We start from the raw sequence: 113,775 nt of genomic DNA, 5'->3' as shown, positions 1-113,775 counted from the left end.
CGTCGCCGAACGCACCGGCACCGACGCCGGCACGGACGTCTACCCGCAGCTGGTGGCGGCCGTGGTCGGGGCCGCGCACCACGTCGTGATCCAGCAGTGGCTCGGCACCGACCCGCCGCCGTCGATGGAAGCCCTGCTGCGGGACGTGTTCGGCCGGCTCGCCGCCGGCCTGCCCGAACCGCGCTGACCTATCGCATCACTGGGGCGCCCGGCACCCGCCGGGCGAGTTCGTCATGCCCTTTTCTTTCCACTGCAAGGAGTTTCGCCATGGAAGACGTCGTCGTCGCCGGAGCCGGACCCAACGGCCTCATGCTCGCCTGCGAGCTGGCCCTGGCCGGAGTCCACCCGATCGTCCTCGAGGCGCTGCCCGAACCGAGCCCGACGCCCCGCGCGAACGGTCTCGTCGGCCAGGTCGTGCGCCTGCTCGACCGCCGCGGTCTGCACGAGCGGCTGGCCGGCCCGATCGGCCCGCCCGTGCCCGCCTTCGTGTTCGGCGCCCTGCGCCTGGACCTCACCCTCGCCGAGCCCAACCCGCTGAACATCCTCCCCGTCCCGCAGCGGCGGATCGAAGCCGCGCTCGGCGAGCGCGCGGCCGAACTCGGCGTCGAGATCCGCCGGGGCCACGCGCTGACCAGCCTGACCCAGGACGGCGAGCAGGTCACCGTCGAGGTCGCCGGCCCGGACGGGCCCTACGCGCTGACCGCGCGGTTCGTCGTCGGCGCGGACGGCGGCAAGAGCGTCACCCGCAAGCTCGCCGGGATCGGGTTCCCCGGCGTCACCGACGATCGCACGATCTCCTACAGCGCGAGCGCCACCGTGCCCGCCGACCTGATCGACGCCGCGACCGGCGGTCTGCGCGTGCCGGGCTACGGCGTGATCCCGCCGCTGTTCCACTACCGCACCGAACACGGGCTCTTCGTCTACGCGCCGCTCGCCGCGGGCACGGGCGTCACCGCCATCGAATGGGGCGACGACGCCGAGGACGACGAAGACCGCCCGGTGACCCTCGACGAGGTGCGCGCGAGCGTCCGCCGGGTCCTCGGCTTCGACCTGCCGATCGGCCCGCCCGAAGGCGACGGCCCGCACCTGCTGCGCCGGCTGAAGGGCCGCAACACCCGGCTCGCCGACCGGTTCCGCGCCGGTCGCGTGCTGCTGGTCGGCGACGCGGCGCACGTCCACTCCGCGATCGGCGGGCCCGGCCTCAACCTCGGCCTGCAGGACGCGGTCAACCTCGGCTGGAAGCTCGCCGCCGAGGTCGGCGGCCGGGCGCCGGCCGGGCTGCTCGACACCTACGAGGCCGAACGCCGCCCGGTCGCGGAACGGGTCGTCATGCACTCCCAGGCCCAGTCGGCGCTCATCGCGCCGGGCAGTGACGTCACGGCGCTGCGGGAGCTGTTCGGCGAGCTGCTGCGGCAGCCGAGCACCGTGCAGCACATCGCGGACCTGATGTCCGGCGCCGACATCCGCTACGAGCCGGGCACCGCCCACCCGCTCGACGGCCGCTGGGCCCCGGATCTGGTGTCGGCCAACGGAGTGCGGCTCGCCGAGCTGACCAGGACGGCCCGGCCGCTGCTGCTCGACCTGACCCCGGCGGCCTCACTCGGCGCCGAGGTGACCGGCTGGGCCGGCCGCGTCGACGTCGTCACCGGGAAGGCCGGCCACGAGGCGACCGCGATGCTGATCCGGCCCGACGGGTACGTCGCCTGGGCGACGAGCGCGACGGACCCCGACGACACCGATCGCAAGGCCCTGCGGGCGGCCCTGGAGCGGTGGTTCGGCAGCCCGGTTGACATGTAGGAGATCTCCTACGTATTGTCGGTCACATGCCGGTCAACGACGACGTCTTCGCCGCCCTGGCCAGCCCGGCGCGGCGGGAGGTGCTGCGGCTGCTGCTCGACGGCCCGATGGCCGCGGGCGCGATCGCCGAGCGGTTCGAGATGGCCCGGCCCAGCCTCTCGGAACACCTGCGGGTGCTTCGGGAGGCCGGCCTGGTCGACGAACAGCGCCACGGTCGCAACCGCGTCTACCGGCTGGAAGCGGCGCCGCTCGAAGAGGTCGCGGACTGGCTCACCCCGTACGAACGCTTCTGGCGCGGCAAACTCGCCAACCTGCGTGACCTGCTCGACCGGGAAGAGGACCGGTGACCGACGACGACCCGACCGCGATCCACGTCGACCGGTTCCTGGCCCACCCGGCCCGCAAGGTGTGGCGCGCGCTCACCGAACCGGACCTTCCTGCGAGGTGCTCGAAGTCGAGCCCGAGCGCAAGCTCGGCATCCGCTGGGGTCCGCAGTGGACGGTCACCTGGCGCCTCGAGCCCGAAGGCGCCGGCACCCGGCTCTTCCTCAGCCGCGAGGGGTTCGACCCCGACGACGAGTTCCAGCGGATGTCCCGGCGGATCATGGGCGGCGGCTGGCGCTCCCACGTGCCGCGGGCCCTGGCCCGGCTGCTGGACACGCTGACCGACGAGGCACAGCTACCATCGGGTGGTGACCCCCGCCGCCGCTGATCCCACCGACTCGAAGCCGCTGCGAGCCGACGCCCGGCGCAACCGGGCCCGCGTGCTGGAAGCCGCCGAGAGCGTCTTCGCCACCAAGGGCACCGGGGCGCCCACCGAAGAGGTCGCGCGCGCCGCGGGGGTCGGCATCGGCACCGTCTTCCGGCACTTCCCGACGAAGGAAGCCCTCCTCGAAGCGGTGCTCTACGCGCGGTTGCAGCGGTTCGTCGACGAGGCCGAAACCGTCGTCGCGGCGGAGTCCGGCGACCCGGGTGGCGCGTTCTTCGCGTTCCTGACCAGCTGGATCGAGATGTCGAGCGCCAAGAACGCCTACTTCGAGGCGCTCACCGCGGCCGGCGTCACCGTGCCGAAGACGGAGTCCGACATCGGCGCGCGGCTGATCGAGTCGCTCGGCGTGCTGCTCTCGCGGGCGCAGGGTGTCGGCGCGGTCCGCGACGACCTCGTCGTCGGCGAGCTGATCACGGTGATCATCGGCACCGCGCGGGCCGCCGAGTACGCCGGCCCGGACGCGCGCCTGCGCGACCGGGCCGTGGCGATCCTCTTCGACGGCCTCCGCCCCCGCGCGTCAGTGGGGGAGCGCGGCTGAGCCGATCGGCTCGAGCGTGGGCCGCTTCGCGGTCATCGTGTCCCCGGACGACTCGCCGCGCAGCCGGCGCCGCACCCACGGCACGGCGTGCTCCTGGGCCCACCGGAGGTTCCGGCTGCGGCGCTCGGCGGGGCTGAGCACCTCGCGCGGGCCCAGCGTGGCCGCGGTGAGCGGGTGCGTCACGCCGAGGGCGTCCAGCACCGCGATGGCGACCTCGGTGTGGCCGAAAGCGTTGAGGTGCAAGCGGTCCGGCGCCCAGCGCCGCCGGTCGCGCAGCTGCCGCATGCCCCACATGTCGACCAGCAGCGCGTCGTGGCGGGCCGCGATACCGCGGACGTGCTCGTTGTAGATCGCGACCCGGCCGCGGATCGTCCGGAACAGCGGGTCCTCGACGCCGTCGACCCCGGTGAACAGCACCAGCCGGGCCCCGGTCGCGCGAATCCGGGCGACGGCGGTCTCGTAGGCGTCCATCAGCGCGTCGATGTCGACCTTGGGCCGCATCAGGTCGTTGCCGCCCGCGTAGAGCGTCACGAGGTCGGGCGCCATGGCCAGGGCCGGCTCGAGCTGCTCGGCGAGCACCTGCCCCATCAGCTTGCCGCGGATGGCGAGGTTGGCGTACCGGAAGCCCGGCTCGTGGGCCGCGAGCTCCTCGGCGGTGCGGTCGGCCCAGCCGCGCACGCCGTTGGGAGCGGCCGGATCGTCGTCCCCGACGCCTTCGGTGAACGAGTCCCCCAGTGCTACTAAGCGCTTGCTCATGAGATTCAGTCTAGGCAGCGACGCCGATCACCCGGAGACCCGGTTCCGCCCTTCGCGGAATACCTGGCTCCGCTCCCGCATGGACCGGTCGCTCGGCCGGATCCCGCTCGGCGTCGACATCTCCGAAGGCATGCTGCGCTACGCGGCGGACCGGCTGCCGGTGGCGCCTGCACGCTCCCGATCGCGCGCGGTGACGCCGCCGTTCGCCGACGGGTCGCTGCCCGCCGTCGTCGCCGTGACGGTGCACCGACATGCCCACCTACCCGGCCGTACTGCGCGAGGTCGCCCGCGTCCTGGCGCCCGGCCCGGCTACCGGGACGCCGGCTGGACGACGGCGTCGTGGACCGACCAGGGCCTGCGCGACAAGGTCGGCGCCACTCACCTGCCGCTACCCGGACTGCTGCACGCGGTGCTCGACGCGGGCCTGACGTTCGAGCGGTTCGCCGAGGCCAGCCCAATGGTTCTCGCCTGGCGGGCGGGGAACTAGGCCGTGAGCTGCCGGGCGCGGTGGTCGGCGACGTGGACGCGGGTCGCGCAGCGGGTCGAGCAGAAGCGGCGACGGCCGTTGCGCGAGGTGTCGACGTACGCCGTGTCGCAGCCTTCGCGGCCGCAGATGCCCAGCCGGTCCGGCGCTTCGCACACCAGGTGGGCGAGGCCGCCGGAGGTGTAGGCGCGGACGCGACCGACCGGGCCGGCGTCCTCCTCGGAGTAGTGCAGGTGGGGCGGTTTGCCGTCGTGGCTGGTGATGTACGGCCGGCATGCCGACTCCGCGAGCAGCGCGTTGACGAGGTCGACGCGCTCGGCAGGCGTCGCGGCGAACACCGGCCGCAGCCGGGCGGCCCAGGCGCCGATGCGTGCGGCCTCGTCGCCGGTCAGGGCGGCGATGGACATGCCGTTGCCGACCATCGCGTCGAACAGCTCGCTCGCCGAACCCGCGTTGACCAGGTCGGCGGCGACCTGTGCGGCCGGTCCGCCGTAAGGGTTGAAGTGCACTGAGTCATTACAGCACGATCGGGGGTATGGACACCAATCGCTGCCCCCGCTGCGGCTGGCCGCTCGCCGAACTGCCCGCGGCCCAGCCCGTTTCCCACCGGCTCGAGTACGTGCGCTGCGTCTGCGGCAGCTGGCTCGCGCGCCTCGACGGCGAAGTCGTCGGCGCGACGAGAGGGCAGCTGACCCGGTGAGTCAGAGGTCGAGCACGCCCGCCGCGTTGTCGTCCCACTGGTCGACCCGGCGGATGTACTCGTACAGCGCGCGGCTGCCGCGCACCCACCGGCCCTGGTCGGCGATCGCGAGGTCGTCGGCCCCGGCCCGGCGGGCCTCCGTGGCGAACCCGGACCGCAGGGAGTGCCCGGTCACCGGGTACGGCAGCCCGGCGCGGACGCCGGCCCGGGTGAGGATCTGGTTGACGCCGGTGGTGCTCAGCGCCGGCACGCCGACGTTGCCGTGCCGGTCGACCCGGCGGAACGCGGGCCCCTCGCCGATCCCGGCGCCCGAGCGCCACGCGTGCCACGCCCGGACCGGATCGGTGTCCGGGTTCTCCCGCCGCGGCACGACCATGTCACCGGTGCTCTTGCCGTGCCGCACGGTGATCGCCAGGCCCCGGTCGTCGACCGGCTCGACGTCGGTGACCAGCAGGTTCGCCAGATCCGAGCACCGCGCGGCGATCGGGAACCCGATCAGCAGCATCGCCCGGTCGCGCGCGCCGGCGAGGGTGTCCGGGCAGGCCCGCGACATCGCCCGCAGATCGGGGAGGGTGACCATGGTCGCCTTGCCGCGACCGAGTTTGACGCCTTCGCGCGCGAGCCGCTGCCGGTAGCCCTTCAACGCGCGCCAGGCCGCGCGGCTCGCCTCGGTGTCGATGACGACCTTGTGGTGCCGCAGCCCGGCGAGCGCGCCGGTGAGCCGCCGTTCGATCGTCGACGGCGCCGCCGGGGCGGCCCGCTCCGGCACCTCGGGCACGACACGTTCATCCGGGCGCAGCGTCCGCCCGCGTTCGAGCCACACGACGAACCCGGTCAGCGCGCCGATCGACGCCGACAGCGGCGGGATCCCGGTCTCGGCGGTGTAGTCCTGCCACACCTGCCAGTCCTGCGCGTAGGCCTTGAGCGTGTTGGGCGGCCGTTGCCCGTCGACGTGCCGCGTGGCGGCCTCGTCCAGCAGCGCGAGCCGGTCTTCCGGGCTCGCGGCGGCCAGGGCCGCGTCGGTCACCGGTTCCAGGTCGCCAGGCACCCGCCGAGGTTACGGTATGTCGATCTCCACGGACCGCAGCCCGCGCGGATCGTCGTGCCATGATCCTGCCGTGCCGCACTACCTGCTCAGCATCTACCAGCCCGACGGCCCGACCCCGCCGCCGGACGTGCTCGCCGAGGTCACCGGGAAGCTCGACGCGCTCAACGCCGACCTCAAGACCGCCGGGGCCTGGGTGTTCGCCGGGGGACTGCACCCGCCGTCGAGCGCCACCGTGGTGCGGGCCGGGGACCCGCTCCGCACCGACGGGCCCTTCGCCGAAGGCCGCGAACACCTCGGCGGGTTCACCATCATCACCGCGCCCGACCTCGACGCCGCCCTGGCGTGGGGCCGCCGGCTCGCCGACGCCGTCGCGCCGCTGCCCGTCGAGGTGCGGCCCTTCGCCGACGGCACATGAGCGTCGAACGCGTCTTCGCCGCCGAGTACGGGCGAGCGGTGTCCGTGCTGGTGCGGGTCTTCGGGAACATCGACATCGCCGAGGAAGCCGTCCAGGACGCGTTCGCCGAGGCCGTCCGGCGGTGGCCGGAGACCGGCCAGCCGCCCAGCCCGGCCGGGTGGATCATCACTACCGCCCGGAACCGGGCTGTCGACCGGCTGCGCCGTGAGTCCGCGCGCGAGGACAAGCACGCCCAGGCCGCGCTGCTGCACGCCGAGACTGAGCTTGTCGAGGAGGGCGCCGTGCCCGACGACCGGCTCCGGCTGATCTTCACCTGCTGCCACCCCGCGCTGGCCCCCGCCGCCCAGGTCGCGCTCACCCTGCGGCTGCTCGGCGGCCTGACCACCGCCGAGATCGCGAGCGCGTTCCTGGTCGGCGAGGCCACGATGGCCCAGCGCATCGTCCGCGCGAAGAACAAGATCCGCGACGCCGGCATCCCGTACCGCGTCCCCCAGGACGCCGACCTGCCCGACCGGCTGGCGGCGGTGCTCGCCGTGCTGTACCTGATCTTCACCGAGGGGTACACCGCCAGCGCCGGCGACGACCTGGTCCGCGAAGACCTGTGCCGTGAGGCGATCCGCCTCACCCGGGTCCTCGCCGGCCTGATGCCGGACGAACCCGAGGTCTGGGGCCTGCTCGCGCTGATGCTGCTCGTCGACTCCCGGCGCACCGCCCGCACCACCGCCGACGGCGCCCTCGTCCTCCTGGCCGACCAGGACCGCGCGCGGTGGGACGCCGGCCTGATCGCCGAGGGCCAGGAGATCGTCCGCCGCTGCCTGCGGCGGAACCAGCCGGGCCCATACCAGATCCAGGCGGCGATCAACGCCGTCCACAGCGACGCCCCCACCGACTGGGCGCAGGTCAAGCAGCTCTACGACCAGCTCCTCGCGCTCACCCCGACCCCGGTGGTGGCGCTGAACCGCGCGATCGCCGTCGCCGAGGTCGAGGGGCCCGCCGCCGCGCTCGTCCTGGTCGACGACCTCGACCTCGGCGGATTCCCGCTCTACCACGCGATCCGCGCGGACCTGCTGGAGCGCCTCGGGCGTCGGCAGGACGCGGTCACGGCGTACACGACGGCGATCGAGCTGACCGGCAACGCCGCGGAAAGAGCGTTGCTGGAACGAAAACGCGCCGCGTGCGGCTAGCGCGTCACCAGCTCCAGCCGCGTTCGGCCGGATCTTCTCCTGAGCCTCGGCGTCGGTCCGGCCGCCTCAGTGCGCTCGGCGAGCAAGTCGACGTTCTTGCGGACCTTCGAGTAGTCGTCCGGCAGCGGGGTGAACGCGAAGTCGCAGGTGCCCGCGATCAGCTCCTGCCCGGCGGCCGAGACGCCGGCGTTGAACAGGCACGGCCACGGCTGCTGCTCGATGTGCGGGCCGATCAGGCTGCCGCGCAGGTCGTGGTACTCGCCGTGGAACTCGACGGGCGCGTCGATCGGTGTCGAGATGTGCGGCTGCGCGTGCCCGATGCGCGCCGTTCTCGCCGTGGGTGACGTAGCCGTCGGCGAAGAAGACGTAGTCCACACCGATGTCCTCGACCCGGCGGCCCAGGTCCATCTGCGTGGCGGGGTCTGAACAGGGATCCATGCCCGTCGACGGGAACCCGGCCGGCCTGAGCTTGTGCTGCCGCGGCTGCTCAAACGCGCCGCCGCGCTGCGTCCACATCGGACGGCGCTGAGCGGCGACGGCCCCGAAGTGTCCTATGCGGACCTCAATGCCCGCGCCAACCGGCTGGACCGGACGCTGTGCCTGACGCACGTGCGCGACGGCGTCACGGTCGACGCGGCGGACGGCGTCACCACCGGCATCTCGGCGACCGACCGCGCGACGACGCTCTCGCGCTTGGCCGACCCGTTGGCGGCTCCAGCGGCCGGGCACGTGATGACTCGCGCGACCACCAGGACGGGGTCGTCGCCACGCCGGCTTCCCCGAAGCGGCGTTCGACCTGGTGGACCTGGCCCACTGTGGCCCGGCGGCGGAGTACACCCACATCGTCAGCCCCCTCGACCCGACGCGGCTCGCCAAGCCGGGCGAGCTGGACCGGCTGCGCGGCGAGTGCGCGCTGCCGGCGGCGAGCTTGGCGATGCTGCGCGGTTCCCGACCCGGCCGGCGTCAGCCGCGTAGCCGGGCGTTGACCCGGGCCGCTTGGCGGGTGAGGTGGTCGCGCTCCGGGACGCTGGCCGCCGCCCGGGCGGCCTCGGCGTAGAGCCGGGCCGCGCCCGCCGCGTCGCCGTCGCGCTCGTGGAGGTACGCCGAGACGGCCGTGTAGCGCGGTAGCGCGGGGTCGAGGTCCGCCAACGCCGCGAGGCCGGCACGGGCGCCGTCGGCCTCGCCGACCGCGACGGCCCGGTTGAGCCGGGCCACCGGGCTGCCGGTGAGGCGCACCAGCTCGTCGTACCACTCGACGATCTGCACCCAGTCGGTCTCCTCGGCCGTCTGCGCATCCGCGTGCAGCGCGGCGATGGCCGCCTGGGCCTGGAACTCGCCCAGGCGGTCACCGGTCAGCGCCGTCTGGAGGATGTCGACGCCCTCGGTGATCAGGCGGGTGTTCCAGCGGCTCCGGTCCTGCTCGGCCAGCGGCACGAGACTGCCGTCGGGCCCGGTCCGCGCGGGACGCCGGGCGTGGTGCAGCAGCATGAGCGCGAGCAGGCCCGCGACCTCTTCGTCGTGGGTCCCGACCGCCAGCTGGCGGGTGAGCCGGATCGCCTCGGCGGCCAAATCAACACTGCCACCATAGCCCTCGTTGAACACGAGGTAGAGCACGCGCAGCACCGTGGTGAGGTCGCCGGTGCGCGTGAGGCGGACGCCCGAGACGGTCTTCTTGGCCCGGCTGATCCGCTGGGCCATGGTCGCTTCCGGCACCAGGTAGGCCTGCGCGATCTGCCGCGTGGTCAGGCCGCCGACCGCGCGCAGCGTGAGCGCGACGGCCGACGCCGGGGTCAGCGACGGGTGCGCGCACAGGAAGTACAGCTGGAGCGTGTCGTCCACGGCCGCACCCGGCTCGGGCGCGGGCTCGTCGTCGACGCGTTCCTCGCGCTGCCGCCGGGACGTCTCGGCGCGGGTGGCGTCGAGGAACTTGCGCCACGCCACGGTGATCAGCCAGCCCTGCGGGTCGCGCGGCACCTCGTCCGGCCACGTGCGCAGCGCCTCGATGAGGGCGTCCTGCACGGCGTCCTCGGCCGCCGCGAAGTCGGCGCCGCGCCGGACGAGGACGCCGAGCACGGTGGGGGTGAGGGTCCGCAGCAGGGCTTCGTCCACGGACGTCACTCCGTGATCGTCGGGGGCGCGGTCAGGAACGGGCGCACCTCGAGCCACTCCTGGATCGGCGTCCCGCCGGCACCCGGCGCGGCGGACAGCTCGCCGGCGAGCTCGAGCGCGCGCTCGTAGCTGTCGACGTCGATGATCGTCCAGCCGGCGATCAGGTCCTTGGTCTCCGCGAACGGCCCGTCGGTGACCGGCGGCCGCCCCTCGCCGTCGGACCGGACGAACGTGCCGTCGGGGGAGAGCGGCCGGTGTTCGACGAACTCGCCGGTGCTCTCGAGCCGGTCGGCGAAGTCCTGCATGTACTGGACGTGGGCCGTGAGCTCCTCCGGCGTCCACTGGTCCATCGGGACGTCGTTGACCGCGGCCGGGGCGCCCCGGTAGTGCTTGAGCAGCAGATACTTGGTCATGGTGGTCTCCTTTTGCGGGTTATCTTGGCGGACTGCGGCGGCTCAGGCGTCTTGACGCGCGGTGCGCTCCTGAACCAGCTCCGCGACGGCGCTGGGCAGGGTCGTCTCGAAGTCGATCAGCTTCGCCCAGGTCGGGGTGATGACGATCCGGACCATGCCGTCGTAGAGCGACCGCACTTCGGCCTCCCACCCGACGCGCTGCTCGGGCGTCATCTCGTAGGTGCCGTTCATCTGCAGGTACTCCTCCGGGATGCCGTGGACGACGTCGAGTTCGGCCTGGCCGCGGATGAGCAGGATCTTGGGCGGGTGCACCTCGGTGTCGATGGTCAGGGCGACCGCCGGGTTGACGCGCAGGGCGTGCAGCTTGGGGGCGTTCTTCGGGGTGCAGAGGACGACTTGCGAGCCGGTCCAGGTGAACCCGATCGGGATGGTGCGCGGGGTGCCGTCCTTGGCGACGTAGGCCAGCCGGGTCAGGTCGCGGGCCAGCAGCTCCTGGCTGTACGGGCGGTTCAGGATCTCGGTGATCTCGAGCTGGTTCACGGTTCCTCCAGTGGTCGCTGTTGCCCCTGGGACGGAGCCGGACCCGCATTCTCGACATCACCGCCGGGGACGGGTCCCGATATTTTTCGCGGCCCGTTCTAGAGTGCGGCGACTTCAACCGAAGACGGGGGCAGAACATGACTTCCACCAGGCAGGACGGCGACACCTGGGACCTGGCGTCCAGCGTCGGCACCACGGCTACCGCCGCGGCGGCGGCCCGGGCGATCGCGACCCGCGAGGACAGCTCGCTCTACGCCGACCCGTTCGCCGAACCGCTCGTCCGGGCGGTCGGCGTCGACCTCCTCACCCGGCTGGCGTCCGGCGAGCTGCCGCCCGGCGACCTGGTCGAGCAGGTGGCGATCGACGTGGCCAAGGTCCGCGGCAAGTTCTACGACGACTTCTTCCTCGACGCGGCGAACGCGGGCATCACGCAGGCCGTGATCCTGGCTTCGGGGCTGGATTCCCGCGCGTACCGGCTGCCCTGGCCGGCCGGGACGGTGGTGTACGAGCTGGATCAGCCGCAGGTCGTCGAGTTCAAGTCCCGCGCACTGGCCGAGCTGGGCGCCGAGCCCACCGCCGACCGGCGAGTGGCCGCGGCCGACCTGCGTGACGACTGGTCGGCCGCCCTGCGTGACGCCGGTTTCGACCCGACGCGGCCGACTGCGTGGAGCGCCGAAGGCCTGCTGGGCTACCTGCCGCCGGAGGCCCAGGACAGCCTGCTGGACACCATCACCGAACTCAGCGCGCCGGGCAGCCGGGTGGCCACCGAGAGCCGGCTCAACCCGAAGCCGGGCGAGGAGGACCGGACGAAGGAAAGCCTGGACCGCGTCTCCGAGCGTTGGCGCGAGAGCGGTTTCGACCCCGGCATGGCCAAGCTGCGTTACTTCGGCGAACGCAGTGAGGCGGCTCCCTACCTGACCGGCCTCGGCTGGGAGCTGACCGGAAGCACGGTCGGGGACCTGCTGGCCGCCGTCAACCTCCCGCCCCTGAAGGACGACGGCCTGCGGCTGGGGAACGTGCGCTACATCAGCGGCACCCTCACCGAGACGCCGAAGTAGCCACCCGCACGAAGGCCCGCCGAGGGTCGTGAGTGTTTAGGAGGGTTAGAACCCTCCTAAACACTCACGACCAGCCGCGGCAGACCCGATCAGCGCGCGGGGGGTGGGGCAGATCGCGCCGCCGTCCTTCGAGCGCGCGGTCGGGGGATTCGCGCCGTCCGGTGTCGGTGCGCGGGCCCCTGGGAGGGGGGTCCTAGTTTTTGGGCGCCTCTTCGCACCCCGTCAAGCCTCAAGGCTTCTCCAGGCCCATCTGAGTTTGGATATGTAACCTTATCCGAACTCACGCATGGTGCTGGTTATCTTTTGATTTGACACAACTGTTTCTGATTCTAATCAGAAGGTTTGATAGGGTCTGGATCATGACGGAAGATGCTGGTCAAGCCCGGGTTTGCGAGTACCGACGCTGCGGAGCCGCTCTGCCGCCCGCCGTGGGCCGGGGGAGCCGGGCGCGGTTCTGCCAGGACGGGAAGACCTGGGGGCGGCGGAACCTCACCTGCCGCGACGCCGAAGCCGTCCTGGCGGACGCCGAGTCCCTGCGCGAGAGCGACACCGCACTCGACGACACGGCCGTCACGGCGTTGTCCGGGCAGATCGACCGGGTGCTCGAACCGGCTCGCGGGCTCGTCGAGACGCTCACGACGCTGCGCCACCAGCTCGAAGCGACCACCACCACCGCCCTCGCCGAGCGGGACGCCGCTCTGGCCGAGGCCGACGAGCACCGGCTCCAGCGCGGCCGGGCCGACGCCGAAGCCGCGCAGGCTCGCGACGTCGCCGAAGAAGCCGTGCGGCAGGCGGCCGTCGCCGAGAAGGAGAAGACGGCCGCCGGCCGGGAACGGGATCAGGAGCGCGCCGTCCGGAAGGCCGCCGTGCAGGAGCAGCAACGCGCCGAAGGGCAGCTGGCCGCCGTTCGGGATGAGCTCGCCCGCGTCGCCGAGCGGGCCGAGGCCGCCGCGACCCTCGCCGGGGAGCGGGCCACGACCATCGCCACCGTCACCGCCGAACTCGCCGCCACCCGGACCGCGCTCGACGACGAACGGGGCCGTGGTCAGGACGCCAACGTGCGAGCGGAAGCCGCGACGGCTCGCGCGGAGGCCGCCGAAACCCGAGCAGAAGCCGTCTCACAGAAGCTCGACGCCGCACGCGAGGAGCACGCGAAGGCCCGTCAGGAAGCCGCGGACCGGGCCCAGGCCGACGTAGAACGGCTCCGCGCCGGCTTCGACCTGCGGCTGGCCGAGGTGCAGACGGCTCACGAGCAGACCGTCCGGTCCATGCACGAGACCACCACGAACCTGGGCGCCGAGCTGCGCGCCAGTACGGCCCGGGCCGACGCCGCCGACCACCGGCTGAGCCAGGTACGCGCGGCCCTGAAGGACGAAGAAGTCTCAGCAACACTTAAGCAGTTACTTGACCAATGGGCCGAGCGAGCCTAACTTAAGTACATGCTTAACCATGACGAGGCGCTGGACCTGGTGTTCCGCGCGCTGGGGGACCGGACGCGGCGGGCGCTGGTGGAGCGGCTCGTGCGCGGTCCGGCGTCGGTCAGTGAGCTGGCCGCGCCGTTGCCGATGTCGCTCGCCGCCGTCGTGCAGCACCTGCAGGTGCTCGAAACGGCCGGGATCGTGCGCTCGGAGAAGATCGGCCGGGTGCGCACCTGCCGGATCGTGCCGGAGGTGCTGCGCGCCGGCGAGCACTGGCTTGGGCACCAGCGCACCGCGTGGGAAAGCAAGCTCGACCGGCTCGGGGACTTCCTCGAGCCGGGCAATTCGGAAGGACGCACCTCATGACCGTCACGCACAGCACGTTCACCCTGGAACGTACCTACGCCGCGACACCCGCGCGCGTGTTCGACGCCTGGGCGGACCCCGCCGCGAAGGCCCGCTGGTTCGGCGGGGAAACCCACGAGCTGGACTTCCGCACCGGCGGCCGCGAGGTGACCACGGGCACCGCGCCGAACGGTAACAAGCTGGAGGCCGCCTCGACCTACCACGACATCGTCCCCGACGAGCGGATCGTCTACTCCACCACGCTGACCGGCGGCGACACCCTCGCCACCGTCTCGACGACGACGATCGAGCTGCACCCCGAGGCCGGCGGCACCCGGCTCGTCCTCACCGAGCAGGGCACCTTCCTCGACGGCGCGGAGGAACCCGCTTGGCGCGAGCAGGGCACCGGCGACTGGCTGGACAAGCTCGGCGAGGAGCTGAAGTGACCCCGAGGGTGCTGGTCGAGTCCCGCGTCGCGGCGGTGGCGGCGAAGGACCTGGACGCGCTCCTCGGCTGTTACGCCGAGGACGTCACCCTGTTCGACGCGGTCGGTCCGTTGCGCCACCGGCGCGGCGCTCACCCGGCTGCGGCCCGCGTCCGGTACTGCTGCGGGCTGACGCCGAACTTGCGCTTGAAGGCCGTGCTGAGGGCGAACGCGCTGCCGTACCCGACCTGGTGGGCGACCGCGCCGATCGTCGCGTCCCGTTGCTGGCGCAGGAAATCCGCGGCCAGCGCGAGCCGCCAGCCGGTCAGGTAGGCCATCGGGGTCTCGCCGACGGTCGTGGCGAACCGGCGGGCCAGCGCGGCCCGGGAGACGCCGGTGTTCGCGGCGAGCTTCGCGACCGTCCACGGCTCGGCCGGCTGGTGCTGCAGCAGCCGCAACGCCTGGCCGACGATCGGGTCGTCGTGGGCGCGGTACCAGGCGGGCGCGCTGGTGCCGGGCCGGTCGAACCAGGCCCGCAGCGCCGCGATGAGCAGCAGGTCCAGCAGCCGGTCGAGGACGGCTTCCTGGCCGGGGACGTCCCGGCCGATCTCCCCGGCGAGCAGCCCGACCAGTGGCGTCGGCCAGTCGGTGGCGCGCAGGACGATCAGCACCGGTAGCGCCGCGAGGAGCCGTTTGCTGAGCTCGCCTTCCATGCCGTAGGTCCCGGTCAGCAGCACGACCGGGCCGTCGGTGCCGTGGCCCCAGGTCCGGACGCCGAGGTCGGCGTAGTCGGTGAGGTGCCCGCCGTCGGGCGTGCGGCATTCCTGCCCCGGCAGGATGATCGCCTGCGGCGGTGTCCCGGGGTGGTCGGCGACGACGTACGGGTCCGGGCCGCGGGCGATCGCGACGTCACCTTCGCGCAGCTGGACGGCTTCGCCGCCGTCGGGCACGATCCACGCTTCGCCGCGCACCACCGACACGACCGTCAGCGGCGCCCGGTCTTCGATGCGCAGCGACCACGGCGGCGTCAGCACCGACCGCAGCAGGAACGCGCCGTGCGCGCGGGGGCCGTCGAGCAGAGCGGCGAGTGGATCCATGCGCCCGAGTGTAGACGCTGGAACATGCTATCGAGGCTCTGAACTATGGAGAGTCTCACCGTGGCCCGGTTGACTCACTGCCATGACAACGAACTTCCTTGTGGTGGGCGGCACGGGCAAGACCGGCCGCCGGGTGGCGGACCGGCTGCGGGAGCGCGACCTGCCGGTGCGGATCACGTCCCGGCGGGGCGCGCCGCCGTTCGACTGGGCCGACCGCGCCACCTGGGCGCCGGTGCTCGAGGGCATCGACGCCGTCTACCTGACCTACTACCCCGACTTGGTCGTGCCCGGCGCGGCCGACGACATCCGCGCGTTCACCGAGCTGGCCATCGCCGAGGGAGCGCGGCACCTGGTGCTGCTCTCTGGCCGCGGTGAGGAGGAAGCCGAGGCGTGCGAGCGGATCGTCGCCGCGGCCGACATCGGCTGGACCATCCTGCGGTGCAGCTGGTTCGCGCAGAACTTCAGCGAGCACTTCCTGCTCGACGCCGTCCGCGGCGGCGAGATCGCGTTGCCCGCGGGGATGGTGGTCGAGCCGTTCCTGGACGTCCGCGACATCGCCGAGGTGGCGGTGAAGGCGCTGACCGAACCCGGCCACACGAGCCGGCTGTACGAGCTGACCGGGCCGCGGCTGCTGACCTTCGCCGACGCCGCCGCGGATATTTCGGCCGCGTCGGGGCGTGCTGTCCGCTATGTTCCGGTTTCCGCCGAGGACTACGCCGCCGCGGCCGTCGGCTACGGCGTGCCGGCCGAGGAAGCCGAGGCGCTGACCGAGCTGTTCGCCCGGGTGCTCGACGGGCGCAACGAGTCGGTGACGCACGACGTCGATCGGGTGCTGGGCCGGCCGGCGACGGACTTCGCCGACTTCGCGCGGGACGCGGCGGCGACCGGGGTCTGGGCCCGGTGAAGGGGAAGGGGACACCGATGTCGACGGTGGTTTTGGTGGCCGCGCTGGTCGCGGCCGGGTTGCTCGCGGGGCTGTTCTACGCCTACTCGTGCTCGGTGCTGCCGGGCCTGGCGCGCGGTGACGACAAGACGTTCGTGGAGGCGATGCGCGGGATCAACGTGGCGATCGTCAACCCGGTCTTCATGCTGACGTTCCTGGGCGCGCCGCTGCTGGCGGGGGTGGCGATCTTCCTCGACCCGGGGCCGCGGCCGTGGGTGATCGCGGGGTTCGGGTGCCTGGTGGCGATGCTGGTGATCACCGCGGCGTTGAACATCCCGCTCAACAATGGGCTGGAGAACGGCGGTGACGACTACGCGGCCTTGCGGGCGCAGTTCGAGACGTCGTGGGTGCGCTGGAACGTGCTGCGCACGCTGGCGAGCACGGCGGGCTTCGGCTGCCTGGTCGCCGCGGTGCTCACCCGCCGTGGCTGACTCGCGGGAAAAGCCGTGAAGGCCTCCTTACCGGCTCTTAGCGCCGGTAAGGAGGCCTTCACGGCTTTCGGTGTCAGTCGGCGAGGCGGAAGAGCAGGTCGGTGACCCACTGCGCGGGGTCGGGCACTTCGAGGGGGTTGGTGCGCAGGACCTCCAGGCGGCAGCCCCATTCCTCGCCGTCGGGTCCCTCGGTGCGGTCCCACATGAAGCCCTGCTCCGAGCCCCACGCGAGCACCGACTCGGTGGCGGCCGCCAAGCCGTCGGGCGCGCCGACGTAGGTGTCGAGGACGTACTTGCCGGCCGGCAGCTCGTCGGCGAACGCGGGCTCAGGCGGGCTGAAGCCGCCCTCGATGGGGACGCCGGCCTCGACGGTGAACCGCATCCCGGAGTGGATGACGCGGTAGCGGAAGAACGGCGCGCCGGCCAAGGCGATCCCCTGCCCGGCCAGCGTGCCGATCAACGGCGGCAGCCGGTCGGCGATCCGCGGGAACTCCGCGACGGCGAGGGTGGCGCGCTCGGCGACGTAGCGCTGGGCGGGCAGGTCCACGACGGACGGCATCAGGCGAACTCCTCGGGCGGGCGGATCGGGCGGACCTCGATACTGCCGTAGGTCGCCGCCGGGTGCTTGGCCGCGATGTCGAGGGCTTCGTCGAGGTCGTCGCAGTCGAGGACGACGTACCCGCCGACCTGCTCCTTGGCCTCGGTGAACGGGCCGTCGGTGAGCAGGACCTCGCCGTCGCGGACGCGGATGGTGGTGGCTTCCGACGGCGGGCGCAGGCCGCCTCCGCCGCGGATCTTGCCGCGGCGGTCCAGGTCTTCACCCCAGCCGTCGCAGCCGTCGTACTGGTGCCCTTCGGCGGTTTCGTCGCCGCAGATCATGAGCAGGTACTGCATTCAACGTCCTTCCAGGACTTCACGCAGGCGCACGGCGAAGGCGGCGGGCTCGGCGAGGAACCCGCCGTGGTCGCCGGGGAACGGTTCGGCGGTCAGGCCGAGGTCGGCGGCGAGGCCCAGGCCGGCTTCGTGGGCGGGCAACCCGACGGCCTTCTCGCCGACGCCGACGACCAGCCGGGCGGTCACCGCGCGCAGGGCGTCGAGGTCCGGGTCGTAGGCGCCGATGGCCGCCATCAAGTGGCCGAAGAAGTAGGCGAAGTTGCCCTCCATCACCTTCATCCGGGCGAGCTCTTCGGGCGTGGGGTCGGTGGGCGGGGTGATGTCGAAGCCGCTCATCTTCGCGAACGCGCCGATGGCGGCGCCGATGCCGTGCTCGCGGTAGATCGCCGGGATGTCGGGGCCGTCGAGCACGCCCGGGCCGAGGTACCGCGTGACCGGCGGCTCGTGCAGGACGACGGTGCGGACCTGGCCGGGGTGGCGCACGACGTGGCCGAGCATCGTGATGGCGCCGCCGCTGTTGGCAAACACTTCAGCCGGCCCGTCGCCGATCTCGGCGAGCAGCCGGTGGACGTCGTCGGCGTGCTCGCGGAGGGTGTGGTCGCCGGGTTCGCCGTCGAGGGGGCTGCGGGAGATGCCGCGAGGATCGTAGGTGACGACGGTGTGGTCCTCGGCCAGCAGCGGCCGGATCGGGGCGAAGCCCGTGGCGTCGGCGGGGCCGCCGGGGATCAGCAGCAGGACGGGACCGCTGCCGGTGACGTCGTAGGTGAGGCGGGCGCCGGGGACGCCGAGGGTGTGGGTGGTCATGGTGTGTCCTCCGCGGGTCGGGGTTCGCCTACCCGACGGATGGGACCGGCCGGAACAGACACCGTTTCGGAAATTCTTCGGGTGAGGTAGCTGCGCTCGACAGCGGTCGTGGCCAGATCCAGGGCCGTGGCGTACCAGTGCGCGGCCTCGTCGTGGCGGCCCAGCCTGCGGAGGAAGTCGGCGCGGGTGGCCGGCAGCAGGTGGTAGCCCTCGAGCGCGTCGGTCAGTTCGTCGAGGAGGGCGAGCCCGGCGAGGGGGCCGTCGGCCATGCCGACGGCGACGGCCCGGTTGAGTGCGACGATCGCGCTGGGGACGAACTTGCGCAGCTCCCGGTAGAGGCCGGCGATCTGCGCCCAGTCGGTGTCGGCGGGTGTGGCGGCGGTGGCGTGACAGGCCGCGATGGCGGCCTGGATCTGGTACGGCCCGGGGTGCCGCCGGCGCAACGCCGTCTCCAGCAGCTGCGTGCCTTCGGCGATGAGCGAGGTGTCCCAGCGCGTGCGGTCCTGTTCTTCGAGTGGGACGAGTTCGCCGCCGGGGCCGACGCGGGTGGCGCGGCGGGCGTGTTGCAGCAGCATCAGCGCGAGCAGGCCCAGGACTTCGGGTTCGTCGGGCATCAGCCGGGCCAGGACGCGGCCGAGCCGGACGGCTTCGGCGGCGAGGTCGGGGCGGAGCAGGTCGGGCCCGGCGGTCGCGGAGTAGCCCTCGTTGAACGTCAGGTAGAGCACGCCGAGCACGGCGGCGGTGCGTTCGGGCAGCAGGTGCGCGGGCGGCACGCGGTAGGGGATGCGGGCGTGGCGGATCTTGCGCTTCACCCGCACGAGCCGCTGCGACATCGTCGCTTCCGGGACGAGGAAGGCGCGGGCGATCTCGGCGGTGCTGAGCCCGGCGAGCGTGCGCAGCGCGAGCGCGACCTGGGCTTCGGTGGCCAGCGCCGGGTGGCAGCAGGTGAAGATCAGCCGCAGCCGGTCGTCGGGTACATCGCTGTCGCCGGTGTCGGGGTCTTCGGGGATGTGCATGCGGCCGGCCTCCCGGAGCTTGGCGGCGCCGAGGGTCTCGCGCCGGAGCCGGTCGGTGGCGCGGTTGCGCGCGGCGGTGGTGAGCCAGGCGCCGGGCCGCTTCGGGACGCCGTCGCGGGGCCAAGTGCGCAGCGCGAGCGCGAAAGCCTCCTGCGCGCACTCTTCGGCGAGGTCCCAGTCGCCGGTGATCCGGATGAGCGTGGCCACGACCTGGCCCCACTCCTCGCGAAACGCCTCGGCGACCGCAGTCTCGACGTCCACCCCAATGTCCACCACCACTCCTCCCGGTTGCTGTCACTCCTCCCGACGAACGGCCCGGCCCGGTTTCGACACCTACCCGGTCGCGGCGGCGTGGCAGGCGCCGAACCCTTCGGCGCGCACGACGATCCGGCCTCCTTCGACGCGCACGGCCGTTTCGGTGGCGTCGCTGACCGCGGTGACGCCGGCGGCCGCGGCGAGCGCGCCCCCGGCGTCGCAGACGATCCGCAGCCGCGGCTCCCGGGGCGCCGGAAAGGCCTGGTCGAGGCAGCCGCGCAGGTCGGCGACGGCGAGGCGGGTCAGCGGGGCGAGTTCGCCGGGGTCGCTGGTGACGAGCGCGACGGTGACGTCGGCGCCGGTGCGGACGGCTTCCTCGAAGGCGGCGGCGCGGTGCAGGCCGAGGACGGTGACGACGCCGTCGCCGGGCCGCACGGTCTCGCCGGTGAGCAGGTCGGTCCCGGCGGGTGGGTGCCACGGCTCGTCGACGCGCCGGGGCCGGGAGGTGATCGGCGGCTCGGCCGGCCAGTGGTCGTCGAGGCCCAGCTCCAGGAGCCGCTCGCAGGCGGCGACGATGTGGAACGGCTCGCCGAAGCCCGGTGCGGCGGCCGCGAGCTGGCTCGCGCCGTGCAGCGTGGTCAACGCGGCTTCGGCGACGCGCACCAGGCGTCCGCCCGGGCGGAGGCGTTCGAGGGCGAGGCCGAGCAGGATCGCGTCGATCCGCATGAGCTGCGCGAACGGCCGGCGGGTGTGCTCGTCGGCGAGGATCTCCGGCAGCAGGTCGCGGGTGAGCCGGGCGTCCTCGCTGTCGCTGTCGGTGGCCAGGGGGAGCCGGGCGACCCAGGCGCGGGCGAACGCGGCCAGGGCGTCCGGCGCGCTGGGGTGCGACGGCGGCGTGGCGGGCCGGGGTGCGTGTTCGGCGAGGTCGGCCAGGACCGCGAAGTACAAGGCGCGTTTGCCGGGGAAGTTGGAGTAGACGGCGCCGCGGGTGAGCTCGGCCCGCTCGGCGATGACGTCGATCTTGGCGTCGCGGAAGCCGCGCCGGGCGAACTCGTCCCGAGCGGCGGACAGCACCTTCGCGCGGTTGCGCACCTGCGTTTCCGCTCTGCTCAGTCCGGCCATCGTCCTCCTTGCCCCGGTGTTGCCGGTCAAGATACCGTGACCATCCAGATGACAAGACCATCTGATCTTACCATTTGGAGTCCCCGATGATCCCCGAGATCGACCTGACCGACCTCAAGGTGCTCACCGACCCGTTCACCGCCTACGATCAAGCGCGCGAGGCGAGTGCGGTGGCGCAGCTGGTGATCCCCGGCTTCGGCCCGTTCTGGGCGCTGACCCGCTACGCCGAGGCCCGCGCGATGCTGAGCGACCCGCGCTTCGAGGTGAAGCCGGAAAGCTTCCTGCGTCCGCCCGGCATCCCCGAGCACTGCCTCGAGTACATGCGGACCATGGCCGAGCAGGACGGCGCCGAGCACCTGCGGCTGCGACGGCTGGTGGCACCGGCGTTCACCCCGAAGCGGGCCGCGCAGTTCCGCCCGCGGCTGGCGGCCATCACCGGACGCCTGCTCGACGAGCTGCCCACGCACGCCGAGAACGGCGTCGTCGACCTGGTCCCGCACTTCGCCCGGCCGCTGCCGATGGACGTCATCTGCGAGCTGGTCGGCATTCCGGACGCGGACCGGCCGCGCTGGCGGGAGTACGGCGCCGCGGTCGCCGGCGGGGTGGGCCAGGACTTCCTCGCGGCCATCTCGGTGATCATCGAGGGCGCGAAGGACGTCGTCGCGCGCAGCCGGGCCGAGCCGGGTGACGACCTCATCGGCGATCTCGTGCGGGCCCAGGACGGGGACCGGCTCACCGACACCGAGCTGGTCACCCTGGTCTGGCACCTCATGCTGGCCGGGCAGACGCCGGTGAACCTGATCGCCAACGCCGTCGAAGCCCTGCTCACGCACCCGGACCAGCTCGCACTGCTGCGCGCGGATCCGGCGTTGTGGCCGGGCGCGGTCGAGGAGCTGATGCGGTGGTGCAGCCCGCAGCTGCTGACCACGCCGAGGTTCGCGCGCGAGGACGTCGAGATCGACGGCACCCTGATCCGGGAAGGTGAGCGGGTGACCGCCGCGATGGTGGCCGCCGACCGCGACCCGCGGGTGTTCGACGACGCCGACCGCCTCGACGTCACCCGGTCCGGGCCGGCGCAGCTGGGGTTCTCGCACGGTCCGCACTTCTGCCTGGGCGCGTCGATCGCGCGGGTGCAGGCGGAAGTCGCGCTGTCGGGACTGTTCGCGCGGTTCCCGGACCTCGCGCTGGCGGTCGACGACGTCCCGCGCGCACCCGACGGTGGGACCTGGCGGCCGTCGGCGCTACCGCTGACCCTCTGAGCGGGCGTTGATCAGCGTCTCGATGCCGTCGAGGACGCGGGCGAGGCCGAAGTGGAAGCTGTGGGCGGCGTCGGACGCGGCGTTGTGCGTCTCGCCGGCGGCCTGGCCGACGCGAGAGGCGAGGGGGTAGTTCGCCGCGTCGGCGGCCGGGATACCGGCCAGCACCGGCGCGGCGCGCGCCCACCACTGCGCGTCGGTCAGGCCGCTGGCGCGGACCAGGCGCGCGGCGTCGACCGAGGTGCGCGCGGTGGCGCGGACGAGGCCGTTGACGATGGTGATCACGGAGTCCATCTCGACGTCGTCCAGGCCGATGCCGTCGATCGCGCGCAGCTCGTGCTCGTACCTGGCGAAGGTGTGCGGCCCCAGGACCGAGCGGGTCGTGGCGGCCTCCAGCAGCCAGGGGTGGCGGTGGAAGTGGGCCCAGGCCGCTTCGGCGATGGCGGTCAGCGCCGCGCGCCAGCCGAGGCCGGGTTCGGGGACCGGCAGCTCGCCGCGGACGTGGTCGATCATCAGCTCGACGAGCTCGTCCCGGCCGGGGACGTAGGTGTAGAGAGACATGGGGGAGACGCCGAGGTGGTCGGCGACACGGCGGATGGTGACGGCGTCGAGGCTGTCGGCGTCGGCGATCGTGATGCCGGCCTTGACGACGTCGGCCGTGGTCAGCTTGGGTTTCGGGCCGCGTCGCGGGGGCGCGGAGACGCCCCAGAGCAGCTCGATCGCCCGTCGCGGGTCACTGCCGCTGTCGTCCTCGGTGCTCACGCCACTCATTCTGCCCACCAGATCCTCGTACGTCGTACAGAGTTGTGCTAACCTCTTCTTCGTACATGGTACAGAGTTAAGGGGGAAGATGACTCCGCAGATCCAGGCCGAGGGACTCCGCAAGCGCTACGGCGCCGCGTACGCCCTCGACGGGTTCGATCTGTCGGTCCCGGCCGGCACGCTGCACGGCCTGCTGGGACCCAACGGTGCGGGCAAGACCACCGCCGTCCGCGTCCTGAGCACACTCCTGTGTCACGACGACGGCGTCGCGCGCGTGGCCGGCTTCGACGTCGCCACCGAACCGGCGAAGGTCCGGGCGGCGATCGGCGTCGTCGGCCAGCAGGCCGCCGTCGACGAACTGCTCTCCGGGCGCCAGAACCTGGTGCTGTTCGGCCGGCTGCACCACCTCGGCCGCCGCGAGGCCACCCGCCGCGCCGACGACCTCCTGGCGCGGTTCGACCTCGCGGAAACCGGGTCGAAGCCGGTGTCCGCGTACTCCGGCGGCATGCGGCGACGCCTCGACCTGGCCGCCTCCCTGCTCGCGGCCCCGCGAGTCCTGTTCCTCGACGAGCCGACGACCGGCCTGGACCCACGCAGCCGCATCGAGGTCTGGCGCGCGGTGCGGTCCCTGGTGGCCGACGGCACGACCGTCCTGCTCACCACCCAGTACCTCGAAGAAGCCGACAGGCTGGCCGACCGGATCTCGCTCGTCGAACACGGCCGCGTCATCGCGGAAGGCAGCCCGGCCGAGCTGAAGGGCTCGCTCGGCGCGACCCGGATCGAGCTGGTGCTGACCGATCCGGACGTCGTCGCGGCGGCGACGGCGCTGCTCGCGCGCGTCACCGGCGCCGAACCGGTCACCGAGGAGCTGCGCGTGAGCGCCCCGGCGGAGCCGTCGATGCTGACCGACGTCGTGCGCGAGCTGGCGGCGACCGAGCTGGCGTTCGCCGACGTGGCCCTGCGCCACCCGACGCTCGACGAGGTGTTCCTGGAACTGACGGGGGTGGCGCGATGACCTGGGCGATCACCGACGGCTGGACGCTCACCCAGCGCTACCTCGCGCACCTGGCCCGGCGCCCGGCCCGGCTCGTCACCGTGGTGGCGTTCCCGATCCTGATGGTGCTGATCTTCGCCTACCTGCTCGGCGGCGGGATGACCGTGCCGGGCGGCGGCTCCTACCGCGAGTTCCTGATGCCGGGGATGTTCGGCATGACCATGGCGTTCGGCCTGTCGGGCACGATGATCGCGGTGCTCGACGACGCCGCCAAGGGCGTCACCGACCGCTTCCGGTCGCTGCCGATGGCGCCGTCGGCGGTGCTCACCGGCCGGGTCGCGGCGGACCTCGTCAACGCCGTCCTCGCGCTGGCCGTGCTGGTGGGCTGCGGGTTCGCGGTCGGCTGGCGCCCGCACGGCAGCCTCGGCGAGACCCTGTCCGCGGTAGCGCTGCTGGTCCTGCTGCGGGCGGCGCTGGTCTGGGCCGGGATCTATCTCGGCCTGCTGACCACGGACCCGTCGATGGTGACGCTGGCCCAGACCCCTCGAGTTCCCGTTCGGGTTCCTCTCCAGCGCGTTCGTCGCGACGGCGACGATGCCGGCGTGGCTGGGAACCGTGGCCGAGTGGAACCCGTTGTCCTCCACGGTGACAGCGGCGCGGGTCCTGTTCGGCAACCCGGGGGTGGCCGGGACGTCCTGGGTGAGCACGCACCCGGTGCCGATGGCGGTCCTCTGGCCGCTGGTCCTGCTCGCGGTGTTCGTGCCGTTGTCCGTGCGCCGATACGGGAGGCTGGGGAACTGAACGCCGATTTCCTGCCGGGGGAACCGCCACGAGCGGGCCACCTGGTGCTCGACGGCACACCACTGTCCATCGTGGACGGTCTGCGGGCGTTGCTCGCGAGCGACGACCCGGAGCCGTCCGTCGTGTTCTGGGCGACGGCGGCGAAGGCCGCGCTGCGGCTGGTCGCCGCGGGACGGCTGCTGCCGGGGGTCACCGAGGCCGGGCACGACGCCTGGCGTGTCGGCCCCCTCCAGCCGGCGGACGCCGCGTGGCTGCGGGACCTGGCCGCCGCGATGCCCGCCGGCGACCGGGCGCCGGGGCCGCTGCTGCGGGCGTTCCTCGACGCCGTCGCCGACACGCTGCCCCGCACGCCCGCCGCGGCGAAGGCCGCCGGCACGAAGTTGTTCGCCGCCGTCGCGCCCCAGCGGGCCGACGCCGTCCGCGACTGGGCGGACGAGCTGGCCGCGGGCCTCGACTCGGGCATCCGGGTGTCGTTGCGCGTCGAGGCACCCGACGGCTTCGACGCCGGCCGCTACCGGGCCGTGGTCCAGGTGCACAGCCTCGCCGATCCCGGGCAGCTCGCCGACGCGGCGGAACTGTGGGAGACGGGCCGGTTCGGGCCGCGGGCCCGCATCGACGTCGTGCTGGCGCTGCGGCGGGGTGCGCAGGTGTGGCCGGCGCTGAGCCCGCTGCTCACCTCGGCCGTCCCGGACGAGCTGGCGCTCGCTGGGGACGACCTGACCGAGCTGGTCGCGGCCGCGGCCCCACGGCTGACCGCGGCCGGCATCGACGTGCACTGGCCCGCCGAGCTGGCCGGTTCGCTCACCGCGCGGGCCGTCGTGGCCGCAGGGGACGCACCGGGTGACCTGCCGTCGTTCTTCGGCGGCGGCCGGGCACTGGCCTTCGACTGGCAGCTCGCGCTCGGCGACGAGGTCCTGACCGAGGCCGAACTGGACGCGCTCGCCGAGGCGCGGCGTCCGGTGGTGCGGCTGCGGGATCGCTGGGTGCTGATCGATCCGGCGTTCGCGGCGAAGGCCCGCGAGCGGACGCTCAAGCCGCTGACCCCGGTCGACGCGCTCGGCGCCGTGCTGAGCGGCACCACCGAGATCGACGGCGAGCACGTCGAGGTCGTCACCGAAGGCTGGCTGGCCGACCTGCGGGAACGCCTGGCCGCGCCACCGGAACCGCCGGTGCCGCCGTCCGGGCTGGCCGCGTCGCTGCGGGACTACCAGCTGCGCGGGCTGCAGTGGCTGGCCACGGTCACCGAGCTGGGGCTCGGCGGGTGTCTCGCCGACGACATGGGCCTGGGCAAGACGGTCACGCTGATCGCGCTGCACCTGCACCGGGCGGCCGGCCCGACGCTGGTGGTGTGCCCGGCGTCGCTGCTGGGCAACTGGGAACGCGAGATCCGGCGGTTCGCCCCGGGCGTGCCGGTGCGGCGCTTCCACGGCGCGGCCCGCTCCCTCGACGACGTCGACGGGTTTGTCCTGACGACCTACGGGACGCTGCGGACCGATCCCGCGCCGCTGGCCGGCGTGCGGTGGGGGCTGCTGGTCGCCGACGAGGCCCAGCACGTCAAGAACCACCGCTCCAGTACGGCGAAGGCGTTGCGGCTGGTGCCCGCGTCGGCGCGGGTGGCGTTGACCGGCACGCCGGTGGAGAACACGCTCTCGGAGCTGTGGGCGATCCTCGACTGGACGACGCCGGGGCTGCTGGGGTCGCTCTCGGAGTTCCGGGCGCGCTGGGCGAAGCCGATCGAGGCGGGTGACCCGGCGACGGCGGAACGGCTTTCCCGGTTGCTGCGGCCGTTCCTGTTGCGGCGCCGCAAGTCCGACCCGGGGATCGCGCCGGAGCTGCCGGCCAAGACCGAGACGGACCGGCCGGTGGCGCTCAGCCCGGAGCAGGTGGCGCTGTACGAGGCGGTGGTGCGGGAGATGATGGCCGACATCGCCGCGAGCGAGGGCATGGCGCGGCGCGGGCGGATCGTGAAGCTGCTGACCGCGTTGAAGCAGATCTGCAACCACCCGGCCCAGTACCTCAAGGCGCCCGGCGGGCGCTCCGGGAAGCTGGAGCTGCTCGACGAGCTGCTGGACACCATCCTCGCCGAAGGCGGCGCGGTGCTGGTGTTCACCCAGTACGTCGCGATGGCCCGCCTGCTGGAGCAGCACCTGGCCACCCGCGGGATCGGCACGCAGCTGCTGCACGGCGGCACGCCCGTACCGCGGCGCGAGGAGCTGGTGGCGCGCTTCCAGGACGGCGCGGTGCCGGTGTTCCTGCTGTCGCTCAAGGCGGCCGGCACCGGGCTGAACCTGACGCGCGCCGATCACGTCGTGCACTTCGACCGCTGGTGGAACCCCGCCGTCGAGGACCAGGCGACCGACCGGGCGTACCGGATCGGGCAGACCCGGCCGGTGCAGGTGCACCGGCTCGTCGCCGAGGGCACGGTCGAGGACCGGATCGCGGCGATGCTGCGGGAGAAACGGGCCCTGGCCGACGCGGTCCTCGCTGGGGGCGAGGCGGCGCTGACCGAACTGTCCGACACCGAGCTCGCGGAGCTCGTCGAACTGAGGAGCCGCGGATGAGCGACGACCGCGTGCGGGGCTTCCCCGCGTTCGGGGCGACCGGGACGCGCGGGCGGTTCGCGACGTCCTGGTGGGGCCGGGCCTGGGTGAGCGCCATGGAGGACACCGCGCTGGACCTGCGGCAGCTCAAGCAGGGCCGCCGGTACGCCGCGGCCGGGCTGGTCGGGCCGATCACGGTGAGCCCGGGCCGGATCGCGGCCGTGGTCGATGACGTGGACAGCGCTGGCGGCGGCCCGTACCGCACCCAGCTCACGCTGGCGGAACTGTCCGAAGGGGACTGGGTGCGGTTCCTCGACCGGGTGGCCTCGCGTGCCGGGCACCTGGCGGCGTTGCTGGACCGGGACATGCCGCCCGACCTGGTGGCGGCGGCCGACGACGCCGGCGTCCACCTGCTGCCGGTGATCGGCGACCTCGACCCGGAGTGCGACTGCCCGGGCTGGGAGCTGCCGTGCAAGCACGCGGCGGCGTTGTCGTTCCAGGCGTCGTGGCTGCTGGACGCGGACCCGTTCGTGCTGCTGCTGATGCGCGGCATGGGCGAGCGCGAGATCCGGGAGGAACTGGAGAGCCGGACCGCGCCACGCTCGGACTTCTCCGCCGACGTCGACCGGACGCCGGGCGAGCTGCCGGACCTGGCGGAGTTCCGGCCTTCGGGGGCGCCGTCGATCCCGGCGGCGCCCGGGGTGCCCGCCGAGGCGTTCGCGCTGCTGGTGGCCAACGCTTCGGCGCAGGCTTCCGCCGTGCTGGCCGGAGAGCCGTGGCCGGGTCGCCGGCAGGACACGATCCGGCTGGCCGCGGAGTTCCCGTCCGCGCGGCTGGGCGAGGGACCGGAGTTCGAGCGGGCGGTGGCGGCGTGGACGCACGGCGGCCGTGCCGGGCTCGACGTCCTCGACGCGACGTGGACGCCGCCGAAGCCGGTGCTCGCGGCCGCGCAGGCCGCGCTCGCCGACGCCGAGCCGGTGTTCGAGCGCAACCACTGCACGCTCGGCGAGACTCAGCTGCGCCTGGACCACCAGGGCCGGTGGCACCCCTACCGCCGCGAAGGCGGCGTGTGGTGGCCCGCCGGGCCGCCGGAGACCGACCCCGGTCTGCTGCTGGGCTGAAAGCGCCGGAATTCCCGGTATCCAGCGCGAACCTCGCTGTCTCCTGTCCCGTGACGGCGGCTTCCGCCGGGCCACTGGGGGTGCGGGCGCGCGGGCTCGTCCCGCGCGCCCGCCCGGTCCGTTGTCGGTGCCCGGCGCTAGCGTGCGCGGCATGGACCTCGCCGCCGATCTGCGCCGCTACCTCCAGGACTCGCGGAAAAGCCTGCTCGCGTCGCTGGACGGGCTGAGCGAGTACGACATCCGCCGCCCCGTGACGCCGACGGCGACGAACCTGCTGGGCCTGGTCAAGCACCTGGCCGGCATCGAGTTCGGGTACCTCGGCGACTGCGTCGGCCGGCCCACTCCGGTGCCGCTGCCGTGGGTCGAGGACGCGTCGATCTGGGACAGCGCGGACATGTGGGCCACGGCCGAGCAGACCCGCGAGGAGCTGGTCACCCTCTACCGCCGGGCGTGGCAGCACTCCGACGAGTCGATGGCCGAGCTGCCGCTGGACGCCCCGGCGACGGTCGCGTGGTGGCCGGAAGAGCGCCGGCGGACGACGTTCGGCTCCCTGCTGGTGCGCGTCGTGGCCGAGACCGCGCAGCACGCCGGCCACGCGGACATCATCCGGGAGACGATCGACGGCCGCCCGGGCGCCGACCACGACGTCGCCGGCGACGCGGACTGGTGGACCCGCCACCTCGCCCGCGTCCAGGAGGCCGCCGACCAGCACGCCCAGCCGAGGTCGTGAGTGGTTAGGGCGGTTCTAACCGCCCTAACCACTCACGACCGGGGTGACCGTGTAGTCCTTGACCGTCATCGAGTCGTGCATCCGCACGCCGCCGGTGTTGAGCTTCGCGATCGTTCGGGTCAGCCCGGCCGGCAACGCCGACACCAGCTGCCCGCCACGCGCGAGCGCCCAGACCCCGGCGCGCGAACCCGGGATCAGGCTCCGGGCCGCGCCGAGCGCGAAGGCCCGGCTCTTGCGCACCAGGTCGCCCAGCTCCCGTTCGTAGGCGGCGAACGCTCGCGTGTGGTCACCACCCGCCGCGGCCAGCTCGCCGGCCAGGACGTACGCGCCGAGCACGGCGAGGCTGGTGCTGCCGCCGACGGCCGGGCCGGGGCAGTACCCGGCGTCGCCGACCAGGGTGACGCGGCCCTTCGACCAGGTGTCGCGCTGCAGCTGCGTGATCGAGTCGAAGTAGAACGTGCGCTCGACGGCCGGCTCGGCCAGCCAGCTGTCGACCTGCGGATGCATCCCGGCGAAAGCTTCCCGGAGCAGTAGCTTCTGCCGGGCGACGTCGCGGTGGTGGTAGTCGAGCGGCTCGTCGCGGCGGAAGAGGAACACCGCGCGGGCGTCGTCCATGTGCCGGGCGCTGTAGATCGCCGCGGTGCGCCCCGCGCCGAGGTGGGCGACGGTCTCACCGTCGAGGCCGAGGACGTCGGGCAGGGACAGGACCGCGAGGTAGGCGCCGATGAACCGGGTCTGCCCGGCTTCCTCACCGAAGACCAAGCGGCGGACGTTCGAGTGCAGGCCGTCGGCGCCGACGACGATGTCGAACTTCCGGGGCGCGGCGTGGTCGAAGGTCACCGAACCGTCGGGGGAGATGGCCGTGATAGAGTCGCCGAACAGGTACTCGACGTCGTCGCGGCCGGCGTCGTACTCACCGAGCTGATCAGCGGCCCCGAACCCACACTCGAGCAGGCCGCCCGCGCGATCCTCGCCCTCGGCGGCCTGCAGGACGTCTGCATGCAGTTCCCCGACGCCCCCGTCGACGAGCTGAGGGCCGCGGCGGTCGCCGCCGCCCTCGACGCTCTCGGCCGCTAGCGGACCGCGGCACGCTCGATGATCGCGCCCGTGTCGACGCCGGCCGGCAGCGTGCCGAACGCGATGCCCCAGTCACCGCCGAAACGCGACGCGCAGAACGCGTCCGCGACCGCCGGGTCGCCGTGGCGCACCAGCAGCGACCCCTGCAGCACCAGCGCCAGCGACTCCACCAGCCGCCGCGCGCGGTACTCGATCCCGTCCAGGTCGGTCAGCTCCTTGCGCACCCGGTCGACCGCGTCGTCCAGCCGCGCGTCACCACCCGCGGCCAGCTCGACCTCCTCGAAGAACGCCGCCACCGACTCCGGCTGCCGGCCCATCGCCCGCAACGCGTCCAGCGCCGCGACGTTGCCCGAGCCCTCCCAGATCGACATCAGCGGCGCCTCGCGGTAGAGCCGCGGCATGCCGGACTCCTCCACGTACCCGTTGCCACCGAAGCACTCCAGCGCCTCCGCCGCGTGCGCCGGCGCCCGCTTGCACACCCAGTACTTCGACACGGCCAGCCCGAGCCGCCGGAACGCCTGCTCCCGCGGGTCGCCGGGCCGGTCGCCCGCGGCCGCGAGCCGCATCGCCACCGTCGTCGCCGCCTCCGACTCCAGCACCAGGTCGGCCAGCACGTTCGCCATCAGCGGCTGGTCGACCAGCGCCTTGCCGAACGCGTAGCGGTGGGTGGCGTGGTGCACCGCGCGCACCGCGCCCAGCCGCATCCCCGACGCGCTGCCGAGCGCGCAGTCGAGGCGGGTGTTGTTGACCATCTCGATGATCGTGCGGACCCCGCGGCCCTCCTCGCCGACGAGCCAGCCGACGGCGTGGTCGTACTCGATCTCCGACGACGCGTTCGACCGGTTGCCCAGCTTGTCCTTCAGCCGCTGCAGCCGGATCGGGTTGAGCGAGCCGTCGGGCAGGACGCGGGGGAGCAGGAAGCACGACAGCCCGCCCGGCGCCTGCGCCAGCGTCAAGAACATGTCGGACATCGGCGCGGAGGTGAACCACTTGTGCCCGACGAGGGTGTAACTGCCATCCGCGGACGGCGTCGCCGTGGTGGTGTTCGCGCGGACGTCCGAGCCGCCCTGCTTCTCCGTCATCGACATGCCCGCGATCAGCCCGCGCTTGGATGTCGGCTCCCGCAGCCCGAAGTCGTACTCGGTCGCCGCCAGCAGCGGCTCGTACCGCGCCGCCAGCTCCGGGTTCGCCCGCAACGCCGGGATCGCCGCATAGGTCATCGAGATCGGGCAGCTGTGCCCGGCCTCGACCTGGCCCCAGACGTAGAACTTCGCCGCCCGCGCCGCGTGCGCGCCTTCACGCGGGTCCCGCCACGGCGTCCCGTGCAGCCCGTGCTCGACCGCGACCGTCATCAGGTCGTGCCAGTGCGGGTGGAACTCGACCTCGTCGATCCGGTGGCCGTAACGGTCGTGGGTGCGCAGCACCGGCTCGTGCTCGTTGACCAGCCGGCCCCAGTCCTGGGCCAGCTCGCTGCCGGCCAGCCGGCCCAGCTCATGCACCTCGGCCGCGGCCCAGCCCGCCCCGGCCCGCTCGAGGCCGTCCAGCAGCGCCGGTTCGGCGGCGACGTCGTGGCCGTTCAGCGGCGGGACCTGGTTGACGACGTCATGCGTGGCGGGCATCGGAACCTCCTAGAGCGCGAAGGACGAACGCGCGCAGAGCGGCGACGTCCTGTTCGTTTCCACTGGTCAACGGGCCGATCAAGACCTCGGCGGCGGCCCCCACGAGCGCGGCCGCGGTGATCCGGCCGTCCTGCGGCGGCAGCGAGCCGTCCCGCACGCCGGCGGCGACGTGCTCGGCGACGACGTCGGTGAACGCGCGACGGAACTCGAGCCGTTCGGCGTCGATGAGCGCGTCGACCGGCTCGGCCAGCAGGGCGTAGGCCTGCCGGGGGGCCTTGAGGGCGCGCTGGGCGAACGTCTCGAACACGGCCAGGACCCGCTCGGCGGGCAAGCCCAGCCCCGCCGACGCCGCCCGGACCGCCTCGACCTCCCGCGTCACGACCTGCCGGAACACGTGCACGACCAGGTCGGCCTTGGTGGGGAAGTGGCGGTACACGCTGCCGACGGCCACCCCGGCCCGCTCGGCGACCGCGGCGACGGAACAGCCGCTGTAGCCGCGCTCGGCCAGCTGGCCGAGCGCGGCGGAGACGATCGTCTCGCGCTGCGCGTCGAGGCGTTCCTGCACCTTCGGGGTGCGGCGGTAGGGCACATCAAGAAGTGAAGCACTGATTCATTGCTTCAGTCAACGCTCCAAGACTCGCCGCAGAATCGGCTCGAGCAGCGGACGCAGGGGAGCGGCGAACCCGAACACGATCCGCCGCGTCACCCGGATCCCGCCGTCGACCGGCACGCAGGAGAAGGACGCCTCGAACGTCGACACCCGGCGCGCCAGCCCGGTTCTTCAGCCGGTCGGGAAGCACGACGTCGACCCGCTCACCGGGAGTCAGCGTCATCCGGGACACGATCTTCGGGCCCGGCCCCAGTCCGGGCAGCACCGAGCGGAACCGGAACCCGGTCACGTCCCCCTCGCGCCAGACCGCCTGCGACCTCAACCCCGGCTCCGGCGCCCTCTACAAGCACTACCCGATCCTCGACGTCCTCATCGGACACACCCCGGCGACCTCGAACCCGAACGCTTCATCGCCGCCTGGACCGACCACGCCGTCACGGCCCTCAACCTGCTTCCCTGAGAAACCGTTCCACCGCACCGGGGGAGCGCAGCTCCACGACGTCCACACCGGACTCCGCCAGCACCCGCCGCAGCCCCGGCAACGACCGCCGCCGGTACCCCAGCACCCACCACCAGAAGTCCGCCCGCTCCCGGCCCCGCCGCACCGCCCGCCAGACACACCGCACCAGCGAGAAGTTCAGCAACACCACCGTGTCGGCCACCGCCAGCCGCACCTCCAGCACGTCGTACGGCCCGAGATCACCCTCCAGCACCCACCGCGGCCCGGCCACCAGCTCCCGCTGCCGCGCCACCCACTCCACCCGCGACAACCCCGCGAGCCCGCCCGCCCAGAACACCGCGTCCAGCTCCACCACCGGCAACCCGCACACCACACCGAGCCGCCGCGCGAACGTCGACTTCCCGGCACCACCACGCCCCAGCACCAGCACCCGCTCCACCCCGCCATCCTCACCCGGACTTGCCCTGGAGCGCACTCCAGCTCCTACGGTCGAAACCATGGGCACCCCTCAGCACAAGATCGGCTCCGGCTTCGGCGCCACCAGCACCACGGCGGACGTCCTCGACGGCATCGACCTCACCGGCAAGCTCGCCCTCGTCACCGGCGGCTACTCCGGCATCGGCCTCGAAACCACCCGCGCCCTCGCCGGCGCCGGCGCGCACGTCGTCGTCCCGGCCCGCCGCCCCGCCGTCGCCGAGGAAGCACTCACCGGCATCACCGGCGCCGAAGTCGGCGAACTCGACCTCGCCGACCTGGACAGCGTCCACACCTTCGCCGGCCGCTTCCTCGCCACCGGCCGCCGCCTCGACATCGTCATCACCGGCGCCGGCATCATGGCCACCCCCGAAACCCGCGTCGGCCCCGGCTGGGAAGCCCAGTTCGCCACCAACCACCTCGGCCACTTCGCCCTGGTGAACCGCCTCTGGCCCGCCATCACCGACGGCGCCCGCGTCGTCGCCGTCTCCTCCCGCGGCCACCACTTCTCACCGATCCGCTGGACCGACCCCCACTTCGAAACCGGCTACGACAAGTGGCTCGCCTACGGCCAGGCCAAGACCGCCAACATCCTCTTCGCCGTCCAGCTCGACCGCCTCGGCCAAGCCAGGGGAGTGCGCGCCTTCGCCCTGCACCCCGGCTCGATCCTCACCCACCTCGTCCGCCACATCCCGCAGGACGAACGCGTCGCCCAAGGCTGGATCGACGAAAACGGCACCCCCAGCACCTACTTCAAGACCCCCGAAGCCGGCGCCGCCACCCAGGTCTGGGCCGCCACCTCACCGCGGCTCGACGGCCTCGGCGGCGTCTACCTCGAAGACTGCGACATCGCCGAACCCGCCCCCGCCGGCGACGGCGTCACCGACGCCGGCCTCCGCCACGGCGTCCGGCCCTACGCCACCGACCCCGCCGAAGCCGACCGCCTCTGGACCCTCTCGGCCGGCCTCACCGGCGTCGACGCCTTCGCTACTTCCCGGTGATCACACCCACCGCGATCCCCAGGATCGCCGTGTTGTAGACGAACGACACCACGCTGTGCGTCAGCACCGTGTACCGGATCGGCCGCGCCCGCACCTCCACATCGGACGTCGCGAACGACGTCCCCACCGTGAACGCGAAGTACGCGAAATCAAGCAAGTTGGGCCGCTCCGTGGCCGGAAACCGCAACCCCGGCTCCGGCGCGGCCTGGTAGTGCAGGTGGGCATAACGGTCCGCGTACCCGAAGTGCAGCAGGATCCACGCCGCCAGCACCGCCGGCACCGCACTGATCTGCAGCACCGACGCCATCTCGTCGTCCTCGTCGGCGATCGCGTTCGCCACCAGGATCAACCCACCCGCCGTCATCCCGACAACACTCACCACCAGCGTCGCCGCGAAGTTCCACCGCCGCCCCAGGAGACTGTGCAACCACGACGGCTCCGCCTCGTCACCCACCAGCCGGTACCGCCGGATCCGCACCCACCGCGACACGATCGCCACCAGCGCGAACACGTCCCACGCCAGCAGGAACACCACGTCCAGCCCGGTGTTCGGCGCGATCAACCACCCCAGCCCCAGCAACACCAGCAGGAACTCCGCACACCGGTACCAGATCCTCCGCAGCCACCGCATCGCGCGAAACTAACGGCCCCACGCCCCGACGGCACCCGGGATCACCTGGTCAGGTGGCCCGGGGGACCAGCGCGACCAGATACCGGCAGGGGAGCGACCCCGGGTTCTCGAACACCCGGTCCGGCGCGGACCCCAGCTGCAGGCAGTCCCCGGCGTCCAGCTCGTGTACCTCGGTGCCCTCCCGCATCCGCAGCTGCCCGGCCAGCACCCAGATCTGCTGGTGCAGGAACGTGCTCGCCCGCAACGGCACCGCCGCACCCGCCGGCAGCTCGATCTCCACCAGCTCCAACGGCCGCCCGGACGCGGGGGAGAGCGACCGGCGCCGGTACCCGGAATCCGGATCCACCCACACCGGCTGCTCCGCCGCCCGCACCAACCGCCGCTCGTCACCCTCGGCCCGCGCGATCAGCTCCGTCAGCGTCATCCCCAGCGCGGCCGACAGCTTCGCCAGCAACGCCGCCGTCGGCTGGACGTCACCCCGCTCGATCTTCCCGATCATCGCCCGGGACACCCCCGAGTCCTCGGCCAGCACGGCGACGGACAGGCCTCGGGACGTCCGCGCCGTATGCACGGTCGCCGCCAGCCGAAGAGTCAGGGGATCGGTCATCACTTGATACTATACGACTCGATATGGCTACCATAGGAGCCATGAAAGTCCGAGACGCCACCCCGGACGACGCAGCCGTCTGCGCCGCCATCTACGCGCCCTACGTCACCGACACGGTGATCTCCTTCGAAACCGAACCACCCGACACCGAAGAAATGGCCCGCCGCATCGCCGGCGCGCACGCTTGGCTCGTCCTCGAGGAAGACGGACAGGTACGGGGGTTCGCCTACGCCGGCCCGTTCGCCAAGCGCGCCGCGTACCGGTGGTCGTGCGAGACGAGCATCTACCTGGAACCCGGCCGACGCCGGACAGGCGCCGGCCGCACGTTGTACGAGACGTTGTTCAGCAGCCTGCGGGAACGCGGATACCGGCGGGCGTTCGCCGGGATGACGATGCCGAACGACGCGAGTGCCGGACTGCACCGCGCACTGGGGTTCGAGCCCGCGGGCGTCTACCGCAAGGTGGGCTGGAAGCACGGAGCCTGGCGTGACGTCGCCTGGGTCCAGAAGGACCTCTCGGACGACGAGGGAGCGCCGGATCCCGGTTACTTGACATAATGTACATTATCGGCACTAGGGCAGTGCCTGCGGCGGACGCCCAAGAGGGGCGAAAGAAGCCGAACTCGACGGGGATTCTTCGCCAGGACGGCTTCTCCTGAGAGAACGGCCAGGAGCGGGGTGCCAGCGTCGTCGTACGGAGTCTCCTGAGTCTCAGGGGTGCCCAGGAAGGGTTTCTTGGGACCGCGAGAGACATCCCCTGGAGCCGCGGATTCGATGTCCAGTCACCCGACCGCAAAACGTCACGGTGACGAAACTAGAGTACCCAATGTTAGGCCGAACGCACGTCAGCGAGACTTGACGGGCTCATCGGGCGTCATCCGGAGATCTGCCCTCGGCCGGCTTCAGGCCCAGGCGCCCCAGGTGGCAGTCGAACATGTGTGCGCATACCCCGCGGTGTGTCAGATGAGCCGTCAGAGGGCCTCGAAGGCCGTCAGGTGAGATCCGGGATCCCCCGGAAGCGGATCCCTGGCGATTCCGACATTTCATGCATAATGGCAATTATGCATGAAATCGGACGGGACCCGGTGAGCGGAATTGTCGGTGCCGTACGGTACAAGATCCACCATGAAGGTTTCCGAGGCCCAGCAAGCCTTCTTCGCCGCCCGCCGGCCGCGCAAGGACTCGCCGCACACCACTGACGCCTACCGCCGGGATCTGGCCGGGATCACCACTCTCCTGGTTTCGGAGCTCGGCCGCCCCGCCGAGGACCTGGCGGTCGCCGACCTCACCGGGCAGGCCCTGCGCTCGGTGTTCGGGGTGTTCGCGGACGGGCACGCGAAGAGCTCGGTGCTGCGGGCCTGGTCGACGTGGAACCAGTTCCTGACGTTCTGCGTGGCGGACGGGCTGCTGGCGGGCAACCCGATGGGTGCGGTGGCGCGGCCGCGGACGCCGGCGTTGACGCCGAAGCCGTTGCGGGGTGAGGAAACCCCGGAGCAGCTCTTGTCGGCGGCGGCCGCCGGTTCGCGGCGGGCGCGGGACCCGTGGCCGGAGCGGGACGTGCTGGTGATCGCGCTGGGGCTGGTGGCGGGGTTGCGGGCGGCGGAGATGCGGGCGCTGACGCCGCGGTCGCTGGTCGGGCGCGCCGGTGAGCTGCGGTTGCACGTGAAGGGGAAGGGCAGCCGGGATCGGTCGATCCCGGTGCAGCCGGTGCTGGCGGAGCTGATCGAGCGGTACCGGGAGTCGTGCCGGGTGCGGTTCCCGGGTGTGCGGTCCTCCCCTGGTTCGCCGTTGCTGGTGGACCGCGCGGGTGAGCCGATCGGCCGGGGCGCGCTGGAGTACCTGGTGAAGTCGTGTTACCGGGGTGCGGGTTTGCACGACCGGGTGCCGGTGGGTGCGAACCTGCACGCGTTGCGGCACACGTTCGCGACGCGGTTGGCGGAGGACGGTGCGACGGCGTCGGAGATCATGGCGCTGCTGGGTCACGCGAGCTTGGCGACGAGCCAGAACTACATCGAGGCGACGGGCCGGGAGCAGCGTGCGGCGGCGGCGAGCAACCGCACTTACCGCGCTTTGGACGGCTTGAGCTGATCGGCGACTCGGTGCGGGTGGGTCAGCGGAGTTGTTCGAGGTCCTTGGCGGCGCGGGCGATGTCGGCGGCGAGGCCGCGCAGCTCTCCCGCGTCGGCGCCGTCGTCGGCGGCGGTGACGATGTCCTCGGCGGCGCAGCGGAGCTGGAACAGGCGGTCCTGCAGTGCGGCGATTTCCGTGTCGGACAGCACAACGGCGTCTTCGGGGAGGCCGCTGCGTTGCAGCGCGGTCCGGCGTTCGTAGGCGCGCTGGCGGCAGGACTGGCCGCAGTAGCGGCGGCGGCGGCCGACGTTGCCGCCTTCGGGGAGGCGTCGGCCACACCAGCCGCAGTGCTTCGGGGCGCCGCGGCGGGCCGGGGCCAGGTCGTCCACGGGTGGCTGGGCTAGTTCGGCGGCTTCCCTCACCCGGGAGACCCTAGCTGGCCATCGTCTGCTCATGCCGGGGTCATGGCGGAAGTGCACACTTGAGGGATGCGCGCGTCTTTCCCGTACCTGGCTGATCCGCTCCCCCGTGCCTTCGCGCACCGTGGCTGGCACCTCGATGAGCTGGCGGGGCTGGAGAACTCGCTGCCGGCGTTCCAGCGGGCGTTCGCGGAGGGGTACCGGTACATCGAGACGGACGTGCACGCGACGGCGGACGGTGTGGTGGTGGTGCACCACGACACGCACCTGGACCGGACGACGGACGGGTCGGGGGCGATCGCGGCGCAGACGTGGGAGCAGCTGAAGAACGTGAAGGTCGGGGGCAAGGTCGCGCTGTCGCGGCTGGAGGACGTGCTGGAGGAGCTGCCGGAGGCGCGGTTCAACATCGATGTGAAGGTCGATCGGGCGGTGGAGCCGTTCGTGGAGGTGCTGGCGCGGACGGGTGCGCGGGACCGGGTGGCGGCGGCGTCCTTCTCGGACGCGCGGCTGGCGCGGTTGCGGAAGCTGGCGGGGCCGAAGCTGGTGACGGCGGTCGGGCCGCGGTCGGTGCTGGCCCTGTGGGCGCGCGGGAAGCTGCCGCTGCTGCCGCTGGGCGGGCTGGTGCTGGGGGTGATGGCGCAGGTGCCGGTGCGGCAGGGGGCATTGCGGGTGGTGGACAAGGCGTTCGTGTCGATGGCGGGGCGGTCCGGGATCGAGGTGCACACGTGGACGATCGACGATCCGGCGGAGATGCGGACGCTGCTGGACCTCGGGGTGCACGGGATCGTGACGGATCGGCCGGACCTGCTGCGTGAGGTGCTGATCGAGCGGGGCACCTGGCAGCAGGCGTGACGGGAATTTTGTCCACCTGTTCGCCGGAGTGACCGGTTCGTGCCGGTCTCGCTAGCGTGGGTTTCCGCCCGGTTCCGGGCTTCCTTGGGGAGGGAATCCATGCGAAGACGTGCTGTTGTGCTGCTCTGCGCCGTGCTGGCGTTGCTGGGTCTGGTCGCTGTGCCGGGTGCGGCGGTGGGGCCGCCGCCGAATTCGGAGCCCTACACGGCTCCGGTGGATCAGCCGTTGTCGCTGGACGAGTGTCATGTGGACATGCGGCATGGCTATTACGTGAAGAGCGCCTTCGGGGCGTGCTGGTTCACGGAGCTGAAGTTCGCGCACTACGCGTGCCCGGAGCCGGAGTGCGTGGTGGACGGGACGGCGTCGGCGTACGTGTTTTCGACGTTGAACGTGCTGAAGGACTCGCGGCAGGTGGCGTTGGCGCATCGGCTGGTGAACTGGCGGACGGACAACGTGGCGGACACGGCGCGGTTCGGGGTGTCGATCCTGTGCGGGCCGCCGACGGGTGGTGCCGGGTTCTGTGACCGGTCGGTCGTGCCGGTGGTGAAGAGCATCGCGGAGTGGAAGGCGGCTCCCGACGTCACGGAGGTGTTCTCGCTGGACGGCGAGGATCCGCCGGCGACGGGGGCGTCGGCGGCGGTGGCCGCGGAGAAGCGGACGTCGTACACCGTGTCGTCGCGGCTGGTGGCGGAGACGGACGGCCGGTTCACGTTGACGGGGTCGTCGATGGGGACGGGTGTGCGGTGCGACGTGGCGCGGCAGTCGGATCCGGCGTACGTGCGGGGTGCGGACTGCGTGCTGCGGACGTGGTTCACGCCGATGTTCGACTTCTCGGCGGGTGAGCTGCCGATCGCGGAGACGGGGCGGTTCGTGCGGGACGTCGCGCCGGCCGGGCGGTACGCGGGTTATCCGGGGACGTCGGGTGGGTCGGCCGGGTTCACCGGGCCGCAGAACCGGTTGTTCTACGACGTCGCGGCGCGGCAGGCGCACCGGGTGGCGGCCGAGGCGCGGTGTGCGAGTACGTGGGGGCCGTTCTGGAACCGGCACTCGGGTGGGCTGACCAACGTGTGCGGTGCTTATCCGGTCGACGAGAGCGTGCAGGGTGCTTCGGCGACGTCGTCGTTCACGGTGCGGCCGGTGCTGGACACCGACCACGCGGAGTTCGTGCGGCGGTTCACCCGGTTCCTGGCGGAGAACCACGTGCTGGACGGGGACGGGTACTACTTCTATCCCCTGCCGTGACGCCGGGGCCGGGCCGGGGGCTGCTCCCCCGGCCCGGCGCCGGCGTCAGCGGGGTGGTTTGCCGTTCCAGGCGGCGTCCCAGGTCTTGGGGCCGAGGAGGCCGGAGTCCTTGATGCCGTTGGCGCGCTGGAGGGCGAGGACGGCTTCCTTGGTCTTCTCGAGGTAGCAGCCGGTGCCGGTGAAGCCGTAGCCGAAGGCGTTCATGCGGAGCTGGAACGTCTTGAGCGGGGCGGCGCAGTCGCCGTAGGCGTAGACGACGCCCGGCCACGCCGGTTTGCCGCTCGGGGGTGGCGGGGTGGGTGCGGGGGCCGGTCCCCCGCCACCGATGTAGGCGGAGTCGGCGTAGCTGGGGACGCGCTTGCTGCGGGCGTCGCCGTCGCCGGAGAGCTTGAGCATGCCGGCGCACTGCCAGGGCTGCCAGCCGCGCATCCGGTAGAGGTACAGGGCGCGGTAGTCCTGTTCGTGGGGGGCGGCCTGGTCGGGGCGGCCGGTGCCGCCGACGCTGCGCCAGGTGGGGAGGTCGAACTGGTAGGCGCCGTAGTAGCCGTTGCCGGTGTTGGTGGCGTAGCGGCCGCTCGACTCGCACATGCGCAGCTTGGCCCAGGCGCTCGACGCGGGGTCCGCGGAGGCGATGGCGGGGACGGTCAGCTGCAGACCCAAAGCGGCGAAGGCGAGAAGCAGGGTTCTCGCCACGGTGCGTCGGCGGTTGTGGATCATGCGAGCACAGTAAGAGGGTGCCTCTTTGACCACAAGAGACACACTGCTCGCACGAGTCTCACACGAAACACCGTTCACGCCGGCGAGCGACACGCCGTGACGCGTCGAATGTGATTGCCACGGAAGTGGCGGATGATCACGGTGCGACGAACCGGACACGGTTTCGGCGAACTTCGGGACCGGCGGCGGCACTGCCCAGTAGTCTCCGCGCTGACCTGGACGTTCTTGACCCTGAGGAGCCGTGGATGACGCTGGCCGGAACGCGCTCGACCAAGCGCGAGCGCTGGGGCTGGTATTTCTACGACTGGGCGAATTCGCCGTTCTATTCGTCGACGACGACGGTGTTCGGCGCGCTCTACATGAGCACGATCGCGGCCGAGGACGCGAAGTCGAACTTCACCCTTAACGGGGACCACGCTTGTGTCGACGCGTCCGGCGCGTCGGACACGCTGCACAACTGCGACGTGAGTTTGTTCGGGCTGCACTTCCCGGCCGGCTCGACGTGGGGCTACCTGCTGTCGGTGGCGACCGTGGTGCAGGTGCTGGTGCTGCCGATCGCGGGCGCGGTGGCCGACCGCAGCCGCAACAAGCGGCGGATCCTGGGCGGGTTCGCGTTCCTGGGCGCGGCCGCGGCGGCGGCGATGTTCTTCATGGCCGGGTCGGACTGGCAGCTGGGCGCGGCGCTGTTCATCGTGGCGAACATCGGGTACGGCGGATCGCTGGTCGTCTACTACTCGTTCCTGGTGGACATCGGCGGGCCGGACGAGCGGGACGACATCTCGGCGAAGGGCTGGGCGTTCGGGTACCTGGGTGGTGGCCTGGCGCTGGCGTTGCAGCTGGGGTTCTACCTCGGTCACGACGCCTTCGGGGTGTCCAAGGGCACGGCGGTGCAGATCTGCTTCCTGACCTCGGGGCTGTGGTGGGCGTTGTTCACCGTTCCCTCGGTGCGGGCGCTCCCCCGCGACCACACGCCGGTGGACGTGGCGCCGGGGACGTCGGTGCTGCGGGCGGGGTTCGGCGAGCTGCGGCGGACGATCGTCTCGGCGAAGGCGTTCCCGCTGACGCTGGCGTTCCTGGGCAGCTACCTGATCTTCACCGACGGCATCACCACGGTGGTGGCGGTCTCGGCGCAGTACGGCAAGGACGAGCTGCGGTTCGGCGACGAAGTGCTGATCATGACGATCCTGGTGATCCAGTTCGTGGCGTACCTGGGTGGCACGCTGCACGGGCTGGTGGCGCGGCGGTACGGGGCGAAGCGGACGATCCTGGGCAGCCTGGTGCTGTGGATCGTGGTGCTGGTCGGGGCGTACTTCATCCAGCCGGGGAAGGTGGTGCAGTTCCTGGCGGTGGCGGTGGGGATCGGGCTGGTGCTGGGCGGGACAAACGCGCTGTCGCGGTCGCTGTTCAGCCAGATGATCCCGCAGGGCAAGGACGCGCAGTACTACTCGCTCTACGTCGTGGGCGAGCGCGGGACGTCGTGGCTGGGGCCGCTGGTGTTCGCGGGGGTCGGGCAGGCGACGGGGTCGTTCCGGCTGGCGATCGTGGCGCTGGTGATCTTCTTCGTGGCCGGTCTGGTGCTGGTCGCGCTGGTCCCGGTGCGGCGCGCGATCGTGGCCGCGGGCAACCGTCCGCCCGAGGTGCTGTAGTCCCCGATAGGGTCGGCTGTCGTGACCTCGCTGAACGACCGGGCCTCCGGCCCCGATCCCACGGACGCGCTGTCGTCGGTTCCCGCGGCCGGTTCGCGCCGCGGGACGCCGCCGGTGGGCCGGCTGAAGTTCTGTTACGGGCCGATGGACTGCGGGAAGTCGACGCTGGCGCTGCAGATCGACCACAACCACGCGCGCCAGGGCAGACGGGGGCTGGTGCTGGTGCGCCACGACCGCTCGGGCGCGCCGCAGATCTCCAGCCGGATCGGGTTGAGCCGGCAGGCGGTGGAGGTCGGCGAGGACACCGACGTGCGTGACCTGGTGCGGCAGGAGTGGGCGCGCGGGCAGCACGTGGACTACGTGGTGGTGGACGAGGCGCAGTTCCTCTCCCCCGGGCAGGTCGACCAGCTGGCCGAGCTGGCCGACGAGGTCCAGATCGACGTCTACTGCTTCGGGATCGCGACGGATTTCCGGAGCAAGCTGTTCCCGGGGGCCGCACGTCTGTTCGAACTGGCGGACGAGCTGCAGCCGGTTCAGGTGGAGGTCTTGTGCTGGTGCGGGCTGACCGGCCGGTTCAACGCGCGGGTGCTCGACGGCGAAGTTGTGCGCGAAGGCGATACGGTGGTCGTGGCAGATACCGAACAATCCGTAGTTGAAACTTCAGCTTCAGCACGATTTGAGGCCGAAACGGCTACTTTGCGTTATCAGGTATTGTGTCGTCGCCACTTTCGGGCGGGTGACCTGGGGCCCGTTACCGCTCATCACGGTCAGTTACGGTTGACCTGAGAGATGCCCGAGTAGCCCATCCGGGGGATATCAGCACTAAGAAGGCCGTATTGACGTCACGCCGGAGCGCGAAATGCCTCCTACTAGTGGAAGCTGATCCCGGCGGGTGACGCAGCTCATCGTGAGCAACGACATGGTGAACCGGGAATCCCCGGAGACCCTGAGTCGTTGCATAGGGTGAGCACCACCCTGGCTCCACCCCGGAGCTGACTGAAAGGACCCATCATGGCCGACCGTGTTCTTCGTGGAAGCCGGCTGGGAGCGGTCAGCTACGAGACCGACCGCAACCACGACCTCGCCCCGCGACGCACCGTGCGCTACGCCTGCCCCAAGAACCACGAGTTCGAGGTGCCGTTCTCCGACGACGCCGAGATCCCGACGGTGTGGGAATGCCGGCTGCACGGCAGCGAGTCCGAGATCGTCGATGGCGGGCAGCCCGAGCAGAAGAAGGTCAAGCCGCCGCGGACCCACTGGGACATGCTGCTTGAGCGGCGCACCATCCCCGAGCTCGAGGACCTGCTGAACGAACGTCTCGCCGAGCTGAAGGGCCGCCGGACCTCCCGGTCCGCGTGACCTCTTCGGGACTCGGCTCGTAGCCTGCTCCCACCACAACGGAAAGGCCCCCGCGACCTCCCCCCGCGGGGGCCTTTCGCATGCCCGGAGGACTGGGCACCGGCACGCGGCACCTACCGGCCGTGAGGGGCACCCTCAGGGCTTTTACGTCCCTGAGGGTGCCCCTCACGGCCAACGGCTGAACGGACCTTCCAGGGCCGCCCACTGCAGCAGCATGATCGTCTTGGCGTCGGCGATCTCCCCCGTGCCCACCATGGCCAGGGCCTCCTTGAACGGCAGCTCGACCACCTCGATGTCCTCCCCCTCCTCCGCGAGCCCGCCGCCGGCGCCGCGCTCGGCCGGGCGGTACGGCGCCGCGTAGCAGTGCAGCCGCTCGGTGACCGAGCCCGGGCTCGTGAAGACGTCGAACACGTGCTCCAGCTCACCGATGCGGACGCCGGTCTCCTCCTGCGCCTCGCGGCGGATGGCCGTCTCGGGGTCCTGGTCGTCCAGGAGCCCGGCCGCGGCCTCCAGCAGCATCCCGTCGGGGTGATCGTTGACGTAGACCGGGTAACGGAACTGCCGGGTCAGCAGCACCGTGGCGCCCTCGAGGTCGTAGAGCAGCACGGTGGCGCCGTTGCCGCGGTCGTAGGTCTCACGCTGCTCGGTCGTCCGGTGCCCGTCGCCGCGGTCGTAGTCGAACGTCGTGCGGCGCAGCACGTGCCAGCCGGCCGCGAGCAGCTCGACGTCGGTGACGCGCACCCGCGGATTCCGGTCCAGGTCACGGCCCGCCTGGTCGAGGCCGGTGCGGCCCCGGTGGTCGGGGACGTCGAGGCCGGGCACGCTTGTCGAAGAAGTCATGCCGCGACCATAATGTGCACGACTCGGAACGAACAAGGAGGATCGTGCATGCTGGTCGGGGAACGCCGCGAACTGCTGCTAGGCCGGCTGGCCGCCGAAGGCAAGGTGCTGGCCAAGGACGTCGCGGCCGAGCTCGGCGTCTCAGAGGACAGCATCCGCCGCGACCTGCGGGACCTCGCCTCGGCCGGCCTCTGCCAGCGTGTCTACGGCGGTGCGCTGCCCGTCTCCCCCGCTGTCGCCGACTACGCGAGCCGGACGTCGATCGCCGTCGCGGGCAAGGACCGGGTGGCCGCCCTCGCCGCCGGCCTGGTCCGGCCGGGGTCGACGGTCATCCTCGACGGCGGGACCACCACCCTGGCCGTCACGAAGGCGCTGCCCCGTGACCTGGTGGCGACGGTCGTGACGCACAGCCCGACCGTCGCCGCCGCGCTGCTGGACCACGAGGGCATCGAGGTGTTCCTGCTGGGCGGACGCCTGTTCCGGCACTCCGCGGTCACCTGCGGCGCGGCCGCGGCCGAGGCCGCTCAGGCGATCAGCGCCGACGTCTTCCTGCTCGGCGTCACCGGCGTCCACCCCGAGGCCGGGCTGACCACCGGCGACGCCGAGGAAGCCGCGATGAAGCGGACGCTGGCCCGGCGCGCGGCCGACACGTACGTGCTGGCGAGCGCCGAGAAGCTCGGCGCGGCGTCGCGGTGCGCGGTCTTGCCCTTCGCCGACGTCGCCGGAATCATCACCGACGCCGACGAGACCGAGCCGAACGTGCGGAAACTTGCAGAACTCGGCGTCGAGCTGCGGCTCGCCGGCCGTTGAGGGGGAACCACATGACCGAGCACCGGGTGAAGTTCGCGGCGCTGTTCGACGCCGAGGTCCGGCCGCACAATGAGCGCTTCCGGGCCGCGGCGGCCGTCACCCGCGGCGAGGACGTCCTGGACGTCGGCTGCGGGACCGGCGAGTCCACCCGGGAGGCCGCTCGGGCCTCGGTGACCGGGACCGTCCTCGGCGTCGACGTCTCCGAGGCGGCGATCGCGACGGCCTCAGAACGCGGAGAAGCGACGTTCGCGGTCGCCGACGCGCAAACGCACCCGTTCCCGGCCGTGCGGTTCGACGTCGCGCTCAGCCGGTTCGGCTCGATGTTCTTCCCCGACCCGCCCGCGGCCTTCGCGAACATCGCGCGCGCCCTGCGGCCCGGCGGGCGCCTGGTGCTGCTCGTCTGGCAGGAGCGTGACCGCAACGAGTGGTACTCCGTGCTCCACGACGCGCTGGCGCCCGGCACGACACCGCCACCCGCCGGTGCGCACTTCTCCCTCGGCCACCCCGAGCGCACGCGGGCGCTGCTCGAAGGCGCGGGCCTCACCGGCGTCGAGTTCACCGGAGTGCGCGAACCCGTCTGCTACGGGCCCGACACCGCGACCGCGGTCGAGTTCACCCTCGGCCTCAAGGACGCGAAGGAACTGCTCGCCGGGCAGGACGAAGACGCCGCCGTGGATCGGCTGCGCACGGCGTTCACCGCGCACGAGACCCCCGACGGCGTCTTCCTTGGCTCCAGAGCCTGGATCGTGACGGCGCTCAGCCGCGCTTGAACAGCCGCTTCAGCTGCTGCGTCCGGCGCTGCACGCCCCACGTCGCCACCCGCAGGAACGCCTCGCGGATGATCGAGCCGCTCATCTTCGACTCGCCGATCTCGCGCTCGGTGAACGTGATCGGCACCTCGACGATCTCGAACCCGGCGTCGGCCGTGCGCAGCGTCAGGTCGATCTGGAAGCAGTAGCCGTGCGAGTTGACCTCGTCCAGGGCCAGCTTCTCCAGCACCGGGCGCCGGTACGCGCGGAACCCGGCGGTGATGTCGCGCACGCGCATTCCCAGCGCGAGCTGCGAGTAGACGTTGGCTCCGCGGGAGAGGATCTGCCGGTTGACCGGCCAGTTCACCACGCTGCCGCCGGGCACGTACCGCGAGCCGATGGCCAGGTCGGCGTCGCCGACCGCGTCCAGCAGCCGCGGCAGGTCCTCCGGCGCGTGCGAGCCGTCGGCGTCCATCTCGACGATCGTGTTGTACTCCCGCGCCAGCCCCCACCGGAACCCGGCGATGTAGGCGGCACCCAGGCCGGACTTCTCCGTCCGGTGGAGCACGTGGACGCGCTCGTTGGCCGCGGCGCGCTCGTCGGCGAGCTCACCGGTCCCGTCCGGGCTGCCGTCGTCCACGACCAGCACGTCCACATCCGGAAGTGCCTTGTGCAGGCGGTCCAGGATCGGCCCGAGGTTCTCCCGCTCGTTGTAGGTCGGGATCACCACCAGCACCGGCTCGATTCCCCGGGCCCCCCGCGGCGCCTGCGACATCCGTGCTCCTCCGATATCCCCGGCGGTCAGTCCGCCGTGTCCCCTGCCGTGCCGGCGCTGCTGCGCCGGGTGCGAAAACGGAGTACGAGCCCGCCGGCCACCCCGGCGATCGCCAGTGCCAGCAACCCGTACTCCGTCCACGCACCGAGTCGATCCGACAGCGTAGTCTGCGTGCGCAGCGGCACGCGCCCGACCAGGGAGTCGGCCGTGAAAAGGCCGGTTGAGCTGGTGATCGTGCCATCGGGCGCGACGATGGCGCTGACCCCTGAGACGGCGGACACCACGACCGACCGGCTGTGCTCGACCGCCCGCAGCCGCGACATCGCCAGCTGCTGCACGCTCATCTCGCTGTCCCCGTACCAGGCGTTGTTGGTCGGCACGACCAGCAGCTCGGCCCCGTCGCGGACGGCGTCGTGGGCGGGGTAGTCGAACGCGGCCTCGTAGCAGACGAACACCCCGACCCGGGTGCCGGCGACGCCCAGCGTCTGGTTGGCGCCGTCACCCGGGACCATGTCGACGGTCTCCTGGTCCACGAACGGCGTGACGAGCGCGGCGAGCTTGCGGGCGGGCACGTACTCGCCGAAGGGCACCAGCTGCTGCTTGGCGTAGCGCTGCCCGGGCCCGGTGTTCGGGTCCCAGGTGATGACGGAGTTTTGGATGTGCCGGTCCGGCAGCACGTACAGCGCGCCGATCAGGGCCGGGACGCCGAAGTTCGCGACGAGCTGGTCGACCTGCGGGTCCGGGCCGTTGACGGTGGTGGCGCTCTCCGGCCACAGAACCAGGTCCGGCTTCGGGACCTTCCCGGCGCGGATCGCGTCCAGCAGCCGGTTGCTCTCGGCGATGGTGTTGCGGCGCAGCAGGTCCCGCTCGCCCTGCAGCGCGAGGCCGATGTCCGGGGCGTTGCCCTGCACGGTGGCGATGGTGCGCTCGCCGTCCTGGGCGGCGGTCCCGATGGTCGGCCACAGCGCCAGGCCCGCGACGACGGGCAGCACCGTGCCGACGGCGGCCAGGACGTTGCGCCGGGCGCGCAGTGCGGGCCGGTGCGCGTCACGGGTGTCCCAGAGCCGTCCGGCGAGCGCGGCGAGGCAGAAGCCGCTGACGACGACGGCGAGGCCGACCAGTGGCGCGCCGCCGATGGAGGCGAGCGGCAGGAACGCGCCTTCGGGCTGGCTGAACGCGACCCGGCCCCACGGGAACCCGCCGAAGGGGAACCACGCGCGCGGCGTCTCCATGGCGATGAAGATCAGCGCGCCCCACAGCGGCGCGAGCGGCAGCCGGGCCACCAGCGTGATGAGCCCGCCCGCCAGGCCGTAGTAGAGCGCCAGCGCGCCCGACAGGCCGAGCCACGGCCACGGGCCGAAGTCCGGGCCGAGGAAGTCCAGCAGCCAGGTCAGCAGCGGCAGGAAGAAGACGAGCCCGAACGCGAAGCCGTAACCGAATGCGCCCCGGAAGCCGCGGCCGCGCAGCACGAGCGCGAACCCGGCGAAGGCGAGCGGGGCGAGCCACCACAGCGGGCGCGGCGCGAAGCTCAGGTAATAGGCGAATCCGGACACTAGTGCGCCGGCCAGCCGCAGCAGCCACGCTCGCGGGAAGCGCCGGGTTCGGGTGGATTGCTGCGAAGCGCCCGGTTCGGGGTCCGCCACGGTGACTGCCACAGGTGCTGACTCTAGGTGCCCGGCGTGAAGTCGTCGTAGACGACCTCGCCCGCGCGCACCGTGCGCAGGCAGCGCGGCAGCTCCGCACCGGGCTCGAGGCGCGGCAGCGGCGGCACGCCGGCGCGGGGGTCGGTGGACCAGCGCTGCACGCGGGTGTCCGGGGTGGCGACGACGAGGTCGGTCGCGTCCCAGATCGCGTAGTGCGCCGGCGCGCCCGGGGCCAGGCTCCCGGTGATGCCGTCGTTGACGCCGGCGGCGCGGTGCCCGGCGCGGGTGTGCGCGGTGAACGCGGCGCGCGGCGACAGGCCCGCACCCGGCGTCCGGTGGTAGGCGGCCGCGCGGACGCTCGCCCACGGGTCCAGCGGCGTGACGGGCGCGTCGGAGCCGAAGGCGAGCATGACGCCTTCGGCGGCCAGCGCGGAGAACGGGTTGAGCCCGGCCGCGCGGCCGGCGCCGAGGCGTTCGGCGTACATCCCGTCCGTGCCGCCCCACGCGGCGTCGAACAGCGGCTGCATCGAGGCGACGACACCCCAGGCGGCCAGGATCCGGGCCTGCTCGGCGGTGACCATCTCCAGGTGCTCCAGCCGGTGGTGGCCGGCCGCCAGCGCGCGCTGGCCGACCTGCTTCTCGGCCAGGCGGAAGCCTTCGATGACCTCGGCGGTGGCGGCGTCGCCGATGACGTGGAACCCGGCCTGCAGCCCGGCCTCGGTGCACGCGGCGAGGTGCTCGCCGATGCGGTGGGCGTCGAGGTAGAGCGCCCCGGAGCCGTGGTGGTCGGCGTACGGCTCGCTCAGCGCGGCGGTGCGGGAGCCGAGGGCGCCGTCGATGAAGAGGTCACCGGCCAGGCCGCGCACGCCCAGTTCGCGAGCGGTGTCGACGGCGCCGAGCTCGCCCCAGTAGCCGACGACCTCGGGCCCGTCCGGGCCGGCGAGGGCCAGGAGCGCGGCGAGGTCGTCGCGGCCGGAGATGTCGGGGCCGGCGCACTCGTGGACGCTGACGATGCCCTGCTTCGCGGCTTCGGCGAGGAAGGCGCGCTGAGCGCGTTCGCGCTGCTCGGGGGTGACGGCGGCGCGCACGGCCGCGCGGACGGCGTGGTGGGCGTCACGGGTCAGCGGGCCGTCGGGCGACCAGCCGTCGGCGCCGCGGGCGGCCGGGGCCAGCTCGACCAGCGCCGTCGAGACGAGGGCGGAGTGGACGTCGACGCGGCTGAGGTAGACCGGGATGCCGCCGGCGGCGGCGTCGAGTTCGGTGCGGCTGGGCAGCCGCGGGTCGGTCCAGGCGGTCTCGTCCCAGCCGTGGGCCAGCAGGACCTGCCCGGGCACGACGGCGTCGCGAACGGCGGCCAGCAGCCCGGCGCGGTCCCGGACGGCGGTGAGGTCGAGGCCGGTCAGGTGCAGGCCGGTGGCGGTGGCGTGGACGTGCGCGTCGACGAACGCGGGGGCCACGAAGGCGCCGTCGAGGTCGATGATCTCGGCGCCGGGGTGCAGCGCGCGGGCCGGGCCGTCCTGGCCGGCCCAGACGACGGTGCCGCCGGTGACCGCCATGGCCGTGGCGTCCGGGCCTGCGGGGGTGTAGATGCGCCCGCCGAGCAGGAGCGTGGTGTGTTCGTCCGTCACGCCCTGAGTCTGCTCCGGCCTTCCGACCCCTCCGCCACCTGGGGGAAGCTCCGCAAGCATGCAGGAAGATTTACTCCGTGAGAACGTTATGACAGGATATTTTGACGCCTAACCGACGACTGGGAGTACAAGTGACTGCGATCCAGGAACCTGTGACGCCTGCCGCCGCCATCGACCAGCCCTACGAGTACGCCCGCGCCGAGCTGGTGGAACCCGACTGGCGCCGTTTCCCCGGCTGGCACGGCGTGACCGACGCGGAGTGGCGTGACGCCCAGTGGCAGCGGGTGCACTGCATCCGCAACGCCAAGCAGCTGCGCGCCCTGATGGGCGACCTGCTGGAGGACCGCTTCTACGACGACCTGGCCGCCGACCAGCGCGAGATGGCGACCATGTCGATGCTGCTGCCGCCGCAGATGATCAACACGATGGCGCCGACGGCGGGCACCGACCCGGCGAAGGTGACCGAGGCGTTCTACCGCGACCCGATCCGCCGCTACATGCTCCCGGTCAAGAGCGACCGCGACACGACGTGGCCGAGCCACCCCCACTCGGAACGCGACTCGCTGCACGAAGCGGAGATGTGGGTCGTCGAAGGCCTCACCCACCGCTACCCGACCAAGGTGCTGGCCGAGATGATCTCGACCTGCCCGCAGTACTGCGGGCACTGCACCCGGATGGACCTCGTCGGCAACTCGACCGAGCAGGTCGAGAAGCACAAGCTGACCCTCAAGCCGGTCGACCGCCAGGACGCGATGATCGCGTACCTCAAGAAGACCCCGGGCGTGCGCGACGTGGTCGTCTCCGGCGGCGACGTAGCCAACGTGCCGTGGCCGCAGCTCGAGTCGTTCCTCATGCGCCTGATGGACATCGACACCGTCCGCGACATCCGCCTGGCGACGAAGGCCCTGGCCGCGCTGCCGCAGCACTGGCTGCAGCCGAAGGTCGTCGAAGGCCTCGAGCGCGTCGCCGTCACCGCCCAGCGCCGCGGCGTCAACCTGGCGATCCACACCCACGTCAACCACGCTCAGTCGGTGACCCCGCTGGTCACGGAGGCCGCGCAGACGGCGCTGAACGTCGGCGTCCGCGACGTCCGCAACCAGGGCGTCCTGATGCGCGGCGTCAACGCCACGCCGGCACAGCTGCTGGACCTGTGCTTCGCACTGCAGGGCGAGGCGAACATCCTGCCGTACTACTTCTACATGTGCGACATGATCCCGAACGCCGAGCACTGGCGGGTATCGGTGCACGAGGCACAGGAGCTGCAGCACGCGATCATGGGCTACCTCCCGGGCTACGCGACCCCGCGCATCGTCTGCGACGTCCCCTACGTCGGCAAGCGCTGGGTACACCAGCTGGCCGACTACGACCGCGAGCTCGGGATCTCGTACTGGACCAAGAACTACCGCACGGGCATCGAACTGGACGACCCGGAAGCCTTGCAGCGGCGCTACCCCTACTACGACCCGATCACCACCCTGCCGGAGGCGGGCCGGACGTGGTGGGCCGGGCAGGCCGGCTGACGCTTCTCACGCGATCGGGACGCGCGCCGGGCTCGCCGCCAGGTGCGCGACCCGGCGCGGGGTGGGGCTGTCGATGATCTCGCCCAGTGCCGCCATGAAGTGCGGCTCGTCCTCGGCCGCGACCACCTCGGCGCGCACCCTCGCCACCATCACCATCAGCGTCAACGAGGTGCCGCCCAGGGAGCAGAAGTCGCTGTCCGAGCCGATGTCGCGTTCGGGCAGACCGAGCGTCGTGGCCCAGATCGTGGCCAGCGCCGACACGGCCGGACCCGCCGGTTCGGCCGTGGGGACGTCCGCCGTCGCGAACGGTCCGGTAGCGCGTGGGCGTCGACCTTGCCGCTGGGCGCCTGCAGGAGCCGGTGGCACCAGGTGCTTCGGCACCCGGGCGGCCAGGTGAGCCGTGAGGTCTGCCGGTAGCACGTCCCCGGCGCAGACGACTTAGGCGCACGGGACGCGGTCGGTAACGCCTACGAGCGCACGACGACCGGGAAGCCCGGGGAGATGAGGGAGGCCGTCTCGGTGGCCGCGGTGAGGATCTCGTCGTCGGTCAGGTCGAGCCCGTGTGAGCCCATGACCGCGAGGTTGACGCTCATCATCGCCATCCTGATCTTGAGCCGGTCCAGCTCCGACGCACCCGGCTCGGCCAGCAGCGACGAGATCTTCTGCAGGCGGTCCAGCGCGCCGCCGTGGTCGGGCCTGAGGTCGCGCAGCGCGGCCTGGTTGGCGATGGCGAACCGGGCGAAGCCGAGGCCGTCGTCGATCATGAGGCCGAACCAGCCGGCCGCTACCCTGGCCGAGCGTTCCGGCGAGTGCGGCTGCCCTTCGGCCCAGTCGATGAGTGCGTCGAGCGTGGTCAGCCGGTCTTCGAACAGGCTGCGGACGATCGCTTCCTTGCTTTCGAAGTGGTAGTACAACGCGGCCTTGGTGATGTCGAGCTGCTCGGCGATCTGCCGCAACGACGTGGCCTCGTAGCCGTGCACGGTGAACAGGTCCAGCGCGACGCGCCGGATTTCGGCGCGCCGGTCGCCCGCTGCCTTGCGTTGCTGCGCCATGGGCGTGGCTCTCCTGGTTTGCTCGATCGATCCGCGAGTCCATGATAACCCGTTGCTTACCTTCCGGCCGGTCAGTACTCTCACTACTGACCGGCCGGAAAGTAAGTTGACCACCTCGTGAAGGATCCCGCCCCATGACGACAGAGACCACCGGCGAGGCCGCCCCGCCCGGCGCCGCGGACGCGGCCACAGCGCCCGCCCAGTTCACCCACCGGCAGATCATGGTCACGATGAGCGGCCTGGTCATCGCGATGCTCCTGGCGATGCTGGACAACATGATCGTCGCCCCGGCGCTGCCCACGATCGTCGGCGACCTCGGCGGCCTGAGCCACCTCGCCTGGGTGACGACCGGCTACATCCTCGCCTCGACGGCGTCCACCCCGATCTGGGGCAAGCTCGGCGACCTCTTCGGGCGGCGCATCGTCTTCGTCTCGTCGGTCGTGGTGTTCCTCGCGGGCTCGGCGCTGGCCGGGATGTCGCAGAACATGGGCGAGCTGGTCGCCTTCCGCGCCGTGCAGGGCCTCGGCGCCGGCGGCCTGATGGTCGGCGTGCTGTCGATCATCGGCGAGATGATCCCGTCGCGGGAACGCAGCAAGTACATGGGCCTGATGGCCGTCATGCCGGTCGCGATGATCGGCGGCCCGCTGGCCGGCGGCTTCATCACCGACAACTTCTCCTGGCGCTGGGCCTTCTACGTCAATCTGCCGCTCGGCGCGGTCGCGCTGGTGGTCTGCTGGCTCACCCTCGCCAAGCTCCCCCGCGGCACCGGCAAGGCGCGCATCGACTGGCTCGGCGCCGGCCTGCTGACCGTGTGGATCACCACGCTCGTCCTGATCACCAGCTGGGGCGGCACGCAGTACGACTGGGCGTCACCGCAGATCCTCGGCCTCGCCGTGGTGACCGTGGCCGCGTTCATCGCCTTCGTGGTCGTGCAGCGCCGGGTGGCCGAGCCGATCATGCCGCTACGCGTGTTCGGCAACGTCAACTTCACCCTTTCGGGCGGGCTCGCGTTCATCTCCGGCTTCGCGATGTTCGGCGCGGTCACGTTCCTGCCGCAGTTCCAGCAGTTCGTGCAGGGCTCGTCGGCGACCAACAGCGGGCTGCTACTGATGCCGATGATGATCGCGGCCATGGTCGTCTCCCTCGCCAGCGGCGCGATCATCAGCAAGACCGGGCGCTACAAGATCTTCCCGATCATCGGCGGCATCCTGCTCACCGCGGCGCTCGCCCTGTTCGCGACCCTGGACATCGACACGTCCAAGACGACGACCGCGATCTACATGGTCGTGCTCGGCGCCGGAATGGGCTGCCTGATGCAGACGTCCACGCTGATCGCGCAGAACAGCATCGAACTGCGTGACATCGGAGCGGGCACGGGCGCGGCGACCTTCCTGCGCAACATGGGCAGCTCACTCGGGGTGGCGCTGCTGGGCGCGATCTACACCAGCTCGCTGAGCACCTCCCTGACCGGTGGCGCCGGCTTCTCCGCGAGCGGCAACCAGATGACCCCCGCCATCCTGCACAAGCTGCCCGAAGCCGCGCAGCACATGTTCAAGGTCGCCGTCACCGACAGCCTGGGCACGATGTTCATCGTGGCCGCCTCGGTCGCGGCGGCGGGCATCGTCATCGCGTTCTTCGTCCGCCAGATCCCGCTGCGGGGCCGCGCCCCCGCCGAGACGGCGCTCCAGGAGGTCTGAAGACTCGGTGAGCGTTCCGGCCGGAACGCTCACCGAGCCCGTCCGTCACCGCAGCTTCGTCGGCGGCGTGGTGCCGGTCCGTTCGTCGCCGTAGCTCAGCCAGGTCCCGATCGGGGCACGCTGTCCGACGCCCGGACGGCTGTAGTCGCACACGCCGCCGGGGAACGCCGCCCGCAGCCGGGTCCGCTCCGCTGTCGTGAAGGTGACCGGGTAGTCGCGGAAGTTCAGCGGCTGGAGCCGGCACTTCAGCACGTCGAGGGACAGGCTCTCCCCCGCGACCATCCGGGTGTTGGCCGCCACCGGGTACTGCGCGCCGCACTGGCCGCTCGCCGGGTACGTCAGCTTCTCGGTGATCCGCGACGCGGCGGACAGGTAACACCCGTCGCCGAGATCGCCCGGCCGGTTCGCCAGCACCTTCTGCTGCCGGCCCCGGTGTGAGCCGTCGGCGTCGATCGCGGTCAGCCAGCGGTCCATCGCGTCGAGCTCGTAGACACTGGCGGCCGCCGCTTCGGCCCCGGTGGCGTGGTTTTCGATGATGACCTGGTTGCCCGCGGTGCCGTTGGCCCGCAGAAGCCGTTGCCGCATCACGTAAGACCACTCGGTGGTGTGGATGTCGTTGCCGAACCCGGCGAGGTCGAGATCGGTCCGCTGGTCGATGATCGGCGTCTCCCGCAAGCCCTGCGACGCCGAGTTGACGAGGTCGTCGGCGTAGACCGTGGTGAGCGCCTTCGGGTCGGCCGCGATCCGCTGCGCCACGGGCTTTCCGGTGTAGTCGAGGCCGCCGATGGCGGCGTTGAGGTCCACGAACTGCGCCGCGGTGATCGTCCCGGCCTTCAGCGCGGCCAAGCCGTACTGCACCCCGGTGGTGTCCAGCGGGCTGCGCACGAACCCGGTCTTCGGGTCCCGGCCGATCTGGTTGACCAGCTGCTCGTTGGAGTTGCACTTCACGCCGCGCGGGTTGGTGACCGGATTCCAGCGTGCCGCGACCGGGATGGCCGCGTTGCAGCTGTCGGTCGCGGTGGCGCGGCTGGCGAAGGTCTGGTCCCAGGAGACGCAGGTGTCGTAGCTGATGAAGCCGGCGACGGCCTGCTTCTGCGCCGCGGTGAACGACGCGCCCGGCCCGGCGAAGTACCGGTCCAGCAGGCGGCAGTCCGACACCGGTCCGCCGGTGCTCAGCGGGTCCGGGAACGAGACGCCCGGGATGATGCCGTCGACGATGCCGGGGTAGTTCTCGGCGATGTCGTACTGCTGGATCGCCCCGCCCGAGCCACCCCAGCCGATGGTGTGGGCGACCGGGCCGTAGGTCTCGATGAAGTGTTCCTTGACCATCATCGCCGCTTCGGCCGAGATGATCGGGCTGCAGTTGTTGTCGAGCACGTTCAGGCTCGACGACGTGACCGCGTAACCCTGCGCCAGGAACAGGTCGTTGACGACCCCGCCGGTCGAGTTGCCCTGGTGGTAGCCCGCGTTGCAGCCGCCGCCGAAGGTGTAGACCAGCTTCCCGTTCCAGCTCCGGTCCGGGGCCACTGGCGACGGCGCGCCGTCGTAGAGCGCCGCCATCTCGTAGACGGCGCGGTCGATCGTGCCGCGCTCGACGCGGACGACGTACGGCACCGCGTGCCCGCCGACCGTGGCCGTCGCGAGGTCCGCGGGCCGGGTCGCCGGGTCCGCCAGCGGCGCGAACGCCCCGGCGGTGGTCTTGTACTGGTAGCTCACCTGGGTCGGCGCGCTGCACAGCGGCTGCGACGCCGCGGGCAGGCCGAACGCCTGCGTTTCGCAGTAGAACGGGTGCTGCTGCGAGCCGGAGAAGACGGGCCCGGTGATCGGGTGGTTGGTGACGCGCAGGGTCGCCCGCTGGTCCGGGCCGGGCCCGCTCGTCCGGGCGCTCAGGTCGTTGGCCCCGTCGCGCAGGCCGGTGACCAGGCCGAGCAGGCTGCCGTCCGGCTGGGCGTGGAAGCTCGAGGTGACGTCATGGCCGTTGTCGCTGACGGTGACCCGCGCCCGCGCCGGCGGGACGACCTTGACCAGCACCTGTCCCCCGCTGACGAGCGCGGGCCGCGGGTTCGACACCGTCTCGATCGTCAGCTGCCGCCCTGGCGGGGCGCCGGCCACCGCGGTCGCGGTCCCCATCAGGAGGACGGGCGCGGTCAGGGCCGCCACCACGACGGATGAGCGCAAAGTACGGTTGGCCACCAGACACCCCGCTCGCTTGTGGCATCGCGTCATCGCGACACCGGGCAGCTGCCGGTATAGCACCTGCGGCCCGGCCGGAACAACATCCGGTATCCGTTGTGGAAGAACCGAAAAGTCCGGTTCGGACGCTGAGATCCGCACCCGGGCGAGCGGTCCGGGGCCTTCGACAACCGGTACCCGAACCGGCCCGGCGGTGGGGGCCACGTCGCCCGAGCGGAGCAATTGCCTGGTGGAAGGCGTAAAGCTGATTGACCCGCCGCACCGCTGGGTACTTCTGCGGCACAGCGAAACCCACCGGCCGCGGCGCCTTTCGCCGGATTGCCGCACGCCTCGCCCACCCGGAGACCATCATGAACGACTCAGGAGCTTGGCACGACCAGTTGCAGCGTCAGCAGGAAGCGATCCAGCGCAAGCGCCGGGAAACCACCACGACCAGCACCGTCACCCCCACCCGGTGACGGCCGACTGTCCACAAAGGATCCCGAGGCCCGCCTTCCCCGTCCGTAGCGGGGTTCAGGCGGGCCTCGTTCATGCCGGCACGAGTGATCCGACAGGTCACCGCAGGCCGGCGGTCGGGCCGAGCAGCTCGGTGAACACCGTGATCGCGCGGTCGATGGCGTCGTCGTCGACCCCGGCGTGGGTGACCGCCCGGATGCGGTCGGTGCCCAGCTCCTCCACCTTGACGCCGCGGCGGCGGGCCGCCTCGATCAGGGTGCGGGTCGTGTAGCGGTCGTCGCGGACCTTGAAGAACACCATGTTCGTCACCGGCGGGCCCGGGTCGAGACGGACGCCCGGCACCCGGGACAGCCCGCGGGCCAGGCGGGCGGCGCGGGCGTGGTCGTCGGCCAAGCGCTCGGTCATCTCCGTCAGTGCGACGATGCCGCAGGCCGCGATCATCCCGGCCTGGCGCATGCCGCCGCCGAGCATCTTGCGCATCCGGCGGGCCGCCGCGATCGTCACGCGGTCGCCGACCAGCACCGAGCCGATCGGCGCGCACAGGCCCTTCGACAGGCAGATCTGCACGGTGTCGGCGTGCTTGGCGATCTCCGCCGCGCTGACGCCCAGCGCCACCGCGGCGTTGAACAGCCGCGCGCCGTCGAGGTGCAGGGCGACGCCGTGGGACCGGATCAGCCGCGACACCTCGCTCAGGTAGTCCAGCTGCAGCGGCAGCCCGCCGCAGCGGTTCTGCGGCGTCTCCAGGCTCAGCACCGCCGGCGGCGCGATCTGCGGGTCGCTGCGGTCCACCGCGAGCGCCTCGGCGATCGCGGCCGGGTCGATGGTGCCGTCGGCGAGGTTGGGCAGCGGGTCGTAGACGATGCCGCCGCACAGCGACGCGCCGCCCGCTTCGTAGACGTAGACGTCGGACTCGTGGCCGACGATCGCCTTGCCGCCGCGCGGGCAGTGGGCCAGCAGCGCGGTCAGGTTGGCCATCGTGCCGCTCGGCATCAGGCAGCCGGCCTGCTTGCCGAGCAATTCGGCCGAGAGCTGCTCGAGGCGGTCCACGGTCGGGTCCTCGCCGTAGACGTCGTCGCCGAGCGGGGCGCGGGCGACCGCCTCGAGCATGGCCGGGGTGGGCAGGGTGAAGGTGTCGCTGCGGAGTTCGACGTGCGTGCCCTGGGCGGGCACGGCTTCCGGGCGCAGGGTCGCGAGGTCGTCGGCGAAGGTCGTCACAACAGGCTCCTAAAGGGTCAGCGGGTGGCCATGCGGTCGCGGAGGCTCCGCGGGCGCATGTCGGTCCAGACGGCGTCGATGTGGGCGAGGCACTGGTCACGCGGGCCGGTGACGCCGGCGCTCAGCCAGCCCGGCGGCAGATCGCGGCCGGCGGGCCAGATCGAGTACTGGTCCTCGTCGTTGCGGACGACCGTGAACGTCATGACGTGCTCCTGGTGTCGATGAGCGAGCGGACGGCGTCATCGAGGCCGATCTCGGCCTGGCTCCAGCGCCAGCGGCGTTCCTCGACGTCGGCGCGGACGCGGGCGAACGCCGTCTCGGCCTCGGTGACGGCGGCGAGCACGGAGTCCCGCGCCGGGCCGCCACCGTGGGCGGCGTGCTGGGCGACCTCGGCCGGGTCCAGCGCCGCGAGGACGTGCTCGGGCTGCCCGGCCAGCCGGGTCCGGGCGACTTCGTGCAGCGGCAGCCCGGCGTCGAGGGCCTCCTTGGCGATGGCGCCGACCTCGTGGTGGGCTTGCCGGAACGGCATCCCGGCGTCGACGAGCCGCTCGGCCAGGTGCGTGGCGGCGGTCTGGCCGTCGACGGCGCGTTCGTACATCCGCTCGGGCACCGGTTCGGCCCCTTCGACGACCAGCCGCAGCAGGACGACCGCGTCCGTCGCCGCTTCGAGCGCCGACCACGCCGGGGCCACGGCTTCGGTGCCGACGGCGATGGCGTTGGTGAACCGGGCGGTGGCCATCGCGCTCGCCGACGCGGTGAACGCGCCGAGCGGCGCCAGGGCCCGGCCCTGGACGTGCTCCAGCAGGAACGGGTTGCGCTTCTGCGGCATCATCGAGCTGGACCCGACGACGTCGTCGGCCAGCCGCAGCAACCCGGTCTCGGCGCTGGTCCACGCCTGCAGGTCGTGCGAGACGCGGCAGAGCAGCACCCCCAGGACGGTGGCCGCGGACAGCTGCCGCAGCACCAGGTCCCGCGACGCGACGGCGTGCAGCGAGTTCGCCAGCGGCGCCGCGAAGCCGAGCAACGCCGTCGTGCGGTGCTGGTCGACCGGCAGCGACGTCCCGCCGACCGCGCCCGCGCCGAGCGGGTTCTGGTCGATCTCCGCCCCGGCCTGCCACAGCCCTTCGACGTCGCGCACCAGCGCGCTCGCCACCCCGGCCAGGTAGTGGCCGTAGGTGATCGGCACCGCGGGCTGGTGGTGGGTGTAGGCGGGCATGGTGACGCCGGCCCAGCGCCGCGCGCGTTCCAGCAGGGCGCGGCCGAGCGCGTCGGACTCGGCGAGCAGCCGCTCGTGCGGTTCCCGCAGCCGCAGCCGCACGACGGTGGCGTTGAGGTCGTTGCGGGACCGTCCACTGTGGAGGATTCCGCCGACCTCGGCGCCGAGGGTGTCGATCAGGTAGGACTCGTAGGCGAGGTACCGGCCGCGGGGCGCGGGGACCTCGTGCAGCGGTGCGAACCGCTGCGCCCGCAGGTCTTCGATGCCCGCGAGGAGTTCGGCGGCGCGGCCGGCGTCGACGATGCCGCGTTCGGCGAGCATCACGACGTGGGCGCGGTCGACCTGGCTGATCAGGCCGAGCTCGGCGGCGACCGGGTCCGCCGCGGGGGCGGTGTCGCGGTCGAAGAGGATCTCCCGCGCCGCGGCGGCGACCGGGCTGCTCAGCCGTCCTGTGTCGCCCTTGGCGATGGTCATCGGGGTGCTCCTTCCGGGGTGTCCGGGTGGGGTGCGGGACCGTCCGGGTCTCGTTCGTCGCCCGCGCGGTCGGCGTGGGCTTCGGCGGTCTGCGCGACGGTGGCGATCAGGAACCGCAGCGTCATCGGGTTTCTCCTCGGGGGATCAGGGCGTCGCGCAACCGGTTCAGCCCCGCCACCGCGGCCGCGCGACCGGCACGGGGCCGGTCCGCGACGGCCAGCACGTACCCGGCCCGGTCGCGGTAGTCCCGGGCCGGCCGGACGACGGTGCCGTCCGGCCGGGACAGCCGGGCCGCCACCACTCCGGGCACGGCGGTGGCCGCGGCGACCGCGTCCCCCGCCGCGACCACCGACGCCGACGACGCGGTCAGGAACCGCAGCGAGGCACACACCCGCCGGTCCGGCCGCAGATGCGGGTCGTCCCCCAGCACCGCCGCCACCTGCGCCGCCACCAGGTCGACGCCGGTGGCCGCGCGGACCAGTTCCGGGATCATCCCGCCCGCCAGGCGGGGGTTGACCTCCATCAGGCGCGGGCCGTCCGGCGTGAGCCGGATTTCGACGTGCGCGGCCCCGAACCCGAGGCCGAGCGCGGTCACCGCGGCCCGTGCGGTGTCGGCCAGCGCGGTTTCGTCCGCGGGCGGCAGCGCGGCCGGGGCGTCGTGGCCGACCTCGACGAAGAACGGCGCCGGCCCGAGGTGCTTGCGGACGATCGCCACGACGACGTCGCCGAACAGCTCGACCGAGTACTCCGGCCCGCTCGCGTACGGCTCCACCAGCACCTGCGCCGGCACCGGCAGGCCGCGTTCGTTGTGGGTCACCGAAAGCAGCGCCGCCGCCTGGGAGGCCACCGACTCGGGTGTCTCGCACCGCAGCACCCCGACGCTGCCCGAGCCTTCGGCCGGCTTGAGCACCACGGGGAACTCGGTGGCCGCCGCAACGGCCGCGGCCACCGACGTCACGACCGTGCACTTCGGGGCCATCGCCGCCAGCGCGGCCCGCTGGTGGGCCTTGTTGCGGCAGTCGGTGACGGCGTCCGGGTCCGGGCCGGGAAGGTCGAGCTTCGCCGCGATCCGCGCCGCGACCGGGATGAAGTACTCCGAGCTGGTCGTCACCCCGGCCGGTTCGCCGATGTCGGCGGCGAGGACCGCACACGGGTCGGCGGTGTCGCACTGAACGACGCGGACGCCGTCCTCGACCGCGTACGGGTAGCGGTTCGGGTCGGCCGCCGCCAGCACCGGCTCGTAGCCGAGCTCGCGGGCTCGGCGGGCGAACAGCCGTCCGGTGCCGGTGGTGTTGCTTTCGACGAGCAGCAGGGTGCGCATCACGCCGCCACGTCGGGAACCAGGCGGCGCCGGGCCCAGTTCAGCCAGCTCCACGAGCCGCCGGGCTCGGTGGGGGCGACGACCTCGTACGGCTCGGCCGCACCCGGGTGGGCCAGGCCTTGGGCTCGCAGCCACTCGTCGGAGTAGACGGTGTCCTGGTAGCGGTAGCCCTCGTCCGGCAGCAGCGCGACGACGGTGGCGTCCGGGTGCTGCCGCGACCACCAGTCGGCGACCTTGAAGGACGCGCCGCTGGTCGGGCCCATGAACAGGCAGTGCCGCGCGTACAGCTCGCGGGTCGCGGCGAACGCCTCCGCGGCGCCGATCCAGTGCACCTGGTCGTAGCTTTCGTGCGCGACGTTGGGCGGCACCAGGCTGTTGCCGAGCCCGCGCAGCAAGCGCGGGCCGTCGGGCTGGCCGAAGATCGCGCTGCGCTGGGTGTCGACGCCGATCAGGTTCAGCTCGGGGGCGAGCATCCGCAGGAACGAGCTGGTGCCGGACGTCGACCCGCCGGAGCCGACCGCGCCGACCAGGCAGTCCGGCACGCCGATCGTCTCGGCGAGCTGCTCGGCGACCAGCGCGTAGGACGCCGGGTTGTCGGGATTGCTGTACTGGCCGGGCACCCAGTGGTTCGGGTACTCCGCGCGCAGCTCCTCCAGCCGGTCGAGCCGGGCGCGCTGGAACCCGCCGACCGGGCTGGGCTTCGGGCAGATCTCGACGCGGGCACCGAGGTGCTCGAGCCGGCGCTTCAACGGCGCGTCGATCGCCGGGTCGCCGACGATGGTGAGCGGGTAGCCGCGCAGCCGGCAGACCATCGCGAGGCCGAGGCCGAAGGTGCCCGACGACGTCTCGAGCACGGTGGTGCCGGGGCCTACGTCGCCGCGCTCTTCGGCGCGGTCGAGCATGAACCGGGCGGGCAGCAGCTTCATCAGGCCGAAGGCGGCGACGTGGAAGCCGGGCCGGATGCGGATGATCCGGGGCAGCTCGGTGGCTTCCACGACGGACCGGCTGACAGCGTGGCTGAGGGGAGCGGCAAGGGTCATCGGACTCACCTTTCGGTTTCGAACTGCCAGGTTTCGGTCACGTCGAGCCGGGTCGCGGCGAACTCCAGCCGGGCCGGGGTTTCGGCGTCGGCCGCGTCGAAGATCAGGCCGGCGACGTCGCCGCTGTGCGCGACCTGCACACCGGCGGCCCCGGCGGCGCGGGCGACGGCGAGGATGTCGTCCAGCCCCGGGATGGGCAGGTGGCGCTGGTTGAGCAGAGTGCTGGCGGTGGCGACACGGCCGAGCAGTCGCGCGTCGCCGTCGTTGATGGCTCGCCGCAGCAGGCCGCGCAGCGGGCGGAACGCCTCGATCTCCCACGACGTGTAGCGCGCGGGCGGGAGTTCCAGGGTGTTGACGCCGCGGCCGCCCGGGCTGGTGCCGAAACCCAGCACGGACAGCGGCATCAGCTCGCCGAGGTCTTCGATCGGCTCGCCCTCGCGGTGCGCGAACACCACCGCGCGGCCGCCGTACATCAGGGAGTCGGACGCGGTTTCGGCTTCGACGGCGAGTGCGCCGACCTCGGCCGGGGTGAGCCGGCGGCCGGTCGCGGCGAGCACCGCGCCGATCGCCGACGTCACGTCCGCCGTCGACGACCCGAACCCGCGGCAGAGCGGGATGTCGCTGGTGATGTCGAGCAGCCCACCCGGCACCGGGTACCCGAGCCGGGCCAGCGTCAGGTCGGCGGCGCGGCGGGCCTTGCTGCGCCACGCGGGCCGCACGGTCGTGCCGGTGTCCTCGGTGGGCAGGAACGTCGCGCGGGTGCTGTAGAGCGGGCAGGGCAGCGTGACCAGGCCGCGGCGCAGCCGGTCCCCGGTGACGAACACTCCTTGCAGGATCTCGCCGTGGTGGGCGTCTACGCGGAAGCTCCCCGCGCGCGGGTCGGTGACGGTGGCGGGGGCCGGTGCGGCGACCGCGAGGTCCTCGGTCATGGCGTTCTCCTTCACTCGTCGGCGGTCACGGCCAGCCCGGCCAGCACGGCCCGCGCCAGCTCCGCCACGTGCGGCGGTTCGACCATGTCCCAGTGGTGCCCCGGTACCGGCGTCACCGTCAGCTCGCCGCGCGTGCGGGCGCGCCAGCTCTCCGGGCGCACCTCTGGGCGGCCCTTAACCGGGTGGGCACCGGTGGAGGTGATGAGGTGGATTCCGGTGTCGACGACCGCGCGGCAGCGGTAGGCCTCGACCGCGTCCTTGCCGGCCAGGTAGACCCGGGCCATCTGCTCGACCACGGCGTTGCCCGCGACTTCGGAGACCATGCCGCGGTCGCGGGCCTCGGCGAGCATTTCGTCCAGCGTGTCCGCTCCGGGTTGGAGCTTCAGGATGGCCTCGCCGAACCAGGCCAGCGGATCGCTGGTGTCGATGTCGGGCAGCGGGTTGCCGTAGTCGTCGACGCCGAGGACGGTCGCGTCGATGACGCACAGGTGCTCGACCGCGCGGCCCGCTTTCTCCAGCTGCGCGGCCATTTCGAAGGCGACCGAGCCGCCCTGCGACCAACCGGCGAGCCGGATCGGCCGGTCCCCGGCGACCGGCAGGAGGTCGGCGACGAACCGGGCCGCCAGCTCCTCGATGGTGTGGACCGGGTCCTCGCCGGGTGCGAAGCCGGGGGCCTGCAGGCCGAACACCGGCAACGCCGGGTCCAGCTCGGCGACCAGCTGCAGGTAGGGGAACGGGCTGCCCGCGGTGGGCGGCAGCAGGAACAGCGGTGCGACACCCGGGCGGCCGGGCGAGAGCGGCACGACCAGTCCCCCGCCGCTGTCCCCGGCGCGGATGTGGTCGGCCAGCGCCCGGACGGTCGGCGCGCGGAACACCTCGGCCAGCCCGACGGTGGCGCCCAGTTCGGCGGCGATCCGGTCGACCAGCACCACGGCCAGCAGCGAATGCCCGCCGACCTCGAAGAAGCCGTCGGTGACGCCGACGCGGCGGCCGAGCAGGTCTTCCCAGAGTTTCGCGAGCGCCATCTCCAGCTCGTCGCGTGGCAGGACGCCAGACGTCGAGACCGGCGTGGCGTCCGGTGCGGGCAGCGCGACGCGATCGATCTTGCCGTTCGACGTCAGCGGCAGCGTGTCCAAAGTGGTCAGGGTCGACGGCACCATGTACTCCGGCAGCCGCTCGGTCAGGTGGGCTCGCAGTCCGTCGACGTCCACTGTGGACGGCGCGACGTAGCCGGCGAGCGCGCCGTCGCGGACCACGGCGACCGCTTCGGTGACGCCGGGGCCGCCGACCAGCGCGGCCTCGATCTCGCCCAGCTCGATGCGGTAGCCGCGGACCTTGACCTGGTGGTCGGTGCGGCCGACGAACTCCAGCCGCCCGTCCGGCAGGTACCGGGCCAGGTCACCGCTGCGGTAGAGGCGGCCCGGGCCGAACGGGTTGGGCACGTACTTGGCCGCCGTCAGGCCCGGGCTGCCGGCGAAACCGCGGGCGACCCCGGCGCCGCCCGCGTACAGCTCGCCGGTGACGCCGGCCGGGACCGGGCGCAAGTGCTCGTCGAGCAGGTAGACCTCGGTGTTCCAGATCGGCCGGCCCACCGAGATCGGCGTGCTGACGCACTCGGCGGCGGGCAGCAGGTTGATCACGTTGGCCACGGACGTCTCGGTGTGGCCGTACTCGTTGGCCACGACGACGTCTGGAGCGTTCTCGCGCCAGAACTCCAGGGCCTCGGCGGTGAGCTGCTCGCCGCCGACGACCAGGTGCGCGGCCGCGGCCGCCGCCTCGGGCTCCAGACAGCGGCGCAGCGGTTCGAGGTGGGCCGGGGTCAGCTTGACGAAGCTGAACTTCCGCCCGCTGGACAGCACGTCCGCGAGGCCGGCGACCGGGTGCTCGTCCTCGGGGACCAGCGTCACGGTCGTGCCGCACAGCAGCGGCAGGAACAGCCCGGTGACGGTGAGGTCGAAGGCGAGCGAGGAGTGCACGGGCGCGCCGTCGCCTTCGTCGGCGCGGTAGGCCTGGCGGCACCAGTCGAGGTAGTGCAGCACGCCGCGGTGGCTGATCATCACGCCCTTGGGGCGGCCGGTGGAGCCGGAGGTGTAGATGACGTAGGCGAGGTTCTCCGGGTCGACGACCGGGTCCTGCCACGGCGCCGGGTCGTCGGCCACGGCCTCGTCCGCGAAGACGACGACCTCGCCGAGGTTCTCGTCGGCGTACCGGCGGGTGGTGACGAGCACGCGGGCGCCGGCCTGGCGGAGCATGTACTCCTTGCGGTCCTGCGGGTAGGCCGGGTCGAGCGGGATGTAGTGGCCGCCGGTCTTGAGGACGGCCAGCAGCACCGGCAGCAGCAGCGGGCCGCGTTCGCAGAGGACGCCGACCGGCATTTCGACGCCGACGCCCTGGGCGCGCAGCCGCTGGGCCAGCCGGGTCGCGCGGGCTTCCACCTCGGCGTAGGTCAGCTCGACCGCACCGCAGCGGACGGCGATCGCGTCCGGGTTGGACAGCGCCTGTTCGGCGATCCGGCCGTGCAGGGTGCCGCGCAGGTAGGGCTCGGCGGTGGCGTTCCAGGTGTCCAGGAGCAGCGTGCGCTCGTCGGCGCCGAGGACGTCCACTTCGGACAGCCGGGCGGTGGGGCGGGCGGCCAGCTCGGTGAAGAGGCGGACGAAGTGCTCGCCCATCCGCGCCATCCGGACCTGGTCGAACAGCGCCGTCGCGTACTCCAGCACGCCGGCCACGGAGCCGTCGGCCTGGCGGACGAAGGAGATCATCAGGTCGAACTTCGCCGTCGACGACTCCTGGTCCACCGGCGACACCGTGAGGTCACCGAGTGCGGCTTCGCCTTCGGAGGCGTCGTAGACGGCGAACATCACCTGGACGACCGGGGTGTGCGCGAGGTCGCGTTCCGGGGCGAGCTCCTGGACGAGCCGTTCGAAGGGCAGGTCCTCGTGGGACTGGTCGGCCAGCCGCGCCACCTTGACGCGCTCGGCCAGCGTCGCGAAGTCCGGGTCGCCGGAGAGGTCGCCGCGGGCGACGACGGTGTTCACGAAGAACCCGACCATGTGTTCCAGCTCGGCCCGCGAGCGGCCGGCGACCGGGGTGCCGACGGCGATGTCCTCGCGGCCGGTGTGCCGGCCCAGCACGACGTACGCGGCGGCGAGCAGCGTCATGAACGGCGTCGCGCCGACGGCTTTGCCCTGGTTCAGCACCGCTTCCGCCGCGGGCGCCGGGATGGTGAACCGGACCGACGCGCCGTGGTGGTCGCGGGTGGCCGGCCGCGGCCGGTCCGCGGGCAGCTCGAGCGTCTCGAGCCCGGCGAGGCGGTCCTTCCAGTAGGCGAGGTCGGCGTCGTGGATGTCGAGCCGGGACTGTTCCCAGACCGCGAAGTCCGCATAGGACAGTGCGATCGGCGGCAGTTCGACGCCGGTGTAGAGCTTGCGGAGGTCGTCGAGGAGGACCGGCAGGGACCAGCCGTCGCAGGCGATGTGGTGGACGTTGAGCGCCAGCACGTGCCGCTGCGGCGTCTCGCGGACCAGCATGGCCCGGAACACCGGACCGTTGGCCAGGTCGAACGGGCGGCCGACGTACTCCGCGAGCACCGCGTCGACGTCGCCGTCGACCACCGGCAGCTCGACCGGGGCCGGGGCGCCGATCACCTGACGCGGCTTGTTGTCCTCGGCGACGTAGGTGGTGCGCAGGATCTCGTGCCGCGCCACCAGGGCGTCGAGGGCGCGCTGCAGGGCCTCGACGTCGAGGTCGCCGTCCAGGCGGAGCAGGAGCGGCACGGCGTACTCGGCGCTGTCCGGGTCGAGGCGGTCGAGGAACCACAGCCGCTGCTGCCCGGCCGAGAGCGGCAGCGGGACGTCGCGGTCGGCGCGGCCGAAGGTGCGAACCGGCGCGGTGGTGCGTCCACGCAGCCGCCGGGCGAGCACCGCGGCCCGCAGCCGGGCCGCCCGATCGGCGTCAACAGCGTCGCCGGCGGAGCGGGTGTCGAACGTGGTCATGCGCTGGCCTCCTCGGAGAGGGAGTCGAGAAGCTCCTGCTCGGACATGCCGGCGAGCTCGGCCTCGATCTCGGTGTGGACCACCGCGGCGAGCGCGGTGACCGTGGTGGTCTGGAAGAGCACGGGCAGGGAGAGGTCCACGCCGAACGCGGCCTGCAGCCGCATGCGGACCTTGGCGGCGAGCACGGAGTGCCCGCCCAGTGCGAAGAAGTCGTCGCCGAGCCCGACGCGGGGCACGCCGAGCACCTCGGCCCAGATGTCGGCGATCAGCTGCTCCTCGGGACTGCCGGGGGCGACGTAGTCCGCCGTCTCCTCGGCCGGTTCGGGCAGCGCGGCCCGGTCGAGCTTGCCGCTGGCGTTGACGGGCATGGCGTCGAGCACCACGAACGCGGACGGCACCAGGTGCTCCGGCAGGCGCTGGCTCAGGTCAGTGCGCAGATCGGCTGCTGTGACGTCGCCGACGACGTACGCGACCAGGCGTTTCTGCCCGGCCGGGTCCGGCTTGGCGAGCACAACGGCCGCGGTGAGCGCCGGGTGGGCCCGCAGCGCGGACTCGACTTCGCCGAGTTCGATGCGGAAGCCACGGATCTTGACCTGGTCGTCGGTCCGGCCGAGGAACTCGAGGTCCCCGGCGCGGGTCCGGCGCACCAGGTCACCGGTGCGGTACATCCGCCCGCCCGCCGGGTTGGCGACGAACCTGATGGCCGTCAGTCCGGGACGCCCGAGGTAACCGCGAGCCAGGCCCGGGCTGGCGACGTACAGCTCACCCGCGACGCCTGGTGGCACCGGCTGGAGCCGGTCGTCCAGCACGTACGCCTGGGTGTGCCGCAGCGCGCGGCCGATGGTCACTTGCTGTCCCGGCACCAGCGGTTCGCTGACCGTGGAGACGACCGTGGCTTCGGTCGGGCCGTACATGTTGAGCATCCGGCGGCCCGGCGCCCACTTCGCGACCAGCTCGGGCGGGCAGACGTCGCCGCCGACGACGACCGTGCGGAAGTCCGGCAGGTCCGGATCCTCCACCGTGGCCAGGGCGGCGGGCGGGATCAGCGCGTGCGTCACGCGTCCCTCGGCGAGGACGTCGCGCAGCTGGTCACCGAGCAGCGGCCCCGGCGGCGTGACGACGAGTGCGGCGCCGGTCATCAGGGAGGCGCACAGTTCCAGCACCGAGGCGTCGAAGCTCGGTGACACGTACTGCAGCACCCGGTCCCCCGGGCCGACCTGGTAGGCGTCGATGGTGTTGGCCACCAGCGTGCCGAGGCCGGCGTGGCTGACCACGACGCCCTTCGGCCGTCCGGTGGAGCCCGACGTGTAGATCACGTACGCCGCGTTCTCCGCCTTGACCTCGACGTCCAGCGGGCTGTCGTCCATTGTGGACTCCGGCAGCTCGCGGAGCGTGAGCACCGGGTCGGCGTCGTCGAGCATGTAGCGGATGCGCTCCTCCGGGTAGCTCGGGTCGACCGGCAGGAACGCGGCTCCGGTCTTGACGACCGCGAGCTGCGCCACGACCAGGTCGGCCGAGCGCGGCAGCAGCAGCGCGACCACCGTCTCCGGAGCGGCACCGCGAGCCTGCAGCACGCGAGCCACGCGGTTGGCCGCCTTGTCCAGTTCGCCGTAGGTCAGCGAGTCCGGTCCGGCCACCACGGCCGGGGCGTCCGGATAACGTCGCACCTGGGCTTCGACCAGCCCCGCGAACGTGCCGCCGGGGGCGGTGTCGTCGAGCGGGGTGACCTCGGCCGCGTCGAGCATCGTGACGCGGTCCACCGGGCGCTGCGGCTCGGCGGCGAACCCGGTCAGGAGCCGGACGTACCGCTCGGCGAACGCGGCGACTGTCTCCTCGTCGAACAGGGCGACGGGGTATTCGAGAACGCCGTCGACCGCGCCGGTGGGCTGCTCGCGCAGCACCATGGAGAGGTCGAACTTGGCCGCGCCCGTCTCGATGCCGAGAGGCTCACAGTCGAGGTCGCCGAGTTCCCAGCCGCCTTCGGAGACGGTCTGCAACGCGAACATCAGCTGCACCAGCGGGTTGCGGCTCGGGTCACGCTCGGGCCGGAGTTCGGCGACGACGCGGTCGAACGGGACTTCCTGGTGGCTGAAGGAGTTCAGCGCCGTCTCGCGGACGCGTTCCACCAGTTCGGTGAAGCCCGGCGAGCCCGTCAGGTCCGCACGCAGGGCGAGGGTGTTGACGAACTGGCCGATGAGCCGCTCGGTGTCGGGGTGGTCGCGGCCGGCGACCGGGCTGCCGATCGCGAACTCGCGCAGCCCGGTGTGCCGGGAGACGAGCACCTGGAACCCGGCCAGCAGCGTCATGAACAGGCTGGCCCGGGCTTCCGCGCCCAGCTCGCCGAGCCGGGTGGCCAGCTCCGCCGGGACGCTGAACTCGTACCGCGCGCCACGCGGGTCGCGCACCGCCGGCCGGGGCCGGTCGGCGGGCAGCTGTACAACCTGCGGGACCCCGGACAGCTGCGTCCGCCAGAAGTCGACGTCCGTTTCGGTGGGCTGGGACCAGGTCGCGACGTCGGCGTACTGCACCGGCAGCGGCGCCAGGTCGGCACCCGCGTAGAGGTCGCGCAGTTCCTCGGCGAGGATGCCTTCGGACCAGCCGTCGAGGACGATGTGGTGCGCCGACAACACGAGCACGTGGTCGTTCTCAGCCAATCGTCCGAGCGCCGCTGAGAACACCGGTCCGGTGGCGATGTCGATGGGCTGCGCCGCCAGGAACGGCTCGACCGCGTCGATGTCGGTGACCGGCAGCGGGACCGGACCGGCCGGGTCGACGACCTGCTTGGGCTCGCCGTCCAGCTCCACGAACCGGGTCCGCAGGATCTCGTGCCGTTCGACCAGCTTGGTCAGGGCCGCCGCGAGCGCGTCGACGTCCAGGGTGCCGCGCAGGCGGACCGCGTTGGGCACCAGGTATTCCGCGCTCGACGGCGCCATCCGGTCGGCCAGCCACATGCCGACCTGGACACCCGCGAGGGGCGCCGGGCCGTCGGGTCGCTTCGGGATGGCCTGGAACTCGCGCCGGGTGGCGCGGGCGACGGCGTCGGCGAGCTCCGCGACCGTGGGCGAGTCGAAGATCAGCCGGATCGGGATGTCCGCCGAGAGCCGCTTGCGTAGCTCGGCGACCACCCGCACGCCCAGCAGGGAGTGCCCGCCCAGGTCGAAGAAGTTGTCGTCCGCGCCGACCCGCTCGACCCCGAGGACGTTCTGCAGCACCTCGGCGACCAGCTCGGCGACCGGCCCTTCCGGGGCCCGGTACTCGGCTCCGGCCGCAGCGGGTGCGGGCAGCGCCTTGCGGTCGATCTTGCCGCTGGTCGTGGTCGGGAACTCCGGCAGCACACTCAGGGCCGTCGGCACGAGGTAGACGGGCAGCCGCTCGCGCAGCTGTTCGCGGACCTCGGCTTCGGTGAGCGTGACGCCGGCCTGCGCGGTGACGTACCCGGCGAGGCGTTTGTCGCCCGGCGACGGCTGCCAGACCGTCACCGCGGCTTCGCGCACCCCGGGCAGCTCGAGCAGCACCTGCTCGACCTCGCCGGGCTCGACGCGAATGCCGCGGATCTTGACCTGCGAGTCCTGGCGGCCGAGGAAGGTCAGCGCGCCGTCGGGGGTGCGCAGGCCGCGGTCGCCGGTGCGGTAGAGCCGCTCGCCGGGGACGAACGGGCTGGCCAGGAACGCCGCCGCCGTCTTGCCCGGGTTGCCGAGGTAACCGCGGGCCAGGCCGACGCCGCCGATGAAGAGGTCGCCGGGGACGCCGACCGGGACCGGCCGGAAGTGCTCGTCGAGGACGTGGATCTGGTTGTTCGCGATCGGTGACCCGACGCTCACCGAGCCCGCGCCGTCGAGGTCGGACCGGAGGCACTCGCGCGTGGTCGAGTCGATCGACACCTCGGTGGCGCCCCACTGGTTGTGCAGGGTCGCGTTCTCGCCGAGGCGGTCGAAGAACAGCTTCAGCAGTTCCGGCTGCAGTGCCTCGCCGCTGGTGATGACGTTGCGCAGCGGCTTGAGGGCTTCGCGGTCGGCCGGGGTGAGCTGCTCCAGGAACAGCGTCAGCATGCTCGGCACGAACTGCAGGTTCGAGACACGGTGGCGGATCGCGCCCTCGAGGATCGCGGCCGGGTCGCGGTGCAGGCCCGGCGGGATCAGCGCGACGCGGCCACCGACGATGAGCGGCCACAGGCATTCCACGGCGGCGTCGTCGAACACGAGCGTCGTCTTCTGGAGGACGCCTTCGCCCGGCTGGAGCCGGTAGGTGTCCTGGTGCCAGCGCAGCCGGTTGACCCAGCCGCGGTGGGTGCTGGCGACGCCCTTCGGCTTCCCGGTGGAGCCGGAGGTGTAGTAGATCGACACCAGGTTGTCCGGGTGGGTGGTGTCGGCCAGTTCCGGCGCGGGACCGTCCAAACCGGACACCTCGAGGAAGACGACCTCGCTGTCCGACGGCGTCTTCGCGCCCGCGTTGACCAGACAGACCGGTGAGTTGGCGTCGCCGAGGATGCCGAGGACACGCGGTTCGGGCGCGTCGGTCTCGATCGGGACGAACGCGCCGCCGGCCTTGAGGATCGCGACCAGGCCGACGATCAGGTCGATCGAGCGGTCCATCCGCAGGCCGACCGGAACGTCCGGGCCGACGCCGTGCTCGACCAGCCGTGCCGCGAGGACTCCGGCCCGGCGTTCCAGCTCGGCGTAGTCGATGTGCTCGTCCAGGTACTCGACGGCGACCGCGTCCGGCGTCCGCGCGGCCTGCTGCGAGATGAGCTGGTGCAGGCAGACGTCCTCGTCGTAGGCCACTTCGGTGTCGTTGACGCCGTTGATCAGGTGTTCGCGTTCGGTCGTGCTGAGGAGGTCCAACTCGCCCACGGGTGTTTCCGGCGCGTCGGCGATCCGTTGCAGGAGTGTCGTGAAGTGGCCGGCCAGCCGTTCGATCGTCGTCGTGTCGAACAGCGCGGTCGGGTACTCGAAGATGCCGGTGAGGGCGCCGTCCGCGTCTTGGGCGAGGGCGAGTTCGAGGTCGAACTTGCTGACCCGGGTGTCGACGGCCAGCCGCTCGACGGCCAGGCCCGGCAGCGCCCAGCCGGCTTCGTCGTTGTTCTGCAGCGCGAACACGATCTGGACCAGCGGGGTGCGGGTGAGGTCGCGCTGCGGGCGCAGGAGTTCCACGATCCGGTCGAACGGGACGTCGTCGTGGTCGAACGCGGCCAGGGTGCTGGTGCGGACGCGGGTCAGCAGCTCGGTGAACGCCGGGTCGCCGGTCAGGTCCGCGCGCAGCGGCACGGTGTTGACGAAGTGCCCGACCAGGGCTTCGGTCTGCGGGTGGCTGCGGCCGGACACCGGGGTGCCGATCGCGAAGTCCCGCATGGCCGTGTAGCGGCCGATGAGCACCTCGAACGCGGCCAGCACGGTCATGAACAGGCTCGCGCCGTGCTCGGCACCGAGCGCCGCCAGCTGGCCGACGACCTCCGCGGACAGGTGCACCGGCGTCTTGGCGCCGGCGATGTCCCGGACGAGGGGCCGGGGCCGGTCGGCGGGCAGCTCCGCGACGTGCGGCATCCCGTCGAGGGCCTCGCGCCAGAAGGCGAGCCCGGCTTCGTCGGACGCGCTCGCCTGCCACGCGGCGACGTCGCCGAACTGCACTGGCAACGCGGCCGGGCGGCTCCCGGCGTAGTGGTCGCGCAGCTCGGCGGCCAGCACGCCCATGGACCACCCGTCGGCGACGATGTGGTGCAGGCACAGCACGAGCACGTGCTCGGTGGCCGAAACCCGGCCGAGCGCGGCCCGGAACACCGGGCCGTTCTCGATGTCGAGCGGCGTGTCCACCTGGGACCGGACGAATGCCTCGACGTCGGTCACGTCGGTGGTCGGGAGCGGCAGCGGCCGCACCGGGTCGACGACCTGGGCGGGCTCGCCGTCCTGCTCGACGAACCGGCTGCGCAGCACCTCGTGCCGCGCCACCAGCGCGGACAGCGCGTCGGTGAGTGCCTCGACGTCGAGGTCACCCTCGACCCGCAGCGCGAGCGGCACCAGGTACTCCGCGGAGCCGGGGGCGAGCCGTTCGGCGAACCAGAGGCCGCGCTGCACCGGCGACAGCGGCGTGCGCGCCGACCGGTCCCGGGCCGGGATCGGCTCGAAGTCCACTGTGGACGCTTCCGGCACCAGCCGGGCCAGCGACGCGATCGTGGGCGCCTCGAACAGGGCGCGGACGCCCAGCCGGACGCCGAACTCGGTGCGCATCCGGCCGGTCACCTTCGCCGCCAGCAGCGAGTGACCACCGAGCGCGAAGAAGTTGTCCTCCACGCCCGGTTCCTGGATGCCCAGGACGTCGGCCCAGATCGCGGCCAGCGTGATCTCGGTGGCCGTCCGGGGCGCGACGTGCCCGGCGCTGATCCGCCGCGGTGCGGGCAGGGCGGCCTTGTCGAGCTTGCCGTTGGCCGTCCGGGGCAGTGCTTCCAGGGGCACGATCGCCGACGGGACCAGGTGGTCCGGCAGCTGCGCGGCGGCGTACTCGGCGACCGCGGCCGGGTCTGCGGTGCCGACGACGTAGGCGACCAGGAGCCCGTCGCGGGCCACCACGGCGGCCTGCGTGACGCCCTCGTGCCGGGCCAGCACGGCCTGGACCTCGCCGGGTTCGACGCGGAAGCCGCGGATCTTGACCTGGTCGTCGGCGCGGCCGGCGTACTCCAGCACGCCGTCGCCGTTCCACCAGGCGAGGTCGCCCGTGCGGTACAGCCGCTCCCCCGCGCCGAACGGCGACGCGACGAACCGCTCGGCGGTCGCGCCGGGCTGCCCGAGGTAGCCGTGGGCGGTGCCGACGCCGGCCAGGTACAGCTCGCCGACCACGCCGGCGGGCATGGGCTGCAAAAGCGTGTCGAGGACGTAGGCGTGCTTGCCGGTGAGCGGCCGCCCGATCGGGACCGGGCCGTCGACCGCCATGACGGCGTGGAAGGTGCTGAAGCCCATGGTCTCGGCCGGGCCGTAGCCGTTGATCACCGCGACCTGCGGATACGAGCGCAGGACCTTCGCCAGGTGCGCGGGTGACGCCGCTTCGCCGCCGGTCATGGCGCGGCGAACCGTCGCGAACACCGCCGGGTGCTCGTCGACCAGGAAGTTGAACAGGCTGGCCGAGACGTCCAGGACCGTGACGTCGTGCGCCAGCACCAGGTCCTCGATCAGGGCCGGGTCGGGACGCTGGCCGGGCTGCAGCACGACCTGGCCGCCCTCCAGCAACGGGCCGAGCAGCTGGGTGCCGAACGCGTCCCACGAGACCGGCGCGCACTGCAGCCAGACGTCGTCCGGGCCGAACCCCGCGTAGTCCTGGCCGGTGAGCGTGCCGGCCACCGCGCGGTGCGGGGCCGCGACGGCCTTGGGGACGCCGGTGGAGCCGGAGGTGAACATGACGACGGCGAGGTCTTCCGGGCTGCCGGGCAGGCCGAGGACACTGCCGTCGCGGACGGCGATGGCGGCCGCGTCGGCGACGACGTCGATCCGGCGCCAGGGCAGCTCTCGTCCGTCGGTGAGGACGAGCGCGGCCGACGTCCGGTGCAGGGCCGCGACCAGGCGGTCGGCCGGGAAGTCCGTGTCCAGCACGGTGTAGGCGGCGCCGGTCTTGAGGACGGCGAGCAGCGCGACGGCCAGCCGCGGGCTGCGTCCGATGTGGACGCCGACCAGGTCACCGCGGCGGACGCCCTCGGCGACGAGGTGCCGGGCGAGCCGGTTGGCTTCGGTGTCGAGGTCGCCGTAGGTCATGCGTGAACCCTCGAACACGAGCGCGGTCGCATCCGGCGCCCACGCGGCCTGCCGCTCGACCAGCTCGTGCAGCCGCATCGCGGGCGCGGTCACCGAGGTCGTGCCCTGGGTCAGGAGAGCCGCGCGCTCGTCGGCGGTGAGCAGGTCCAGGGCCGTCACCGGGACGTCCGGAGCGGACACGGCGGAGGTCAGGAACCGGGCGAACCGGGCCGCGATCGACTCCGCCGTGGAGGCGTCGAACAGGTCGGCCGCGTACTCCAGCTGGCCGGTCAGACCGGCCGGGGTGCCGTCGGCGGCCCGGTTCTCTTCGATGCCCGCGGTCAGGTCGAACTTCGCGACGTCCCGCTGGACCGTGACGGCCTCGGCGGCCAGGCCCGGCAGCCGCAGTTCCCCGGCGACGTTGTTCTGCAGCACCAGCATCACCTGGAACAACGGGTGCCGAGCCGCCGACCGAGTCGGGTTCAGCTCTTCGACGACCCGCTCGAACGGGACGTCGGCGTGCGCCAGCGCGGCGAGCCCGGTGTCGCGGACGCGGTCCAGGAGCTGCCGGAACGTCGGCTGCCCGGAGACGTCGGTGCGCAGCACCAGGGTGTTGACGAAGAACCCGGCCAGGTCGTCGAGCGCGGTGTCGCCGCGGCCGGCGACGACGGCGCCGAGCGGGACGTCGTCCCCGGCGCCGAGCCGCGACAGCAGCGCGGCGAACCCGGCCTGCAGGGCCATGAACAGCGTCGCTCCGCTGCCCCGGGCCAGGTCGGCCAACGCCGCGTGGACGTCGGCGCCGAGCGCGAAGGCCACGGCACCGCCGCGGTGGCTGGCCACGGCCGGGCGGACCCGGTCGGCGGGCAGGGCCACCTCTTCGGGGGCTCCGGCGAGCGTCTCACGCCAGAACCCGATTTGCCCGGCCAGCTCGGCTTCGTCGAGGACGTCGCGCTGCCAGAGCGTGTAGTCCGCGTACTGGACCGGCAACGGCGCCCACTTCGGCGCCTGCCCGGTGACGCGGGTGGCGTAGGCCGTGGACAGGTCACGCAGCATCGGCGCGGCGGACCAGCCGTCACTGGCGATGTGGTGCAGGACCAGCAGCAGGACGTGATCGTCGGCGGCGATCTCGACGAGGTGGGCCCGCAGCGGCAGCTCGGTCTGGAGGTCGAAGACGTGCGACGCGGCCGTCGAGAGCACACCCGGCAGGTCGTCCTCAGTGGACTGTGTGAACGTCCACGGCACCGAAGGCGCGGTCAGAATCTCCTGCCACGGCTCACCTTCGTGCGACGGGAAGACCGTGCGCAGGGCCTCGTGCCGCTCGACGACGTCGGCCAACGCGGCCTGCAGGGCGGCTACGTCGAGGGAGCCGCGCAGCCGCAGGGCACGCGGGACGTCGTAACCGGCGTTGGCCTCTTCAGCCTGGTCGACGAACCACAGCCGCTGCTGCGCGAACGACAGCGGCAGCCGTTCGGGACGGTCGCGGCGGGTCACCGGCGGCCGCGCCGGGGCGGCGTCCCCGAGCACCTCGGCGAGACCGGCGACGGCGGGCGTCCGGAACAGGTCCCGGATGCCCAGCTCGACGCCGAGGACGGCGCGGACGCGGCCGATCAGCCGGGCCGCCAGCAGCGAGTGACCGCCGAGGTCGAAGAAGCCGTCGTCGACGCCGACCTCGGGCCGCCCGAGCACCTCGGCGAACAGTCCACAGAGGACGTTCTCGGTGACGGTCCGCGGGCGCCTGGACGACGTCGCCGCGAAGTCCGGTGCGGGCAGCGCGCGACGGTCGAGCTTGCCGTTGGCCGTCCGGGGCAGTTCGGCCAGGGGCACGATCGCCGAGGGCACGAGGTAGTCCGGCAGCCGCTCGCCCAGGTAGACCCGCAGCGCGGCGGGTTCGGCGTCGCCGACGACGTAGCCGATGAGCCGGCCGTCGCGGACGACGACCGCGGCCTGCTCGACGCCGTCGTGGCGGGCCAGCACGGCCTGCACCTCGCCGGGCTCGACGCGGAAGCCGCGGACCTTCACCTGGTCGTCGGCGCGGCCGACGTACTCCAGCACGCCGTCGGCGTTCCACCGCACCAGGTCGCCGGAGCGGTACATCCGCTCCCCCGCCGTGAACGGGTTCGCCACGAACCGCTCGGCGGTCGCCCCGGGGAGGCCGCGGTAGCCGTCGGCGAGACCGTGGCCCGACAGGTACAGCTCACCCGTGACGCCCGGGGCGGCCAGCGCGAGGTGCGTGTCAAGGACGTAGGCGCGCTTGCTCGCGACCGGGCGGCCGATCGGGATGGCCGGGCCGCCGAGGTCGGCGGCGGTGATCGGGTGGAACGTCGTGTAGCCCATGCTCTCGGCCGGGCCGTAGCCGTTGATCAGCGCGACGTCCGGGTACTCGCGCAGCGCCTTGGTCACGTGGGCGACGGACGCCGGCTCGCCACCGGTCATCGCCCGGCGCAGCACGCCGAAGACCTGGGGTTCCTGGTCGAGCAGGTAGTTGAACAGGCTCGCCGAGGCGTGCAGCACGGTGACGCCGTGCTCGACGACGAGCGCCGCGATGCGGTCTGGCTCGGGGTTCTGGCCGGGCTGCAGGACCGTGCGGCCGCCGTAGAGCAGCGCGCCGAACAGCTGCAGCGCGAAGCCGTCCCACGACACCGGGGCGCACTGGAGCCACACTTGGTCGGCGTCGAAGGTCGCGTAGTCCTGGCCCATGGTGGCGACGACGCCGCGGTGCGACGTCGCGACGCCCTTGGGCACGCCGGTCGAGCCGGAGGTGAACATGATGCAGGCCAGGTCGGCCAGGGTCAGCTCGACGTCCGGGTTGGTGGTGTCGGGGTGGCTCGGCGCGGTCGTCAGCACCCGCTTGACGCGGGCCTGCTCGGTGACCGCGGCGAGGCGCTCGGCCGGGTAGCTCGGGTCGAGCAGGGTGTAGGCGGCGCCGGACTTGAGGACGCCCAGCACCGTGACGGCGAAGTCGAAGCCGCGGTCGAGCAGGACGCCGACCACTTCGCCGCGCTGGACGCCGTCGTCGAGGAGGTGGTGGGCGACCTGGTTGGCGCGGGCGTTCAGCTCGCCGTAGGTCATCGCGGAGCCGTCGAACAGGATCGCGACGGCGTCGGGGTCTTGCCGCTCGACGATGGTGTGCAGGCAGTCCTGTGGTGTCGGAGCCAGGTCACGGGCGTGGCCGGAGGTCAGGACGAGGTCGCGGTCGGCGGCCGTGAGCACGTCGAACGCCGCGACCGAGGTCGTGGGCGCGTCGGCGATCTGCTCCAGCAGCCGGACGAACGCGCCGGCCAGCCGCTCGGCGGTGGCAGCGTCGAACAACGCGGTCGCGTACTCGAAGGCGCCGGTGATCCCCCCGCCGTTGCCGTGTTCCTCCAGGGCGGCGGTGAGGTCGAACTTGGCGACCGCGCGGTCCACGTCATACGGCTCGACGTCCACACCGGACAGTTCGGGCGCGGCGCTGTCCTGCTGCAGCACCAGCATCACCTGGAACAGCGGGTGCCGCGACGCCGACCGGGCCGGGTTCAGCTCCTCGACCAGGCGATCGAACGGGACGTCATCGTGCTCGAACGCACTCAGGTCGGCTTCCCGGACGCGGTCCAGCAGCTCGGTGAACGCCGGAGCGCCGCTCACGTCGGTCCGCAGGACCAGGGTGTTGACGAAGAACCCGACCAGATCGTCCAGCGCCGGGTCGGTGCGACCGGCGACGGGGGTGCCGATCGGGACGTCGTCGCCGGCGCCGAAGCGCGCCAGCAGCGTGGCGAGGGCGGCCTGCAGGACCATGAACAGGGTCGCGCGCCGCCCGGCCGCCAGCTCCAGGAGCCGCGCGTGCAGCTCGGCCGGGATCGTGACGGCCGCGGCCCCGCCGGCGTGGTCCGCGGTGGCGGGCCGGACGCGGTCGTACGGCAGGGCCAGTTCCTCGGGCAGACCGGCCAGTGCGTCCGTCCAATACGCGACGTCGCTGTCGAGTTCTCGTTGCCACAGCGTGTAGTCCGCGTACTGCACGGGCAGCGGCGCCCACTCCGGAGCGCGGCCGTCGAGCCGGGCCGCGTAGGCGTCGGCCAAGTCGCGCAGCAACACCGGGATCGACCAGCCGTCCCCGGCGATGTGGTGGGTCAGCACGAGCAGGATGTGCTCGTCGCCCTCGCCGAACAGCCACGAGCGCACCGGCGGTGCGGCGGCCAGGTCGAACGGGGTGCGCGCGGCGTCGGCGACCGAGCCGGTGCCGATCTCGAACGGGACCTGGAAAGAGTCGAGGATCACCTGGTGCGGGCCGGATTCGTCCTCGGCGTAGTACGTGCGCAGAGCTTCGTGGCGGCCGGCCACATCGGACAGTGCGGCGGCGAGGGCGGCGGCGTCGACGTCGCCGCGCAGGCGCAGGGCGATCGGCATGTGGTAGGCCGTGTCGTCGGCGTCGAGGCGAGCGAGGAACCAGAGACGCTCCTGCCCCGGGGCCAGCGGCAGCCGCGCCGGCCGGGGCCGGGCGGTGATGGCCGGGCGTGCCACGACGGCGTCACCGAGGCTGTCGCTCAGCCCGGCCACGGTCGGGTTCGCGAACAGGGCCCGCACGGTGACGTCGAGGCGGAGCGACGCCCGGATCCGCCCGGCGAGCCGGGTGGCGAGCAGCGAATGCCCGCCCAGGTCGAAGAAGCCGTCGTCGATGCCGACCTCGGGCACGCCGAGGACCTCGGCGAACAGCTCGCACAGCGCGTGCTCACGGGCGGTGCGCGGCACCCGGCCGGTGCCGCTCTCCACGGCCGGCGCGGGCAGGGCTTTGCGGTCGAGCTTGCCGTTCGGGGTCCGTGGCAGCTCGTCGAGCAGCACGAACGCCGACGGGACCATGTACCCGGGCAGGGCGGCCGCGACGTGCCGTCGCAGCGTCTCGACGTCGGCGGTACCCACGACGTAGGCGACCAGCCGCTTGTCGCCGGGCCGGTCCTCGCGGACGACGACGGCGCGCAACGCGACGGCCGGGTGGGTGGCCAGCACGGCTTCGATCTCGCCCAGCTCGATGCGGAAGCCGCGGATCTTGACCTGGTGGTCGACGCGGCCGAGGAACCGGATCTCGCCGTCGCGGCGGCGGGCGACCAGGTCGCCGGTGCGGTACATCCGCTCCCCGGTGGCGAAGGGGTTGGCGACGAACCGGTCGGCGGTCAGGTCCGGACGGCCGAGGTAGCCGCGCACGACGCCGTCGCCGGCGATGTACAGCTCGCCCGGCACGCCCGGCGGCACCGGCCGCAGCGCGCGGTCCAGGACGTAGACCTGGGTGTTGGCGATGGCGGTGCCGATGGTCGGCGAGCCGTCGCCGACGCGGGCGGTGGTGGACCAGATGGTCGTCTCGGTGGGGCCGTACATGTTGGTGACCGACGCGGCCCGCGCCCGCAGCGCGACGGCGAGGTCGTCGGGCAGGGCTTCGCCACCGACGAGGACGTGCACCGCGGAGAGGTCGACGGGCTCGGCCAGCAGCGCGTGGAAGAGGCTCGGCGTCGCCTGCAGCAGGGTGACGCCGTCCTCGGCGAGCGCGGCCAGGGCGCGGCTGTCGCGGACGGTGTCCCGCCCGGCGAGCACGACGGTCGCCCCGGCCAGCAGCGGCGCGAAGATCTCCAGCCCGGCGATGTCGAACCCGACGGTCGTGACGGCCAGGAGGCGGTCGCCTCGAGTGATGCCGAAGCGGTCCACCATGTCGAGCAGGAAGTTCAGCAGCGGCCGCCGGGGCACGACGACGCCCTTGGGGCGGCCGGTCGAGCCGGACGTGAAGATCACGTACGCCGGGCTGTCCGGGGACGCGGTGTGCACGGGGTTGCGCGCCGTCCCGATCTCCGCCTCGGCCAGCAGGACGTGGCGGGCCGGGTCGCCGGGCACCGCGCCCGCCTCGGTCACGAGCACGAGCGCCGGGTCGGCGTCTTCGAGCATCGCGGCGAGCCGGTCGGCCGGGTAGTCGAGGTCGAGCGCGAGGTAGCCGGCGCCGGTTTTGAGGACGGCGAGCATCGCGACGATCAGCTTCTCGTCGCGCGGCAGGGCCAGGGCGACGTACCGCTCAGGTCCGGCTCCACGCTCGGCGAGGTAGTGCGCGAGCCCGTTGGCCTGGGCGTTCAGTTCGCCGTAGGTCAGCGTCACGACGCCGTACTCCAGCGCGGGCGCGTCCGGCGTGCGGGCCGCTTGGGCTTCGAACAGCTCGATCACCGAGGTGTCCGGCAGCGGTGTCTCGGCGGGCGCCTGCAGGAGGTCCACGCGCTCGGCGTCCGAGAGCAGGTCCAACCCGGACACCGGGACGGCGGGTGTAGCGACGGCGGCGGCGAGCAAGCGGGTGAACCGCTCGGCGAGGTCGGCGGCGGTGCCCGCGTCGAACAGGTCGGTCGCGTACTCCAGGAAGCCGCCGATGCCGGCCGGGGCGCCGTCGGGGCCGGTGCTTTCCTCCAGGTTCAGCGTCAGGTCGAACTTCGCGGTCGCGGTGGCCACCGGGACGTCGGCCGCGGTCGTGCCGGGCAGCGCGAGGTTGGCCGCGACGTTGTTCTGCAGCGCCAGCATCACCTGGAACAGCGGGTGCCGGGCGGTCGAGCGGGCCGGGTTGAGGCGTTCAACGACGCGCTCGAAGGGGACGTCGCCGTGGTCGAAGGCTTCAAGGGCGGCCTCGCGGACCCGGCCGACCAGGTCGGCGAAGGTCGGGTCGCCGGTGAGGTCGGTGCGCAGCACGAGGGTGTTGACGAAGAAGCCGACGAGGTCGTCGAGCGCGGCGTCCGGGCGGCCCGCCGACGGGGTGCCGACCGCGACGTCGTCGCCGGCGCCGAGCCGGGACAGCAGGGCCGCGAACCCGGCCTGCAGCACCATGAACAGCGTCGCGTGCTCACCGCGGGCGACGTCGAGGAGGCGGGCGTGCAAATCCGCGTCCAGGGTCACCGGGAGGGTGGCGCCGCGGTGGGTCGCGACCGGCGGCCGCGGGTGGTCGAAGGGCAGGTTGATCTCGTCGGGCAGCCCGGCGAGGGCACCGGCCCAATAGTCGGCGGAGTCAGTCAGGTCCTGCTGCCACAGCGCGAAGTCCGCGTACTGCACCGGCAGCGGCGCCCAACCGGGGGCTTCCCCGGCGACGCGGGCGGCGTAGGCGGTGGACAGGTCGCGCAGCAGCGGGGCGAGGGACCAGCCGTCGCTGGCGATGTGGTGGGTGACGATGACCAGGACGTGGTCGTCGGCGGCGTGGCGCAGCAGCGCGGCCCGCACCGGCAGGTCGGTGGCCAGGTCGAACTCGCGGGCGGCGAACTCGTCGACGTCCGCCACGTCTTCGAACCAGGGCAGCTCGGTGAGCGGCCGGATCTCCTGGCGAGGGACGCCGTCGGTGTTCGGGAACACCGTCCGCAGGGACTCGTGGCGCTCGAGGACGTCGGCGAACGCGGTCCGCAGCGCGGAGACGTCCAGGGGGCCGGTCAGGCGCAGGGCGCGGGGCACGTTGTAGGCCGCACCGGCGGCGTCGAGCTGCTCGACGAACCACAGGCTGCGCTGCGCCGACGACAGCGGCAGCACCTCCGGACGCGGGCGAGCGGTGACGGCCGGGCGAGCGGCGCGGGCGGTGTCGAGCACCGTGGCCAGCGCGGCCACGGTCGGGGCGCGGAAGACGTCCGCGACGCCGATCCGGGCCCCCAGCACCGACCCGATCCGGGCGACGAGCCGGGCGGCGAGCAGCGAGTGGCCACCGAGGGTGAAGAACCCGTCGTCGACCCCGACCGTTTCGACGCCGAGGACGTCGGCGAAGAGGCCGCAGAGGACTTCTTCACGCGGGGTGCGCGGCGCGCGGCTCGTGCTCGTGTGCTCGGGAGCGGGCAGGGCCCGGTGGTCGAGCTTTCCGTTGGGCGTCAAGGGAAGGGCGGGCAGCATTACGAACGCCGACGGCACGAGGTGTTCGGGCAGCCGCTCGGCCAGGTACCCGCGGAAGTCGGCCGGCGAGCCGACGACGTAGGCGACCAGGAGCTTCTGGCCCGGCCGGTCCTCGCGGACGACGACGGCGGATTCGGTGACGGCCGGGTGGGTGCCGAGCGCGGTCCGGATCTCCCCCGGCTCGACGCGGAACCCGCGGATCTTGACCTGCTCGTCGGCGCGGCCGACGTACTCCAGGACCCCGTCGGCGCGGCGGCGCACGAGGTCACCGGTGCGGTACATCCGCTCCCCCGCCGCGAACGGCGAGGCGACGAACCGGACGGCGGTGAGGTCGGGGCGGCCGACGTAGCCGTCGGCGATGCCGGCGCCCGCGGCGTACAGTTCGCCGACGACGCCGGGGGCGACCGGCCGCAGCCGCTCGTCCAGGACGTGGGCGCGCTTGCCGTGCAGCGGCACGCCGATCGGGATCGGCGCCCCGGTGAGGTCGGCCGCCGTGATCCGGTGGCAGCTGACGAAGATCATGTTCTCGACCGGGCCGTAGGCGTTGGTGACCGTGAGGTCGGGGAACGTCGTCAGCGCCTTGGTGATGTGCGCGACCGAGGCGACCTCGCCGCCGGTGTAGACGTCGCTGACCTGCGTGAACACTGCCGGGTACTCGTCGAGCAGGAAGTTCAGCAGGCTGGCCGAGGCGAACATCGTGGTGACGCCGTGGCGCTCGACGAGGTCGGCGATGAGCGCGGGCTCGGGCTTCGGGCCCGGCTGCAGCACGCAGGCGGCTCCGGTGAGCAGCGCGCCGAACAGTTCGAACGCGAAGGCGTCCCAGGAGACGGGCGCGGTCTGCAGCCAGACGGCGCCGCCGTATCCCTGCCCCAGGATCGTCGTGGCGACGGCCTCATGGGAGGCGACGACACCCTTCGGCGTGCCGGTGGAGCCCGAGGTGAACATGACGCACGCGGGTCCGGTGACGGGCACGGCGAGGCCGGGGGCGGTCACCGTGGAGTCCACAATGGACAAATCGTTCAGCACCAGGGGCGCGTCGACCTGCTCGGCCAGCAGCTGACGGCGTTCGGCGGGGAACGACGGGTCGAGCAGCGTGTAGCCGCAGCCCGCTTTGAGGACGCCGAGGATCGCGGCGACGAGGTCCGGGCCGCGGTCGAGGCAGATCGCGACGATCCGGCCGGCCGGGACGTCCGTCAGGAGCGCGGCGACGCCGTTGGCGCGGGCGTCCAGCTCGGCGTAGGTGACGATCCGGTCCTCGAACAGCAGCGCGGTGTGGTCCGGGGTGCGGCGGGCGTGGCCTTCGACGACTTCGTGCAGGGTGACGCTCGCGGCGGCGGGCTGGGTCATGCCGCCCGCGACGGCCTGGGCGGTCTCGGTGGCGTCGAGCAGGTCGAGGTCGCCGATCCGGACGTCCGGCGTCGCGGCGACGGCGGCCAGGACGCGCAGCAGCCGGGTGGCCAGGGTGGCGGCGGTGGCGCGGTCGAACAGGTCGCTCGCGTATTCGAGGAGGCCGGTCAGCTCGCCGTCGCGTTCCTCGAAGATCGCGGCCAGGTCGAACTTCGCGTAACCGATGTCGACGCGCTCGCCGGTCGCCCGCACCCCGGGCAGGTCGAGTTCGGCGGCGAGGTTGTTCTGCAGCACCAGCAGGACCTGGAACAGCGGGTGGCGGCCGAGCGAGCGGGCGGGGTTCAGCTCTTCGACGACGCGCTCGAACGGCACTTCGGCGTGCTCGAACGCGGCCAGGCAGGTCTCGCGGGCCCGGCCGAGCAGCTCGCGGAAGGTCGGGTCGCCGCCCGTCTCGGTGCGCAGCACGACGGTGTTGACGAAGAACCCGACGAGGTCGTCGAGGGCGGCGTCACCACGGCCGGCGACCGGAGAGCCGACCGGGACGTCGTCGCCGGCGCCGAGGCGCGTCAGCAGCGCGGCGAAGGCGGCCTGCAGGACCATGAACAGCGTCGCGCCGGACGCGGCGGCCAGCTCGGTGAGCTTGGCGCGCACCTCGGCGGGGACGTCCATCGGGACGACGCCGCCGCGGTGGCTCGCCACCGGCGGGCGGGACCGGTCGGCGGGCAGCGGGAGCTCCTCGGGCAGGCCGGTGAGGGCGTCGCGCCAGTACGCGAGGTCGCTGTCGACGGGCAGTTCCCGTTGCCACAGCGTGTAGTCCGCGTACTGGACGGGCAGCGGTGCCCACGCCGGGGCTTCGTGCCGGGTGCGGGCGGTGTAGGCCTCGCCGACCTGGCGTAGCAGGGGCGCCATCGACCAGCCGTCGCAGGCGATGTGGTGCACGACCAGCAGCAGCACCGACGTCTTCCCGGGCAGGGTGAACAGCGCAGCCCGGATCGGCAGTTCACGGGCGAGGTCGAAGCTCTCTTCGGTGGCGGTGCGCAGGTCGGCGGCGAGAGTGTCCTCAGTGGACTCCGCGAACGTCCATCGGACGTCGCCGGCGGGCAGGATCTGCTGCACCGGCTCGTCGCCGTGGCTGTCGAACACCGTCCGCAGGGCTTCGTGGCGGGCGACGACGTCGGCGACGGCGAGGCGCAGCACGTCGGCGTCGACCGGGCCGTCGAGGCGGACGGCCTGCGGGACGTGGTAGCCGGCGTTCCAGGTGTCGGCCTGGTCGAGGAACCACAGCCGGCGCTGGGCGGACGACAGCGGCATCGGCTCGGGGCGGTGTCGCGGGGTCAGCGGCGGGCGGGCGGGCGCGGCGGTTTCGAGGAGTTCGGCGAGGCCGGCGGGGGTCGGTGCGCGGAAGACGTCGCCGATCGCGGCCTCGACGCCGAGGGTCGCGCGGATCCGGGAGACGAGCTTCGCGGCGAGCAGCGAGTGGCCGCCGAGGGCGAGGAAGCCGTCGTCGATGCCGACGCCGTCGACGCCGAGGATTTCGGAGAACAGCGTGCACAGCGCGGCTTCCCGCGGGGTGCGCGGGGTGCGACCGACCGCGGTCCACTCGGGGGCGGGCAGGGCCTTGCGGTCGAGCTTGCCGCTCGGGGTCAGCGGCAGTGCGGCGAGCACGACGAACGCGGCGGGCACCATGTACCCGGGCAGGTCCGCGGCCAGGGCCGTCCGCAGGGCCTCGACGTCCGGGGTGGCGCCGTCGGGGACGACGTAGCCGACCAGGCGCTGGTCGCCTTCGCGGTCTTCGCGGGCCAGGACGCAGGAGCCGCCGACGCCGGGCTGGCGGTCGAGCACGGTCTCGATCTCGCCCAGCTCGACGCGCAGGCCGCGGATCTTGACCTGGTGGTCGGTGCGGCCGAGGTAGAGCAGGGCGCCGTCGTCGGTCCAGCGGGCGAGGTCGCCGGTGCGGTACATCCGCTCCCCCGGCACGAACGGGTTCGCGATGAAGCGTTCGGCGGTCAGGCCGGGCCGGCGGTGGTAGCCACGGGCGAGCTGGATCCCGGCGAGGCACAGCTCACCGGCGTCGCCGGGCGCGACCGGCCGCAGCTGCGCGTCCAAGACATAAGTCTGCGTGTTCCACACGGGCCGGCCGATCGGGACCGGGCCGCCGTCGGCGCGGCACGCCCAGGACGTGACGTCGACCGAGGCTTCGGTGGGGCCGTACAGGTTGTGGAGTTCGACGCCGGGGAGGGTGTCGAAGAACCGGGCCTGCAGTTCGGCGGGCAGGGCTTCGCCGCTGCACAGCACGCGGCGCAGGCCGGTGCAGCCGGCCGCGGCCGGGTCGAGCAGGAACGCCTGCAGCATCGACGGCACGAAGTGCAGGGTCGTGATGCGCTCGGCGCGGATCAGCTGGGCCAGGTAGGCGGGGTCGCGGGGGCCGCCGGGGCGCGCGACGACGAGCGTGGCGCCGGTCAGCAGCGGCCAGAAGAACTCCCACACCGAGACGTCGAAGCTGGACGGCGTCTTCTGCAGGACGCGGTCTTCGGTGGTGAGGCCGTATTCGGCCTGCGTCCAGGCGAGCCGGTTGACGATTCCCTCGTGCGGCACCAGTACGCCCTTGGGGCGCCCGGTCGAGCCGGAGGTGTAGATGGCGTAGGCGAGATCCTGCGGAGTCGTCGTGGTTTCCGGCTCGGTGGCCGGGAACGCGGCGAGGTCGGCGTCGTCGAGGAAGTCCTGGGTCAGGACGACGGGGGCGGCGCTGTCGGCGACCATGAAGGCCAGCCGGTCGGCCGGGTAGTCCGGGTCGAGCGGGACGTAGGCGCCGCCGGCCTTGAGCACCCCGAGCAGGGCGATGACCAGGTCGAGGGAGCGGTCGACGCAGACGCCGGTGAGGACGCCGGGCCCGACGCCGCGGCCGATCAGGAGGTGGGCGAGCCGGTTGGCTCGCTCGTGGAGGGCGCGGTAGGTGAGGGTTTCTCCCTCGAAGACCAGCGCCGTCGCGTCCGGGGTGCGGGCCGCCTGCTCGGTGAGCAGCCGGGTGAGCGTGCGGCCCGCTTCCGGGACGTCGGTGGTGGTGTCGTTCCAGGCCGCCAGCAGCTGCCGGGTGTCGTGCTTCACGTAGATCAGCTCCAGTTCGAATCTGCCGGCGGGGAGGGGGTCAGCGCATCGAGGCGACGAGGCTCGCCGGGCGCAGGTCGGTCCAGTGCGTCTCGACGTACTCGAGGCAGGCGGCGCGGGTGTCTTCGCCGTGCACGGTCCGCCAGCCGGCCGGGACGTCCACAGTGGACGGCCAGAGCGAGTGCTGGTTCTCGGCGTTGACCAGGACCAGGAAGGTGCCGTTCTCGTCTTCGAAGGGGTTGCTCATGACTTCTTCTCCTCTGTGAGTGCGGCCCGGCCGAGTGCCGGGGTGGCGACGAGCAGGGCGAACGCGACGAGCGCGACCGCGGCGTGGGCGAACATGGTGAGCGGGACGCCGAGCGTCTCGACCAGCAGGCCGATCAGGAGGTTGCCGATCGGGGTGGCGGCCAGGGTGAACAGCGCGAGGATCGACATGACGCGCCCGCGCATCTCCGGCGCGGACCACCGCTGCGCCAGCGACACCAGGACCAGCGCGGTGAGCCCGGCGACCAGGCCGAGCGCGAAGAACGCGGCGATGCTGACGGCCAGGGAGCCGGTGGCGAGCAGCGCCAGGCAGCCGACCTGGGCGCCGAGCCCGCACGTCGCCAGCAGCCCGGCACGTTCACGGGGCGGCCATTTGACGGAGACGATGAAGGCCAGTGACGCGCCGAGCGTCATGGCGGTGAGCAGCCAGCCGGCACCTTTCTGGCCGCCGAGCAGGACGAGCCCGAGGTTGATCGGCCCGGCGCCGCTGAGTTCGAGGAGCCCGGTGACGATCATGGCGGTGCGCAGCGCGGGCCGGACGGCGACGTACCGGCAGCCTTCACCGACGTCGCGAAGGAGCTGCTTGACCTTGACGCGTTCGCGGGGTTGCGCCGGCGCGAGGGTCTTGGTGTTCCCGGCGGCGACGGCGGAGACGAGGAAGCTGACCCCGTTGACGACGGCGACGGTGACGAGCCCGCCGAGCCCGGCCAGCCACGACCCGAGCGCCCCGCCGGCGGCCTGCCCGCCGCGGACGGCGGCGAGGTAGACGGCGTTGCCCCGCACGAGGTGCTCGGGCGGCAGCAGGTTGGGCCGCAGCGCGTCGGAGGCGGGGATGAAGAAGGCACTGGCCACGGCCATGACGACGATCAGCCCGGTCAGCAGCGGCAGCGAAGGCCCGGCGAACAGCACGCACACGGCCCCGGTGACCATGGCGGCCGCCCGGATCAGATCAGTGGCGACGAGCACCCGCCGAGGCCCGGTCCGATCCGCGACGGCACCCCCGACGAGCAGGGTGAGCACCTTCGGCAGCGACCCGAGGGCAAGAACAAGCCCCGCGACCGCAGGCCCGGCGGCCCCGACGAGGGTGACGGAGAGGGCAATCAGCCACACGGCGTCCCCGAAGGAGGACAACCCCATGGCGAGCACCAGCCCGAGAAACGGCGCAGGCAGGGCGGCACGAGACGGCCGCGGCTCTACAACGGCGGTCATGCCAGACCCCCGCTCGGTGCCAGGGGTCGTGAGTGTTTATCAGGGTTAGAACCCGCATTACCACTCACGACAAGCCGCGGCAGACCCGCAACCCGGGCGCTCACGACAGCACCTGCTCACGGACCTGGCCCGCACTTCCCGGGAACCAGACGTCTTCCGAGGTCAGCGCGTCCGCGCGGTACTGGCCCAGCGCGCTCACCAGCAGCCGCAGTTCCAGCGCCAAAGCCTCCACGAAGCGGACCAACCCGTCACGCGGGTCGGTGTCCACCGCCAGCAGCGCCGCACGGCCGAGACCCGCCGCGCGGGCGCCCAGGGCCAGCACCTTCGCCACCCGCGTGCCTTCCCACATCCGGCCGGACGTCAGCAGGCAGCCGGCCGGCGTACCGATCCGGGCCAGGCACTCGGCCAGAGGAAGCCCGACGTCGAGGAACGCCGTCGGTGCCCAGCCCGTGCCACCTTCGGCGCCGTCGACCGTGACCGCGTCGGCGCCGGCCGCCCAGGCGACCGTGGCCGCCGAAGCGACGTCGCGGCCCGGGAGCAGCTTCACCCACACGCCGGCGCGCGGGAAGTTGTTGCGCATCAAGCGGATCTGCTGGCGCAGGATCTCCGGGGTGAACGTCCCGGGGCTGCTGCTGCGGAGCACACCGTCGCCGAGCGCGAGGTCCACTGTGTACTGCCCGGCGAGCCGGTCCGCCGCAGCGGAGTCGACCAGTGTCATCCCGCCGAGGCCGGGCTTCGCGCCCTGGCCCACCTTCAGCTCGAACGCCAGCCGCCCGGAGTCCAGCAGCGGTGCCGCCGACGGGTCGGAGTAGACGAGGTTCCAGACTTCGGCGTCGGCGTCTTCGGTGCTCTGCTGCACGACGACGCCGCCGAGGCCGTCCGGGACCGCGTCGCCGTAGGCCCGCAGGCGCTCCAGCAGCGTGCCCGTCGCGGCGCCGCCCATGCGGCCGTGGCCGTGGACCGGGACGACGTTCTCGCCGACCACCATCGGGATGCCGAGCCGCGCGGCCTGGGCACTCGCCGCCGCGCCGAGCCCGGCGCCCGCCACCTGCGTCGACCCGAACGCCGAGAGGTACAGCGGGAGTGCCGAGGCGAACCCGCCGATGACGGTGTCCAGCTCGACGTCGCCGTACAGCGGCTCGCGGCCCAGCTCGATCAGCTTCTCCAGCCGGCGCGGCATGAACACCGGCGGCACCAGCCGAGCCGACTCCAGAGAATCACCCGAAACACCCGCGGAGAAACCGAACAGCGTCGTCCCGTACTCGGCCGCGGGCGGGAACACCGCCTCGGCACCCAGCCGGGCGCGTGCCCGGACGTCGTCCTCGGGGAAGCCCCCGGCGTGCAGCGCGGTCACGGCGACACCACGCCCGGCAGCTTCGGGAACGCCGTCGCCTGCCACACCGCGTCGAGCCCGGCGACGTAGCGGGTGAACCGCTGGATGCCGAGGCCGAACCCGGCGCTGCCCGGGATGCCTTCGCGGACGAGGTCGAGGTACCAGGCGTACTTGGCCGGGTTCTCCCCCGTCTCGCGCATCCGCGTGACGATCCGGCCGTACTCGTGCTCGCGCTCGCTGCCGCTGCACAGCTCGCCGTAACCCTCCGGCGCGATCAGGTCGAAGTTGCGCAGGATCCCCGGCTGCGACGTGGATTCGCGGTCGTAGAACCCGCGCGAGCCCTTGGGGTAGTCGACGAGGAAGAACGGCCGGGCGTGCTTCTCCGACAGGATCGCCTCGCCCGCCCAGTCGATCTCGGCGTCCGGGCTCTGCGGGTGCCCGAGCTCGCGCAGGGTCTCGACGGCGGTCGTGTGCGACAGCCGGCCGAACGCGCCGCCGAGCAGGTCGGCGAACGCGCCCGAGTCGCGGCCGAGGGCCTCCAGCACGTCGCCGGCGTCGTCGACGATCCGGCGCACCACGTGGGCGACGAGGTCCTGCAGCAGGTCGAGGACGTCGTCGCGGGACGCGCCGGAGACCTCGACGTCGAGCTGGTGGAACTCGGCGAGGTGGCGGCTGGTGTTGGCCGTCTCCAGCGGTTCGAGCCGGACGTTCGGGGCGACGTAGAAGATCTTTTCGAAGCCCAGCAGCGAGGCCTGCTTGTAGAGGATCGCGCTGGTCATCAGCTTGTAGCGGTGGCCGTAGTAGTCGATGTCCACCTGCTTCGCGCCGCGGCCGCCCGGGTCGGTGACCGGCCCGATGACCGGGGGCAGCAGCTCGACGAAGCCGCGGCCGCCGAGGAACGCGCGGGCCTCGGTGAGCATCCGGTGCTGCAGCCGCAGCACGTGCTTGGTCGTGTCCGAGGTCAGGTGCGTCCGCGGGTCCGGCGGCACGGCGGAATCGGTGTACTCCATGGCGATTTCACTCCCAGCTGGTCGGCAGAGGTGGGTCAGGCGCGGGCGGGTTCGGTGCTCGGGCCCGGCAGGACGGGATCGAGCCGCCGCCGGTGGTAGGACAGGTCGGCGAGCATCCGGGTCGCGCTGACCCGGTCGCGGCTGCGGCGGCCGCCGAGCGCGGCGGGCAGCGGCATCCGCCCGGTGTGCCACCACTGCAGGCGGCCTTCGTCGTCGAGCACGCACCGGGTTTCGTTGCCGTTGTCGGGGTGCAGGCAGTACGGGACGTCGAGCAGGCCGCGTTCGAACGCCGCCGGCAGCGCCTCGGCGATCGTCGGGGCCAGCGAGCGCACCTCGTCGACGAGCAGGCGGGCCTGCAGGTAGACCTCGGTGTCCCCGGACGGCGGCAGGCCGGGCGCGGGCTGGTCGAGGGCGGTGGCGTTGGCCAGCCGCAGCGCGTCGACGTTCTCCTCGACGGTCGGGATCCGGTGGGCCTCGGCGGTGGTCTTGACGATCAGCCGCTCGGTGCCGGTGCGCACGGCCAGCCGCACGCTCTCGGCCAGCAGCTCCCGCGCCCCGGCCGGGGTTTCCGGGAACAGGCCCATGTAGGTGTAGAGGACGACGTGGTAGTCCACAGTGGACAACTCTTCGGCGCACAGCCGCCGCATCGCCCACAGCGCTTCGGCGTCCTGCTCGGGGCTGGTCTGCTGGGCGTAGCTGGCGGACACGCTGCGGACGCCGTGTTCGGCGAAGAACAGGCACTCCAGCACCGAGAGCGCCACGAGCAGCCCCGGCGGGCACAGCTGCCCGAGCATGCAGCCGCCGAAGCTCTCCAGGTGGCAGAGCACGCCGCGGTCGGCCTGGGCCGCGAGCAGCGTCGCCGACCGGGACCAGGACGCCGTCGCCGTGCGCAGCGGCACGCTGCTGTAGGGCAGGCAGTAGGACACCGGGCCGCCTTCGGAGGCGTCCAGGCCGGCTTCGAGCATCGCGGCGAAGATGTCCTCGGGCTGCGGTGAACCGTGGCGCACCTGGACCGGGAACCGCGGGCCGAAGAGCCCGTCGAGCAGCTCGGCGGTGACGCCGGTGCCGAGCGCGACCAGCGGGTAGCCGTTGAGCTGGACGCCGGACTCGATCGACATCGCGGCGAGGTCGTGCTGCCCGGTGCGGGTGTAGCTGTCGAGCGTCACGGTGCCGACGGCCGGCACCCCGGCCCCGGCGACCGCGTGCAGCCCGCGGCGCATCATGGCCGGGTCCGAGAACCCCATCCGCGGCTGGACGAGCAGCGTCCGGCTGCGGCGGTGCTCGGCCACGAAGCTGCTGAACACCGACCGGGCAGCGCTCACCGCAACGTCCGGACGTTCGCGGCGACGAACTCGCGGAAGGACTCGATCGCCTGGCCGGAGTCGCCGGCGCCGACGTGGAAGACCGCGTCGTAGCCCAGGGCCAGCAGCTCGGCCCGCAGCTCGCTGTTGGCGTCGCCGCGGACGCCGAGCTTGCCGCCGATGACGGCGGGCAGCCCGGTCAGCTCGGGGTCGGCGCGCAGGGCGGAGATCACCCGGGCGCCGTCGACGTGGCCGTGGCCGTTGATGGTGCTGATCACCAGGCAGTCCGGCCGCTCGTCGCGGCAGGCGGCCAGCAGCCGTTCGACCGGGACGCAGGCGCCGAGGTTGAGCACCTCGTGCCCCATCTCCTCCATGATCAGCTGGAGGGCGACGAGGTTCCACATGTGCGAGTCGGACTGGACGCTGGAGAGGACGAACTTGAGCGGTCGCCGTCCGGCCACGCCGGGCCGGTCGGGGTGCTGCTCGATCTGGAAGGTGGTCATCGTGCGCTCGCTCCCTTGAGTTCGGGGAACGTCCGCGGCGCGGCGGGGTGCGGCCACGAACTTCTCGAGACGAATAGTCATCGCCGGTGGCCCGGCGCACATGGGTGCCGCGTCCCCGCATTCCGGCGACGCCGCGAACCCCCATGACCGCCTCGCGCGCGGGCGTCGCGGCCGCGCGCGCGAGTGCGGAACCCGGTGCGCCGGGGTGACCCAGGTGGGTGGTGTACCGCGTCCGTTCGGGGCTTGTTGCCGCTTCACGCCCCCATGCGGCCCGCCCGCCGAACGGCGCAACCGCCACGTCCGTCCGGCGCAACCGGGGGTGGCGCGACCAGGCGTTTTCCCGGCGGTGCCCCTATGGGCCCCCAGTACGCCCCCATACGCCGCCGGAATGCGGGCGTAGCACCCCCATGTAACCCCGGTCACCCGCTGGCATGCTCGATCTCGTGATTCCCCCGCAGCCGAACCCGGCGACGACGACGCTTCCGCCCACCTGGTGGGCGGCGGGCCTGACCCCGCGCGAGCGGCGATCCGACGGCCTCCGCCCCGCGTGGGTGGACTTCGCCGAGACCGCACTCGCGACGGCGGAACCCACGGCGCCGGCGTCCGGCCCGACCTGGCGCACGGCGTTCGCGTCCGTGTTCCACCCGTTCGTCGGCGCGGTCCGCGCCGCGATCGCCGACGCCGCAGCGGGTGCGCCCGCCGTCGACGTCGTCTCGGTCGCGGACGGCTGCGCCGCGCAGCTGGGCCACCAGCTCGCCGGGCTCGCCGCCCGCACGCTGGTGCTGGAGCTCGGCCGGGCCCGCCGCGCCGGCCGGCTCGCCGGGGAGACCGGGGAAGAACGCTTCGCCGACTTCGTCCGCCAGGCCGCCACCACCGCCGGGCTCACGGATCTGCTGCACCGCTACCCGGTGCTCGCGCGGCTCGCCGCGCAGGCCGGGCTGTACGCGATCGAGTCGGCCACGGAGCTGCTCGGCCGGTACGCCACCGACCGCGACGCGCTGGCCGGGCTCATCGGCACCGCCGGCCTCGGCCGGCTGGCCGAGATCACCGGCGGCACCGGTGACGCGCACCAGCGCGGCCGCTCGGTGCGCGAACTGCGCTTCGACGGCGGCGACCGGGTCGTCTACAAGCCGCGGCCGCTGGGCCTGCACGCGGCGTTCACCGACGTCGTCGCCTGGCTCAACCCGCGTGTCCCCGGCCTGGAGCTGGAGACCGTCGACGTCCTGGTCCGGCCCGGGTACGGCTGGCTGCGCTTCGTCGAGCACCGGCCGTGCGCGGACCTGACCGAGGTCGACCGCTTCTACCGCCGCCAGGGCGTGCTGCTGGCTCTGCTGCACGCGCTCGACGGCACCGACGTGCACTTCGAGAACATCATCGCGGCCGGTGACCAGCCGGTGCTGATCGACATCGAGACGCTCTTCCAGCCCCTGCTGGCCGCGGCGGACGCGAACGCCGATCCGGCCTCGACGCTGCTGGCCCGCTCGGTGCACCGCACGATGCTGCTGCCGCAGATGATCGTCGGCGAGCACGGCGCGGTCGACATCTCCGGCCTCGGCGGCGGCCGCGTCACCACCCCGGCGCTCGAGCGCGTCGACTGGCTGGAGCCGGGCACCGACCGGATGCGGCTGGCCCGCGTCCCCGGCGGCCCCGGCGCGGGCGTCAACCGGCCCACACTCGGCGGGGTCGACGTCGAACCGGCCGAACACGGCGCCGCGCTGCTGGCCGGGTTCCGCGCCGGCTACGACACCATCGCCGACGGCGCGGCCGAGCTGGCTCCCCTGCTGGAGCGCTGCGCGGCACACAAGATCCGCGTCCTGGTCCGCCCGACCAGCTTCTACGCCCGGATGCTCGACGAGACGACACACCCGTCGCTGCTGGCCGACGCGGCCGAGCGGGACGAGGCGTTCGCGCTGCTGCACGACGACAGCACCGACGACGTCCGCCGCGGGCTGATCGCCGCCGAGCTCACCGACCTGTGGGCCGGCGACGTCCCGATGTTCAGCGGCGAGCCCGGCTCGGGCGACCTGTGGGACGCCGAGGGCAAGCGGCTGCCCGACATGCTGAGCGCGACGCCGCTGGCGTCGGTGCTGGCGAAGATCGCCGGGATGACCACGATCGACCGCCGTGACCAGGAGTGGCTGATCTCCGCCGCGCTGGCCACCCGCCCGGCCGAGGAGACCCACGCCGGCACCGGCGTCACCGACGGCGTCCTGCCGAGCAAGAGCCCCGAACCCGCGCACCTGCTCTCGGCCGCGTGCGGGATCGCCGACGCCATCATCGCCCGCGCGTCCTCGGCCGGCGGCCGGGTCAACTGGGTCGGGCTGGAGCTGGTCGACGAGAAGTACTGGGCCGTGCTGCCGATGGGCGCCGGGCTCGGCGAGGGCTACACCGGCGTCGCGCTGTTCCTGGCCCAGCTCGCGGAGCTGACCGGCATCGACCGCTACCACGACCTGGCCGGGAAGGCCCTGGCCGGACTGCCGTGGCTGGTCTCGGAGCTGGAAGCCGACCCGGAGCTCGCGGAGGCGGCCGGCTGCGGCGGGCTGCTCGGGCTCGGCGGTGTCGCCTACGCGCTGGCCCGGCTGTCGCGGCTGCTCGCCCGGCCCGACCTGCTGGACCTGGCCGCCCGGACCGTCGCCGTGATGCCGGGCGCGACGCCGGCGACGTCACCGCGCTTCACCACCGGTCTGGCCGGTGGTCTGGTCGCGCTGCGGTCGGTCGCCGCCCAGACCGGGCTCGCGAGCGCGGCCCTGCTGGCCGACGCCTACGCCACCGAGCTCGCCGGCCGTTCCATCGACCCCGACCTGGCCGACCCCGGGTTCGCGCACGGTGCGGCCGGTGTCGACTGGGCCTTGCTCGGGCACCCGCGTGAGACGGCGACCCTGCCGCCCGCGACCGCGGCGACCGGGCACGGCTGGTGCTCCGGCCTGGCCGGGCAGGTCCTCGCCTACGCCGGCGACCCCGACGTGCTGGGCGGTCTCGACGAGCAGGTCCGGCGCCTGGCCGCCCAGGACCCGCTGCGCGACCTGAGCCTGTGCCACGGCGAAACCGGCATCACCGACGTGCTCGGCGTCCTGGCCGAGAACGGCCACGCCGGAGCCGCCGCCGCGGTGGAGCGCCGGACCGGGCAGCTGCTGACCGCCGTCGAACAGGACGGCGCGCGCTGCGGCACCCCGGACGCCGTGCCTTCGCCGGGGCTGCTGACCGGCCTGGCCGGCATCGGCTACGGCCTGCTGCGCCTGGGCTTCGGCCCGCGTGTCCCGTCCGCGCTGCTCCTGCAACCCCCGACTCGCTGACCCGCCCCGGCCCCACCTGCACGAGGAGAACCGCACGATGCCCGAAATCACCGCCGAGACCGTCGAAGCCACAGTCGGCGCCCTGGTGCTCCCGCGCGCGAACCGCGCCGGTGCGCGCAACCGGGCGCTGGCCGGGGCGCGGCCCCGGTTGTCCGGGATCACAGTGGAGACGCTCGGTGACCCCACCGTCGTCACCAACGGCACTTTCGCCCTCTGACCGTCCGTCCTTTTCGCACCGCCAGTACTACCGAGAGTGGAGACACCGCATGACCGAGCACGACACCGCCGCCATCGACAACCCGATCGGCGACTTGACCCTCCCGTCGTCGGCCCGGACCGGCGCCCGCAACCACGCACTGTCGGGGCGGGCCCCGAGGGCTTCGATGAATTCGCTGACCACGTTCGACGTCACGGTCGTCACCGGGGGTTTCACCGAATAGTGAGACACCGGCCCGCCGGTATTTCGACGGGCATCCGGAAGCGATCCGTCCGGCTATAGTCCCCGCTCATGGGCATCCGTTCGACGCGCCTCATCGGGCGGGACAGGGAGCTCGGCGCACTGTCCCAGGCTCTGGAGAAGGCCCGCACCGACCACGGTGGGGCCTTCTTCCTTGTCGGCGAAGGCGGGATCGGGAAGTCCCGGCTCGCCGCCGACGTCGCCGCGCGGGCGCTGGCGACCGGGATGCCGGTGCTGCGCGGGCGGGCCAGCTCGATCGGGCCGATGGTGCCGTTCCGCCCGCTCGCCGAAGCCCTGTTGTCGCACTTCCGCGGCGGGCACCCGCCCGCCGCGCCGGAGCTCGACCCGCTGGTGCCGGTGCTGGCCCGGCTCGTGCCCGACTGGTACCGCGGCGACCGCCCGCACGACAACGGCTCGCTGATGGTGCTGGCCGAGGCCGTCTTCCGGCTGCTGTCGGTCGCCGGGCGCGCCGAGGGCTGCCTGATCGTGCTGGAGGACCTGCACAACGCCGACGCCGAGACGCTGTTCATCGTCGAGTACCTGGTGGACAACCTCGCGTCGGGCAAGGTGATGCTGATCGGCACCCTGCGCAACGAGCCCGGCGAGGCGCTGCGGCTGGCCACGGCGGCGTCGCAACGGTCGTCGAGCCGCACCTTCGAGCTGACCCGGCTGAACGCCGCCCGCACGCGCGAGTTCGCGGCGGCGTGCCTGGAGACCGAGCCGGACGCGGTCCCGGCCGCCGTCGCGAACCTGCTGTGGCAGAACAGCGAAGGCGTCCCGTTCGTCGTCGAGGAACTGCTGCACGGGATGCTCGGCGACGGCCTGCTCGTGGGCGGGCCGGGCGGCTGGCAGGTGGTCGGCGAGCTGCAGGCCCGGGTGCCCGAGGCGCTGATCAGCAGCATCGCCGCCCGGGTGGACGCGCTCGGTTCGGACGGCGAGACGCTGCTGTCGGTGGCCGCGGTGCTCGGGCGGCGGTTCCCGCTGTCGGTGGTGCAGGCGGTGACCGACATGGACGACCGGATGCTGCACAACCACATCAGCGCGAGCGTCGCCGCCCACCTGGTCACCACCGACGAGACCACCCCGGGCTGGTACGCCTTCCGGCACCCGCTCACCGCCGAGGCCCTGCTGTCGAGGCTGGTGCCCTCGACCAAGGCGAACCTGGCGCGCAAGGCCGCCGACGCCGTCGAGCTGCTGCACCCGGGCCTGCCCGGGGAGCTGTGCGCGCTGGCCGCGTCGCTGCGGCTGACCGCGATGGACCACCCCGGCGCCGGGCGGTTGTTCGCCGAGGCCGGTCGCCGCGCGCGTGACGGCGGGGCCGCCGACACGGCGGTGACGATGCTGACCCGCGCGGTCGAGCTGCTGGCGGCGGCGGGCACCGAGGATCGGGCGGACGCGCTGGAGGCGTTGCTGCACGCGCTCGGGCAGACCGGGCAGTTCGACCGGGCCGTCGAGTTCTCCGCGCGGTTCGCCGAGCTGGGCCGGCTGGAACGGGCGGTCGACCTGCACATCCAGCTGGCCTGGGCGGCCTACATCGCCGGGCGGCACGACGAGTGCCTCAACCAGATCGAGCAGGCCCGCGCCCCGCTGGGCGACGAGATGGCCGAGGAGCAGCGGGCGGCCGTCGACGCCGTCGAAGCGACGCTGTGGCTCGACGTCCCCGGCCCGGCCCACACCGAACGGGCCCGCAAGCTCGCCGAGCAGGCATGGCAGGTCGCCGAGCGCGCCGGGGTGCCGTTCGTGTCGTGCCAGGCGCTGCAGGTGCTCGGCATGGTGGCGCTGGAGACCGATCTCGCGGAGGCCGAGCGCTACCTGCAGCTGGCGCGGCGGCTCGCGGAGCGCCACCAGCTGACGCACCTGCGGACCCAGGTCCTGGTCCGTCTCGGCGGGCACCGGATGCTGGCCGAGGGCGACGTCCGGACGTTCGACCTGGCGCGCGCGGAGGCCCAGCGGACCGGGGCGATCACGCTGACCTGCGCGGTCGACGCGAGCCGCGCGGTGCACGCGGTGATGCGCGGGGAGTTCGAGCACGCGGACCGGATCCTGGCCGAGAACCTCGCCGTCCTCGGGCGGCTGCGGCTGGTCGCGTTGCTGCAGTACACGCACATGACGCGCGCGATGGTCGTCGCGCACCAGGCGGACCGGGCGCGGATGGAGCTGGCGTTGGACGACTTCCGCGCCGAAGGCGGCGGAACGGCGCAGGAGATGGTGCTCAGCGTCGGGCTGGCCCAGGTGTTCTGCTCGCTGCTGGAGGAGGACGCCGATCGCGCGCGCCGGGAGCTGGCGCAGGTGATGGCGCTGGAGGAGCGGCAGCCGAGCCGCTTCCACCTGGCGGGTCAGCACGGCCTGCGGCTGCTGGTCGAAGCCCTCGACGGGACCGACACGGAACCGGGCGAGCCGCGGGCCGCGGTGAGCGGGATGCGCTGGAACCGCCAGTTCGTCCTGCTGGGCGAGGCGGTCCGGCACGGCCGCGCGGGCGAGGCGGACCTGGCCGACGCGGCGCTGGCCAAGGCGGTGGACGCGGCGGCGCTGTTCCCGGTCAGCCGGCACCTGGGCCTGCGCATGGTGGCGGAGTCCGCCGCGGCCGACGGCTGGGGCGACCCGGTGACGTGGCTGAAGGAGGCCGAGGAGTACTTCCACCAGGCGGGCATCTCGGCGGTGGCGAGCGCGTGCCGGGGCCTGCTGCGCAGGATCGGCGCCCCGGTGGGCCAGCGCCGCGAGGGCACCGACCGCCTCCCGGCCGACCTGCGTTCGGCCGGGGTGACGGTCCGCGAGTACGAGGTGCTGCAGCTGCTGGCGGACAACATGGGCAACAAGGACATCGCCCGCCGGCTGCACATCTCGCCACGCACGGTGGAGAAGCACGTGGCGAGCCTGATGGCGAAGTCGAACCTGCAGAACCGCACGGCCTTGACGGAGTACGCGTCGAGGTCGAGGTAGTCCTCAGCCGCCGTGGGTGGAGTCGCTCTGGTAGGTCGTGTACGTGTACGGGTTGTCCAGGACCTTCGTCTGCGGGACGTCCGGGTTCATGCCCTGGCGCCAGGCTTCCTCGCCCAGCTGCGCGCGCAGGTAGTCCACTGTGGACTCCACTTCGCGCCGGACCGCGGGCAGGTCGACGCCCACCAGGCGGCCGTCGCGTTTCACGACGCGGCCGTCGACCAGGACCGTGTGGACGTCGGCGCGCTGGGCCTGGAACGCGACGTGGCCGTACGGGTTCAGCAGCGGGAACGACACCGGCGAGGCGTCGTTCTTCAGCAGCACCACGTCCGCCTTCTTGCCGACCTCGATGCTGCCCAGGTCGGCCGAGCGCCCCAGGGCCGTCGCGCCGCCGCGGGTGGCCCACTCCACGACCTGCTCCGCGCGCAACGCCGCGTGCGTCACGGTTTCGCCCAGCTTGTGGGCCTCCAGGTGCTCGCGGGAGCGGTCCGCGCCCAGGGTCGAGCGCATCGCCGAGAACAGGTCGCCGCTCCACCAGACCGACGTGTCCATCGACAGCGACACCGGGATGCCGTACGCGCGCAGGGCCCAGGTGGGCGGGTAGCCCTGGCCGGCGCTCTGCTCGCTTTCGGTCGACACCGACACCGAGCCGCCGGTGGCCGCGATGCGGTGGTAGGAGTCGGCCGAGAGAGACGCGCTGTGGACGTAGACCGTCTCCGGCGTCATGAAGCCGTTCTCGTACATCAGCCGGATGCCGTCGTCGCCGGTCGCGCCCCAGACGCCCGCGTGGGTCGTCACCGGCACGCCCAGCTCGCGCGCCACCTCGAAGGCGGCTTTCTCCGGGAACGCCGGGTCGCCGGTGACGTCGAAGGCGAGCTGGAAGCCCAGGTCGCCGCCGGTGCGGCGGGTGACGAAGTCGCGGAACTCCGGCGTGCCCGTCCAGGTGGCGGGCGAGTCCTGGATGTTGCCGTAGGCCAGCACGAACCGGCCGGGCACGGATTCGAGCGCGTCGGCCGCGGCGTCGGCGTGCTGGGTGGTCCGCAGGCCGTGGGACCAGTCCACGGTGGTCGTGACGCCCGCTTCGAGGGCTTCCCACGCGCCGAGCAGGTTGCCCGCGTGGATGTCTTCGGGGCGGAAGACCTTGCCCCACTCCAGGTAGTACCAGACGAAGTACTGGGTGAGCGTCCAGTCGGCGCCGTAGCCGCGCATGGCCGTCTGCCACAGGTGGCGGTGGGTGTCGATCATGCCCGGCATGACGATCCCGCCGGTCGCGTCGATCTCGACCGTTCCCGGCGGGGCTTCCAGCGCGGGGCCGATCGCGGCGATCCGGTCGCCGGTGACCAGGACGTCGGTGCCGGTGAGGACCCGGCGGGTGTCGTCGAGGGTCAGGACCGTGCCGCCGCGCAGGAGGACCGGCCGGCCGTCGGTGGGCTGCGTCATCGCTGCCTCGTTCTCCACGCACTTCTGCGTACACTCGTCCGCTGGACGGACATGGGGTGGGCGCAGTCACTTTTGCCCAGCGCCGCGCTCGTGTCAATCCCCGCCGCTACGCTGCCCGTGAGGACCAGACCAGAGGGAGGTCGCGCATGCCACGCGAGGGAACCGGTCCCGACTTCATCGAGGCGCTCGCCCGCGGGCTCGAGGTGATCACGGCGTTCCGCCCGCACCAGCCGTCGATGACGCTGGCCGAGGTGGCCGCGGCCACGAACCTGGCCCGGCCCACCGCCCGGCGGATCCTGCTGACCCTCGAAGAGCTCGGGTACGTCCGCTCCGACGGCCGCGGCTTCGCCCTGACGCCCCGGGTGCTCGACCTCGGCGTCGCCTACGTCCGCTCGGCGGGCCTGTGGGACGTCGCCCGCCCGCACCTGGAACGCCTGGTCGCGCGCACGAACGAGTCGTGCTCGATCGCCCAGCTCGACGGCTCCGACATCGTCTACGTGGCGCGCGTGGCGGTGCCGAAGATCGTCGGGCTCAGCGTGCAGATCGGCACGCGGTTCCCGGCGCTGCCGACGTCGCTGGGCAAGGTCCAGCTGGCCGCCCTGCCCCTCGACGAGCTGGAGGCGGTGCTGGCCGAGCCGACTCGCTCCGGGCTGGTCGCGCGCTGGCAGCCGGACCGGGCCGAGCGCGACGCCGAGCTGCGCGAGGTCCGGGCCCGTGGCTGGGCGCTCACCGACGAGCAGCTCACGCTGGGCATCCGCTCGGTCGCCGCGCCGCTGCGGGACGGCTCCGGCCGGGTGATCGCCGGCGTCAACGTCAACTGCCACGCCGCGGAGACGTCCGTCGAGCGGCTGCTGGAGCACCACCTGCCGCTGCTGCTGCAGACCGCCGGGGACATCAGCGCGGACTTCGCCCGGCTCGCCGACGTCCCGCACGTGACGGTCCCGGCGTCTTGACCGCCGTGAGCCGCTCCCCCAAACTGAGCGGACATACGTCCGACTGACGGACGCGAAGGTGAGGTTCGGGTGGACAACAGCGCCGCCGGTCCGTTGACCGGGCTGCTGGTCGCGGACTTCTCCCGGGTGCTCGCCGGCCCGTACGCCACGATGCTGCTGGCCGACCTGGGCGCCGAGGTCGTCAAGGTCGAGGGCCCGCAGGGTGACGAGACCCGCACGTGGATGCCGCCGGTCCGCGGCGACGTCTCCACCTACTACCTCGGCATCAACCGCGGGAAGCGCTCCATCGCCCTGGACCTGCGCGACGAGGCCGACGCCGTCGTCGCCCGCGAGCTGGCGGCCCGCGCGGACATCCTGATCGAGAACTTCAAGCCGGGCGGGCTGGCCAAGTACGGCCTCGACTACGCCAGCGTGCAGGCCGCCAACCCGGGCTCGGTATATGCGTCGATCAGCGGGTTCGGCTCGGGCGAGGGCCGGCACGTGCCCGGGTACGACCTGATGGTGCAGGCGATCTCGGGGCTGATGAGCCTCACCGGCGACCCGGACGGGCCGCCGTACCGCGCCGGGATCTCGGTGTTCGACGTGATGGCCGGCAACCACGCGGTGATCGGCATCCTGGCCGCGCTGCGCCACCGCGACGCGACCGGCGAAGGCCAGCACGTCGAGGTCAACCTGCTGTCCTCGGCGCTGACCGGGCTCGTCAACCACAGTTCCGCCTACGCCGCCGGGCGTGTGGTGCCGTACCGGATGGGCAACGCCCACCCCAGCGTCTTCCCGTACGAGCCGCTGCCCACCGCGGACAACGACCTGATCGTCGCCGCGGCCAACGACGGGCAGTTCCGCCGGCTCTGCGAAGTCCTGGACCTGCCCGATGCCCCGGACGACCCACGCTTCGCCCGCAACGCCGACCGCACGAAGAACCGCGAAGAGCTCCGGCCGCTGCTCATCGAACGGCTCGCCACCCGCGGCGCCGTCGAGTGGTTCGAAGCCCTGACGAAGGTCGGCGTGCCGTGCGGGCCGATCAACACCATCGACGGCGGTTTCGCGATGGCCGAACGCTTCGGGCTCGACCCGATCGTCGAAGTCGGCGACGGCGACCGCGCGGTGCCGACCACCCGCCACCCCATCCGTTTCTCCGCCACCCCCGCCACCTACCGGCTGCCGCCGCCGGAGCTGGACGAGCACGGCGCCGAACTGCGGGAGTGGCTGACGAGTCCCCGGGAGGGCGACGATGGCTGACCTGCCGGCGTACGAGACGGCGCTCGGCGCGTCGAGCCGCGACAAGATCACCCTGCTCGGCCAGGACCTCGCCCGGGACGTGATGGGCGAGGTCGGCTTCGGCGAGCTGGCGTTCTGGCTCGCCACGCAACGACGTCCGGCCAAGGGCGAGACGCGGGTCTTCGAGGCGGTCCTGGCCGCGCTCGCCGACCACGGCTTCACCCCGACCGCGATCGTCACCCGGCTGACCTACCTCTCGGCGCCCGACTCGGTCCAGGGCGCGCTCGCCGCGGGCCTGCTCGGCGGCGGGTCGCGCTTCCTCGGCGTCACCGAGGACTGCGGCCGGTTCCTGCACGATGTCCTCGGCACCGTCGACCGCCCGCCCACCGACGAGGCCGGGTGGGACGCGCTCGCGGTGAAGACCGTCGAAAGCATGCGCGCACAACGGAAGTTCGTGCCCGGCCTCGGGCACCACGTGCACAAGGACGGCGACCCGCGCACGGCGAGGCTGTTCGAGATCGCCGCCGAAGAGGGCCTGCGCGGGCCGCACCTGGAGCTGTTCGCGGCGATCGGCCGGGTGCACCCGAAGGTGCTGGGCAAGACGCTGCCGCTCAACGGCGCGGGCGTCTGCGGCGCGGCGCTGGCCGACCTGGGCCTGCCGCTGGAGCTGCTGCGGGGGTTCGCGTTGCTGGCCCGCACGGCGGGGTTGATCGGGCAGCTCGCCGAGGAGTTGCGCCATCCCGTCGCGAACGACATCTTCCTGTCGGTGGACCTGAACAACCGGTCCGTCGCCCCGGATCCGGAAGTCTGAGAGGAACGCCGATGCAGCTGGTCACCGAGGACAACATCACCGAGCTCGCCGCGCGGCGCTGGGCGAGCGCGCACGACCCGCGGACCGCGGAGCTGATGGCCGCGCTCGTGCGGCACCTGCACGCCTTCGCCCGCGAAGTCCGGTTGAGCGAGACCGAGTGGATGGCCGCGATGCGGTGGCTCACCGAGACCGGGCAGATCAGCGACGAGAAGCGCGAGGAGTTCATCCTCGCCTCCGACGTCCTGGGCCTGAGCATGCTGGTCGTGCAGATGAACCACGCGTTCGACGCCAAGGCCACGCCGGCGACGGTGCTCGGCCCGTTCCACATCGACGGCTCACCGGAGAAGGAGTTCGGCGGCGACATGTCCGACGGCCTGCCGGGAGCGCCGCTCTACATCACCGGCACGGTCACCGGCCTCGACGGCTCCCCCGTCGGCGGCGCGGTCCTCGACGTCTGGCAGGCCGACGAGGAAGGCGCGTACGAGTCGCAGATCCCCGGCATCGACGAGGCCCGGCTGCGCGCGAAGTACGCCACCCGCCCCGACGGGTCGTACTGCCTGCGCACGATCGCGCCGAAGGGCTACTCGATCCCGATGGACGGCCCGGTCGGCGCGCTGATCGGCGGCACCGACATCAGCCACTACCGGCCGGCGCACGTGCACTTCCTGATCAACGCCGCCGGGTACGAGCCGCTGATCACGCACCTGTTCCAGGAGGGCGCCGAGTACCTCGACAGCGACGTCGTGTTCGGCACCAAGCAGGAGCTGGTCGTCACGTTCGAGCCGCGCGAGCCGGGCCCGACCCCGGACGGCGGGCACAGCGACGGGCCATGGATCGAAGCCCGCTACGACTTCGTGCTGCAGCCCGCGTAAAGATGTCCTGAAGGGCACCCTCATGGCTTCTATAGCCCTGAGGGTGCCCTTCACGGCTGATCAGCGCCCGTAGCCCTCGGCGGCCAGGACCTTCCCCATCTGCTCGTAGGCCGCGGGGTCTTCGGGCGCGATCGTGGCGAGCCCGTCGACGTAGCGGTTGTACATGCAGAACGCGGCCGCGATCAGCACGGTGTCGTGCAGTTCGAGGTCCGTCGCGTCCTGGGCCCGGGCCGCGGCGACGAGCTCGTCGGTGACGTTGCGGCCGGTCTCCCGCACGGCCAGCGCGATCCGCAGCAGGGCCTTGAGCTTCTCCGACACCGGCGCGTCGTCGATCCCGGCGCAGGCCGCGTCGACCACCGCGCGGCCGCCTTCGATGGTCTCGGCCGCGGTGGCGGCGTGGCTGCCGGTGCAGAAGCGGCATTCGTTGCCGTTCGACACGACGGTCGCGATCAGCTCGCGCTCGCCGACCGTCAGGCTGCTCGGCCCGCGCAGGAGCGTCTGGGCCAGGAGGTTCAGCGGGACCGCGGTCTCGGGCCGGTAGGCCATCAGCGACCGGATCCCGGGCAGCTCCGGGTCGAGCGGGATGTGGGGCATGTGTGTTCCTCCTCGCGAACGGAAGATCCAGTCTGTCCGGCGATGGCGCCCGCGCCAACCTCCACTTTGCCCAGTGGTGCTGCGGCCGAACGGCTCCGGTCCTCCCCGCGGGCAGGTGCGGGGAGGACCGGAGCCGCCTTTTCTCAGCCGAGGGTGACGTCGTCGGTGTAGACCGACCCCTGGCCGTACCAGCCGTGGACGTAGATCGTCACCGCGCCCGACGCACCGGTCGTGAACGGCACCGACAGCTGCGTCCAGCCGCTGCTCGAGGTCCAGGTGCTGGCGGTCGCGCCGCCCCTGACGCCGAGGTAGGCGTAGCTGCCCTGCACCCACGCCTTGAGCGTGTACGCGTGGTTCGGGGCGAGGGTGACGTTCTGCGCGGCCTCACCGGTCGACGACGCCGTGGCCGCCACCTGCAGGGCCTTGGTGCCCGAGTGCGCGGGCGAGGCGACGACCGAGTCGCCCGCACCGACCCACGGGCTCAGCGCGCCGGTCTCGAATCCGCCGTTGACGACCGAGCCGGTCGGCACGGTGCCGTTGACGGTGAGGGTGAAGGTCGCGCTGTGGCTGCCCGAGGTTCCGGCGCCGGTGACGGTCAGCGGGTAGACGCCGGGGACCGCGGCCGCGGTCGTGGCGACCGAGAGCGTCGCGCTGCCGCCCGCGGTGACCGAGCCGGGGCTGACCGACGCGGTGACGCCGGCGGGTGCGCCGGAGACCGAGAGGGCCACGGACTGGGCGGCGCCGGAGGTGACGGCGGTGGTGACCGTCGCCGAGGTGGAGGCGCCCGGGTTCACCGCGGCCGAGGCCGGGTTCGCGGCGAGGGAGAAGTCGTTGCCCGGCACGGTCGTGCCGCCGGTGAACGGCTCGAAGGCGTGGCTGAAGAACCACTGGGACTGGGAGATGCCGGAGCAGTTGTCCGCGGCGGCCCCGCCCGGGCAGCCGCCGTTGTCCCGCTGCAGCGCCCAGAAGGACAGCTCGTTGATGCCCTTGGAGACGGCCCAGTTGTAGACGGTGGCCGCGTCGGCGGTCGTGAACGTCTCGGCGGGGCCGAAGTCGTCGACGCCGATCATCTCGGTGATCCCGACACTGGCCCACAGCTGGGCCTGGGTCTTGCCCGGGTAGAGCGCCGCGAGCTGGGAGACCAGGCCGGTGGCCGAGGTCTGGGTGTCGGTGGCCATCTCGTGGGCGGCGTTGTCGTAGTAGTCGAAGGTCATCATGTTGACGACGTCGACGCGGGTGCCGTTGGTGACGGCGTTGCGCAGGACGGCCAGGCCGCTGTCGGCCAGGCCGCGGGTGGTCGTGGGCAGGGTGTAGGAGATCTGCAACGGCCGGCCGGAGGCGGCGGCCCAGTCCTGGACCTTCTTGATGGCCTTGTTGCGGCGGTCGATGCCGGCTGAATTGGTGAGCGAGTTGTCCTCGATGTCCATGTCGAGGCGCGGGACGTCGTAGGTCGTGATCACCGACTCGTAGGCCGCGGCGATCGAGTCGACGTTGGTGCAGCTGTCGGCGATCTCGGTGCCGGTGTTGTCGGCGGTGTAGCCGCCGAAGGACGGGATGACGTCGCCGCCGCGCGAGCGGATGGTGGTGATGTCGGAGCCGAAGGTGGCACTCGAGATCGGCATCCCGGAGTCACCGTTCCAGTAGACGGTGCACTGGCCCTTGGTGGCGGCCTGGATGAACGCCATGGTCAGGTGCTTGGCCCCGGACGCCTGGGCGAGCGCGGCCGGGCTTTCGCCGGTCCACGCCTCGAAGTAGGGGGCGAAGACGTGCGAGGGCAGCGGTGTGGCGGCCTGGGCGGTGCCGGCCGCGGCGACCAGCGTGCCGGCCGAGAATGCCGCCAGGGCAAGGGAAACGGACAATCGGGAGAAAGGTCTGCGTCGACGCACGTGCGCTCCAAGGAGGGCGGGGAGCCGTGCTGCGGCGTCGCACGGCGGGAACGTCCCCAGGATTGGATCAGACCAATCTGAGAGTCAAGGTCTAGACCACTAAACCGGCCGGATGGCCGTACTGGTTGCACCCGGCCTCTTCGACACCTTCGACCACAGCCGGTGAGCAACGATCGTGACAAAAACGTTCCGGTTCCTGGGGTGGCCCGGTAGCGTGCGCCTCCATGCGGGTGATGTGGGGGGAAGATCGAACAACTCAGAGTGACCATGCCGTGGCGTGCGGCACCGAAGGCCGCGCTCACCAGTCCCCTGACGCTGATCGTGGCGGCGGTGACCTCGCTGCTGGCGTGCTTCCTCGGCACCGCCGCGGTCCTGCAGGCCTCCGCGGCCGGCGGCGCGGCCGTCACCTACCAGACCGGGATCGTCTGCCCCGACGCCTACGGCCCGGTCTTCGGCAAGGGCAACATGCCGGTCAAGAACATCCCCGCGGTCACCGCCGCCGTCCAGCGGCACGCCCCCGCACACGGCTTCGGCACCCCGATCGTCGGCCAGTACACGACCGTCCTGCCCGGCACCCAGTTCAACGGCGTCCCGCACTACAAGATCCGCCTCGGCTACCGCGACCAGGCCGGGCTCGACCACCTGACCCTGCAGCAAGGCACCCGCGCACCCGGCCTGTGGCTCGGCAACGTCGTCGCCGACGCCGAGCACATCGGCCTCGGCGCCCGCCCGAGCATCCAGGGCACCGCGCTGCCGCCGGTCACCGGCATCTACCGCGACCTGCTCGACCCGCCGCCGCGCTGGTGGTGCTCCCAGCAGTCCGGCGCCGTGGTCGACCGGCTGGCCAACGACCCCATCGACTCGATCGTCTTCGCCACCGACCGCGCGAGTTTCGACAACGCCGTCCGTGCCCTCGGCCTGCCGACCATGCAGTACTTCCACATCTCGTTCTACGTCCCGCCGCCCACCACCCTCAGCGGCGCCGAAGACCTCCTGCAACGCTCCCAGGACCTCGTCGCCGACGTCCGCGCCGACCTCACCGCCCAAGGCCTCGGCAACACCGTCGCCGCCGACGTCCCCACGTTCGAACGCTCGGTGACGATCGCCCGCCAGGCCCAGGACAACGTGTTCGTCTCGATCCTGCCGCTCGCGGTGATCAGCGTGTTGGTCGGCTGCGCGGGCCTCGGCAGCGTCGCCCTGCAGTGGTACCAGCGCCGCCACGCCCAGCTGCGCCTGCTCTCCGCCCGCGGCAGCGGCCCCGGCGCCCTGGGCTGGCTCGCCATCGCCGAGCTCGGCCTGCCGATCCTGCTCGGCGGCGCGGCCGGCGCGGTCGCCGCCCGCCTCCTGCTCGGCGTCTACGGACCACCCGGCGCACCCGACTCCGACGCCGAACTGCGCGCCGGCATCGTCGCCGCGGCCGTGCTGCTGCTCTCCATGACGCTGCTCGCCCTCGTCGTCGCCGTGCGGGCACACCGCGAGTTCGAACTGGGCCGGGTACGCCGCAAGGGCAACCGGGCGCGGCTGCTCGCGTACTTCCCGTGGGAGCTCGCGACCGCGGGCATGGCCTGGCTCGGCTGGACCCGCCTGGCCGGCTACAGCACCGGCTCACGCCTCGGAAATCCATTACCCCAGGTCGACCCGCTCGCCCTGACCTACCCCGTCTTCGTCGTCCTGACCGTCGGGCTGCTGACCGCACGGCTGGCCTGGCTCGCCCTGCACGCCTCCCACCGCGCCCGCTTCTGGTCACACCCCGCCCTGCAGCTGGCCATCCGCCGGCTGGCCGGCGCCCGCGCCCCGGTCACCGGCGTGCTCGTCATCGGCACCCTCGCGATCGGCACCCTGGCCACCGGGATCGGCATCGCCGACGGCCAGGAAGACGCCCTCGCCACCAAGTCCGCGATCTTCGTCGGCAGCGACGCCCGCCTCGACACCGACAGCCCGATCGGCATGGGCACCGTCGCCATGCCGGCCTCCCTGGCCGGCACCAGCACCATCGTCGGCGAGCTCACCGGCACCGGCAGCGTGGTGCTGGTGATCGACCCCGCGACGTTCGCCAACGCCGCCGCACTCGACCGCGTCCCGGTCGACGACCTCGACGCGCTCCTGCGGAAGATCTCCCAACCCGACCCGCACGGCACGCCCGCGATCCGGGTCGGGCACCGAGACGGCCAGTCCGCGCACCTGCCCGGCGGCCTCCCCGACGCCGTGCCCGCGGGCGACCTGCCGGTGTTCCCGATGATCGGCACCTCACCCGGCTACGTCGTGTCCCGCACCGCCCTCAGTCACGCCCAGCTCGACGGGATTCCCAAGTGGAGCGTCCTGACCAAGACGGCGATGGCCGACGCCACCACCGCGCTGCGCTCGGCCGGGGTGTACATCCCCAACCGCGTCAGCCGCGAATCCGCACTGGACGGCCTCCCGTTCTTCGTCGTGTCGTGGACGTTCTCCTTCGTGGCCCTGCTCGGCGCCGTCCTCGGACTCGTCGCGATCCTCGCACTGCTCGTGGCCGTCGAAGTCCGGCGAAGGCAGAACGCCCTCGCCGGCGCCCTCGTACTGCGGATGGGCATGCGGCCACGGACCCTGCTCGCCAGCCACCTCATGGAACTCGGCGCCCTCAGCGGGCTCGCCATCGTCGTCGGCGTGGCCTGCGGGATCTCCGTCGCGGGCCTGTCCGTGCCGCGGTTCGACCCCGCGACGTTCCTCGCCCCCCGCTCCGAGCTACCCGACCCACTGCCGTTCGTGCTGACCGTGCTGGCCGTCGGCGTGCTCGTGGTGGGCCTGGCCGGCTGGATCGCGGTGCGCTCGGTGCGCACCGCCCGGACCGCGGAGCTGATCCGTGCCTGAGAAACCGATCTTCTCCCTCCGCGGCATCGGCGTCGACTACCAGACACCCGCCGGGATCGTCACCGGCGTCGACGACGTCAGCATCGACGTCCCCGCCCGCGGCATGACCGTCCTCGCCGGCCCGTCCGGCTCCGGGAAGTCCACACTCCTGCGCGTACTCGGGCTGTTCGAACAACCCGCCCGCGGCTCCCTGACGTTCCAGGGCGCCGACGTCCGCAAGCTCAAGCACCGCGAACGGCGCGCCCTCCGGCGCCACCACCTGGGCCTGGTGTTCCAGAACCCCTCCGACAACCTGCTCGGCTACCTCTCGGTCGCCGACAACCTGCGCGCCGCCGCCGAAGCCGCCGGCACCCACTGCCGCCCCGACGACATCCTCGCCCAGCTCGGCCTGCACGGCACCGGCGGCTGGAAGATCTCCGCGCTCTCCGGCGGCCAGCAGCAACGGCTCGCCTTCGGCTGCGTGCTCGCGGCCCGTTCGACGGTGATCCTCGCCGACGAACCGACGTCCCAGCTCGACGAAGCCTCGGCCGACCTCGTCCTCGACACCCTGCAATACCTGGTGGACCAGGACTTCGCGGTCCTGGTGGCCTCACACGACGAACGCCTCATCGACCTCGGCGCCCGGATCGCCCGCCTGCACAAGGGCGCCCTCGAAGGCATCGAAGAACGGGAGCCGCGGCCGTGACCGCCGAAACCGCACCGTCCATGCTCGAAGCCGTCGGCCTGCGCCGCAGCTTCGCCCACCCCAGCGGCGACATCGAAGTCCTGCGCGGCCTCGAACTGCGCGTCGCCGCCGGCGAACTCGTCACCGTCTCCGGCCGATCAGGCTCCGGCAAAAGCGCACTGCTGGCCCTGCTCTGCGGGTTCGACTCCCCCGACTCTGGCTGCGTGCTCCTCGACGGCGTCCCCATCAGCGGCGCACCGCCGTGGCACACCTGCGCGGTACTGCCCCAAGCCCTCGGCCTCGCCAACGAACTCACCATCGCCGAAAACGTCGCCCTGCCGCTGCGGCTGCGCTCCGACATCCCCCGCCCGTCCCGCCAGGTGATCCAGGACCGCGTCACCGACCTGCTCGACGAACTCGGCATCGGCGACCTCGGCGACCGCTACCCCCTCGAAGTGTCGTTCGGGCAGCAACAGCGCGTCGCCCTGGCCCGCGCGGTCGCCGGCCGCCCCCGGATCCTGCTCACCGACGAACCCACCGCCCACCTCGACGGCGGCAGCACCCCCCGCGTGCTCCGGCTGCTGCGCCGGTGCGCGGCCGAAGGCGCGGCCGTCATCGTCGCCACCCACGACGACGAAGTCCACCGCATCGCCGACCGCCGCGTCCGCCTCCTCGACGGCGTCCTCACCGCGCTACTCGACTGAAGTCCGTGAATGGCACATCGAGGGACTCAGAGTCCCTCGATGTGCCATTCACGGCTTACGCCAAGGCGGTCGAACGGCTCACGTCCTCCCACGCGGCCAAGTCCGCCGCCAAGGCCTCGTGGTGGCCCCGGATCGCCTCGACGGCGTCCGCGCCCAGCGCCAGCCGCAACGGGGCGTCCTCGCGCTCCACGGCCCGCACGATCGCCGCCGCCGCCTTCGCCGGATCACCCGGCTGCGTACCGTCCATGCCCTCGACCGCACCGCGCGTCCCCGACGTCGACACCGCGTAGGCGTCGATCGTGCGGGAACGGTGCATCCGGTCACCGCCGAACTCGGTGCGGAACGCCCCCGGCTCGACGATCAGCACCCGCACCCCGAACGGCGCCACCTCCGCCGCGAGCGCCTCCGAGAGCCCCTCCAGCGCGAACTTCGCCGCGCAGTACGCCCCGAACCCCGGCATCGACAGCTGCCCACCCATCGAGCTGATCTGCACGATCGTCCCGCTGCCCTGCGCCCGCAGGTGCGGCACCACGGCCTTGGTCACCTCGACCGCACCGAAGAACATCACCTCCATCAACCCGCGCAGCTCCGCCATCGTCAGCTCCTCGACCGCGCCGACCGAACCGTTGCCGGCGTTGTTCACCACGACGTCGATCCGCCCGAACGTCTCCAGCGCCGTCTTCACCGCGGCGTCGACCTGACCGGCGTCGGTGACGTCCAAGGCCGCCGTCCGGACCCGCTCGCCACCCGCCACTTCCAGGTCCTTCAGGGTTTCCGGCCGCCGGGCGGTGGCCAGCACCTGGTCGCCGGCGGCGAGAGCGGCCAGCGCCACCTCCCGGCCGAAGCCGGAAGAGCAGCCGGTGATCAGCCAGACGCGGCCGTCGGTGTTCGTCATCTCCGTGTTCCTCCCAGTACGTTTCCTCCGTCCATCCTGCGGAAGATCACGCACGCGGCGCCAACACCGATCACCTGGCACGGCTACAGTCAAAACCTGTGACCCCCGAGCTGCGGCAGCTGCGCTACTTCATCGCCGTCGCCGACGAAACCAGCTTCACCCGCGCCGCCACCCGCCTGCACATCGCCCAGCAATCCCTGTCCCAGCAGATCACCGTCCTCGAACGCACCCTCGGCGCCCGGCTGTTCGACCGCGACGCCCGCGGCACCCGCCTCACCGCCGTCGGCGCACTCTTCCTGCCCGAAGCCCGCGCGGTACTCGCCCGAGCCGACGACGCCGTCGCGACCCTCGGCCGCGCCGTACGCGGCGAAATCGGCACCATCCGGCTCGCCTTCCTCACCACCACGGCCAACTACCTGCTGCCACCCATCGTCCGAGCGGCCCGCGAACGATTCCCCGCCCTCGAGGTCCACACCGCCGAAGCAGCCATCGCCGACCTCGTCGACGGCCTCCGCGAACGCCGCTTCGACCTGGCCTTCACCCGCCCACCCCTGGTCGACGACCTCACCTCACAGACCCTCATGACCGAAGAGGTCTGCGCCGTCCTCCCCCAAGACCACCCACTGGCCACCCGCACGACACTCACCCTCGCCGACCTCGCCGACGAACCCTGGGTCCTCACCCCACGCAGCAGCTGGGAACCCTGGCACCGCGGCTACGACGACGACTTCGCCACCGCCGGCTACACCCCACACGTCGTCCAGCGCGCCCCGACCGTCCAAGGACTGCTCGGCCTCGTCGCCGCCGGAGTCGGCGTCACCCGGCTCACCCGCTCATCCCACAGCCTCCGCCGCACCGGCGTCGCCTTCGTCCCCCTCACCGGCGACACCGCCCGAACCGAACTCGTGTGGCTGCCCGGCAACGACAACCCCGCCCGGCACACCATCACCGACGTCGCCGTCGAACTCGCCGCCACCACCGACCTCACCCAAGCCGGCTAGAACGCCTTCGCCGCGTCACGGGCCGCCTCGTGCGCGACCCGGCCCAGCTCCTCGGCGTCACCGGTGAGCGTCGGGTGGAACCGGATCTCGGTGACGTCCTCGATGCCCGTCCAGTTCAGCCAGCCGGTGAAGAACGGCGCCTGGAAGTCGGCCCCGAACTCCCGCCCGAGTCCCGGACCCCACACCGCGCTCGTGTAGACGACCGCGGCGCGCTTGCCCCGCCCGGCCAGCAAGTGCACGTACCCGGTCGCCGGGTCGACGCCGAACACCCAGCCCGGCTGCGACACGACGTCGACGAACTGCTTGAGCACGTACGGCACCCCGGAATTCCACATCGGCACGCTGAACAGGATCCGGTCCGCGGCAGCGAAGCGGGCGAACGCCTCTTCCGCGGCACGCCACGCGTCGGCCTCCGCACCCTGCGGCGTACCGCCGCCGAAGACCGTCATCTTGGCGCGCGCCGCCGCGGGCCC

Annotated in this window: 95 protein-coding genes and 2 pseudogenes (2 of these 97 running past the window's edge); 47 read left to right on the top strand and 50 right to left on the bottom strand. The window is 72.7% G+C overall.

The window, feature by feature from the left end; genetic code table 11:
• The 5 genes from ACLJQZ_RS24675 to ACLJQZ_RS24655 all read left to right on the top strand — a co-directional run.
• Positions 1–187: the end of a TetR family transcriptional regulator gene (locus ACLJQZ_RS24675; RefSeq protein ID WP_410622232.1), read on the top strand. It extends 434 nt beyond the left edge of the window; the window shows 187 of its 621 coding nt (coding positions 435–621); its start codon lies off the left edge, out of view; its stop codon occupies positions 185–187.
• Between the two features lie 80 nt (positions 188–267).
• Positions 268–1,797: an FAD-dependent monooxygenase gene (locus ACLJQZ_RS24670; protein ID WP_410622231.1), complete on the top strand. Its 1,530-nt coding sequence runs from the start codon at positions 268–270 to the stop codon at positions 1,795–1,797.
• A 26-nt stretch (positions 1,798–1,823) separates the two neighbouring features.
• The gene (locus ACLJQZ_RS24665; RefSeq protein WP_410622230.1) at positions 1,824–2,144 is read left to right on the top strand and encodes a metalloregulator ArsR/SmtB family transcription factor; all 321 of its coding nucleotides are present in this window, start codon (positions 1,824–1,826) and stop codon (positions 2,142–2,144) included.
• A 97-nt stretch (positions 2,145–2,241) separates the two neighbouring features.
• Complete coding sequence (locus ACLJQZ_RS24660; protein WP_410622229.1) at positions 2,242–2,508, top strand: SRPBCC family protein; 267 nt, start codon at positions 2,242–2,244, stop codon at positions 2,506–2,508.
• Entirely contained in the window at positions 2,489–3,103 is a 615-nt protein-coding gene (locus tag ACLJQZ_RS24655; protein WP_410622228.1) for a TetR/AcrR family transcriptional regulator, read from the top strand. The genes ACLJQZ_RS24660 and ACLJQZ_RS24655 overlap by 20 nt, the downstream gene beginning before the upstream one ends.
• Here the strand turns inward: ACLJQZ_RS24655 and ACLJQZ_RS24650 are convergent.
• Entirely contained in the window at positions 3,083–3,859 is a 777-nt protein-coding gene (locus ACLJQZ_RS24650; RefSeq protein WP_410622227.1) for an SGNH/GDSL hydrolase family protein, read from the bottom strand. The genes ACLJQZ_RS24655 and ACLJQZ_RS24650 overlap by 21 nt on opposite strands.
• On the opposite strand from ACLJQZ_RS24650, the gene ACLJQZ_RS24645 reads away from it, so the two are divergent.
• The gene (locus tag ACLJQZ_RS24645) at positions 3,858–4,346 is read left to right on the top strand and encodes a hypothetical protein (RefSeq protein WP_410622226.1); all 489 of its coding nucleotides are present in this window, start codon (positions 3,858–3,860) and stop codon (positions 4,344–4,346) included. The two genes, ACLJQZ_RS24650 and ACLJQZ_RS24645, sit on opposite strands and share 2 nt — an antisense overlap.
• On the opposite strand, the gene ACLJQZ_RS24640 is transcribed toward ACLJQZ_RS24645, so the two are convergent.
• A complete protein-coding gene (locus tag ACLJQZ_RS24640) occupies positions 4,343–4,852 on the bottom strand; it encodes a CGNR zinc finger domain-containing protein (RefSeq protein ID WP_410622225.1) in 510 nt (169 codons plus the stop codon). The two genes, ACLJQZ_RS24645 and ACLJQZ_RS24640, sit on opposite strands and share 4 nt — an antisense overlap.
• A gap of 26 nt (positions 4,853–4,878) precedes the next feature.
• On the opposite strand from ACLJQZ_RS24640, the gene ACLJQZ_RS24635 reads away from it, so the two are divergent.
• Positions 4,879–5,043, top strand: a complete 165-nt coding sequence (locus tag ACLJQZ_RS24635; RefSeq protein WP_410622224.1) for a hypothetical protein — start codon at positions 4,879–4,881, stop codon at positions 5,041–5,043.
• A gap of 1 nt (position 5,044) precedes the next feature.
• On the opposite strand, the gene ACLJQZ_RS24630 is transcribed toward ACLJQZ_RS24635, so the two are convergent.
• Positions 5,045–6,091, bottom strand: coding sequence for a site-specific integrase (locus tag ACLJQZ_RS24630; RefSeq protein ID WP_410622223.1), 1,047 nt, complete (start codon positions 6,089–6,091; stop codon positions 5,045–5,047).
• Positions 6,092–6,161: 70 nt separating this feature from the next.
• Here ACLJQZ_RS24630 and ACLJQZ_RS24625 point away from each other — a divergent pair, with 70 nt between their 5' ends.
• Positions 6,162–6,506, top strand: a complete 345-nt coding sequence (locus ACLJQZ_RS24625; RefSeq protein ID WP_410622289.1) for a YciI family protein — start codon at positions 6,162–6,164, stop codon at positions 6,504–6,506.
• A complete protein-coding gene (locus ACLJQZ_RS24620; RefSeq protein ID WP_410622222.1) occupies positions 6,503–7,690 on the top strand; it encodes an RNA polymerase sigma factor in 1,188 nt (395 codons plus the stop codon). The genes ACLJQZ_RS24625 and ACLJQZ_RS24620 overlap by 4 nt, the downstream gene beginning before the upstream one ends.
• Here ACLJQZ_RS24620 and ACLJQZ_RS24615 read toward each other — a convergent pair.
• Positions 7,687–8,067, bottom strand: a complete 381-nt coding sequence (locus tag ACLJQZ_RS24615; RefSeq protein WP_410622221.1) for a hypothetical protein — start codon at positions 8,065–8,067, stop codon at positions 7,687–7,689. The genes ACLJQZ_RS24620 and ACLJQZ_RS24615 overlap by 4 nt on opposite strands.
• 94 nt (positions 8,068–8,161) lie before the next feature.
• Here ACLJQZ_RS24615 and ACLJQZ_RS24610 point away from each other — a divergent pair, with 94 nt between their 5' ends.
• Positions 8,162–8,665 carry a 3,4-dihydroxy-2-butanone-4-phosphate synthase gene (locus ACLJQZ_RS24610; protein ID WP_410622220.1) on the top strand — a complete coding sequence of 168 codons (504 nt, stop codon included), beginning with the start codon at positions 8,162–8,164 and terminating at the stop codon, positions 8,663–8,665.
• Here ACLJQZ_RS24610 and ACLJQZ_RS24605 read toward each other — a convergent pair.
• The 3 genes from ACLJQZ_RS24605 to ACLJQZ_RS24595 are packed head-to-tail and all read right to left on the bottom strand — an operon-like array spanning position 8,654 to position 10,752.
• Positions 8,654–9,799: an RNA polymerase sigma factor gene (locus tag ACLJQZ_RS24605; protein ID WP_410622288.1), complete on the bottom strand. Its 1,146-nt coding sequence runs from the start codon at positions 9,797–9,799 to the stop codon at positions 8,654–8,656. The two genes, ACLJQZ_RS24610 and ACLJQZ_RS24605, sit on opposite strands and share 12 nt — an antisense overlap.
• 5 nt (positions 9,800–9,804) lie before the next feature.
• Positions 9,805–10,212, bottom strand: a complete 408-nt coding sequence (locus ACLJQZ_RS24600) for a YciI family protein (RefSeq protein ID WP_326949612.1) — start codon at positions 10,210–10,212, stop codon at positions 9,805–9,807.
• A gap of 42 nt (positions 10,213–10,254) precedes the next feature.
• Positions 10,255–10,752, bottom strand: coding sequence for a pyridoxamine 5'-phosphate oxidase family protein (locus ACLJQZ_RS24595; protein ID WP_410622219.1), 498 nt, complete (start codon positions 10,750–10,752; stop codon positions 10,255–10,257).
• A 137-nt stretch (positions 10,753–10,889) separates the two neighbouring features.
• Here ACLJQZ_RS24595 and ACLJQZ_RS24590 point away from each other — a divergent pair, with 137 nt between their 5' ends.
• The 4 genes from ACLJQZ_RS24590 (at position 10,890) to ACLJQZ_RS24575 (ending at position 14,019) form a co-directional block, all read left to right on the top strand.
• Positions 10,890–11,810, top strand: a complete 921-nt coding sequence (locus ACLJQZ_RS24590; protein WP_410622218.1) for an SAM-dependent methyltransferase — start codon at positions 10,890–10,892, stop codon at positions 11,808–11,810.
• Positions 11,811–12,169: 359 nt separating this feature from the next.
• Positions 12,170–13,240, top strand: coding sequence for a hypothetical protein (locus ACLJQZ_RS24585; RefSeq protein ID WP_410622217.1), 1,071 nt, complete (start codon positions 12,170–12,172; stop codon positions 13,238–13,240).
• Positions 13,241–13,249: 9 nt separating this feature from the next.
• A complete protein-coding gene (locus tag ACLJQZ_RS24580; protein WP_410622216.1) occupies positions 13,250–13,594 on the top strand; it encodes an ArsR/SmtB family transcription factor in 345 nt (114 codons plus the stop codon).
• On the top strand, positions 13,591–14,019 hold the full coding sequence (locus tag ACLJQZ_RS24575) for an SRPBCC family protein (RefSeq protein ID WP_410622215.1): 429 nt from the start codon (positions 13,591–13,593) through the stop codon (positions 14,017–14,019). The genes ACLJQZ_RS24580 and ACLJQZ_RS24575 overlap by 4 nt, the downstream gene beginning before the upstream one ends.
• A gap of 130 nt (positions 14,020–14,149) precedes the next feature.
• Here ACLJQZ_RS24575 and ACLJQZ_RS24570 read toward each other — a convergent pair whose 3' ends face one another.
• The gene (locus ACLJQZ_RS24570; protein WP_410622214.1) at positions 14,150–15,094 is read right to left on the bottom strand and encodes an AraC family transcriptional regulator; all 945 of its coding nucleotides are present in this window, start codon (positions 15,092–15,094) and stop codon (positions 14,150–14,152) included.
• A gap of 82 nt (positions 15,095–15,176) precedes the next feature.
• Between ACLJQZ_RS24570 and ACLJQZ_RS24565 the strand changes: the two genes are divergently transcribed.
• Together ACLJQZ_RS24565 and ACLJQZ_RS24560 are read left to right on the top strand one after the other, a co-directional pair.
• Positions 15,177–15,998 carry an NmrA family NAD(P)-binding protein gene (locus ACLJQZ_RS24565; protein WP_410622213.1) on the top strand — a complete coding sequence of 274 codons (822 nt, stop codon included), beginning with the start codon at positions 15,177–15,179 and terminating at the stop codon, positions 15,996–15,998.
• A 17-nt stretch (positions 15,999–16,015) separates the two neighbouring features.
• The gene (locus tag ACLJQZ_RS24560) at positions 16,016–16,468 is read left to right on the top strand and encodes a DUF1772 domain-containing protein (protein ID WP_410622212.1); all 453 of its coding nucleotides are present in this window, start codon (positions 16,016–16,018) and stop codon (positions 16,466–16,468) included.
• A 73-nt stretch (positions 16,469–16,541) separates the two neighbouring features.
• Here ACLJQZ_RS24560 and ACLJQZ_RS24555 read toward each other — a convergent pair whose 3' ends face one another.
• The 5 genes from ACLJQZ_RS24555 to ACLJQZ_RS24535 form a co-directional block, all read right to left on the bottom strand.
• On the bottom strand, positions 16,542–17,027 hold the full coding sequence (locus ACLJQZ_RS24555) for an AraC family transcriptional regulator (protein WP_410622211.1): 486 nt from the start codon (positions 17,025–17,027) through the stop codon (positions 16,542–16,544).
• Positions 17,027–17,362, bottom strand: coding sequence for a YciI family protein (locus tag ACLJQZ_RS24550; protein ID WP_410622210.1), 336 nt, complete (start codon positions 17,360–17,362; stop codon positions 17,027–17,029). Before ACLJQZ_RS24550 ends, ACLJQZ_RS24555 begins: the two co-directional genes overlap by 1 nt.
• A complete protein-coding gene (locus ACLJQZ_RS24545) occupies positions 17,363–18,166 on the bottom strand; it encodes an alpha/beta fold hydrolase (protein WP_410622209.1) in 804 nt (267 codons plus the stop codon).
• Positions 18,163–19,443 (bottom strand): RNA polymerase sigma factor, encoded by a 1,281-nt coding sequence (locus ACLJQZ_RS24540; protein WP_410622287.1) that lies wholly within the window; start codon positions 19,441–19,443, stop codon positions 18,163–18,165. The genes ACLJQZ_RS24545 and ACLJQZ_RS24540 overlap by 4 nt, the downstream gene beginning before the upstream one ends.
• A gap of 72 nt (positions 19,444–19,515) precedes the next feature.
• Entirely contained in the window at positions 19,516–20,559 is a 1,044-nt protein-coding gene (locus ACLJQZ_RS24535) for a TetR/AcrR family transcriptional regulator (RefSeq protein WP_410622208.1), read from the bottom strand.
• An 86-nt stretch (positions 20,560–20,645) separates the two neighbouring features.
• On the opposite strand from ACLJQZ_RS24535, the gene ACLJQZ_RS24530 reads away from it, so the two are divergent.
• The gene (locus tag ACLJQZ_RS24530) at positions 20,646–21,818 is read left to right on the top strand and encodes a cytochrome P450 family protein (RefSeq protein WP_410622207.1); all 1,173 of its coding nucleotides are present in this window, start codon (positions 20,646–20,648) and stop codon (positions 21,816–21,818) included.
• Here the strand turns inward: ACLJQZ_RS24530 and ACLJQZ_RS24525 are convergent.
• Positions 21,801–22,586: a TetR/AcrR family transcriptional regulator C-terminal domain-containing protein gene (locus ACLJQZ_RS24525; protein ID WP_410622206.1), complete on the bottom strand. Its 786-nt coding sequence runs from the start codon at positions 22,584–22,586 to the stop codon at positions 21,801–21,803. The genes ACLJQZ_RS24530 and ACLJQZ_RS24525 overlap by 18 nt on opposite strands.
• Positions 22,587–22,665: 79 nt before the next feature.
• Between ACLJQZ_RS24525 and ACLJQZ_RS24520 the strand changes: the two genes are divergently transcribed.
• The 5 genes and pseudogenes from ACLJQZ_RS24520 to ACLJQZ_RS24500 all read left to right on the top strand — a co-directional run bounded on the left by ACLJQZ_RS24520 (position 22,666) and on the right by ACLJQZ_RS24500 (position 28,763).
• A complete protein-coding gene (locus ACLJQZ_RS24520; protein WP_410622205.1) occupies positions 22,666–23,592 on the top strand; it encodes an ATP-binding cassette domain-containing protein in 927 nt (308 codons plus the stop codon).
• Positions 23,589–24,041 (top strand): annotated as a pseudogene (locus ACLJQZ_RS24515) (ABC transporter permease); the annotation flags it as partial. The gene ACLJQZ_RS24520 and the pseudogene ACLJQZ_RS24515, both read left to right, overlap by 4 nt.
• A gap of 375 nt (positions 24,042–24,416) precedes the next feature.
• Complete coding sequence (locus tag ACLJQZ_RS24510; RefSeq protein ID WP_410622286.1) at positions 24,417–26,933, top strand: DEAD/DEAH box helicase; 2,517 nt, start codon at positions 24,417–24,419, stop codon at positions 26,931–26,933.
• Positions 26,930–28,033: an SWIM zinc finger family protein gene (locus ACLJQZ_RS24505; protein WP_410622204.1), complete on the top strand. Its 1,104-nt coding sequence runs from the start codon at positions 26,930–26,932 to the stop codon at positions 28,031–28,033. Before ACLJQZ_RS24510 ends, ACLJQZ_RS24505 begins: the two co-directional genes overlap by 4 nt.
• Before the next feature lie 151 nt (positions 28,034–28,184).
• Complete coding sequence (locus tag ACLJQZ_RS24500; RefSeq protein WP_410622203.1) at positions 28,185–28,763, top strand: DinB family protein; 579 nt, start codon at positions 28,185–28,187, stop codon at positions 28,761–28,763.
• Positions 28,764–28,787: 24 nt separating this feature from the next.
• Here ACLJQZ_RS24500 and ACLJQZ_RS24495 read toward each other — a convergent pair whose 3' ends face one another.
• Complete coding sequence (locus tag ACLJQZ_RS24495) at positions 28,788–29,603, bottom strand: FAD-dependent monooxygenase (RefSeq protein WP_410622202.1); 816 nt, start codon at positions 29,601–29,603, stop codon at positions 28,788–28,790.
• Here ACLJQZ_RS24495 and ACLJQZ_RS24490 point away from each other — a divergent pair.
• Entirely contained in the window at positions 29,589–29,840 is a 252-nt protein-coding gene (locus ACLJQZ_RS24490) for a hypothetical protein (protein WP_410622201.1), read from the top strand. The two genes, ACLJQZ_RS24495 and ACLJQZ_RS24490, sit on opposite strands and share 15 nt — an antisense overlap.
• On the opposite strand, the gene ACLJQZ_RS24485 is transcribed toward ACLJQZ_RS24490, so the two are convergent.
• The 4 genes from ACLJQZ_RS24485 to ACLJQZ_RS24470 all read right to left on the bottom strand — a co-directional run bounded on the left by ACLJQZ_RS24485 (position 29,837) and on the right by ACLJQZ_RS24470 (position 32,968).
• Positions 29,837–31,459 carry an acyl-CoA dehydrogenase family protein gene (locus tag ACLJQZ_RS24485; RefSeq protein WP_410622200.1) on the bottom strand — a complete coding sequence of 541 codons (1,623 nt, stop codon included), beginning with the start codon at positions 31,457–31,459 and terminating at the stop codon, positions 29,837–29,839. The genes ACLJQZ_RS24490 and ACLJQZ_RS24485 overlap by 4 nt on opposite strands.
• The gene (locus ACLJQZ_RS24480; RefSeq protein WP_410622199.1) at positions 31,443–32,048 is read right to left on the bottom strand and encodes a TetR/AcrR family transcriptional regulator; all 606 of its coding nucleotides are present in this window, start codon (positions 32,046–32,048) and stop codon (positions 31,443–31,445) included. The genes ACLJQZ_RS24485 and ACLJQZ_RS24480 overlap by 17 nt, the downstream gene beginning before the upstream one ends.
• A gap of 33 nt (positions 32,049–32,081) precedes the next feature.
• The gene (locus tag ACLJQZ_RS24475) at positions 32,082–32,219 is read right to left on the bottom strand and encodes a hypothetical protein (RefSeq protein WP_410622198.1); all 138 of its coding nucleotides are present in this window, start codon (positions 32,217–32,219) and stop codon (positions 32,082–32,084) included.
• 293 nt (positions 32,220–32,512) lie between these two features.
• Positions 32,513–32,968: a DNA topology modulation protein FlaR gene (locus tag ACLJQZ_RS24470; RefSeq protein WP_410622197.1), complete on the bottom strand. Its 456-nt coding sequence runs from the start codon at positions 32,966–32,968 to the stop codon at positions 32,513–32,515.
• A gap of 58 nt (positions 32,969–33,026) precedes the next feature.
• On the opposite strand from ACLJQZ_RS24470, the gene ACLJQZ_RS24465 reads away from it, so the two are divergent.
• Complete coding sequence (locus ACLJQZ_RS24465) at positions 33,027–34,004, top strand: SDR family NAD(P)-dependent oxidoreductase (RefSeq protein WP_410622196.1); 978 nt, start codon at positions 33,027–33,029, stop codon at positions 34,002–34,004.
• Here the strand turns inward: ACLJQZ_RS24465 and ACLJQZ_RS24460 are convergent.
• Entirely contained in the window at positions 33,991–34,635 is a 645-nt protein-coding gene (locus ACLJQZ_RS24460; RefSeq protein WP_410622195.1) for a DUF1345 domain-containing protein, read from the bottom strand. The two genes, ACLJQZ_RS24465 and ACLJQZ_RS24460, sit on opposite strands and share 14 nt — an antisense overlap.
• 49 nt (positions 34,636–34,684) lie before the next feature.
• Positions 34,685–35,242, bottom strand: a complete 558-nt coding sequence (locus tag ACLJQZ_RS24455) for a helix-turn-helix domain-containing protein (protein WP_410622194.1) — start codon at positions 35,240–35,242, stop codon at positions 34,685–34,687.
• A gap of 41 nt (positions 35,243–35,283) precedes the next feature.
• Here ACLJQZ_RS24455 and ACLJQZ_RS24450 point away from each other — a divergent pair, with 41 nt between their 5' ends.
• Positions 35,284–35,799, top strand: coding sequence for a GNAT family N-acetyltransferase (locus ACLJQZ_RS24450; protein WP_410622193.1), 516 nt, complete (start codon positions 35,284–35,286; stop codon positions 35,797–35,799).
• Between the two features lie 567 nt (positions 35,800–36,366).
• Positions 36,367–37,329 (top strand): tyrosine-type recombinase/integrase, encoded by a 963-nt coding sequence (locus tag ACLJQZ_RS24445; RefSeq protein ID WP_247051816.1) that lies wholly within the window; start codon positions 36,367–36,369, stop codon positions 37,327–37,329.
• 22 nt (positions 37,330–37,351) lie between these two features.
• Here the strand turns inward: ACLJQZ_RS24445 and ACLJQZ_RS24440 are convergent, their stop codons facing one another.
• On the bottom strand, positions 37,352–37,732 hold the full coding sequence (locus ACLJQZ_RS24440; protein ID WP_326949640.1) for a hypothetical protein: 381 nt from the start codon (positions 37,730–37,732) through the stop codon (positions 37,352–37,354).
• A gap of 66 nt (positions 37,733–37,798) precedes the next feature.
• Here ACLJQZ_RS24440 and ACLJQZ_RS24435 point away from each other — a divergent pair, with 66 nt between their 5' ends.
• Positions 37,799–38,581, top strand: coding sequence for a glycerophosphodiester phosphodiesterase (locus ACLJQZ_RS24435; RefSeq protein ID WP_410622192.1), 783 nt, complete (start codon positions 37,799–37,801; stop codon positions 38,579–38,581).
• 99 nt (positions 38,582–38,680) lie between these two features.
• A complete protein-coding gene (locus ACLJQZ_RS24430) occupies positions 38,681–39,823 on the top strand; it encodes a hypothetical protein (protein ID WP_410622191.1) in 1,143 nt (380 codons plus the stop codon).
• A gap of 45 nt (positions 39,824–39,868) precedes the next feature.
• Here the strand turns inward: ACLJQZ_RS24430 and ACLJQZ_RS24425 are convergent, their stop codons facing one another.
• On the bottom strand, positions 39,869–40,540 hold the full coding sequence (locus tag ACLJQZ_RS24425; protein WP_410622190.1) for a transglycosylase family protein: 672 nt from the start codon (positions 40,538–40,540) through the stop codon (positions 39,869–39,871).
• A 245-nt stretch (positions 40,541–40,785) separates the two neighbouring features.
• On the opposite strand from ACLJQZ_RS24425, the gene ACLJQZ_RS24420 reads away from it, so the two are divergent.
• The 3 genes from ACLJQZ_RS24420 (at position 40,786) to ACLJQZ_RS24410 (ending at position 43,545) form a co-directional block, all read left to right on the top strand.
• Positions 40,786–42,186: an MFS transporter gene (locus ACLJQZ_RS24420; protein ID WP_410622189.1), complete on the top strand. Its 1,401-nt coding sequence runs from the start codon at positions 40,786–40,788 to the stop codon at positions 42,184–42,186.
• A 21-nt stretch (positions 42,187–42,207) separates the two neighbouring features.
• Entirely contained in the window at positions 42,208–42,972 is a 765-nt protein-coding gene (locus tag ACLJQZ_RS24415; RefSeq protein WP_247051822.1) for a thymidine kinase, read from the top strand.
• A gap of 225 nt (positions 42,973–43,197) precedes the next feature.
• Positions 43,198–43,545 (top strand): RNA polymerase-binding protein RbpA, encoded by a 348-nt coding sequence (locus tag ACLJQZ_RS24410; protein WP_003081521.1) that lies wholly within the window; start codon positions 43,198–43,200, stop codon positions 43,543–43,545.
• Positions 43,546–43,710: 165 nt separating this feature from the next.
• Here the strand turns inward: ACLJQZ_RS24410 and ACLJQZ_RS24405 are convergent, their stop codons facing one another.
• Positions 43,711–44,385, bottom strand: a complete 675-nt coding sequence (locus ACLJQZ_RS24405; protein WP_410622188.1) for an NUDIX domain-containing protein — start codon at positions 44,383–44,385, stop codon at positions 43,711–43,713.
• A gap of 48 nt (positions 44,386–44,433) precedes the next feature.
• On the opposite strand from ACLJQZ_RS24405, the gene ACLJQZ_RS24400 reads away from it, so the two are divergent.
• Positions 44,434–45,195, top strand: a complete 762-nt coding sequence (locus ACLJQZ_RS24400; RefSeq protein WP_410622187.1) for a DeoR/GlpR family DNA-binding transcription regulator — start codon at positions 44,434–44,436, stop codon at positions 45,193–45,195.
• A gap of 11 nt (positions 45,196–45,206) precedes the next feature.
• A complete protein-coding gene (locus ACLJQZ_RS24395; protein WP_410622186.1) occupies positions 45,207–45,965 on the top strand; it encodes a class I SAM-dependent methyltransferase in 759 nt (252 codons plus the stop codon).
• Here the strand turns inward: ACLJQZ_RS24395 and ACLJQZ_RS24390 are convergent.
• From ACLJQZ_RS24390 to ACLJQZ_RS24380, 3 genes are read right to left on the bottom strand one after another with little or no spacing between them, the layout of a single operon-like run.
• On the bottom strand, positions 45,952–46,719 hold the full coding sequence (locus ACLJQZ_RS24390) for a polyprenol monophosphomannose synthase (RefSeq protein ID WP_326949648.1): 768 nt from the start codon (positions 46,717–46,719) through the stop codon (positions 45,952–45,954). The genes ACLJQZ_RS24395 and ACLJQZ_RS24390 overlap by 14 nt on opposite strands.
• 26 nt (positions 46,720–46,745) lie before the next feature.
• Positions 46,746–48,374, bottom strand: a complete 1,629-nt coding sequence (gene lnt / locus ACLJQZ_RS24385; protein WP_410622185.1) for an apolipoprotein N-acyltransferase — start codon at positions 48,372–48,374, stop codon at positions 46,746–46,748.
• Between the two features lie 11 nt (positions 48,375–48,385).
• Positions 48,386–49,990, bottom strand: coding sequence for an amidohydrolase (locus ACLJQZ_RS24380; protein WP_410622184.1), 1,605 nt, complete (start codon positions 49,988–49,990; stop codon positions 48,386–48,388).
• A gap of 131 nt (positions 49,991–50,121) precedes the next feature.
• Between ACLJQZ_RS24380 and ACLJQZ_RS24375 the strand changes: the two genes are divergently transcribed.
• Entirely contained in the window at positions 50,122–51,510 is a 1,389-nt protein-coding gene (locus ACLJQZ_RS24375) for a KamA family radical SAM protein (protein ID WP_410622183.1), read from the top strand.
• 6 nt (positions 51,511–51,516) lie between these two features.
• Here the strand turns inward: ACLJQZ_RS24375 and ACLJQZ_RS24370 are convergent, their stop codons facing one another.
• A complete protein-coding gene (locus tag ACLJQZ_RS24370; protein WP_410622182.1) occupies positions 51,517–51,771 on the bottom strand; it encodes an acyl carrier protein in 255 nt (84 codons plus the stop codon).
• Positions 51,772–51,977: 206 nt separating this feature from the next.
• Positions 51,978–52,562, bottom strand: a complete 585-nt coding sequence (locus ACLJQZ_RS24365; protein ID WP_410622181.1) for a TetR/AcrR family transcriptional regulator — start codon at positions 52,560–52,562, stop codon at positions 51,978–51,980.
• 134 nt (positions 52,563–52,696) lie between these two features.
• On the opposite strand from ACLJQZ_RS24365, the gene ACLJQZ_RS24360 reads away from it, so the two are divergent.
• Positions 52,697–54,259 carry an MDR family MFS transporter gene (locus ACLJQZ_RS24360; RefSeq protein WP_410622180.1) on the top strand — a complete coding sequence of 521 codons (1,563 nt, stop codon included), beginning with the start codon at positions 52,697–52,699 and terminating at the stop codon, positions 54,257–54,259.
• A gap of 45 nt (positions 54,260–54,304) precedes the next feature.
• On the opposite strand, the gene ACLJQZ_RS24355 is transcribed toward ACLJQZ_RS24360, so the two are convergent.
• The 16 genes and pseudogenes from ACLJQZ_RS24355 to ACLJQZ_RS24280 form a co-directional block, all read right to left on the bottom strand.
• The gene (locus ACLJQZ_RS24355) at positions 54,305–56,452 is read right to left on the bottom strand and encodes a DUF6351 family protein (protein WP_410622179.1); all 2,148 of its coding nucleotides are present in this window, start codon (positions 56,450–56,452) and stop codon (positions 54,305–54,307) included.
• A 555-nt stretch (positions 56,453–57,007) separates the two neighbouring features.
• Complete coding sequence (locus tag ACLJQZ_RS24350) at positions 57,008–58,123, bottom strand: GntG family PLP-dependent aldolase (protein ID WP_326949659.1); 1,116 nt, start codon at positions 58,121–58,123, stop codon at positions 57,008–57,010.
• A 17-nt stretch (positions 58,124–58,140) separates the two neighbouring features.
• Positions 58,141–58,326, bottom strand: a complete 186-nt coding sequence (locus ACLJQZ_RS24345; RefSeq protein ID WP_410622178.1) for an MbtH family protein — start codon at positions 58,324–58,326, stop codon at positions 58,141–58,143.
• Entirely contained in the window at positions 58,323–59,813 is a 1,491-nt protein-coding gene (locus ACLJQZ_RS24340; RefSeq protein ID WP_410622177.1) for an argininosuccinate lyase, read from the bottom strand. Before ACLJQZ_RS24340 ends, ACLJQZ_RS24345 begins: the two co-directional genes overlap by 4 nt.
• Positions 59,810–59,938 (bottom strand): hypothetical protein, encoded by a 129-nt coding sequence (locus ACLJQZ_RS24335; protein WP_410622176.1) that lies wholly within the window; start codon positions 59,936–59,938, stop codon positions 59,810–59,812. Before ACLJQZ_RS24335 ends, ACLJQZ_RS24340 begins: the two co-directional genes overlap by 4 nt.
• Entirely contained in the window at positions 59,935–61,134 is a 1,200-nt protein-coding gene (locus ACLJQZ_RS24330) for an ATP-grasp domain-containing protein (protein ID WP_410622285.1), read from the bottom strand. Before ACLJQZ_RS24330 ends, ACLJQZ_RS24335 begins: the two co-directional genes overlap by 4 nt.
• Entirely contained in the window at positions 61,134–62,174 is a 1,041-nt protein-coding gene (locus ACLJQZ_RS24325) for a pyridoxal-phosphate dependent enzyme (RefSeq protein ID WP_410622175.1), read from the bottom strand. Before ACLJQZ_RS24325 ends, ACLJQZ_RS24330 begins: the two co-directional genes overlap by 1 nt.
• A gap of 5 nt (positions 62,175–62,179) precedes the next feature.
• Positions 62,180–63,103 (bottom strand): kinase, encoded by a 924-nt coding sequence (locus ACLJQZ_RS24320; RefSeq protein WP_410622174.1) that lies wholly within the window; start codon positions 63,101–63,103, stop codon positions 62,180–62,182.
• An 11-nt stretch (positions 63,104–63,114) separates the two neighbouring features.
• Positions 63,115–67,095, bottom strand: a complete 3,981-nt coding sequence (locus ACLJQZ_RS24315) for a non-ribosomal peptide synthetase (protein WP_410622173.1) — start codon at positions 67,093–67,095, stop codon at positions 63,115–63,117.
• Positions 67,092–87,113: pseudogene (locus ACLJQZ_RS24310) on the bottom strand (non-ribosomal peptide synthase/polyketide synthase); the annotation flags it as partial. The gene ACLJQZ_RS24315 and the pseudogene ACLJQZ_RS24310, both read right to left, overlap by 4 nt.
• 40 nt (positions 87,114–87,153) lie before the next feature.
• Positions 87,154–87,360 (bottom strand): MbtH family protein, encoded by a 207-nt coding sequence (locus ACLJQZ_RS24305; protein WP_247051842.1) that lies wholly within the window; start codon positions 87,358–87,360, stop codon positions 87,154–87,156.
• Positions 87,357–88,586: an MFS transporter gene (locus ACLJQZ_RS24300; RefSeq protein ID WP_410622172.1), complete on the bottom strand. Its 1,230-nt coding sequence runs from the start codon at positions 88,584–88,586 to the stop codon at positions 87,357–87,359. Before ACLJQZ_RS24300 ends, ACLJQZ_RS24305 begins: the two co-directional genes overlap by 4 nt.
• A gap of 100 nt (positions 88,587–88,686) precedes the next feature.
• Positions 88,687–89,940: a glutamate synthase-related protein gene (locus tag ACLJQZ_RS24295; protein ID WP_410622171.1), complete on the bottom strand. Its 1,254-nt coding sequence runs from the start codon at positions 89,938–89,940 to the stop codon at positions 88,687–88,689.
• Positions 89,937–90,929, bottom strand: coding sequence for an asparagine synthetase A (locus ACLJQZ_RS24290; RefSeq protein WP_410622170.1), 993 nt, complete (start codon positions 90,927–90,929; stop codon positions 89,937–89,939). Before ACLJQZ_RS24290 ends, ACLJQZ_RS24295 begins: the two co-directional genes overlap by 4 nt.
• A gap of 35 nt (positions 90,930–90,964) precedes the next feature.
• Positions 90,965–92,251 (bottom strand): methylaspartate mutase, encoded by a 1,287-nt coding sequence (locus ACLJQZ_RS24285; protein ID WP_410622169.1) that lies wholly within the window; start codon positions 92,249–92,251, stop codon positions 90,965–90,967.
• A complete protein-coding gene (locus ACLJQZ_RS24280; RefSeq protein ID WP_247051847.1) occupies positions 92,248–92,733 on the bottom strand; it encodes a cobalamin B12-binding domain-containing protein in 486 nt (161 codons plus the stop codon). The genes ACLJQZ_RS24285 and ACLJQZ_RS24280 overlap by 4 nt, the downstream gene beginning before the upstream one ends.
• Before the next feature lie 443 nt (positions 92,734–93,176).
• On the opposite strand from ACLJQZ_RS24280, the gene ACLJQZ_RS24275 reads away from it, so the two are divergent.
• From ACLJQZ_RS24275 to ACLJQZ_RS24260, 4 genes are all read left to right on the top strand, one after another.
• On the top strand, positions 93,177–96,026 hold the full coding sequence (locus tag ACLJQZ_RS24275) for a type 2 lanthipeptide synthetase LanM family protein (protein WP_410622168.1): 2,850 nt from the start codon (positions 93,177–93,179) through the stop codon (positions 96,024–96,026).
• A 37-nt stretch (positions 96,027–96,063) separates the two neighbouring features.
• Positions 96,064–96,243, top strand: a complete 180-nt coding sequence (locus ACLJQZ_RS24270; RefSeq protein WP_326949671.1) for a hypothetical protein — start codon at positions 96,064–96,066, stop codon at positions 96,241–96,243.
• 49 nt (positions 96,244–96,292) lie between these two features.
• Entirely contained in the window at positions 96,293–96,466 is a 174-nt protein-coding gene (locus ACLJQZ_RS24265; RefSeq protein ID WP_326949672.1) for a hypothetical protein, read from the top strand.
• A 68-nt stretch (positions 96,467–96,534) separates the two neighbouring features.
• Entirely contained in the window at positions 96,535–99,423 is a 2,889-nt protein-coding gene (locus ACLJQZ_RS24260) for a helix-turn-helix transcriptional regulator (RefSeq protein WP_410622167.1), read from the top strand.
• 3 nt (positions 99,424–99,426) lie between these two features.
• Here the strand turns inward: ACLJQZ_RS24260 and ACLJQZ_RS24255 are convergent, their stop codons facing one another.
• Positions 99,427–100,860 (bottom strand): amidohydrolase family protein, encoded by a 1,434-nt coding sequence (locus ACLJQZ_RS24255; protein ID WP_410622166.1) that lies wholly within the window; start codon positions 100,858–100,860, stop codon positions 99,427–99,429.
• A gap of 146 nt (positions 100,861–101,006) precedes the next feature.
• Between ACLJQZ_RS24255 and ACLJQZ_RS24250 the strand changes: the two genes are divergently transcribed.
• From ACLJQZ_RS24250 to ACLJQZ_RS24235, 4 genes are all read left to right on the top strand, one after another.
• A complete protein-coding gene (locus ACLJQZ_RS24250; RefSeq protein ID WP_410622165.1) occupies positions 101,007–101,813 on the top strand; it encodes an IclR family transcriptional regulator C-terminal domain-containing protein in 807 nt (268 codons plus the stop codon).
• 69 nt (positions 101,814–101,882) lie between these two features.
• Positions 101,883–103,052 (top strand): CaiB/BaiF CoA transferase family protein, encoded by a 1,170-nt coding sequence (locus ACLJQZ_RS24245; protein WP_410622164.1) that lies wholly within the window; start codon positions 101,883–101,885, stop codon positions 103,050–103,052.
• The gene (locus ACLJQZ_RS24240; protein WP_410622163.1) at positions 103,045–103,842 is read left to right on the top strand and encodes a citryl-CoA lyase; all 798 of its coding nucleotides are present in this window, start codon (positions 103,045–103,047) and stop codon (positions 103,840–103,842) included. Before ACLJQZ_RS24245 ends, ACLJQZ_RS24240 begins: the two co-directional genes overlap by 8 nt.
• 11 nt (positions 103,843–103,853) lie before the next feature.
• Positions 103,854–104,714: a dioxygenase gene (locus ACLJQZ_RS24235; RefSeq protein ID WP_410622162.1), complete on the top strand. Its 861-nt coding sequence runs from the start codon at positions 103,854–103,856 to the stop codon at positions 104,712–104,714.
• A 60-nt stretch (positions 104,715–104,774) separates the two neighbouring features.
• Here the strand turns inward: ACLJQZ_RS24235 and ACLJQZ_RS24230 are convergent, their stop codons facing one another.
• Both ACLJQZ_RS24230 and ACLJQZ_RS24225 read right to left on the bottom strand, forming a co-directional pair.
• On the bottom strand, positions 104,775–105,308 hold the full coding sequence (locus ACLJQZ_RS24230; protein WP_247051857.1) for a carboxymuconolactone decarboxylase family protein: 534 nt from the start codon (positions 105,306–105,308) through the stop codon (positions 104,775–104,777).
• Positions 105,309–105,451: 143 nt separating this feature from the next.
• Positions 105,452–107,167, bottom strand: coding sequence for a glycosyl hydrolase family 18 protein (locus tag ACLJQZ_RS24225; RefSeq protein WP_410622161.1), 1,716 nt, complete (start codon positions 107,165–107,167; stop codon positions 105,452–105,454).
• 294 nt (positions 107,168–107,461) lie between these two features.
• Between ACLJQZ_RS24225 and ACLJQZ_RS24220 the strand changes: the two genes are divergently transcribed.
• From ACLJQZ_RS24220 to ACLJQZ_RS24210, 3 genes are read left to right on the top strand one after another with little or no spacing between them, the layout of a single operon-like run.
• The gene (locus ACLJQZ_RS24220) at positions 107,462–110,038 is read left to right on the top strand and encodes an FtsX-like permease family protein (RefSeq protein ID WP_410622160.1); all 2,577 of its coding nucleotides are present in this window, start codon (positions 107,462–107,464) and stop codon (positions 110,036–110,038) included.
• The gene (locus ACLJQZ_RS24215; RefSeq protein ID WP_410622159.1) at positions 110,031–110,723 is read left to right on the top strand and encodes an ABC transporter ATP-binding protein; all 693 of its coding nucleotides are present in this window, start codon (positions 110,031–110,033) and stop codon (positions 110,721–110,723) included. The genes ACLJQZ_RS24220 and ACLJQZ_RS24215 overlap by 8 nt, the downstream gene beginning before the upstream one ends.
• A gap of 20 nt (positions 110,724–110,743) precedes the next feature.
• Positions 110,744–111,406, top strand: coding sequence for an ABC transporter ATP-binding protein (locus tag ACLJQZ_RS24210; protein ID WP_410622284.1), 663 nt, complete (start codon positions 110,744–110,746; stop codon positions 111,404–111,406).
• Between the two features lie 55 nt (positions 111,407–111,461).
• Here the strand turns inward: ACLJQZ_RS24210 and ACLJQZ_RS24205 are convergent, their stop codons facing one another.
• Positions 111,462–112,301, bottom strand: a complete 840-nt coding sequence (locus ACLJQZ_RS24205) for an oxidoreductase (RefSeq protein WP_410622158.1) — start codon at positions 112,299–112,301, stop codon at positions 111,462–111,464.
• 98 nt (positions 112,302–112,399) lie between these two features.
• Between ACLJQZ_RS24205 and ACLJQZ_RS24200 the strand changes: the two genes are divergently transcribed.
• The gene (locus ACLJQZ_RS24200; protein WP_410622157.1) at positions 112,400–113,302 is read left to right on the top strand and encodes a LysR family transcriptional regulator; all 903 of its coding nucleotides are present in this window, start codon (positions 112,400–112,402) and stop codon (positions 113,300–113,302) included.
• Here the strand turns inward: ACLJQZ_RS24200 and ACLJQZ_RS24195 are convergent.
• Positions 113,299–113,775, bottom strand: partial view of an FMN-dependent NADH-azoreductase gene (locus ACLJQZ_RS24195; protein ID WP_410622156.1) — the 3' portion only. 153 nt of this gene lie beyond the right edge of the window; only the last 477 of its 630 coding nucleotides appear in the window; the start codon falls outside the window, past its right edge — the gene reads right to left on this strand; its stop codon occupies positions 113,299–113,301. The two genes, ACLJQZ_RS24200 and ACLJQZ_RS24195, sit on opposite strands and share 4 nt — an antisense overlap.

The organism is Amycolatopsis sp. cmx-8-4, assembly GCF_046548675.1.
Classification (GTDB): domain Bacteria; phylum Actinomycetota; class Actinomycetes; order Mycobacteriales; family Pseudonocardiaceae; genus Amycolatopsis.
This window is presented reverse-complemented; position numbering and strand designations above follow the sequence as displayed.

Bases quoted from the DNA above. Each gene is read 5' to 3' on its own strand.
- ACLJQZ_RS24410 (WP_003081521.1), top strand. From the start codon at position 43,198: ATGGCCGACCGTGTTCTTCGTGGAAGCCGGCTGGGAGCGGTCAGCTAC.
- ACLJQZ_RS24445 (WP_247051816.1), top strand. From the start codon at position 36,367: ATGAAGGTTTCCGAGGCCCAGCAAGCCTTCTTCGCCGCCCGCCGGCCG.
- ACLJQZ_RS24485 (WP_410622200.1), bottom strand. From the start codon at position 31,459: ATGCCCGCCACGCATGACGTCGTCAACCAGGTCCCGCCGCTGAACGGC.
- ACLJQZ_RS24425 (WP_410622190.1), bottom strand. From the start codon at position 40,540: ATGATCCACAACCGCCGACGCACCGTGGCGAGAACCCTGCTTCTCGCC.
- ACLJQZ_RS24545 (WP_410622209.1), bottom strand. From the start codon at position 18,166: ATGACCACCCACACCCTCGGCGTCCCCGGCGCCCGCCTCACCTACGAC.
- ACLJQZ_RS24260 (WP_410622167.1), top strand. From the start codon at position 96,535: ATGGGCATCCGTTCGACGCGCCTCATCGGGCGGGACAGGGAGCTCGGC.
- ACLJQZ_RS24255 (WP_410622166.1), bottom strand. From the start codon at position 100,860: ATGACGCAGCCCACCGACGGCCGGCCGGTCCTCCTGCGCGGCGGCACG.
- ACLJQZ_RS24395 (WP_410622186.1), top strand. From the start codon at position 45,207: ATGACCGAGCACCGGGTGAAGTTCGCGGCGCTGTTCGACGCCGAGGTC.
- ACLJQZ_RS24455 (WP_410622194.1), bottom strand. From the start codon at position 35,242: ATGACCGATCCCCTGACTCTTCGGCTGGCGGCGACCGTGCATACGGCG.
- ACLJQZ_RS24650 (WP_410622227.1), bottom strand. From the start codon at position 3,859: ATGAGCAAGCGCTTAGTAGCACTGGGGGACTCGTTCACCGAAGGCGTC.
- ACLJQZ_RS24220 (WP_410622160.1), top strand. From the start codon at position 107,462: ATGCCGTGGCGTGCGGCACCGAAGGCCGCGCTCACCAGTCCCCTGACG.
- ACLJQZ_RS24450 (WP_410622193.1), top strand. From the start codon at position 35,284: ATGAAAGTCCGAGACGCCACCCCGGACGACGCAGCCGTCTGCGCCGCC.
- ACLJQZ_RS24325 (WP_410622175.1), bottom strand. From the start codon at position 62,174: ATGACCCTTGCCGCTCCCCTCAGCCACGCTGTCAGCCGGTCCGTCGTG.
- ACLJQZ_RS24335 (WP_410622176.1), bottom strand. From the start codon at position 59,938: ATGACGCTGCGGTTCCTGATCGCCACCGTCGCGCAGACCGCCGAAGCC.
- ACLJQZ_RS24500 (WP_410622203.1), top strand. From the start codon at position 28,185: ATGGACCTCGCCGCCGATCTGCGCCGCTACCTCCAGGACTCGCGGAAA.
- ACLJQZ_RS24420 (WP_410622189.1), top strand. From the start codon at position 40,786: ATGACGCTGGCCGGAACGCGCTCGACCAAGCGCGAGCGCTGGGGCTGG.
- ACLJQZ_RS24390 (WP_326949648.1), bottom strand. From the start codon at position 46,719: ATGTCGCAGGCGCCGCGGGGGGCCCGGGGAATCGAGCCGGTGCTGGTG.
- ACLJQZ_RS24320 (WP_410622174.1), bottom strand. From the start codon at position 63,103: ATGACCGAGGACCTCGCGGTCGCCGCACCGGCCCCCGCCACCGTCACC.
- ACLJQZ_RS24575 (WP_410622215.1), top strand. From the start codon at position 13,591: ATGACCGTCACGCACAGCACGTTCACCCTGGAACGTACCTACGCCGCG.
- ACLJQZ_RS24645 (WP_410622226.1), top strand. From the start codon at position 3,858: ATGAGATTCAGTCTAGGCAGCGACGCCGATCACCCGGAGACCCGGTTC.
- ACLJQZ_RS24665 (WP_410622230.1), top strand. From the start codon at position 1,824: ATGCCGGTCAACGACGACGTCTTCGCCGCCCTGGCCAGCCCGGCGCGG.
- ACLJQZ_RS24525 (WP_410622206.1), bottom strand. From the start codon at position 22,586: ATGAGTGGCGTGAGCACCGAGGACGACAGCGGCAGTGACCCGCGACGG.
- ACLJQZ_RS24240 (WP_410622163.1), top strand. From the start codon at position 103,045: ATGGCTGACCTGCCGGCGTACGAGACGGCGCTCGGCGCGTCGAGCCGC.
- ACLJQZ_RS24315 (WP_410622173.1), bottom strand. From the start codon at position 67,095: ATGACCACGTTCGACACCCGCTCCGCCGGCGACGCTGTTGACGCCGAT.
- ACLJQZ_RS24435 (WP_410622192.1), top strand. From the start codon at position 37,799: ATGCGCGCGTCTTTCCCGTACCTGGCTGATCCGCTCCCCCGTGCCTTC.
- ACLJQZ_RS24210 (WP_410622284.1), top strand. From the start codon at position 110,744: ATGCTCGAAGCCGTCGGCCTGCGCCGCAGCTTCGCCCACCCCAGCGGC.
- ACLJQZ_RS24635 (WP_410622224.1), top strand. From the start codon at position 4,879: ATGGACACCAATCGCTGCCCCCGCTGCGGCTGGCCGCTCGCCGAACTG.
- ACLJQZ_RS24280 (WP_247051847.1), bottom strand. From the start codon at position 92,733: ATGACCACCTTCCAGATCGAGCAGCACCCCGACCGGCCCGGCGTGGCC.
- ACLJQZ_RS24265 (WP_326949672.1), top strand. From the start codon at position 96,293: ATGACCGAGCACGACACCGCCGCCATCGACAACCCGATCGGCGACTTG.
- ACLJQZ_RS24400 (WP_410622187.1), top strand. From the start codon at position 44,434: ATGCTGGTCGGGGAACGCCGCGAACTGCTGCTAGGCCGGCTGGCCGCC.
- ACLJQZ_RS24580 (WP_410622216.1), top strand. From the start codon at position 13,250: ATGCTTAACCATGACGAGGCGCTGGACCTGGTGTTCCGCGCGCTGGGG.
- ACLJQZ_RS24300 (WP_410622172.1), bottom strand. From the start codon at position 88,586: ATGACCGCCGTTGTAGAGCCGCGGCCGTCTCGTGCCGCCCTGCCTGCG.
- ACLJQZ_RS24530 (WP_410622207.1), top strand. From the start codon at position 20,646: ATGATCCCCGAGATCGACCTGACCGACCTCAAGGTGCTCACCGACCCG.
- ACLJQZ_RS24590 (WP_410622218.1), top strand. From the start codon at position 10,890: ATGACTTCCACCAGGCAGGACGGCGACACCTGGGACCTGGCGTCCAGC.
- ACLJQZ_RS24550 (WP_410622210.1), bottom strand. From the start codon at position 17,362: ATGCAGTACCTGCTCATGATCTGCGGCGACGAAACCGCCGAAGGGCAC.
- ACLJQZ_RS24205 (WP_410622158.1), bottom strand. From the start codon at position 112,301: ATGACGAACACCGACGGCCGCGTCTGGCTGATCACCGGCTGCTCTTCC.
- ACLJQZ_RS24235 (WP_410622162.1), top strand. From the start codon at position 103,854: ATGCAGCTGGTCACCGAGGACAACATCACCGAGCTCGCCGCGCGGCGC.
- ACLJQZ_RS24340 (WP_410622177.1), bottom strand. From the start codon at position 59,813: ATGACCATCGCCAAGGGCGACACAGGACGGCTGAGCAGCCCGGTCGCC.
- ACLJQZ_RS24270 (WP_326949671.1), top strand. From the start codon at position 96,064: ATGCCCGAAATCACCGCCGAGACCGTCGAAGCCACAGTCGGCGCCCTG.
- ACLJQZ_RS24330 (WP_410622285.1), bottom strand. From the start codon at position 61,134: ATGCGCACCCTGCTGCTCGTCGAAAGCAACACCACCGGCACCGGACGG.
- ACLJQZ_RS24620 (WP_410622222.1), top strand. From the start codon at position 6,503: ATGAGCGTCGAACGCGTCTTCGCCGCCGAGTACGGGCGAGCGGTGTCC.
- ACLJQZ_RS24360 (WP_410622180.1), top strand. From the start codon at position 52,697: ATGACGACAGAGACCACCGGCGAGGCCGCCCCGCCCGGCGCCGCGGAC.
- ACLJQZ_RS24365 (WP_410622181.1), bottom strand. From the start codon at position 52,562: ATGGCGCAGCAACGCAAGGCAGCGGGCGACCGGCGCGCCGAAATCCGG.
- ACLJQZ_RS24555 (WP_410622211.1), bottom strand. From the start codon at position 17,027: ATGCCGTCCGTCGTGGACCTGCCCGCCCAGCGCTACGTCGCCGAGCGC.
- ACLJQZ_RS24305 (WP_247051842.1), bottom strand. From the start codon at position 87,360: ATGAGCAACCCCTTCGAAGACGAGAACGGCACCTTCCTGGTCCTGGTC.
- ACLJQZ_RS24520 (WP_410622205.1), top strand. From the start codon at position 22,666: ATGACTCCGCAGATCCAGGCCGAGGGACTCCGCAAGCGCTACGGCGCC.
- ACLJQZ_RS24570 (WP_410622214.1), bottom strand. From the start codon at position 15,094: ATGGATCCACTCGCCGCTCTGCTCGACGGCCCCCGCGCGCACGGCGCG.
- ACLJQZ_RS24465 (WP_410622196.1), top strand. From the start codon at position 33,027: ATGGGCACCCCTCAGCACAAGATCGGCTCCGGCTTCGGCGCCACCAGC.
- ACLJQZ_RS24670 (WP_410622231.1), top strand. From the start codon at position 268: ATGGAAGACGTCGTCGTCGCCGGAGCCGGACCCAACGGCCTCATGCTC.
- ACLJQZ_RS24250 (WP_410622165.1), top strand. From the start codon at position 101,007: ATGCCACGCGAGGGAACCGGTCCCGACTTCATCGAGGCGCTCGCCCGC.
- ACLJQZ_RS24600 (WP_326949612.1), bottom strand. From the start codon at position 10,212: ATGACCAAGTATCTGCTGCTCAAGCACTACCGGGGCGCCCCGGCCGCG.
- ACLJQZ_RS24560 (WP_410622212.1), top strand. From the start codon at position 16,016: ATGTCGACGGTGGTTTTGGTGGCCGCGCTGGTCGCGGCCGGGTTGCTC.
- ACLJQZ_RS24565 (WP_410622213.1), top strand. From the start codon at position 15,177: ATGACAACGAACTTCCTTGTGGTGGGCGGCACGGGCAAGACCGGCCGC.
- ACLJQZ_RS24290 (WP_410622170.1), bottom strand. From the start codon at position 90,929: ATGGAGTACACCGATTCCGCCGTGCCGCCGGACCCGCGGACGCACCTG.
- ACLJQZ_RS24460 (WP_410622195.1), bottom strand. From the start codon at position 34,635: ATGCGGTGGCTGCGGAGGATCTGGTACCGGTGTGCGGAGTTCCTGCTG.
- ACLJQZ_RS24585 (WP_410622217.1), top strand. From the start codon at position 12,170: ATGACGGAAGATGCTGGTCAAGCCCGGGTTTGCGAGTACCGACGCTGC.
- ACLJQZ_RS24405 (WP_410622188.1), bottom strand. From the start codon at position 44,385: ATGACTTCTTCGACAAGCGTGCCCGGCCTCGACGTCCCCGACCACCGG.
- ACLJQZ_RS24230 (WP_247051857.1), bottom strand. From the start codon at position 105,308: ATGCCCCACATCCCGCTCGACCCGGAGCTGCCCGGGATCCGGTCGCTG.
- ACLJQZ_RS24535 (WP_410622208.1), bottom strand. From the start codon at position 20,559: ATGGCCGGACTGAGCAGAGCGGAAACGCAGGTGCGCAACCGCGCGAAG.
- ACLJQZ_RS24345 (WP_410622178.1), bottom strand. From the start codon at position 58,326: ATGACGTTCACGGTCGTCCGCAACGACGAGGACCAGTACTCGATCTGG.
- ACLJQZ_RS24505 (WP_410622204.1), top strand. From the start codon at position 26,930: ATGAGCGACGACCGCGTGCGGGGCTTCCCCGCGTTCGGGGCGACCGGG.
- ACLJQZ_RS24430 (WP_410622191.1), top strand. From the start codon at position 38,681: ATGCGAAGACGTGCTGTTGTGCTGCTCTGCGCCGTGCTGGCGTTGCTG.